Source organism: Shewanella sp. SM95 (assembly GCF_025653595.1).
Classification (GTDB): Bacteria; Pseudomonadota; Gammaproteobacteria; order Enterobacterales; family Shewanellaceae; genus Shewanella; species Shewanella oncorhynchi.
Genome location: NZ_JAKKSE010000001.1, coordinates 1 through 115,343 on the forward strand (window position 1 = coordinate 1; position 115,343 = coordinate 115,343).

The window sequence follows — 115,343 nt, forward strand, 5'->3', positions numbered from 1 at the left end:
GGCCTCCATAGCAATAAGGCTACCTTCGGGGAATTGTCTAATTTTATCGAGCAGCTTGTTTCTGTTAACCTTTTTGTTACTCATGACAGAGTTATCCATAAGACAAACACAAACTTGAAAAACATTTTTGGCTAAATCGATACCAATAACTTTAATATCCATGATGGAAACCTCCAGAACTATTTGTCAGCTTTAAGCTTGGCATAATACTGCAAGCTTAGGTGCTGAGGCGTCCATCACATCACTACAGTACCACCGTAATCATTGGTAAACCAATAGGCTAGGCGAAAGCCCTTAAATTCCATACCCGTAATCACTTCGAAATAACCTATATCACTCTCGCCTGAGTAGTTATAACGGTTAAGGGTGATGTCGTAGGTCAGCTCTTCGTTGATCTCACCACCATAGGCGACATAGAAATCGTATTCGATCGCTGGGCCGTTATAACCTGGCTCATCAAAGTCCACGTTACTTGCCCAAGCCCCGACAGAGAAACCCGAATCAAAGCTCCAATCGATACCACCTTGCAGGGCAGGATCGCCAGCGGTTTGTGATACGCCGCGAAAACGATAGTCGTTAGTAAGACTAATTTCCCCAGTCACTTCGGCGGCGACCATGCCGGAGAATAGGGTCGTGGTTAGCGCGAGTCCGACAAGCTGTACCAGCCGTTTTTTTTTCAGATTATTATGCACGGTATTTCTCCCATTTTCTTTGTTGACTCGGACGTGTTACTGGCGACCATGGTTATTCAATCGCGCCAGTGCATCCGTTGGTTTGCCAAACAACAGCCTAGGAAAACCCGTTGCTGTGACCTCATGGCGAGTTATTGCTAAGATAACTTAGCTTTTTTGAGGCTAACATCAGCCTCGTTGATCTCACTTTTGTTCGTAAATGACGTAAACCTTGCGGCAGGGCTCTACGACTTCCCAAGTGCCTTGAAAACCCGCGGGTATGATAAACCTATCACCCACAGTGAACGTCTGCGATTGACCTTGAAGATCGGTGATAACACTCATCCCTTCGAGGATTTCGCAGTACTCGTATTCAGTGTAGTTTATTTTCCAAGCGCCTGATTCACTTTGCCAAATTCCACTGTGAAATTGATCACAAGGGCTAGAATAATGATTCTCTAGCCCTTGAGTTGGATTACCAGCTAACAACTTTTCCGTCGGTAACTGGTAGGTTTCGACGGGTGTTTGCGCCGCAGCAAAGCGAATAATGGCGTTGATACTCACAGTCATTTGCGATTTCCTTGTTGAGCTGACATTCGGCTATTTCATCGTTGGCATCACAAACTCAGCTTGAGTCTGTTTACCTACGGGCCAGCGGGCAGTAATTGCCTTACGTTTGGTATAAAAACGCACGCCATCGGGACCATGCATATGCAGCGGCCCAAACAGTGAACGCTTCCAACCGCCAAAACTGTGGAACGCCATCGGCACCGGGATCGGCACGTTCACTCCAACCATACCGACTTGTACGTGGTGGCAGAAATGCCGCGCCGCTTCACCACTTTGGGTGAAAATCGTCGTGCCATTACCAAATTCGTGTCGGTTAATCAGCTCAAGCGCCGTTGGGTAATCTTTCACGCGCACAATCGCCAGCACTGGGCCAAAGATTTCTTCGCGGTAGATGCTCATTTCAGGCGTGACATGGTCGAATAGACAGGCGCCGAGGAAATAACCCTGTTGATGATCTTCCACCCTCAGTTTACGGCCATCGACCAGCAGCACTGCACCTTCTTGCACACCGGCTTCAACATATTGGGTGACCTTGGCAAGGTGTTGTTTTGAGATCAGCGGACCCATTTCCATCTCTGGTGTTAGGCCGTTGCCAACTTTTAAGGTTTGGATTTGCGGTAGCAGTTTTTCCACTAACGCGTCGCCCACATCGCCTACCGCGAGTACAACTGAAATTGCCATACAACGCTCACCAGCACTGCCGTAAGCGGCACCCATTAAGGCGCTAACGGCTTGATCTAAATCTGCATCTGGCATGAGTAACATATGGTTTTTCGCGCCGCCTAAGGCTTGCACGCGTTTGCCATGTTTAGAGGCTGTGCTGTAGATGTATTCGGCAATCGGAGTTGAGCCTACAAAGCTCACCGCTTGCACATCTTTATGGGTGAGTAAGGTATCGACGGCTTCTTTGTCGCCGTTAATCACGTTAAACACGCCATCGGGAAGCCCCGCTTCTTTAAGCAGCTCGGCAATCCGCATCACCGAGCTTGGGTCTTTTTCCGAGGGTTTCATAATAAAGGTGTTACCGCAGGCAATCGCGATTGGGAACATCCACATGGGAACCATCACGGGGAAGTTAAAGGGCGCTATGCCTGCGACAACACCTAAAGCTTGATTAACTGACCAAGAATCGACGCCGCCACCCACTTGCTGGGTGTGTTCACCTTTAAGCAAGTGCGGAATACCACAGGCAAATTCGACCACTTCGAGACCTCGGATCAACTCGCCCTTAGCATCGTCGATCACTTTTCCGTGCTCGCGGGTGATAAGCTGCGCCATTTCATCTAGGTTCTGCTCAACTAAGGCTTTGAATTTAAACAGCACTCGAGCACGGTTGAGCGGCGTGACTTGCGACCAGGTTTCAAAGGCGGTTTTAGCGATCGCGATGGCTTCGCCGACTTCGGTTTCGCTTGCTAGTGAGACTTGGCCACGTCGTTCACCCGTGGCAGGTTCAAAAATATCTTGGGTTCTGGTACTGGCAGGGGTGTGCTGACCATTAACAAAATGAGTGATCTTGAGCATAGTTAACCTTTGAAGTTCCCCGCCGCAGTGGGGTGTTAAATGTGAGAGTAGAACGAACCGCTGGTGCTATTATCCAACGGCGTTAATGGCATCGCTTAGGCTATTAACCATTTGGTCAATTTCGCGTTTATCGACAATCAGTGGTGGTGACATGGCAATAATGTCACCCGTGGCGCGCACTAAAGTGCCGTGGCGGAAGCAGTGTTCAAACACACCGTAACCCCGTTTACCCGCGCCTTGAGCGTTAGGGGAGAATTGAATCCCCGCCACTAAGCCTGTGTTGCGGATATCAATCACATTCGGCAACCCTTTGAGGCTGTGTACTGCATCTTCAAAGTAGCGTTCAAGCTCAAAACTGTGCTCGAATAATTGCTCATGCTCATAAATTGATAGTGTGGCAAGCGCCGCGGCCGCAGCCACTGGATGACCTGAATAGGTGTAGCCGTGGAAAAACTCAATCAGTTCATTAGGGCCTTGCATGCAAGTGTCGTGAATAAAATCTTGCACAAACACTGCGCCCATAGGGATGGCGCCGTTATTGATGGCTTTAGCCGTGGTGATTATATCTGGGATAACGCCCCAACGCTGACTCGCAAAAGCGGCGCCAACGCGGCCAAAAGCAGTAATAACTTCGTCAAAAATCAGTAGGATGCCGTGCTTTTTAGTGATTTTACGCAGACGTTTTAAGTAACCTTGTGGCGGTAATATTACCCCAGCAGAACCCGACATAGGTTCAACGATTACGGCGGCAATATTCTCGGCGCCATGCAGGGTCACTAGTTGTTCTAATACTTCGGCTTTTTCAGCGCCAAAGTGCGAGAGTCCGCGGGTAAATGCCGCATTTTGGATATCTAAGGTATGAGGTAAGTGATCGACGCCTTGCAATAATTGGCCACTAAATGCTTTGCGGTTATTGCTTAATCCACCGACAGATATACCGCCAAAACCTACACCGTGGTAACCCATTTCTCGGCCGATAAAGCGGGTGCGTGAGGCTTGACCGTTGGCTCTGTGATAGCAAAGTGCCATCTTAAGTGCAGTATCGACGGACTCAGAACCTGAGTTAGTAAAGAAGACCTTGTTCAATCCCTCAGGACTGAGCTCGACTAAGCGCTCGGCAAGTTCAAAGGCAATCGGATGACCCATTTGGAAGGAGGGCGCGTAGTCCATCTCTTTAATTTGTTTGCTGACCGCTTCGCTGATTTCCTTGCGACCATGGCCTGCGTTACAACACCATAAACCTGCGGTAGCATCTAACACTTTATTACCATCAATATCCGTGTAATACATGCCTTCGGCCTTGGCGAGTAACCGCGGACTGGCTTTGAATTGGCGGTTAGCGGTAAAAGGCATCCAGAAATGTTCAAGTGAGGGTACGCTTGAGGAATTGAGCGGCAAATCGGCCATAGTGTCTACCTTGTCCTGTATTTTCAGGTCTTGTTTTAGGGTGGCTAATATTTGCTATGCTATGTTAGAAATAATGAACATGGAAGAGCAGTGTGCAGTTATTTGTGGCAAAAAAGCTATTTTTGTAAAAAATATTGAATTTTATTGCTTAAACAGCGTAACCTGAAGCTCGGATTATGACTGTGGTGATGTTTAGCATTTGCGCTAAAGTCGTCACGGGCCACTATTTTCTTGTCGATGAACGATAAACCACACCTATACGAATTATTAAGAGGTCATCATGAGCACACCGAAGAAACGCAGCGAATGGGAAAGTCTGGCTGCCAGCCTGTCTATTAATGGTAAGGCGTTTATCAATGGCGAATACCAAGATGCCGTTTCGGGTAACACCTTTGATTGTATTAGTCCTATCGATGGCCGCTTGTTGGTAAAAGTGGCGAGTTGCGATCTTGCAGATGCCAATCTTGCGGTTGCTAATGGCCGCAGCGTATTTGAGTCTGGTGTTTGGTCGCAGCAGTCTCCGGTAAAGCGCAAACAAGTGATGATACGTTTTGCCGAGTTACTGGAGGAAAATGCCAATGAACTCGCGCTGTTAGAAACCCTCGACATGGGTAAACCGATTCGTTTCTCCAAGGCTGTGGATGTAGTGGGGGCTGCCCGTGCGATTCGCTGGTCTGGTGAAGCGATTGATAAAATTTACGATGAACTTGCGCCAACGGCTCACAATGAAATTGGCATGATCACCCGTGAGCCTGTGGGGGTTGTGGCCGCGATTGTTCCGTGGAACTTCCCAATGCTGATGGCGTGTTGGAAGCTCGGGCCCGCGCTGGCCACGGGTAATAGTGTGGTGTTAAAACCCTCTGAAAAGTCACCCTTAACGGCTATCCGTATGGCGCAATTGGCTATTGAAGCTGGGATCCCACAAGGCGTACTCAACGTGTTGCCAGGATTTGGTCATACCGTGGGTAAAGCCTTAGCGTTGCATATGGATGTGGATACGCTGGTTTTCACAGGTTCCACCAAAATTGCCAAGCAATTAATGATTTACGCTGGTGAGTCGAACATGAAACGCGTGTGGCTAGAGGCGGGAGGCAAGAGCCCTAATATCGTCTTTAATGACGCGCCAGATCTCAAAGCCGCTGCTGTTGCTGCTGCCGAAGCCATTGCTTTTAACCAAGGTGAAGTTTGCACCGCAGGTTCGCGTTTGCTGGTAGAATCCGGGGTGAAAGATGAGCTTATCACGCTTATTGCTGAGGAGTTAGCCTCATGGCATCCGGGGCATCCACTCGATCCCGCCACTGTGAGCGGCGCCGTTGTCGATAAACAACAGTTAGATACAGTACTCAGTTACATCAAAGCGGGTAAAGACGAAGGTGCAACCTTAGTCCACGGTGGCTGCCAAGTTATGGCCGACACGGGCGGTGTATATGTGCAGCCAACGGTATTTTCTAACGTAAACAATCAGATGAAAATTGCCAGCGAAGAAATCTTTGGCCCTGTGTTATCTGTTATTGAATTTAATGGCATGGAAGAAGCGATATCAATAGCCAACGATACCATCTACGGTTTAGCCGCTGGCGTGTGGACGTCGGATATTAGCAAGGCCCATAAAACCGCTAAAGCCCTTCGCTCTGGCATGGTGTGGATCAACCATTACGATGGCGGTGACATGACTGCACCATTCGGTGGCTATAAACAGTCAGGTAATGGCCGAGATAAATCTCTGCACTCCTTCGACAAATACACAGAACTGAAAGCGACTTGGATCGTGCTATAAGCGAACTGTTTTTATAACCGCTCTTTTTTATCTATATAAGAGAAGGAGCCACTTTCGCTCAATCCTAAAACCTCTTTTCATATTACATGGAAAGAGGTTTTTATTTTTAGGGCGGTTTTGCCCAAAGCAAGACAATTGTATCGTCAGTTGTGCTGCATTTATTGTCATTATTTCCCCAGTGACTCGCCGTCTTTAGATTTAAAAAGAAGAATCCCTATAGGCTCGATGGCGGCATCTACAGTATACGGAAGTGTATATGCCGCGTTCACAGGGATATGAAAAAGCGGCCATGTCGCTAACGGTCACTGTTACAACAATGCCAATCCTCACTGACCCTTTCGCTGTTTGTTTCGCTAAAAAGCTATTGCCCCAAAGTGTGTTTCGTATTTTGAATGCTTTAATCAAAATCAAAGTCGTGGGGCTTCACCCCACACCCGACCAAGGAGGACTGCTCGTCCTATCCTCCTTGGATGCTCCAAGACGCCCCCAACGGAGTTGAAAGCCCCTTGTGCTCATTGCCAAATTTGCTATCGCTTCCGAAGAATGCGTCCCTGCACCTGCGAAAGCTAGTCGGTCATCCATGACCGAACTCACGCAATTTGTCTATTCGCCCTGCGGCAACTCCGAGGGGAGGTGTATTCCTTGGAGTTTTGAGTCGTTAGATAGCGATTCATCAGCAAAAAATAAGCGCGAAGAATGAGAAAGCTAAAACGATATCAAGTGATTACCCATCAAACTGTATAAAAACCGCTACCGCAAAAAAGCAAATTCCTATAGCATCATTTATACCCATTTACATGGATGTGGCAGCAGCCATATTTAAGATTGAGTCAACAAGCTATTTATGCCCTGCAAACAGCGCAGCGCATAAATACTAAGACGTTAGCTGAATTGGAGGCTTCATTGGAATTACCGAATATTGAAGCAGAGTTGAAGAAACTTGACGGTCGAGGTTCGGATGAAGAATATAAGGCCGTAAAGGAATTAAGTAAGCTTGGCGAAAAATTCCCTGAATTATTGCTTCGAAAATATCGTATTTCAAAAAAATGGGGTGAAAGAGCATCCTGCGTTTACCACTCAATTAAATATGCCAAAACAAGCAACGATTCATTTCAACTCGGTATTATAGCAACTCAAGACAGGTCAAAAAATGTAAGGTACAGGGCATGTATGTTATTAGCAGTAGCACAAAAAGAAGAGGCTATTACTGAACTTGAAACACTACTCAAAGATATAGATTCAACAGATGATGCAGCGGCTGCAATAGATGCCATAAAAAACAAAAACCATCACTATTTTGTAGATAGAGATCACTCAGGTATGGTCAAACTTAATGTATAAGCAAACCACAGCTAACAAGGCTATAACTGCTAAGATAACTGCTAAGTAACTGCTAAGACACCCAATCTAAAATGGCATAACAGTTAACCTCCGGCTATGCTTTTGTTAAGCATTAGACAAGGAGGTTTTATGCCGCGCCCTCGCAGAACTCAAATTAGCCTTGAAGACACTCCCTATTACCATTGTTGTAGCCGTGTTGTTCGGCGCGCCTTTTTATGTGGCGATGATACCTACTCGGGGAAAAACTATGACCATCGTCGTGGTTGGGTAGAATCATTACTGTTTGAACTTGAAACGGTTTTTGCGATTGATGTGGCAGCCTTTGCTGTGATGTCAAATCACTTGCATGTAGTGTTGCGGGTAGATATCGACAGTGCAAATCGTTGGAGTGACCGCGAAGTGCTTGAACATTGGCATAAGCTATTTAAAGGCGATGAACTCACACAAAAATTCACCAATGGTGAGTTAGTTGAACCCCATCAAGTGCTCAGACTCAAGCATGCCATTGCAGTTTACCGCAGCCGATTATGTGATATTTCATGGTTTATGCGCTGTCTTAACGAACCGATAGCAAGGCAAGCAAATCAAGAAGATAGCTGTACAGGTCGATTTTGGGAAGGTCGATTTAAGTCACAAGCTCTACTTGATGAAGCCGCAGTGTTAGCCTGTATGGCTTATGTTGATTTAAACCCCATTCGAGCCAAGATGGCCGATACGCCAGAACAATCCGACCATACCAGCATCCAGCTGCGGATTCGGGCCGCATTAAAAGGTGAACAACCTAAAAATTTACAGCCTTTCATTGGCAATGAGTGTGATAACCAACCCAATGGCATTGCCTTTTCATTAACGGATTACCTTCAATTGGTGGAGGATACTGGGCGAATCATTCGCAATGATAAATGTGGCGCCATCAGTGAAATTAGCGCCAAGTTGCTGACAAGATTAAATATCCCCCATGACAACTGGCTCAAACTGACCACGGAGTTTGGTAAGTTATTTCATGGCCCTGTGGGTACGTTGCAAGAACTCACCGATTACTGCGAACACTTAGAAAAGCGACGACGGCATTTTGCGACAAGTTGTCAGCACTTTCACATTAACTGACAGCAATCTTGTGTAATCAATTAAATCGATGCTCCTTAGTAAATTGGGTGGGTTAGTACGGCTTAAACTTGTCATTTTTTAATGAGTTAGCTTGATTTTATTTCCCATCAGTAATCCAGCCACATTTTATCACTCTTATTAATACAACTTTAGTCAATGCGGCTTGAAGGCAAACCGAAAGCACATTATGTTATTGTTTTAAGTTGGGTGGCCGGATTTATTGTTGGTCAATGCGGCTTGAAGGCAAATCGAAAGCACATTATGTTATTGTTTTAACTTGGGTGGCTGGATTTATTGATTTTAACTTGGGTGGCCGGATTTATTTGCCGGATTTATTTGTTTTAACTTGGGTGGCCGGATTTATTGTTCTAGGACAAGTATGAAGAACTTTATTAGCAAAGATCTAGATATTGAAGAGTTCAAAAAAAGATTCGATAACACCAGAGAAAGTTTTATAAACTCTCTAAAAACAGCAAGTAAAGGTTATCGAAATGTAAGGTTTTTCGCTTGTGATGAAAGTGGAGTCCCTATTAAATGGGTATGGGATGATGAAACGTTCACACATAACTGGGAAGAGGGCACTCTTGAAGACGCTATTCAGTTTGCCCGTCACATGATAAATAGTGGAATGTATTTTGCGTTTATGGGTTGTTTGTCTGGTTCCAGTGATCTTGATATTTGGCTGACCACTTTTGAAAACCCCATAAAGAAACCTACATGGCCAAGTGGTAAAGAACCCAAATTTGAGATTATCCATGAAGTGTTAACTCGTTAGGGCTTTGTTTACCGATCTAAATTAGGATACAAAGCCTCGTTATGACTGCATATTTTATCTCAACGTAAGAGCATTCACCTGTAAATACGTGATTTTAACGTGCAACTGCTGTAGCCTCGTGGAAATTTATTGTTTCTTGTTTTGATCTTTTAGGATGCAAGCTTAGAGCTTTGCCATCTAAGGTTGTTGGTTATTTTCCCCGAGACTTTTGCTGAGCCTTTCGCTCGTCAGCAAAGCGTTCACTCATTAGAGAGGGTGTCATGTGAATGCACTTCAAAACCCAATTAGGCAGTTCAATGTCGTCAAACTATTTGTACTGGCATTGCTAAGCTTTTTGGCCGGCTGTTCTTCAATGCAGACGGATGAGAATGGAAACTGGGTGGGATTCACGGAAGCTGGTCAGGCTTCATTTTATGGGGATAAACATCAGAATAAGCAGACGGCCAGCGGTGAACTTTACAAACATAAATTAAAGACAGCAGCGCATAAAAAGTTACCCTTTGGCTCGAGTGTTAAGGTCACCAATGTCGATAATGGCAAAAGTGTGATTGTGAAAATCAATGATAGAGGGCCTTTCGTGCGTGGCCGCATTATTGATCTGTCTAAATCGGCGTTCAGTAGTATAGGCAATACTTCTTCTGGCTTGATTGACGTGAAAATAGAAGTCATTAAATAGCGGCTATTTTGAAAACAGTTGTCTCGAAACGGACTTTTGCGAAAGGGCTATCTCGAACACGGCCATATCGACAGGATCGTTTTGAAAGCGGCATCATTAAAAATGAGCAGTTTGAAAGCACTCTCTTCAAAACACGGCTTCGCCGCAATCTAATGATTGAATGCACTAATAATTGAGCGCATAAAACCGAGTAGGCGCTTTTAAATAAAATCCCAAAGCAGACAATTTGTTAAGCTGATATTTGGGCTTTACGGCATTTGGTGAGAGACTATCGGCAGATTTGGATAACAGTAAAAGGACCAGCTATGGAATACCCACTTGTTAGTACGCAGTGGCTCGAAGCACACCTCACCGATCCCCATTTAGTCTTACTCGATGCCAGTATGGAAACCGTTATTGGTAAAGAACCCTTAGTTTACGATGAGCCTATTTGCATTCCGCGCTCACGTCGATTCGACTTGGAAAATGTGTTTTGCGATAAGACTTCAACCCAAATTCATGCCTTGCCGACGTTTGAGCAGTTCATCCAAGAGATAGCTCAACTTGGGATTGAGGTCGACAGTGTTATTGTTATCTATGATAACCAAGGCATTTATTCATCTCCACGGGCGTGGTGGACCTTTAAAGTCATGGGCTTTAATCGAGTCTATGTGCTTGATGGTGGCTTGCCTCAATGGATTGAAGAAGACCGCATTACCTCATCGCGTTATCAAGCCGAAGGCGTCGATTATGGCCCGACGGATATCGATACTTTGGCGGATGTGTTGCAATACCACCCCGAGCTTGTGATGGATGCTGAGGCAGTGTTATCACGAATTGAAGATGCCGGAACGGCGATTGTCGATGCCCGTGGTGCGCCACGCTTTTTAGGTCAAGTGAGTGAGCCGCGCCCCGGTGTGCGCTCTGGGCATATTCCTTGCTCAGTTAATTTACCCTTCGCTCAAGTGCTCGATGGTAATAAAATCAAAACGGTTAGTGAGCTACAGTCTATTTATCAAGGGCTAGCAGCGGATAAATCCGCACGGATATTCAGCTGTGGTTCTGGGATTACGGCGTGTATTTTGATCTTAGCTTCGGTCGCCGCTGGGCATAAAAATCCCATCCTCTATGACGGTTCATGGGCGGATTGGGGCAGCCGTAACGATCTGCCGATAGAGTGTTAATTGAGTATCACCATTGAAATTAGTGCTGTAGATTAATTAAGTTAGCGTGGTTTTTGTTGAACATCATGTGACTTCTACGTCGTTTGGCGAAATGCCAAGGAGAAACCTTTGATAGCGAGATTGATCGATAAGTTGGTATTTGGATTTATTTTAGTGATTGCCTTACAGTTACCACAACTGGCTGATCATTATCAGCAATTTTTATCAGGCCTTTATGAATCGACTCGATGGCAGGTAGAAGGTTACGAGGCAACGGCTAAGGAATATCATTACGCCGATGTTGATGCCATGATTGCCCGCCACCAGCAAAATGAGGAGCCAAGTGTGCGTGCCGACGCTGAGCAAAAGGTACAGACACTGGCGCTTTATAAAGCGTTAACACAGGGCGTGGCGATTTTTAATTCGGGCAATTTGTTTGAGAAAACTGCCTATATGTTTAACCCTGTTCGCTTTGATTATCTTGAGAAAACCATCAGCAACTTTAAGCCAGGGATACCTTTAACTTCTAGTGGTATTGGCTTTGGTGTGTTGGTGGCTTTAGTCGTGCATTATCTTGGATCTATCCCTTTTATCCTGTGGGCAAGGCGTAACAAGCGACTTAAAACAAGTCCTTAAATCTGTGATACAGCATGCCTGCAGCGAGCATAGGTGAGCGGAATGTTGGGCCGCCGGGGAAAGTGATGTGTTTGATTTTAGCAAACACATCGAAATGTCCCGCCTGTTGGCAAATGGCCTCGGCAAGCAGTTTTGCCGCCATGTGAGTGGCATTCACACCATGTCCCGCATAGGCTTGGGCGTAAAAAATATTATTGGCATCAGGAAGGCGACCAATTTGTGGCATACGGTTAGCACCGATACCTATCATGCCGCCCCATTCATAATCGATACGTACCCCTTTTAATTGCGGGAAAACTTTCTCAAGATTCGGTCTCAGTGCCGCTTCAATATCTTTCGGATCTTTACCCGAATAGGTACAAAGGCCGCCAAACAGCAAACGACGATCTGCCGATAAGTGAAAGTAATCTAGGGCAATTCGCATATCCGCGAAGGCCATGTTTTGCGGGATAATACTCGCGCATTGGGCCTCAGTTAAGGGCTCTGTCGCCAATAAATAACTGCCTGCAGGTAATACTTTTCCCCCTACAAAGCTATTAAGTTTGTGGCCGATATAGGCATTGCCCGCCAGTACTAAGTATTGGCATGTGACTTCGCCCTTAGCGGTAATGACCTTAGGTTTGGCGCCTTGAATGATTTTTTCAGCAGCGCTGTACTCAAACAACCTAGCGCCGAGATTACGGGCGACGCGAGCTTCACCCAGAGCAAGATTCAGCGGGTGTAAATGGCCGCTACCCATATCAACCAGCGCACCTTGATAAAAATCTGAGCCTATGACTTCACCTAATTGTGGCTTAGTTAACAGCTTGATTTCTTGCTGATAACCCATGGCTTTGAGTGCGCTAAATTCTTCTTCAAGCTCATCCATGTGACGAGGTTTAACCGCTAAGTCGCAGTAACCCATTTGCAGATCGCAGTCGATACTGTGTTCTTGTATGCGATTTCGCACTATCTCGACGGCTTCAAAGCCCATCTGTTGAATTGCTTGAACACCTTCAGTGCCGATTTCACTTTGAAATTGTGCAGGGTCATGGCCTATGCCGCGAATGAGTTCGCCGCCATTACGCCCCGATGCGCCCCAGCCAATTCGCCTCGCTTCTAACAGCACAACACTCATACCGCGCTGCGCGAGTTCTATGGCGGTATTGATACCGCTAAAGCCGCCGCCCACGATACAGACATCGGCATTGATATTGCCTTCGAGTTGTGGATGAGCGTAAATTTCTTTAGCAGTATCAACATAATAAGAGTGTGGATACTGTTCACTGTGCACTGGAGGTTTGCTTGCCATTATGGCTCCCAAAAATTGTTTTTATTGTAAATTGGACTTGTCTCAGTATACTCATCACACTTTTAACATGACGCAAAAAAGTGTTCGTTTTATTTAACACGCTTTTTATGTAGAATACAATGAAAGCAGTAAAACACGCGCTTTTTGGGCGAAAATGCGTTCTGGATGGTGTTTATCCTGAACAACCTGTTCGTCATCTATCGGGATTGACCCGAGCCTTTAGGGGGATGTGAAATTTGGATATTGGAGCCAGCCTCAAAACTGTTCGAAAAATGAAAGGCTTATCTCAACGAGAATTAGCCAAACGTGCTGGTGTGACTAACAGTACGATTTCAATGATCGAGAAAAACAGTGTTAGCCCGTCAGTCAGCTCTTTAAAAAAAGTGCTGTCGGGTATCCCGATGTCTTTAGTGGACTTTTTCTCCATTGAAGCCTCAACTGATAGTGAGCAAAAGGTCGTCTATCGATCCAATGAATTACTGAATATTGGTACTGGGCCACTTGAATTTAAACTGATTGGCCGTGATTACCCGAACCGCGCAATGTCAGTGATGAATGAGATTTACCCACCCGGTTCAGATACGGGTGAAGAGATGCTAAAGCACGAAGGTGAAGAGGCCGCTATGGTGATAGAAGGTAAATTCGAACTCACTGTTGGGGATGAAGTGTATATTTTGGAAGCGGGTGACAGTTATTATTTTAACAGTGAATTGCCCCATAGATTCCGCAATCCCTTCGATGAACCTTGTCGCCTAGTGAGTGCGACTACGCCTGCAAACTTCTAATTAAGTCATTAACTTACCCTATTATTCAACATATTAGGCCACTTATTCGCTAAAAGTGAGTGGCGTAATACTGTTATTCAACATTCCTGCGGATTTATACCAATCACATTAAATATCTAATCAGTTCAGAGCCTCACAGGCATTTCAATCCAAGGCGCATTGACGCAGAAATGGTCATTCCCTTTTAAGTCAATGCAACACGGGAGTGGTATGCCTGTGAGGCTCCCGAAGGGCGGCTGATGTTCACTACATGGCAACGCGCTTTATACTACGTTCAAGGCTTTCGACAGAGCACCACTATGCCTTCAAGCCTTCGCCTTGTCTAAAGCGCGTTGAACTCCCGCTGAATGAACAGATATTTAATACGATTGGTATTACCTACTTTTTATCCCTGTCATATTGGTTATGTATCCTCTTCTTTGTGTAAATAATATTGGTTCAAATTTGGTTCGAATACGGTTTAATTTACTCGGTAAAAAGTGAGCTTTATGCTGGTGTAATCGCTGGTTTATATACATGAATTAGCGAGAAATGGGGTAAATATATATTTAACTACATGTTATTTATGCTTATTAAGGATAAGTGGATTAAATAACCTTTAACAAGTGTTTAACCTCTTGCCTAGTGCTAAATTTCGGTGTACTGTGTGAAAAAATGAACATTTAAAGGCAAAGTGTTCGTTATGCTAGTAAAATCAATTCTAAAGGTGTGATATGTCAGTCGATTTACCCCTCATAGGTGTTATTGCATGCAATCAACAATTGGGATCACACCCCTTTAATATTGTTGGTGAAAAATACCTTTTAGGCGTAGTTAATGGCGCTAAAGGCTGGCCGTTAGTGATCCCATCTTTAGGTGGCGATTTACCGATAGACGCTATTTTAGAGCGTCTTGATGGTATTTTGTTTACTGGCTCTCCTTCTAATGTAGAACCCCATCTTTATGCAGGCCAGCCGAGTGAGCTTGGTACACACCATGATCCTAAACGTGACGCGACAACCTTGCCGCTGATCCACGCTGCTATTGCTGCTGGGGTACCTGTATTAGGTATTTGTCGCGGTTTTCAAGAAATGAATGTGGCTTTTGGTGGCAGTTTGCATCAGAAGCTCCATGAGGTGGGTGGCTTTATTGAACATCGAGAAGATAAAACCGCATCCTTAGATGTGCAGTATGGGGCTTCTCACAGTATTACTGTTGAGCCCGGGGGGCTTATTTACGAGGCCTGGGGCCGTAACTCTGCAGAGATTAACTCTGTACATACTCAAGGCGTGGAGCGCCTGGGTGTTGGGTTGCGGCCAGAAGCTTATGCTCCAGATGGGTTAGTGGAGGCTTTCTCCGTAATTGGTACTAAAGAATTTGCCCTCGGTGTGCAATGGCATCCAGAGTGGAAGGTGAGCGAGAATCCGTTTTACCTCTCCATTTTCAATGCCTTCGGTGATGCATGCCGACGTAGGGCTACAACTCGAGTGAAATAATAATGAATAAGCTAATCGCTTTTTTAAAAGAACGAAAAATCACAGAAGTCGAATGTGTTATCAGTGACATGACTGGCATCGCCCGCGGCAAGATTGCTCCAGTCGATAAGTTTCTCGATGAAAAAGGCATGCGTTTGCCCGAAAGTGTGTTGTTGCAAACTGTGACGGGTGATTTTGTCGACGAAGAGATTTACTACAGTTTGCTCGATGCAGCCGACATCGATTTTGTTTGTGTACCCGATGAAAATGCCGTCTTTATGTTGCCTTGGACCATCGAAGCCACGGCACAGGTTATCCACGATTGCTACGACAGAATGGGTAATCCTATTGAGCTTTCACCACGTAACGTATTGAAAAAAGTGTTGTCTCTCTATGACGAACAGGGCTGGGAACCTGTTATCGCTCCCGAAATGGAGTTCTATTTGACTCGTCGTAGTGACGACCACGATTTACCCTTAAAGCCTCCAATTGGTCGTTCAGGTCGCCCCGAAGCGGGTCGCCAGTCATTCTCTATTGATGCTGCCAACGAATACGATCCTATGTTTGAAGACATGTACGATTGGTGTGAGCTTCAAGGTTTAGATATCGATACTTTAATCCATGAAGATGGTCCCGCACAGATGGAGATTAACTTCAGCCATGGCAATGCATTATCTTTAGCTGATCAAGTGTTTATCTTTAAACGCACTTTACGGGAAGCCGCGCTGAAGCACGATGTGTGTGCCACTTTTATGGCAAAACCCGTGACGGATGAACCTGGCAGTGCGATGCATATTCATCAAAGCGTGATCAATAAAGAGACGGGCAAGAATATTTTCACCAATGAAGATGGTACTAAGAGCAAGCTATTCTTGGGATATATTGCAGGCCTACAAAAATTCATTCCTGAGTTGCTGCCACTGATGGCGCCAAATGCGAACTCGTTTCGTCGTTTCCTCCCCGGCACTTCGGCACCTGTAAACTTAGAATGGGGCGATGAAAACCGTACCTGTGGTTTACGCATTCCAGAATCTTCACCACAAAACCGTCGCATTGAAAACCGCATTCCCGGCGCCGATGCTAACTGTTATTTGGCGATTGCCGCGAGCTTGTTGTGTGGCTATATCGGCATGGTTGAGTCGCTAAAACCTTCGACGCCTGTGCAAGGTAAAGCCAATGAAAGTCGTAGCAATAATACCCATTGTTTACCACTGACATTAGAGGAAGCATTAGCGGCGATGGAAGAAAGTGATGCCTGTAAGCAATATTTAGGCGAATCCTTCACCACTGGATTTGTGGCGGTAAAACAGGCTGAACTTGAAAACTTCCGCCGTGTTGTCAGCTCATGGGAACGTGAATTCCTATTACTCACTGTGTAATGTTTTGGATTGATTGCACTGACCGTGTTGCCGCGTTAACCCAAGGAATAAGGGGTTAACGTTGGCCATAATGATACTGATGTGTGCACTGTTTTAGTGAGGTTGCACTTAACTGGTGCAACTCGCTTGTTAAATAATATGATGGTTTTTAATGGCTTGTCCGTTAAAGTGATTATTCAATTCCATTGCTTGTCTGCAAGGGAAGTAAAATAGGCTTAACAATTTTAGGTTGTTCGCTTGCTAGCGTTACTAACTAATTGTTAGTCATATTTAAAATGTGTTTATCTAAGTGTTTTTTTGCGATTGCTTAGGGACTTGAGGCATTTGCCTTAATGTTGCAAAATGTACAAGCAGTGTCATATCTAGTCTATTTTTTTGAGTGTTAATGCAATACCGATGCCTCGAAAATTTGGCACGAAACCTGATACTTAACAAATTGCAGCAAGATATAAAGTAGGCATGGTTATCATGCCGTAGAGACTGCCGATGCGGTTTTTAAGGTGTAGCATTGGTCGAAAATAACAACAATATCCGGGCAGCCCGGTGACACAATGTCAGAATTTGCTTAAGCAGTTCTGCTACCCGAGAAAGGAGAAAGCATGAAGCTATTTAATAAGATGACCACATTAGCGCTGGTGACTGCGAGCGTATTTGCGAGCGCAGTGGCCCAAGCGGAAGAAGTGGTTCGCGTGTATAACTGGTCAGATTATATCGCGGAAGATACCTTAGAAAACTTCAAGAAAGAAACGAGCATTAGGGTAATTTACGATGTATTTGATAGTAACGAAGTGCTTGAGGCTAAATTATTGTCTGGTCGTAGTGGCTACGATATCGTTGTACCTTCTAACCACTTTCTCGCTAAGCAAATCAAAGCGGGTGCTTTCAAACCTTTAGACCGCGCTAAGCTACCTAACTTTAAAAATTTAAATCCAGCCTTGATGAAGTTGCTTGAAAAAGCCGATCCGGCTAACCAATATGCCGTGCCTTATTTATGGGGAACCAATGGCATTGGTTACAACATAGATAAAGTGAAAGCCGCTGTGGGGGAAGATGCGCCATTTAACTCAATGGAACTGATCTTCAATCCTAAATACGCTGAAAAAATTTCTAAGTGTGGCTTTGCTATGTTGGACTCTGCCGACGATATGGTGCCACAGGCGATGATTTATTTAGGCTTAGATCCTAACAGCACTAAGGCTGAAGATTATGAAAAAGCGGGTGAGTTACTGGAAAAAATTCGTCCTTATGTGACGTATTTCCATTCTTCACGTTATATTTCTGACTTAGCAAACGGTGACATCTGTGTTGCTTACGGTTTCTCCGGTGACGTATTCCAAGCGAAAGCCCGTGCTGAAGAAGCAAAAAATGGCAATAAGATTGGCTACTCCATTCCAAAAGAAGGTGCCAATCTGTGGTTCGATATGTTAGCTATCCCTGCTGATTCAACGAACGTCGATAATGCACTCACGCTGATTAACTATTTTCTGCGTCCAGAAGTCATAGCGCCTATCTCTAACTATGTGGCCTATGCTAACCCGAACGATCCCGCTCAACCTCTGGTTGATGAGGCTATCCGTACCGATCCTGCGATCTATCCACCACAAGAAGTGTTAGACAAACTTTATATCGGTGAAATTCGTCCTTTGAAAATTCAGCGCGTATTAACCCGTGTTTGGACCAAAGTGAAGTCAGGACAATAGTCGATAGGGGGCAAGCCTAGCTTGCCCCCAGCTTGGCAAACTTCTATGTCCAATCCTATGCATAGTTAATCCACGTATAGGATTTGACACAGTTTGTTGAACCACTTTTCATTCATTAATCGTGTTGAACCTAGAGTTTGAGCGTATCTACGCCTCATTTTCGGGTGGAGAAGTACTATGGCAATCACCTCGAGCGTCACCAATAAACCGACAACAAAGACGCAAGAAAAAGTACTGCTCAAGATTGAGCGGGTAAGCAAATTATTCGATGACGTGCGGGCTGTCGACGATGTGTCATTAACTATCAATAAAGGCGAAATTTTTGCCTTACTTGGCGGCTCGGGCTCGGGTAAGTCAACACTACTGCGCATGTTGGCGGGTTTTGAAAAGCCCACCTCTGGCCGTATTTTCCTTGATGGGGAAGATATCACCGATTTACCGCCATACGAACGTCCCATCAATATGATGTTTCAATCCTATGCTTTGTTTCCCCACATGACAGTGGCACAAAACATTGCATTTGGTTTGAAGCAAGACAAGCTGCCTAAAGCCGAAATTGAACAGCGTGTGCAAGATATGCTGAAACTCGTGCATATGGAGCAATACGGTAAGCGTAAACCGCATCAGTTATCCGGTGGTCAGCGCCAGCGTGTTGCACTGGCCCGTTCATTGGCGAAACGGCCTAAATTATTACTGCTCGATGAGCCTATGGGCGCATTGGACAAAAAACTGCGTACCCAAATGCAGCTAGAAGTGGTTGAAATCCTTGAGCGTGTCGGCGTGACCTGCGTGATGGTGACCCACGATCAGGAAGAAGCCATGACAATGGCTGGTCGAATTTCGATCATGAGTGATGGCTGGATTGCTCAAACTGGCTCGCCAATGGATATTTACGAAAGCCCGAACAGCCGCATGATTGCCGAGTTTATCGGTACTGTGAATTTGTTTGGTGGTGCGATTGAAGTGGATGAAGTCGACCATCTGATCATCAAGTCCAATGATTTGGCCCAACCTTTCTATGTCGGTTATGGCGTCACGACTAACGTTGAAGATAAGAATGTTTGGCTAGCAGTGCGTCCCGAAAAGACCATAATTAGCCGTGAACAGCCTGAAGGTCAGTACAACTGGGCGAAAGGAATCGTGCATGATATCGCTTATTTAGGCGGTATTTCAGTCTATTACATTCGTTTAGAGAATGGTCAAATCGTACAGTGCAGTATGACTAACCGTGAACGCCGCGCTGATCATGCCACATGGGATGACGAAGTGTTCATTAGTTGGGAGGACACCAGTGGCGTGGTGTTGAGATCATGAAGAAACCCATTAAATTAAAGTGGCTTAAGGGCCGCTTCTGGACCATAGGTATTCCCTACGCTTGGCTGCTGCTGTTTTTTGCCTTACCGTTTGCGATTGTCCTTAAACTGAGTTTTTCGACGGCGGCGATTGCTATCCCGCCCTATGAAGCAACATTCCAATATGCTGACGATGTATTAAATATCTTCCTGCATTTGGGTAACTATTTGATGTTGCTCGATGATTCGCTATATTACATGGCTTATCTCAGCTCATTGAAAATGGCGTTAATTTCGACCTTGGGCTGCTTGATTATTGGCTACCCAATGGCCTATGCCATTGCCCGTGCCCCTGCGCGGTTGCAAACCGTGCTGCTGCTGTTAGTTATGTTGCCTTCTTGGACCTCATTTTTAATCCGTGTTTACGCTTGGATGGGGATCTTAAGTAACACAGGGATCATCAACAATTCACTGATGTGGTTGGGGATTATTTCTGAGCCGTTACAGATCCTCAATACCAATATTGCCGTGTATATCGGCATTATCTATGCGTATTTACCCTTTATGATTCTGCCCTTGTACGCCACCTTAGTGAAACTTGATATGAGTTTGATTGAAGCTGCGTCTGACTTGGGTTCAAGCCGTTTGAATACCTTCTGGAAAATCACCTTCCCGCTGTCAAAAAGTGGTGTGATTGCTGGTTCTATGTTGGTGTTTATTCCTGCCGTGGGTGAGTTTGTGATCCCTGAGCTACTCGGTGGTCCCGATTCCTTGATGATAGGTCGAGTGTTATGGCAAGAGTTTTTCAATAACCGCGACTGGCCTGTGGCTTCGTCACTGGCGATTGTGATGTTGGGCTTATTGATTATTCCGATCACTTTATTCCATCGCTATCAGGCGCGTAGTTTGGAGAAAGACCTATGAAAAAATTAAGCTTTTCTTCAGTAATGCTCTGGTTTGGCTTGTTTTTCTTGTATGCACCTATGTTAGTGCTGGTGATTTATTCCTTTAACGACTCTAAATTAGTGACGGTATGGGGCGGATTTTCACCTAAATGGTATGGCGAGTTATTTCAAGACCAACAGATTTTAGATGCAGTATGGACCAGCCTGCGGATAGCGTTTTATAGCTCAACTATGGCGGTTATTATCGGTACTATGGCAGCCTTTGTGATGACACGCTTTAAGCGTTCATGGGCAAAACTGACCCTGTCGAACATGATTACTGCACCGCTGGTAATGCCTGAAGTGATTACTGGTCTGTCTTTGCTTTTACTGTTTGTGCACATGGCAGATTTGTTGGGCTGGCCCAGAGAGCGTGGCATGATGACAGTGTGGATTGCACACTCAACATTTTGTGCTGCCTATGTGGCTGTGGTGGTGTCTTCAAGATTGCGCGAGCTTGATATGTCAATCGAAGAGGCGGCAATGGACTTAGGGGCAACACCGCTCAAGACTTTCTTCTTGATCACTGTGCCTATGATTTCGCCGGCGCTGGTGGCGGGTTGGTTGTTGTCATTCAGTTTGTCCTTAGACGATTTAGTGATCGCAAGTTTTGCCTCAGGCCCTGGTGCAACGACCTTGCCTATGGTGGTGTTCTCTTCGGTACGTTTAGGAGTTTCTCCTAAGATCAATGCCTTAGCGACGCTGATCATACTGTGTGTTTCACTCATCGCTTTCCTTTCTTGGTATATGGCAAGACGGGCAGAGAAACGCGACCGTACACCAATGAACTAGTTAGTTTAATTTTGGGATGGCTTTGGTATTGCCAAAGCCATCCTTGATATTTGTCACCGCTCCCATCACCCGCTTTGCTTTGCAGGCTAGTCCTGTTACTCAAGATCACCAGAATTGAATCACTGAGCTAAAAATAATCGCGTGTTTGATATATCAAACAAAATGTAAATTATTGCGCTTTTCTGGCTAGTGTTTCGTTTTATGAAGGTGTAGGATGTGATGGCTGTTTAAAATAATGAACATTAGAATTCAAGGGAACAACATGTCTGCCATAGCTCACGCTGGATCATATTATGCGGCATCGGCCAACGATAAGGTTGAACGTCCGCGTCTACAGGAATCGATTGAAGCCGATGTTTGTGTGATTGGCGCAGGTTATACAGGCCTTTCTGCCGCGCTGCATTTATTAGAATCGGGCATGAGTGTGGTGGTGTTAGAAGCCGCTCGCATTGGCTGGGGCGCCTCGGGCCGTAATGGCGGACAAATCGTTAATAGTTATAGCCGTGACATTGATACTATTGAAAAAACAGTTGGTAAAGAACAAGGTAAACTCTTTGGCCAAATGGCCTTTGAGGGCGGGCAAATCATCCGCGATCGTATTGCTAAGTATAATATTCAATGCGATCTAAAAGATGGCGGCGTGTTTGCCGCGATGAACGAAAAACAAATGGGCCATCTACGCCATCAAAAACAACTGTGGGAAAGCCACGGCCATGTTAATCAGCTCGAACTTCTCGATGCTAAAGGTATTCGCGGTGTGGTAAATACTGAGCGTTATGTCGGTGGTCTACTCGATAAAAGTGGTGGCCATATTCACCCGCTTAATTTAGCCCTAGGCGAAGCGCGCGCGGTTGAATCCCTCGGCGGTAAAATTTTTGAAGACTCAGCGGTGTTGAGTGTCGATGAGGGCGATAGCCCGGTTGTGCATACGGCGCAGGGCAGTGTAAAAACCAAGTTTGTGGTCGTGGCGGGTAATGCCTATTTAGGTAAGTTAATGCCAGAGCTGCAGGCAAAATCTATGCCCTGCGGCACGCAAGTGATTACCACAGAGCCTTTGAGTGCCGATCTGGCGGCGAGCTTATTACCACAGGATTACTGCGTCGAAGATTGTAACTATCTGCTCGATTATTTCCGTCTGTCTGGCGACAAGCGGATGATTTACGGCGGTGGCGTAGTGTATGGTGCCCGCGATCCGGCGGACATTAAATCGATCATTATTCCGAACATGCTCAAAACCTTCCCACAATTAAAGGATGTGAAGATCGATTATGCGTGGACAGGCAACTTTCTACTGACGCTATCGCGCCTGCCACAGGTCGGTCGTATCGGTAAGAACATCTATTATTCACAGGGTTGCAGTGGCCACGGTGTCACTTATACCCATCTGGCGGGCAAGTTACTGGCCGAGATGCTCAACGGCCAAGCCACGCGCTTCGATGCCTTTGCTGCATTGCCACATTATCCTTTCCCCGGCGGTCACGCACTTCGCGTCCCTTTTAGTGCTATCGGAGCTTGGTATTACACGTTAAGAGACAAACTAGGTCTTTAACATCATCACTTTTAAGAAGCTAAGTAGCTTCATAATACGAGGAAATCCTTGTGCAATTAAATGATCCGAGTTTGCTACGTCAACAGTCTTTTATTAATGGTCAATGGTGTGATGCCGTTTCTGGTGACACGCTAAAGGTGGTTAATCCCGCAACGAATGCCGTGATTGGCTACGTTCCTAATATGGGACAAGTTGAAACTGAAATGGCGATTAAGGCGGCAGAAGCGGCTTTACCTGCATGGCGAGCGCTCACAGCCAAAGAGCGCGGCGCTAAGTTAAGGCGTTGGTTTGAATTACTCAATGAAAACAGTGATGACTTAGCATTGCTCATGACGACTGAGCAGGGTAAACCGCTGGCAGAAGCGAAAGGTGAAGTAACCTATGCCGCTTCGTTTATCGAGTGGTTTGCCGAAGAAGCGAAACGTATTTATGGCGATACCATTCCTGGGCATCAAGGGGATAAGCGCTTGATAGTAATTAAGCAGCCTGTCGGTGTAACCGCCGCGATTACGCCGTGGAACTTTCCTGCGGCTATGATCACCCGCAAAGCCGCTCCAGCGTTAGCTGCGGGTTGCACTATGGTGGTAAAACCTGCGCACCAAACACCCTTTACCGCATTAGCGATGGCTGAACTTGCTAAGCGTGCCGGTATTCCTGCGGGCGTATTTAGTGTGTTAACGGGTGATGCGGTGCAGATTGGTAATGAAATGTGCAGCAACCCGATAGTGCGTAAGCTGTCTTTCACTGGCTCAACCAATATCGGTATTAAATTAATGGCGCAATGTGCGCCTACCTTAAAAAAACTGTCGCTAGAGCTTGGCGGCAATGCACCATTTATCGTATTTAACGATGCCAATATCGATGCCGCAGTCGAAGGCGCCATGATAGCTAAATATCGTAATGCCGGCCAAACCTGCGTCTGCGCTAACCGCATTTATGTGCAAGACGGTGTATACGACGAGTTTGCCTTAAAACTTAGCACTGCTGTTGGCAAGCTTAAGGTCGGAGAGGGCATCAACGAGGGCATCACTACGGGTCCGTTGATCAATGCTGCCGCGGTCGAGAAAGTACAAAGTCACCTTATCGATGCTATCGCTAAAGGCGCCTCTGTGATCGCGGGCGGCAAAGTTCATGATCTTGGCGGTAATTTCTTCGAGCCAACCGTGCTCACCAATGTCGATAAAAGCATGCTTGTTGCCCGCGAAGAAACCTTTGGTCCACTCGCGCCGCTGTTTAAATTCAGCGATGTCGACGATGTGATTAAACAAGCTAATGATACTGAATTTGGCCTCGCCGCCTATTTCTATGGTCGCGATATTTCATTGGTGTGGAAAGTCGCCGAAGCCTTGGAATATGGCATGGTTGGGGTCAACACTGGCTTGATTTCGACGGAAGTCGCACCTTTTGGCGGGATGAAATCTTCAGGGCTTGGCCGCGAAGGCTCTAAGTTCGGTATCGAAGAATATCTAGAAATCAAATACATCTGCATGTCCGTTTAATACGGCCCGATTTGGCGAGTGAGGAAGACTAAATGACAACAACCAATGATTCATTGATGGCACGTCGCCAAGCCGCAGTTGCGGGTGGTGTCGGGCAAATTCACCCTATTTTTACCGCCCGCGCCGAAAATGCGACTGTGTGGGATGTTGAAGGTCGCGAGTTTATCGATTTTGCGGGCGGCATTGCCGTGCTCAATACGGGTCACCTTCATCCTAAAGTGAAGGCGGCGGTTGCGGCTCAGCTGGATAATTTTTCCCATACCTGTTTTATGGTGCTCGGCTACGAGAGCTATATCCAAGTATGTGAAAAGCTCAATCAACTGGTTCCTGGGGATTTTGCCAAGAAGACGGCACTATTCACTAGTGGTTCAGAAGCGGTTGAAAACGCAGTTAAAGTGGCGCGTGCCTATACCAAACGTGCTGGTGTGATTGCGTTTACCTCGGGCTACCATGGTCGCACTATTGCGGCTTTGGCATTGACCGGAAAAGTCGCGCCTTACAGTAAAGGTATGGGGCTGATGTCGGCGAATGTGTTCCGCGCTGAGTTCCCGTGCGAAATGCATGGCGTGTCCGATGACGATGCTATGGCCTCGATTGAACGTATCTTTAAAAATGATGCCGAGCCGAGTGATATCGCCGCCATTATTTTAGAGCCAGTGCAGGGCGAGGGCGGTTTCTACGCCGCATCGCCCGCCTTTATGCAACGTTTACGCGCACTATGCGACCGTGAAGGCATTATGCTGATCGCCGATGAAGTGCAAACAGGCGCGGGCCGTACTGGCACTTTCTTCGCTATGGAGCAAATGGGTGTTGCTGCAGATATCACGACCTTTGCTAAATCTATTGCAGGTGGTTTTCCACTATCGGGTATTACCGGCCGCGCCCAAGTCATGGATGCAGTGGGTCCCGGTGGTCTTGGCGGTACTTATGGTGGCAATCCGTTAGCGTGCGCCGCTGCGCTTGCTGTCATTGAAGTGTTTGAAGAAGAAAAGTTGCTAGAAAGGGCTAATGCCATTGGTGAGCGCATTAAGTCTGCCCTGAATGTAATGCAGGTCGAACATGCGCAAATCGCCGATGTGCGTGGTTTAGGCGCTATGATCGCCATCGAATTGATGGAAGAAGGTAAACCTGCGCCGCACTATTGCGCGCAAGTGTTGAGCGATGCCCGTGACCGTGGATTGATTTTATTATCCTGCGGTACCTACGGTAATGTGCTGCGCATTTTGGTGCCATTAACGGCGCCGGATGCACAAATTGATGCAGGCCTTGGTATTCTTAGCGCCAGCTTTAATGCCGTACTGAAAAGCTAATATCGCTTTGATATAAAAATGGTTTTAGATGACAGTTTTGCATAATAAAAATCCCGCTTCGGCGGGATTTTTATTGGGGCGATTGTTTTGGAGTTGGCTGTTTTTACTGCCAGTGACTTTCAGCACTCATCAGTTAAATGAATCACTACTTTTTAATCTCCATTAGGATCTGTAATGCCTTTTTGCGTTTATCAAGATCATACAAGTCGTTGGTAAAGATAAACTCATTCACGCCGAGTTCTTTTACTATCATTTCCAAACGATGCTTAATCGTCGCTGGGCCGCCAATGACAGATAAACCTAAGAAATTATCGACATAGGTTTCTTCTTGCGCACTCCATAAGCCATCCATAGTATCAACCGGTGGCTTTAGCCATAACTCGTGACCACGGATAAGTGCCAGCACGCGCTGTTTCGAGGTTGTGCCCAGAAATTGCGCCTCTTCATCAGTGTTGGCGGCAACTAACGGCAAGCCGAGCATCACATAGGGTTTATCAAGCACTTGAGAAGGTTTAAAGTCGCGGCGATAGATTTCAATCGCATCGTAGAGAAAACGTGGTGCAAAGTGGCCCGCAAACACATAGGGCAAACCGCGCTGCGCCGCTAACTGTGCGCTAAAGAGACTCGAGCCCAATAACCAAATCGGCACATTAGTGCCTTCTCCAGGAATCGCTCGCACCGCATGGCGACCATTGTAAGGGCCAAGTAGAGTTTGTAATTCACTGACTTCTTCGGGGAATTGTTCGGCGCGACTGGTATCACGGTTCAGTGCTCGACTGGTAATTTGATCGCTGCCGGGCGCGCGGCCCAGTCCTAAATCGATTCGACCAGGATATAAGCTTTCAAGGGTACCGAACTGTTCGGCGACCACTAAAGGCGCATGGTTTGGCAGCATAATCCCACCCGCGCCGACGCGAATATGCTGCGTATTGCCAGCAATATAACCAATTAATACCGAGGTCGCCGCGCTGGCGATACCGGGCATATTGTGGTGTTCGGCAAACCAAAAACGATTAAAGCCGAGTCTGTCGGCTTCGTTGGCATACTGCAAACTGTTGTGTAGCGTTTCGCCTACGGTTGAGCCTTGGCGCATGGGCGCGAGTTCCAATAGCGAGAAGGGAATATCGGCCAATATTGATGTCTGCTGTGACATAGTGTCTCCAAGTGACTGCCGTTTTTGCTAGCAACAACAAGAGGCGCTAACTGTGTTAGGCGTATTGTTTGTTGCATTGCTAGGCTCATTGCTAAGAAAAAGCGTTAACGGCTCAGTCTTGATGAATAAAAGGTATTCAGTGTTATTGATATGGGGTTAACGATACGGCTTATCAAGCTTTAATGGATAACACTTTCCCCTTCATTATTTCAATGTGAGTCTGCACTTGAGCATCGCCATGCAACTGAGTGTGTACTCGCTTTGTAACAAATTGAGGGGCTGAAGTCATCCGCGTGTGAGGGCCGATAATGTGGAACTGAAGTTCTTATTCTCAGCAACTCAGCGCTAAGCCAGTCACAGTAGGATTGCATGACTTTCGCTAAAGCTCATTTGGTTATGAGTAGCAATATAAGGGTATAAACGATGTTGAATGAAGTGATAAAAAACTGCCGATAGCAGGGCTATCGGCAGTTAATGTTATGCAATAGAAAAATCGCTATTGTCAGTCGAGCATTACTGCTCGGCTTTCACATCCCGTAGCGATGCTGCAGCACTTTCATTAATATCATGATCAGCCGCATTGTTATGTGAATGGTGAGTCTCAGTCAGGCGACGCATCAGAGGTAATACCGCAAGTGCGATAAAGGTACAGACCACAGCGGCTATACCTAGTTTATTAAACAGACTTGTGTATACGGGTAAGGTTTGCAGTGGGTCGACTAAATCCTTGGGTACACTGGCGAAGTTAGCAACCACACCGCCTAAATACTGGGAAATACCTGATGCGACGAAATAGGCACCCATCATAAAGCCGCCCATGCGTGCAGGTACGTAACGAGCAATCATGGCAAGTCCAAGACCACTCACCAGCAATTCCCCTAAAGAGTAAGAGGCATAGCCCCAGATCATGATCCATGAAGAGGTTTTACCATTGACGGCAAATTGGCCCGCAAAGCCATAGATAAAGAAGCCAATCGCCACAACGGCAAAACCGAGAGCAAATTTCGCCGCGATAGAAAAGTCTTTATCATTGCGTCCAGCCCACGAATAGCTCCATGCGAGTACTGGACTTAATACCATAATCCATAATGGATTTAATGCTTGGAACTGGGCAGGTGACCAAGTCCACAAGTGGGTACCAAAAACTTGAAAATCCCAATCCACGTTACGCAGGGCAAACAGCGCGAGTGACGTTGACATTTGTTGATAGAAAATAAAGAAGAACACAGTTTGCACGGTAAGGATCAGTGCTGCAATCAGTCCCGCTCTTTCACTGGTTTCGCTGGTGCGGATTAAGTGGAAGAAGATTGCCAATACGGCTACGCCTGCTGCATAAACGAAGACGCGCGCAACAGCTTCGTATTCAAGAATAATGGCTGAAGCGACAACTGACAATGCGGATAGACCCAATACAATCGCGAGGTTTTTCTTGTTCACAGGGCGAGTATCTGGCTCAGAACCGTAATGGACTAGACTCTTACGCATGAGTGCATAGTTACCTAACCCCACCAATATACCGACACAGCACACGGCAAAGGCCGCGTGCCAGCCAAATTCGTTGCCATACTGGGCGTTAACGTAATCTTTAATCCAAGGCGTGAGCAACATAGAGAAGGTCGATCCCACGTTTACCGCCATGTAATAGATGGTAAAAGCACTGTCGATTTTAGAGTCGTCACCTTCGTAAATTTTACGGACTAAGTTACCCGCATTCGGCTTGAATAGGCCGTTACCGACCACAATCACGCCGAGCGCTGAAAACATAAACCACGTATTTTCAGTGGGTACGGCCATTAGCGCATAACCCAGAGAGAGGATCCCCGCACCGAGCAGCATAGTGCGTTTGGTGCCGAGGATTTTATCCCCAACCCAGCCACCAATTGCCGGTGATACATAAATAAGTGCCGCACAGGCACTCCATACTAAGTTTGCACGTGAGTCATCAAAGCCAAGGCGCTGCACCATAAAGTACACAATCAGCGCTTGCATGCCGTAATAACCAAAGCGTTCCCATAATTCGATAAGAGACACAGTCATAAATGAATGTGTTTTACTTACCGGAGCAGTCCCAATAGTCATATCGCTTGCTTCCAACATTGTTGTTTTAATATTTGAGCTCAAAAGTATAAGGCGATAACCAATTCAAACCAATGGCAGACATAGGCAAAAACAGACTTTGTTACAAATGACCTTATCAATTTTAAGGTGGATTTAAGCGGGGACAGTTCTATCCAAGTTTTTCTGCTGCGGATAAATCAAGGAACATTCGCAGTACTATCGGATAAGCAGATAATGGCATGTGCAGGTATGCGCTATGGTGTATTTAAATACATTGAGGTTGATTGCTGTTTGTCCAGCAGGCATAGTGCGCTTGGAAATTCTAATGTAGATAACTTTAAAACGAAAAGTTCTACTTAGCAGCGTCTCTACAGTTGCAGATATGCATCAGGTTGTTAATGCACCGCTTTGCGTTAAATATATTTAAACGGAGTATATGAATGTTACGAATTGGTATCGATCTTGGTGGCACAAAAATCGAGGTAGTCGCATTAGATAGCGATGGTAACGAAGTCTTTCGTAAACGCATCCCGACACCGAGAGAATATGTTGCGACAGTCAATGCTTTGGTTGCATTGGTAACTGAAGTTGAAGACAGCCTGCAGCAAACCGCCACTATTGGAATTGGTATTCCTGGGGTTGTTTCTCCTTTTACTGGCCTAGTAAAAAATGCTAATTCAACTTGGATCAATGGTCATCCACTCGATGTAGATCTGGGGACTCGATTAAATCGTAAAGTAAAAATTGCTAATGATGCGAACTGTTTTGCCGTATCAGAAGCGGTAGATGGCGCTGCCGCAGGAAAGTCCGTTGTATTTGGTGCCATTATTGGAACGGGATGTGGTGCTGGTATCGCCATCAAAGGCCAAGTACATGATGGTGGCAATGGTATTGGTGGTGAGTGGGGCCATAATCCTTTACCGTGGATGAAAGCCGATGAATTTAATACCACGACGTGTTTTTGTGGTAATAGAGACTGTATCGAAACGTTTATATCTGGAACAGGCTTTGTTCGCGACTTTCGCGCTGCAGGCGGTGTTGCTGACAGCGGTATTGAAATTGCCCAAATGATGCAAGCGGGAGATCCGCTGGCAACTCAAGCATTTAACCGCTTTATTGATCGTTTAGCCCGTTCATTGGCCCATGTGATCAATATGATGGATCCTGATGTTATCGTCCTTGGCGGCGGTGTGTCTAACATTGATGCTATTTATACCGAATTACCAAAAATTTTGCCGCTCTATGTGGTTGGCCGAGAGTGCCACACACCTGTTGTTAAAAATTATTATGGTGCTTCATCGGGGGTGCGTGGCGCCGCTTGGTTGTGGGGACGCTAATCCTAGACTCAATCAAGAATAGTGTTTGATATTAAAGGCTGAATTCATTTATTTGAATTTGGCCTTTTTTTTATTTAGTCATTCAAAAGTTTTACATTCCATTGACAACTCTTTATCTTAAGTACTGGTAATTCTTACCCTAAGTGCTATTTTTAATGCTGTATAGAAAGTATAAAAATAAAGTAGATCAAAATAATTACGCTATTGTCGTTCTCTTGGGAGTTTACTAGATGAAGCATTTGTCCATCAGTACTAAGTTGTTGTGGATTACATCAGCATTATTTTTATCGATAGTGGCTATTTTATCTATCAGTTTATGGTGGACACTGTCGGCTCAAAACGCGCAATTATCGGATCAAGTTCAAAATACCCTACAAACTGAAACGCGGGATAAACTCGAAGCCCGCGCCGGTGAATATGGTGAAATGGTCGCTGGATTTATTAACGAAGCCTATCGTATTCCTTACTCTTTTGCCGGTATGGTGGAGAGTACAGCAGAAGAACTTCCCTTAAAGCGTGATCGTTTAGAACTCACTGTGGCGGCTGTGCTTAAGAAAAATGCGCAAGTTTCCTCCATGTATGCCCAGTTTGAACCTAATGGTTATGATGGGCTCGATACTGAGTTTCTGAATATTAATTCCAGCCACAGTGTCACGACATCGGGTGTGCTAGAGGTTTACTATACCCGTGATGACAATGGCACTGTTGCACATCAACAGGTTGAAGATTCAGCAGAAAAATACCTTACTAGCCTAAATGAATTTGGGATCCGTGATGCAGAATGGTATTTATGCGGTAAAGAAACCCTAAAGCCCTGTCTAATGGAGCCGTATTTATACGAAATCACTCCCGGTAACAAAGCATTAATGACCTCGCTAACTGTGCCTGTGCTTAAGCGTAAACAGTTTATCGGTGTGGTCGGTGTTGATTTAAACTTACCAGTCTTTCAAACTCTTATCGATAAGTTATCTAAGAGCCTCTACGATGGGCAAGCGAAAGTAACTTTATTGAGTACCCGAGGTTTAGTGGTTGCAGCAAGTCATTACAGCAAAAAGGCTCGTCCTTTAGCTGAGTCAATAAATCCAGCTATAGCCTCACAAATCATCTCGTTACACAAGAACTCGGGTTACATGGTTAACGATGATGAAATTATTGTTGCCTACCCAATTAAGATCCCTTTAGCGAATGCCGAGTGGTCCTTAGTGATCCAAGTGCCGACTGCGCAGGCGTACAAGAGTTCGATTGTGTTAAATAATGACATGGATGAAATGGCAACTTCCTTGGGAAGTTTGTTGCTCATGGTCGGTGTTGTCGTGTCGATTGCTGCTGTGATTACGATTAGCCTAGTGATCCGTAGCATTATTTCACCCTTAAAGATGATCCAAGGCCGTGTAGAACACTTGGCAAGCGCTGATGGCGATTTAACGCAATCGATAGAAGTGGACTCCCATGCAGAGTTGATTGCGTTAGCAAAAGGTTTCAACTCCTTTATTTATAAACTGAAAAACTTGATTGCCGAACTTAAAACCCTCGCGAGTCGTTCTCAGGAAGAAAGCCAAGCTTCAGCGAAAATTGCCCAGCTCACGCGTGATAGTGTCAATCGTCAATATGGTGAAATTGAGAGTGTGGTAACGGCCGTAAACCAAATGAGTGCCACCGCACTTGAGGTTGCTAAGGCGTCTGAGCAAACCGCTGCAGAAACAGAAGCTATGTCACGCAACATTCGTCACAGTGAAGAAAGTCTGACTAAGGCGATGGGCTTTGTGGCGACTATGTCTAAAGAGTCAATGGAAGCTAAGCTGGCCGTGAGTAAAGTCGCAGACAGCAGTATGAATATTAGTCGTATTCTTGAGGTGATCAGCTCCATTGCCGCACAAACAAACCTGCTGGCATTAAATGCGGCGATTGAGGCGGCGAGAGCGGGTGAACAAGGACGGGGTTTTGCCGTGGTGGCTGACGAAGTCCGTGCGCTGGCATCTAAGACTCAAAGCTCGACGAATGATATTAGTACTCTTATCGATGCACTGCAAAAAGAAGTTCAAAGTGCTTCTGGCATCATAGATAAAGGCGCTGAACGGGCACAAATGGCCGTATCTCAAACTGAGCAAGCGCTGAACTCATTGAACTCTATGGTGAGTCAGATTGAAGAAATTTCGGGCCAAGTGACCCATATCGCGGCAGCGGCAGAAGAGCAGAGCGCGGTGACTGAAGAGGTTAATCGCAATATTACAGGCATTTCTGATTCGGCTTCTGAACTTGCACGTCTTGCGGGTGAAGCACAGCAAAGCAGTGTAGTTTTAGCAAACTTAGTGAAGCAGCAACATGAGCAGTTAGGCAAGTTAAAAACCTAGCACCAGAGGTTTGTTGAATTAGTTCATTGATTTTAAATAGGCTCTTTGATTGTGTTGCTGCTTAACACTTATCAAAGAGCCTATTTTTATGGATATTTAAATAGCATCGAATAGGCTAAAAATTTAAAACAGTTCAGCGAGGGGAATGTGTAAATACATGGATATTGTGTGATAACTAGCGGAGATCAGTTTTTAGATACAAAAAAGCCCATTGGATCAATGGGCTTTTTCGTTGAATCGGGTGGTGGCCCCTCACGGACTTGAACCGTGGACCTAACGATTATGAGTCGTGTGCTCTAACCAACTGAGCTAAGGGGCCGACTTAAGGTAATCGTCATTACCTGAAGCGGGAGGAAGTATACTAAGCTTACTTACGCTTGTCACCCGTGTTTTGGCTGGAAATTCACGCAACTGATTCAATTGGTTATCTGTTAATCAACTTAAATGCAATCGTCGCCTGAATTTAAGGCTTCGATGCTGTGCTTGTGCATAAATTGAGGTGATAAAGACAATAAAAAGCCCTGCATGGGCAGGGCTTTAATCCATCTTAGATGACTTTAGGCTTGTAACAGCCTATTCATCTAGGAACGATTTTAAGATTTCTGAGCGTGAAGGGTGACGCAGTTTGCGCAGTGCCTTAGCTTCAATTTGACGAATACGTTCACGGGTCACGTCGAACTGTTTACCCACTTCTTCAAGAGTGTGGTCAGTGTTCATATCGATACCAAAACGCATACGCAGCACTTTCGCTTCACGGGCGGTTAAACCTGCTAACACTTCGTGGGTGGCGTTTTTCAAGCTTTCGCTGGTCGCTGAATCCAGTGGTAATTCGAGGGTAGTATCCTCGATAAAATCACCTAAATGCGAATCTTCATCGTCACCGATTGGGGTTTCCATGGAGATAGGTTCTTTAGCTATTTTCAGTACCTTACGGATCTTATCTTCCGGCATCATCATACGCTCAGCCAGTTCTTCAGGTGAAGGCTCGCGGCCCATTTCCTGTAGCATTTGGCGAGAGATACGGTTCAGCTTGTTGATCGTTTCGATCATGTGTACTGGAATTCGAATCGTACGCGCTTGGTCGGCGATAGAACGGGTAATCGCCTGACGGATCCACCAAGTTGCATAGGTCGAAAATTTGTAACCACGACGGTATTCGAATTTATCTACAGCTTTCATTAAGCCAATGTTACCTTCTTGGATTAAGTCCAAGAATTGCAGACCACGGTTGGTGTATTTCTTCGCGATAGAAATTACCAGACGTAAGTTCGCTTCAACCATTTCTTTCTTCGCACGGCGTGCTTTGGCTTCACCGATTGACATACGACGGTTGATGTCTTTTATGGCAGAAATCGCTAAGCCGGTTTCTTCTTCAACTGCTGCAAGCTTGGTACGACAACGAATGACGTCATCTTCAACCATTCTTAGGCCTTCGGCATAAGGTTTCGTTGAGGCTTTCTCAGTGTTGAACCAATCAAGGTTGGTTTCGTTGCCAGTGAAGAATTTGACGAAGTTTTTCTTCGGCATTTTGGCTTGTTCAACGCACAGTTTTAATACTAAACGTTCTTGAACACGCACGCGGTCCATCATAGTGCGCATGCTTTTGACTAAACGGTCAAACTGCTTAGGCACTAAGCGGAATTCTTTGAAAATTTCGCCGATTTCGAAGAGGGCTTTTACCGATTCAGGGTGTTCACGGCCCTTAGCTTCGATAATTTTCAGTGCGCTTTCGTAAGCGGCTCTGAGTTGACCGAATCTTTCACGAGCTTCTTCAGGATCAGGCCCTTTGTTGCCTTCTTCTTCATCTTCGCTGTCATCGTCATCCTCTTCGTCATCTTCATCGTCCAGCTCTTCTTCAGATAATTCTGAGCCGATGTGAGTGGCGGTCGGGGCGACATCATCTTCGTCCGGGTTTACAAATCCAGAGATAATATCAGATAAGCGCAGTTCGTCAGCTTCAAATTGGTCGAATTGCTCAAGGATCATAGCGATCGCTTGTGGGTATTCGGCGACTGAACTTTGAACTGTGTTGATGCCTTCTTCGATGCGTTTGGCGATAACAATTTCGCCTTCGCGGGTCAGAAGCTCAACGGTACCCATTTCACGCATGTACATGCGTACGGGATCGGTTGTGCGGCCAAGTTCGCTTTCTACTGTTGCCAGTGCTGCGGCGGCTTCTTCTGCTGCATCTTCGTCTGTGTTGTCTTCCGACATCATCATGTCATCGGCATCGGGGGCTTCTTCGAACACCCGGATACCCATGTCATTTATCATCTGGATAATATCTTCGATCTGGTCAGAATCGACCATGTCTGCAGGTAAGTGATCGTTCACTTCTGCATAGGTTAAGTAACCTTGCTCTTTACCTTTGGCAAGCAACAGCTTAAGTTGCGACTGCGGAGTATGATCCATAGATATCATCCAAGTTGGGAAACTGTTACAACGACGGACACTTAGCATAAGCCAAGTGCCGCGCAAATCGTCAATTATAGCCGTGTGCACATATCTGTGCTAGTCACTGGGGTAGCGAATGAGGACATTTTTGCCTCAGTTTAACCCTTTCATGACTGAGATCAGCTTCGAGAGCTGCATCTTCTCTTCTTTTGTATGAGTCTGCTTTAGACTCAATTCCTGATATCGTTGTTCAATATATTGATTGTTCAACCAAACCAGGGTTTGTTTAAACTTTTCGAGCAAGTTTTCATCCGCCACTTGATGGTCCCATTGGGCCAATTTATGGAGAGTGCCGCTGTAGGGGTGCTCTCGGAATTGTTCAAGTAGTTGTGCGCTGTTTAACGTTTGCTCTCGAGTCATCTCCAATAACAGTGGCAGCAATTCTATGCCTGGCATCTGCAAGTGGGCGAGTGCGGGTTGTGGGGGTAAACCCATACCCAGTTTAGGATGTTGTACTAACAGTGCGATGGCGAGTCGCAATGGTGTACCGCGTCCTTTTAATCCTTTACTTGCCATTGGTTTAGCTTGTTTCACGCTAAAGCCTAGCTTCTTTTTCATATCTTCTGAGCTGTTCATTCCTAACTTGTGAGCTAAGTTCTCAAGCAGTAAATTTTGCAGCACAGTGTCTTGAATTTTTTCAATTAAGATAAAAGCTTGTTTCGCTAAGTTGCCTTTATCTGTACCGTATTTTGTCGCTAACGTGTCAAATAGAAACTCGGGTAGTGCAATGGCAGAGTCCATTAAGGTTTCAAATGCATCTTTACCAATTTTACGAACCATAGAATCAGGATCTTCGGCCTGAGGCAGGAACATAAATCGCACTTGATCGCCCGGCTTTAATAATGGCAATGCCGTTTCTAAGGCGCGCCATGCCGCTTCAGTACCTGCTCTGTCGCCGTCGTAACAGCAAATCACTTCTTTAGCGCTGCGCAGCAAAAGCTGAAATTGCTCTGCTGTGGTCGAGGTGCCTAATGATGCGACAGCATAGTCGACGCCAAATTGCGCCAATGCCACCACATCCATATAGCCTTCAACGATCAGTACTTTGTCTGGATCGCGATAGCGCTGCTTTAGTTCATAGAGACCATAAAGCTCATTGCCCTTATGAAATATGGGCGTTTCTGGAGAATTCAAGTATTTGGGTGTGCCATCACCTAAAACTCTGCCACCAAAACCAATGACTCGTCCGCGCCTGTCGCGGATAGGAAACATGAGGCGGTCACGAAATCTGTCGTAACGTTTCCCACTGTCGTTGCTAATTAACATACCCGCAGTCAGTAACTTATCCTGCGCATCTTGATTCTGACGATAGCGGCCCAATAAGCCATCCCAACCGTCTGGCGCAAAGCCAATACCAAAATGTTCTACTACATCATCGGATAAACCGCGATAGGCAAGATAATCGATAACTTTTTGTTTATCTTGGTGTTGTCTAAGTTGGTTTTGAAAGTAAAGGCTCGCTTCTTCCATGAGTTGATATAAGTCACGACTTAAACCGTCATCATGTCGCTTGCCTGTGCCTTGTTCTCTGGGAACCTCTAATCCAAGCTGGCCCGCCAAATCTTCAATGGCATCAATAAAATCGAGTCGGTCATACTCCATCACAAAATCGATGGCGTTGCCGTGAGCACCGCAGCCAAAGCAATGATAGAACTGTTTATCACGGCTGACGGTAAACGAAGGTGATTTTTCGCTATGAAAAGGACAACAGGCCGAGTAGTTCTTACCCGCCTTTTTCAAGGGCACTTTACGATCGATAAGTTCGACTATGTCAGTGCGAGCGATTAGCTCATTGATAAAATCACGAGGTATTGCCATTGAGTGCTTAAAATCCCGCCTTGCGCGAATTTAAACAAACAAGCCGCGCATAGGCACGGCTTGTTCATACAGTGAAACGCTAATTATTGCAATTTAGCACGGATCATAGCGCCGATAGCGCCCATGTCTGCACGTCCTTGCACTTTAGATTTCAATGCTCCCATTACTTTGCCCATATCCGCCATGGCGGATGCACCTACTTCTAAAATAGTTGCATCGATGAGCGCCGCGATTTCCGCCTCTGTAAGAGGGGTAGGCAGGAAAGCTTCAATAACTTGAATCTCTGCTGCTTCCACGTCGGCCAACTCGTTACGACCCGCTGCTTCAAATTGAGCAATCGAGTCACGACGTTGTTTCACCATTTTGGTTAAGACCGCTATAACCTGTTCATCAGTCAGAGATTCGCGGGTATCCACTTCAATCTGCTTGATGGCGGCTAATGCCATACGAATAGTGCTCAAGCGCGCCTTCTCTTTGGCGATCATGGCCTGTTTCATATGGTCTTTTAGCTGATCAATTAGGCTCATATGAGATTAATATAAACGTACGCGACGTGCGTTTTCGCGAGAAAGCTTCTTAGCTAAACGTTTAACTGCAGCTGCTTTTGCGCGCTTACGTGCAGTAGTTGGCTTCTCGTAGAATTCACGAGCACGCACGTCGGCTAAAATACCAGCTTTTTCACAAGAGCGCTTGAAACGACGCAGAGCTACGTCGAATGGTTCGTTTTCACGTACTTTAATAATTGGCATACGCCATCACCCCTTAGGTGTAGGTTGTTCTGGTTCAATTGCTCGAACCAAGTCTATTTAAAATGGTGCGGAATTTTATACCGAGACACCTAGGCTTGTAAAGCCCTAAAACTGAGCTCAGTCCTATAGTGGACTCAATATGGCCTGCGCGACTGGAGTAATCGAGCGCTTGCAGGTAGAATTGGCGTCCTTTAGTTAGCAATTGATGAGACACCATGCGGGTTTTAGGTATTGAAACATCCTGTGACGAGACAGGTATCGCCGTCTATGACGATGAACTGGGCTTATTATCTCATACTTTATACAGTCAGGTTAAGCTGCATGCTGACTATGGTGGTGTGGTGCCTGAGTTGGCGTCACGTGACCATGTGCGCAAAATTGTGCCGCTTATTCGTCAAGCGCTGAAAGATGCAAATACTGAAATTGCCGAGCTTGATGGGATTGCCTATACCAAGGGCCCAGGTTTGATTGGCGCCTTACTCGTCGGCGCCTGTGTGGGGCGGTCACTGGCGTTTGCTTGGGACATGCCTGCAATCGGTGTTCACCATATGGAAGGGCACCTTCTCGCGCCTATGCTTGAAGATGACGCGCCCGAGTTCCCATTTGTGGCCTTATTGGTCTCTGGTGGCCATTCTATGTTGGTTAAAGTCGATGGAATTGGCCGCTATGAAGTATTAGGCGAGTCTGTTGATGATGCTGCGGGTGAAGCGTTTGATAAAACAGCTAAGTTAATGGGGCTGGATTATCCCGGCGGTCCGCGTTTAGCAAAGCTTGCTGCTAAAGGTTTACCTGCAGGGTATAAGTTTCCGCGGCCTATGACCGATAGACCTGGACTCGATTTTAGCTTTTCGGGTCTAAAAACTTTTACCGCTAATACCATTGCTGCCGAACCTGACGATGAACAGACTCGTGCCAATATTGCTCGTGCTTTTGAAGAAGCTGTGGTTGATACGCTAGCGATTAAATGTCGCCGTGCACTGAAGCAAACAGGCTATAACCGCTTAGTGATCGCCGGTGGCGTGAGTGCGAATACGCGCTTAAGAGAAACCTTGGCTGAAATGATGAGCTCGCTTGGTGGACAAGTATTTTATCCCCGTGGTGAGTTTTGTACCGATAACGGCGCCATGATTGCCTTTGCAGGATTGCAGCGTTTAAAGGCGGGGCAGCACGAAGATTTGGCGGTAAAAGGTCAGCCAAGATGGCCGTTAGATACCTTGCCACCTGTGGCATAAAACGCCTTTGATGTTGATAGGTTATGTTGAGACAAAAAAACTGCGCTTATAGCGCAGTTTTTTATTGGGATAATGTTGTCACATTAAGATTTTTTAGGCGTTTTTTTACGTGAAACTTTGGACTCTTCACCTTTAAGTAACCGTTGGATATTGTCTTTATGACGAATAATGATAAGCGTCGATAGCATGGCAACGGGAATGGTAAATCTGTCGTCTAACAACCAAGTATAAAGTGGTGCAAGTAAGGCCGTCAGAATGGCTGCAAGGGACGAGTAGCGGCTAATTAAGAGTAGAACAATCCAAGATGCCATTAAGCAAATGGCTAAATCATCGCCAATGGGAGCCATAGCACCAAAAGCTGTTGCGACACCTTTTCCCCCCTTAAATCCAAAAAATACGGGATAAATATGCCCAAGGCAGGCGGCGATAGCGATAAGTCCGAGTGAGACTGCATCTATGCCCATCAGATAGGCTAAATAAGATGGCAGGGCGCCTTTGAGCATGTCGAAAAACAACACCATGGCAGCCGAACTCGCGCCGCCAATTCGCAGTACATTGGTAGCTCCCGGATTACCTGAACCCTGTAATCTTGGATCGGGTAAACCCCTCATTCTACAAACCAGCACAGCACTCGAGATTGAACCTGCCAAATAGGCGGCCAAAATCATCAAAAGTGTCAGTGTTAATGGACTCACATTGGTTTCCTTACGCGTCTTAAGGTATTATCGCGCAACAATTTAAAAAGCTGACTCAGTTGTCAATCCCGCTATAGGTTTGTGGAATAACTCGCCCATTTGAGGTTGAGATATTTTCTGAATGAGCAAATCCTTTTAGGGCGTTATCCTACTGTGGATTGGCTCGAGTAGAAAGCAAATTAGTTATCTGTCAGAAGATTGCGGATTATACAGCTAGGATCGCTTTTAGCTTATCAGACCTCATAGTAGTAAGTTAGTTGGAGAAAGCATGGATAAAGTACTTATACGGCAATTACGCGTCGATACTGTGATTGGTGTCTATGAGTGGGAAAAGACAATCCATCAAAGCCTGTTGCTAGATTTAGATATGGCGTGGGATAACAAACCTGCCGCCGCGACAGACGATTATCAATATGCGCTTTGCTATGAGACAGTTTCCAATCGATTAACAGAACTTATTACTGAGCATCCAATCGAGTTAATCGAAACGGTTGCCGAGCGCGTAGCGGATTGTTTACTTCAAGAATTTAACGTGACTTGGGTGAAAGTTGTCGTGATGAAGCCGGGGGCAGTAGCCACTGCCGCGTCTGTTGGCGTTGAGATAGAGCGTTCACGTTAGATAAGAGTTTGATCAACTCGACTGTTGATTAAGAAATCATGTTTATCTTCAGATAAATTGGACATTGCATGGCACGTATTTATATCAGTCTAGGTAGTAATATCGAGCCTGAACAACATCTGCAAGCGGGATTAATATCGCTGCGAGCGTGTTTTGGGCCACTGCGTCTCTCATCTATGTATGAAAGTGAAGCGGTAGGTTTTAGTGGCACTAACTTTTTGAATATGGTTGCTAGTGCTGAAACTGACCTTAATATTGCTGCGGTAGTTGCGCAGTTTAAGCAAATCGAGCAGAATCACGGCCGGCTTGTCGGGGCGAAGAAATTTAGCCCAAGAACTTTAGATTTAGACCTGCTGCTTTATGACCATGTGGTATGTGAAACGCCCGTTACGCTCCCCCGTGCAGAGATAGTTAATAATGCCTTTGTGTTATGGCCATTAGCCGAGTTAGCGCCGGAATTGATTCATCCTGTGGTTGATAAAAGCTATGCCAGTTTGTGGCAAGAGTATGATAAAGAGTCACAGCGACTTTGGCCTGTGATGTTTGAATGGCCCCAAGGGCTGACGTTTTAATTTATTGATAGGATTGTCATGGATACGTTTCAGGTCATTATTTTAGCGCTTATTCAAGGGCTAACTGAGTTTTTGCCTATTTCTAGTTCTGCCCACTTAATTCTGCCTGCTCAGCTTTTAGGCTGGGAAGATCAAGGTTTGTCATTCGACGTGGCGGTGAATACGGGGTCGTTATTTGCTGTGGTGATTTATTTTAGACACGAGTTATGGACTATGTTTAATGCTTGGATTGCAAGCATTTTTAAAGGTCAGCAATCCGAAGACAGCAAGCTGGCATGGTGGATTATTCTGGCGACGTTACCCGCTGTATTTTTTGGTTTTATGGCTAAGGATTTTATTGCAACTCACCTACGTAATACAGAGGTTATCGCGGTCACGACAGTCGTTTTTGGTTTATTGCTGTGGTGGGCTGATAAGATGTCGCGCCGCGATTTAACAATCTATCAGACTGGATGGCGCAAAGCCTTGTTAATTGGTTTCGCCCAGGCGCTTGCTTTAATCCCTGGAACTTCACGTTCTGGTGCCACTATGACCGCGGCGCTAATGCTAGGTTTGAGTCGAGATGCTGCGGCTCGCTTTTCATTCTTAATGTCAGTGCCTGTGAGCTTAGGCGCGGCAATTTTAGTGGGTAAAGATTTGGCGGAAAGCGCGCTGCCAATTGATTATCAAGCATTGATCTTAGGCACTTTGATTTCCTTTGTTGCAGCTTATGCATGTATTCATTATTTCTTGAAAATCATCAGCCGCATGGGAATGACCCCGTTTGTTATTTACCGTTTGGCACTGGGTGCTGTGCTGTGTGGATTTATTTTTTTGTAGTCATTCCAGCTTAGTCATCATAGTGAAATTATGAATAATAGAATCGGGTCAAGTACCCGATTTTTGTTTTTGGAGCTTCCTCATTTTTCTGAAGCTTAACTTATTTTTGGAGCTTTATATGGGTCTCGAATATCAGTGTCCAACCTGCGGACTTGCGTTAAAACAACACAAAGCCTCCCAAGGTTTTTATTGTGCAAATAAGCATCATTTTGATCGAAATGAGCAAGGTTATTGGGTTTTTACTAAACCACAACGCCAAAAGCCGACAGGGGATTCGCGCGAGCAAGTTAGGGCTAAGCGTTTTCTTCTCGAATCAGGCATCTTTTCGCCTTTAATCGATAAATTGGCTGAGATAATCACCGGCTCTATCAAGCCTGACGCTTGTTTATTGGATTATGAATGCGCTGAGGGCTTCTATTTGCGTGCTTTAGCTTCCAAGTTGGCAGAGGTCGAAAATCCGCGAAACGTCCAGTACGTAGGTATAGCGGACGCAGAAAATGCTATTTTTGCTGCAGCAAAAGCGCAGACTCCTGGGATCTTGTGTTTAAGCTCTTCTAAAAAATTACCCTTCGCCGATAATTGTGTGGATTTTATTACTGTTATTGATAGGCCGTTAAAGGGAAAAGAGTCTGTCAGGGTATTGAAAGACGATGGGACCATGTTACTGGTTATGCCTGGGCCACGACATCTATGGCAACTCAGAGAATATATTTATTCCGACTTGGCTGAAAAACCTTTCCAAGTGAATTTACCTTCAGCATTATTGGTAAAAGAAACTCAGTCACTGCGCTTCACCTTATCTGTTACCGGTGAGCAGGCATTAACGTTATTGGATATGGCACCCTATGCGTGGCGTGCAACTGACAAGATGAAACACGATATTCAAGCTAATCATTTTGAGTTGCTAGAAATTGACTATGTATTAGTCTTAGCACATAAACGCGTGAGTGAATCGCTATAGGTTAAAACTTGCAGTCGATGCGGTTAATTTTAAGACAATTCATAGGCTTAGTTAGATGTTTTTTTGATGTTTTAAAAGGCTATATTACTCAAGTCTATGATTCTGTTTGACGTTTTTATGTTGTTTTTATGTTGTTTTTATGTTGGATAGGCTGAAGGTGTTATTATTTTTAACTTTAGGCCTATTTGTTCAGTGACAAATACAACCTTCTTATTGCCTTTGTTTCCCATATAGCCTCGATTTTTTATCTATAGCTGTGCTTTAAATTAATAGCTTTCATTTCCCATAAATACATTTTTTATGATAAATGAGGCTGATTGTTAGGGATGCTTAAAAACGCAAACGAGAAGTTTAGATTAATAATGCGACTTTATTTAAAAGAGGGATAGCACTCGTTTATACAGAAGTATGCCAAGGCTAACTTGCGAATCGCCTTTAACATGCCTTTGGAAGTTTAAAATCAATTTAGCGATTTTGTATTGCCGCACTTGCTATTCTTTGCATGGCAATCTTGAATTGCAGGCATAAAAAAAGGCTTAGATTGATGTGCTTATCGCTTTCATCTTTCTTAAGCCTTTTGTCTTAACTTACTAAATAGTAAGCTAAATTACCTTTCATTACTTCTTGTAACGAGAAGCAACGTTGTCTAAACGGTCGTTTGCGCGTTTAGCTTCTGCTTGTGCGTCCATAGATGCTGCTTTTGCATCTTTAACGTCTGCAGACAGTTTGCTTTGCTCTGATTTCAGAGAACCAACATCAGCTGACAATTGATCAACTTTGTTGCCCAGAGTTGCAACGCTTTCTTCCAGAGCAGTAGTGTTCGCGCAACCACCTAGTAGGGCAGTCATTGCTAAACCAGCAATCATCAGTACTTTTTTGTTCATTGTAAAAAATCCCTTAAAATAGGTTGGATTTGAATGTTTCGTTACTTTGTAAGCGAAACTGCCTAATTATGACATAGCTATTTTAATTTGCTACGAATATTAATGTGTTTAACCACTATAGGCATATAAATTTTTTTTAAAAGCTTTTTTTCTATGTGATATCGACATTTCTAATCGTAAAAAGGGGCATTATTCACCATGCAGTGATGCACGACTTACAAATCCTTTACAAATTACTGGTTATCCGTTGGCAGTTTTGTTTGCATTTTTTGTTTAAACTGACAGACGGCTTCAACTCGATGTAAATTTAAGGCTTGTTTTATCTCTGCACCTTGGAAACCAGTGGCAATGATGGCGGCAATATCGACATTATTGGCGACAGTGAAGCACTGAGTTAAATACTCTCCCTGAGGATATGGGATGTTTTCAAATCCTGTGCGGCCGCGCATATCTGCGGTGCAAGCTAATATAAGTTGCGTTAAGCGCTCTGGTTTACGCCAAAAGTCAGCTTTATCGAATATTTTAACGATAGTTTCGGCTCTGAGCTCGAATGCCTGATGGACGTTCTGATGTTGGTCGCTGACGAGCAACGCCAGATCGCGTGCCTCATTCGGTACTCGTAAACGTGTACAGAGGGCTTTTATGAGTGGCAAGCCTTTTTGGCCGTGGCCGTGATGCTTTGGTAAATGCTCTTTTGGGCTCAGTGCTTTGCCCAAATCATGTACTAGGGCGGCAAACCGAACGCTTTTATCTCCAGTGAGCTGTGCGGCTTGAGCGAGCACCATTAAGGTATGCACGCCAGTATCTATTTCAGGATGCCATTTTTCAGGTTGAGGTATGCCAAATAAGGCGTGAATTTCAGGGAACAGGACTTCGAGTGCGCCACATTGGTGCAGTACCTCAAAAAAGACTTCTGGGTGAGGTCCGCCTAAACTTTTATCAACTTCTTGCCAAACTCGCTCCGCCGTTAAAGCGCTAAGCTCATCGCTTGTGCTAATTTGACGCATCAGTGCCAGGGTTTCTGCGGCAATTTGAAATCCTAAGGCATGAAACCTTGCGGCAAAGCGGGCGACGCGTAACACTCGCAGTGGATCTTCAACGAAAGCATCCGACACATGGCGTAACAGGCGCGCGTTAATATCCTCAATACCATTAAAAGGATCATATAAGTTGCCCTTTTCATCTTGGGCGATCGCATTAATGGTTAGATCTCGGCGCAACAAATCTTGCTCTAAAGTCACATCAGGGCTGGCGTGGCAGCTAAAACCACCATAACCCAGACCAATTTTTCGTTCGGTTCGGGCTAAAGCATATTCTTGTTGATTTTTGGGGTGTAGAAATACGGGGAAATCTTTACCGACTTGGCGGTATCCCAGTTGCAACATTTGTTCTGGAGTCGCACCAACGACGAGGTAATCTTTGTCCTTGATAGGGAGATTGAGCAGGCTGTCACGCACAGCACCGCCGACGAGATATATTTTCACAGGCAAGATTCGGCTAATGTGTCATAAACATAGCTTATCATGCCCATTAAGGTGATAGATAAAGTCGTCGCGAGATATTTGCGCACTTATGTGTCACATTGATGTTGCGGATATTTTGACAATAACATTGGGACGCTTTAACGTGGGGCGTTATTTTTAAATTAGGATGATTGGTGGTATGTACAAGGCCTTTTACGGACTCAGCGATAACCCTTTTTCGATTGCACCCAATCCCCATTATTTGTTTTTGAGTGATAGGCACAGAGAGGCGTTGGCCCATTTAACCTACGGGTTAGGGGAAACGGGCGGCTTTGTGTTGCTAACAGGGGAAGTTGGCACGGGTAAAACGACAGTATCTCGATGTTTACTTGGGCAATTGCCCGATAATACCGACACCGCATTTATCCTTAATCCGTCGCTAACAGAGCTCGAGTTACTCGCCACGCTTTGCGATGAACTTAAGATTTCCTACGGCGACAATCCCACACTCAAGCAGTTGACCGACCACTTGAGTCGTTTTTTATTGGACAATCACAGCAAAGGTCGTAATACCGTGCTCATCATTGATGAAGCGCAGCATTTACGCCCTGAAGTGCTGGAGCAACTGCGCCTTTTGACCAATCTTGAGACGGACACTAAGAAGTTACTGCAGGTCATTTTAATCGGTCAGCCAGAATTACAGCTGTTATTGAAGCGCCAAGAGCTGCGCCAGTTAGCCCAGCGGATCACCGCTCGTTACCATTTACTACCATTAAATGAAGATGAAATCGCGCTTTATGTATTGCATCGCTTGCAAGTCGCGGGACGATTTGAACCTTTGTTTACCCGCAAAGCCGTTAAGGTGTTGCAAAAGTACAGTGGCGGCATCCCTCGATTAATTAACCTCTTATGTGAACGCTCGCTGATGGCGGGCTATGCGCAATCGCGGGTGCCCATCGATCATCATATGGTGAGACAAGCTGCGGCTGAAGTATTAGGTGAAGAGGAGCCGACTCAGAATAGGTATCTTTGGCCGACAGCGACCGCTGCGACGTTATTTGTAGCTTTTGGTGTTTCCTATTGGCTATTTACCGACAAGCCTGTCAATGCCGTGTCAGCGTCTAGTATGGTCCTTGAGTCTGCGTCAGCAAATGTTGCTGCATCAAACACTCAAGCTTTGAGCGCGACCGAAGGAATGAGCAAGTTAGTACAACCCGTTGATCAGCAAAGCAGTAAGGGGTCAATTCCAGATCCCAATCAGCGCTTACTTAATGATGCGATTAATCAGAGTCGCAATATTGATACTGCTTTTGCAGGTTTGTTTAGCGTGTGGGGCAAAGTACCGTATAAAGGTTTAACCGCCTGCCAATCTGCGGTTGAGCAAGGATTGTCTTGTTATCAGCAGCAGGGTAACTGGATGTCACTGACTCGGCTTAATTATCCGGCTGTCGTGTATTTGGTTGATGACAAGCAACAAGATTTTTATGGTGCAGTGCTTGCGGTAGAGGGGGAACAATTACTGATGCAACTGGGTGAGCAACAACTTTGGGTTGATAGAGCTTGGTTTAATCAACATTTCAGTGGCACCTTCGAAATATTATGGCAAGCACCTAATTTGCCTATGATGGATATCAGTCAAAAATCGAGTCCTGGTCAATTACAGTGGTTAGAGAATGCGTTAGCCCATGTGAATGGTCGTAGCCCCCGTCGGGTTAATCAATTTGATGTGCAATTGGAAAATGATCTTAAAACCTTCCAAAGTCAGCATGGATTAAAAGCCGATGGTATTGCAGGGAATCAAACATTAGTGAGATTAAATTTGTATTTAAGTCAGCAAGGCCCACGGTTAACTGATGATGGGGCGCGCAGCTGATGTCCATTTTACTCGATGCCGTAACCCGCAATAAACAACAGCAACAATCACCGTTACCTGATGCTGTGATGACGCCAAGGGCGAATTATCCACAGCCACGTAAATCGGGTGTGCCGATAGGAAAACTGTCTATATTAGTCGTTGCAGTTGCCGCTGGAATTGGTGTGGCTTGGGGATTAAGCGTTTGGGATAAAACTCGACCTCCCCAAAGTGATACTGTGGCAGTGGCTAACATACTGCCATCAACTTCATCATTGCCAGCTTCGACTGGGATTAAAAATGAGCTTCAGTCTACGGTAGGAGCTGCCTCTGAGCTCCAAGTTGAGCCCAGTGCTGCTTCAGGTGTTCGGCTTGCTGGGAAAGTGGCGCTTCCTCGGACGCAGACTTTACCCGAGCTAACGGTATCGCCGCAATTTCAGGCTGAGACTGTAGTATCAAATGCGCCTCAAATGAATGCTAGCGCGAATATAACGACCAATTCTGTTGGCATGCCAGCTCAAAGTGATAGCAATTCGGGTTTTAGTGATTCAAGCTACGCAGATTATATGTCGACGTCAGCCCAAGTCGATGCGGCAAGTCAGGAAGCGGTTGTGCCAGCAGAGACGCAAGCACAGCAGCCTATGATGTTAGGTGCTAATGCCAATGAGTCGGGTCTAGCGAGTCTTGAAGCCCTGCGTCAACAAGTCAGTGCCGCGGCGGAAGATGTCGGTTTAGAGACCAATAAAAGTCGCGATGAAGATAAGTTAGTGGCTTCCTTTCAAAATGCATTAAAGGATGTGGAATATGTTAATGCTGCAGAGACGAATGTCACTGAAGCTAAATTAGATCCTATTCCTAAAACTGCTGCGGATGAAATTCCGAAATACGGCCAATTACCTGCAGGTCTGCAATTACAAGTGCCTGAATTTAATATCGTTGCTCATGTTTATTCCAGCGACCCCGCTCAGAGATGGCTGAATGTAGACGGTGCCGAGTTACAAGAAGGGGATATGATTGCTGGTAAGCTGAAAATCATCTCTATTCGTCCAAGGGACATAGTATTAGATATTCAAGGAACCCAGTTTAAGGTGCCCGCAATCTAATCAGGTATTACGATAAGTCATGCTAGCGGTTATTTGTGGTAACAATGAATAAGTAGTTGATAAAAAAGGCGCACTAGGCGCCTTTTTTGATCTTAGTGAATCTCAACTTAATCAAACAGTCTGTTGGCTAAGAATAGGGTCAGTGCGTAACCGACGCTGTAGCAGAGGAAAAGTGCAGGAACATATTTCAAGTAACTCACAAAAGTCAGTTCTTTCACTTTACTCATGGCTACAATACCTGATGCTGAACCGATAATCAGCAGTGAACCACCGACTCCGACGCTGTAAGTCAAGCCAAGCCATTCAGGAGTACTCAGCACTGGATTGGCTTTTAACAATGCCGCCGTTAGCGGTACGTTATCAATTAAGGCTGAGCCCATACCCGTGACGAAGTTAGAGATGTTTGGATTAAACTGAGTATAAGCTTCAGTCAACATGTCTAAGGTGCCAATTTCTTTAAGCATACCAACGAGCAGTAAAATACCTAAGAAGAACAACAGGGTGTCGTATTCAACTTGGCGAATATACTCTAGGATCTTGATTTCTTCTTTATCACTGCGCGTGGTATGGCCAATCAGGAACATAATTGATAGACCCGTTAAGAAGGTTAACACTGGCGGGATACCAAACAATATGTTGAGTAGCATGGTCATTAAAATGGTGCAGAAGAAGACGAGGGCAATCAATACATCAACGGTTTGATAAGTATGTTTGATTGGCGTCGTGCTCACAACACCTTCGGCTTTGAGTGAGAACAGGGTTGCCAGTAAAATCACGCTCACGGCCGATGGGATAAATAACATCAGCAGTTCAGACATATGCACATGTCCAGCTAAGAAGATCATCAGTGTCGTCACATCGCCAGTGATCAGGGCTACACCGCCTGAGTTCACCGCGAATATAATCAACACTGCCATTCTACGGCGCATTTGCTTGTCGAGTTTAAAGGTGGTTAATAAACCTAAAGACACTAAAGTCGCGGTGACGTTATCACAAAATGCTGAGAGCACGAGTGCAAATAGGGCGACTTGGATCATTAACATACGCACTGATACTTTCTGCGGAAACAGCTTTTGCACCATGATTTGGATCATACCCTTAGCATTCAAATATGCTACGAAGGTCATGGTCGACATCAGAAAGAGCCAAAGTGTGGCAATCTCGAGCAAATTTTCATTGAGCTGATGGGCAACGATTTTCTCATTAGCCGGTTCCCCTGCAGCCATAAACAGCGCTACCCAAGAGATACAACCAAAGAATAAGGTGGTTTTTGCTTTATTAAGGTGGGTCACTTCTTCGAAAATAATACTGAGCAATGCGAGCACGGCCAGTAAGATGAGAAAGGTATTTAACATAACTGCAATTCCAACTGCTGTTTTGATGTCGTAGGGCGACTTGAGTCAACCTAAAGATTGGGCATATCAAGGCTAAATTAAGCTAGCCGTGTTAGCGCGTGCGGATCAGAACATAATGGGCTAGAGAACGCAACTGTTAGCTGTAACTCAATTTAATGCTTCTTTGTGATGTCTATCTCATGCTTTTGGGTTGCGAATTAGTTTTATATATTGGTTATTGTGATTATTTTAGCGTTATTAACTGTATTGTTTGATTTGATTACCGCGTTAAAAGTGAGATCTACGATTAAAGTCTAAGCAGTTAGTTTGCATATTCTTTAATTAATTTTTATTCAGGTCGATATTCCTGAATTGTCATGCCTATGTAGGCAGGCATTTTTAATGCTTGCCTTTTGAATGAGTGCCATTCGGAAGTAGAGTGCTCTTAGCACTCAGTCCTGCAGAATTCTGCGTCTTGAGCTTGTTTGGGTATCAATACTGGATATTGTGTTTTTGAAGTAGAGGAAAATGACATTTGTTATCTGGAGTCTTTTGCTTTTAGGCTCACTCGTTTAGTTAACGTATTGTGGTAAGCAACTTATTGCGCTGGGCGTGATGGGTTGGCCTTAGCACGTTATTGAGCATATCCATTTGACCTTACAATTCATGGTGGCTGGGATAATATTTAAATCGGCTTTAGGTTCTAAAAAGTCTGATCGTTATTAAAGTGACACAAAGCTAATTAAATCGGATAAAAGCAAAGGGACGCATTGGCGTCCCTTTGTTATGTTTAAACGGCTTAAATACTAAAGCTTAGGCTTAGCTTGCCGCTTTCATGCTAGCCAATACGCGATCTGCCGCTTCTAAGGTTAAGCGCATCTCTTCTTCGCCATGGGCCATTGACAGGAAGCCAGCTTCATAGGCACTTGGCGCTAAGTAAACACCTTCATCTAGCATGCCGTGGTAGAAAATACGGAACTGTTCGATATTGCATTGGGTCACTTGATCGAAACGAGTGATCTCGGGTTGTTCCGTGAAGAAGAAACCGAACATGCCACCAACATAGTTGATCGCCATTGGAATACCGTGCTTATCCGCAGCAGCTTTAAAGCCTTCTGCAATACGTTTGGTTTTCGCGCTCAGTGCTTCGTATAGACCTTCTTCACACAGGGCTTCCATTTGTGCCAGACCCGCTGACATCGCAATGGGGTTACCCGATAACGTACCCGCTTGGTAAACCGGACCCGTAGGGGCGATAAATTGCATCACATCTTTACGGCCACCGAAAGCCCCCACTGGCATACCGCCACCAATCACTTTACCGAGTGTGGTTAAGTCTGGTGTGACGCCGTAGTAACCTTGAGCGCCACTTAGTGATACGCGAAAACCTGTCATCACTTCATCGATAATCAACAGCGCGCCAAACTCATCACACATATCACGCAGGCCTTGAAGGAAACCTGGGACAGGTGGAATACAGTTCATGTTGCCAGCAACGGGCTCGATGATGATGCAAGAAATCTCAGTTGGATACTGCTCGAACAGGGTTCTAACTGAATCTAAATCGTTATACACAGCGGTTAAGGTATGCTTGGCAAAATCTTCAGGAATACCGGGTGAGCTAGGTTGACCTAACGTTAACGCGCCAGAACCGGCTTTCACTAACAGGCAATCTGCGTGGCCGTGGTAACAACCTTCAAATTTTAAGATCTTGTCACGACTGGTAAAACCGCGCGCTAAACGAATGGCGCTCATAGTGGCTTCAGTACCTGAGCTCACCATACGAACTTGCTCGATAGAAGGCACCATAGAGATGACTTTTTCGGCCATTTGCACTTCAAGCTCAGTTGGCGCACCAAAAGATAAGCCATTTTCCACCGCCGCTAATACTGCAGCACGGATTTTAGGGTGGTTGTGGCCGAGGATCATCGGGCCCCAAGAACCGACATAGTCGATATAAGCTTTGCCATCGGCATCGTAAATATAAGCGCCGTTAGCTTTTTCAATAAACAGGGGCGAACCGCCTACACCATTAAATGCACGAACCGGAGAGTTAACGCCGCCGGGGATGGTTTTTTTAGCCTGTTCAAATAGCGCTTCGGAACGGGTCATGTTTAGTCCTTAAAGTCTGTAGCCAATTAGCGATCGGCTTTACGTGAATACCAATTAACCGGACACTCATATTTTTCGAGTTGATTATCAACGCCGAGTGTCAATGCAAACAAAGCCATGCGAATTAACAGCCCATTATCCGCCTGTCTGAAGATAGCAAGATTGGGATGGCTATTTAAATCATTATCTAACTCATTGGCTTGCGCACGTGAATCCCTTGGAAGCGGATGCATAATGACAGTGTTAGATTTGCAATGCTGAGTGTAAATACTGCGATTTAAGCGGAACTTGCCGCGATACTTATTTGCTTCTTCCTGTGAAGGGAAGCGTTCTTCTTGAATGCGAGTGAGATACAAAATATCTGCTTGATCTAAATGGCCTTCAAGCTGGTCGGTTATTTTGATGCTATGGCCAGCATTTTCAATGTCGGAGATCACATAATCAGGCATCGCTAATTCAGCAGGTGAAATCAGTGTGAAACTGATGTTCTTATACATGCAGAGTAAGCGTGATAGTGAATGCACTGTGCGGCCAAATTTTAAGTCGCCGACCATTGCTATGTGCATGCCATCGATACCGCGGCCGGCACATTTGAGTTCTTTTTGGATAGTGTATAAATCGAGTAGAGCTTGGGTTGGATGTTCGTTCGAACCATCGCCACCGTTGATCACTGGGACGCGGCTGCCTTCGGCAAACTCTTTCACTGAATAAGAGTCTGGATGGCGCATTGCAATCACATCGGAATAAGTGGATAACACGCGCGCCGTATCGTACAGGGATTCACCCTTAGATAAAGACGATGACGCCATACCTGTGGTTTCACGCACATGGCCGCCAAGTAAGTTAAAGGCACAGCCAAAACTTACGCGGGTACGGGTACTGGGTTCGAAAAACAGGTTACCTAAAATGGCGCCATCGAGCACATTATTGCGCTTCTCTCGAAGTGCATAGGGCATCATGCGGCTAGCGACATTAAAAATAGTTTGGATTGAGTCAAGATCTAACTGGTTTACGGAGAGGATATGGGATCCTTCGAACTGATTCATCAGCCTGTTTTCCAATTTGCTAGGGGGCATTTTAAGCTGCGGTATCGCGCTTATCTGCCCTGATGTTATGTAGGGTGGCTGAGGCGCGATTGTAGCAGAAGCACTGGGGCAACGAAATAGCCACATTGCCACTGTGTTAGATTTTTGCGATGAAGCCCAAAGCTTTTAATCTGCCGCATTAGGTTTGGTATCAATATAAGATTCTGCATCACTATCAGATTTTAAATTGATATCAGGTTTTAAATCGATGTCATTAATTGGCACTAGGCTTGTCCTAAGCGAATTTCCTGTTGCAGGTTCGACCAACTGATCACTCCGACCACGTTATCGGGCGTATCTTGATAGATAAACACCTCACCGCTGCGCTTGGATGACAAGAGTAAATAGGCTTCATTGAGCGTAGTGCTGTCGCTTAAGCCTTGCATGGGATGGCGCGATAGCGTGGTACTGTCATCGTAGGATTGCATTTCAAGGCTGAGCATTTCGATAACGCTATCGGCATTGCGAACCAGCACTGGTCGACCTTCGGCCCGTTTAAGCACTTCGAGTAACAATTCATCGTTGTTATTGACGATAACAAAGCGTTTATCCATCAAGGCTCGCACGCCTTTTTTCTGCAGCGCTAAATTTACTGGCGCAACTTTATAGCCTAGCCCCATGATTTCTAATTGTTTAAAGAAAATAGAGTTAGTCTTAAAACCTTGATAGGCAATTAAAAATGCGGGAATAGTCACAAACATCGCCGGCAGGATAATACTGGCATCATTGGTCATTTCTAGCAGGGCGACTAACGCCGCCAGCGGCGCGCTTAAGCACACGCCCATCATGGCCGTCATGCCGATCACAGTGTAAAGCCCTACATAAGGGGCGATGGACGGGAATAAGATAGCGCTGATCAGCGCCAAAATCGCCCCGAGCAGCGCGCCGATACCATAAAGTGGACCAATCAAACCACCGGGAATACCTAAGCCAATCGCCGCAATAGTGGCGATGGTTTTGGCAAATAACAGGGCGATTAACAGCAACAGGCTTGGATGTTGGCTAATGGCTTCGCTAATGGCGAGATCGCCCGTGCCAAGGGCTTGCGGCAACACGAGACCGATTAGGGTGGTGACACTACCCGCCAATAATAGTCGGTAAATCAGTGGCCAGTTTTGCCCCGTCGCGGTGACTTTTAAGAGTGAGTAATTAAACAGCGCCGCAGCGCAGCCTAATACCACGCCGCCAATGGCGAGAATAGGGTAATGGTCTAAGGGAATGTGGATCACTTGAATACGGTCAAATTCGTGCACATTACCAAACACCAGTTGGCTTGAAACTGCGCCACAAATTGCGGAGAGCATAATCGGGAAAAAGTAATGGATTTTATATTCACGTACTATCACTTCGAGTACAAAAATCACCGCCGCCAAGGGCGCGTTAAAAGTGGCGGCAATCCCTGCTGCAATGCCACTGGCACACATGATGCGTACGCTATTATCGGGAAGATTGAATTTTTCAGCGAGAAAACTGGCGCTGACAGCACCCAGATGAATGGCAGGACCTTCACGGCCGACTGAGAAATTTGTGCCTAGGGCAAAGAGTGCTTGAAAAAATTGCCCAGCGGCGGATTGTAGGGGGATTTTACCATAATGCAGTTTAACTCTATGTAACACATAGGCTATTCCCATACGTTTGTAGCGTTTGGAGCCCAACTTCGCCACTATCCAAATTAATATTGCGCCTAAAAGGGGTAACAGGACTCGCCAGTCGGCGACGTTCCCCGTAAAATCCAGCGCCTGTATTTGGGTGTAATGATTAGCCCAAACGAGCAAGAGTCGAAACAGTAAGATCACACAGGATGCAAAAATAGCAAATAACAGTGCCAGTATGCACAGCTGTGCACTGATGCGGGCTTGAGATAAATGGTCACGTAGCTCATTGGTTAAATACTTTTTGGCTGTGACTATGGCATGTTGGATAGCGACTTTATTTATCGTTAATTGCACTACATTGGCCTGAGTTGTATTGTATCGAACTCGTTCTTGAGTTGATTGTATTTTATATAAGGGGCTGTTACCTAATGCCAAATTATCATCGTTGGCTAGATCGGCTGCAAGTGATGGATCTCAAGTATCGTCCATCTTCAGTATATTTATCGCTTTTAGTGTTAGTTTCTATTCTTTTTGGGGCTTGGATAAGTTTTCTGCTATTAAGCAGCGATGAGCCTGTTGTTAAGCATATCAGCAGCAAGACTCAACGCTTGACCGCTGAGTTAGAGGCACAGACCCAACTACTTGCAACCCGAAATTTAGAGCTGTCCGTCGAGCGAGAGGCTAATACCCAAATGCAAGAAATGTTTGGCCAGCAAATGAAAAAGCAAAAAGAATTGGAACATGAGCTGGCATTTTACCGCAGCATTATGACACCGGATGATAATGCTGAAGGTGTCGCTATTCACGGACTTGAAATGACGCCGGGCGCTTTGGCCGATGAATATCATCTCAAGTTGGTGTTGACTCAGTTGCAAAAGCGTAAGCAAGCTATTCAAGGTCGAACTGAATTGACGCTCATTGGTGTGCAAGATGGCAAATCTGTTAGCTTGAGTGTGAACAAACTCACGGGTTCTAAGTTGGAATTTGATTTTCGCTATTTTCAAGTCATAGATACCAAGGTCACTGTTCCTGCTGGCTTTAATTTACAACAAGTGAAAGTCAAAGTGCTGGTGCCTTCGAGCCGCTGGACTAAGAATTCGCAGACCGAACATGTCTATAGTGCCCCTGAGTTATTACAGGGTGAAAAAGAACCACGGGTAATACTTGAACAAAACAGTCAGGTAAAGGATAATTTGCCCCAGAAAACTGATGTAAGAGGTAGTAATGACTGATCAAGCTGATACAGCAATGCCAATCCAATTTACCGATGCGGCAGCCGCTAAGGTGAAAGGTTTGCTGGAAGAAGAGCAAAATCCTGCACTTAAGCTACGAGTCTATGTGACTGGTGGTGGTTGTTCTGGATTTCAGTACGGCTTTACCTTTGATGAAAAGGTCAATGACGGCGATTTTACGATAGAAAAACAAGGCGTTCTCTTGGTTGTCGATCCTATGAGCCTACAATATTTAGTCGGTGGTGAAGTGGATTACACTTCAGGACTGGAAGGTTCTCGCTTCTTCGTGAAAAACCCTAACGCAACCACGACCTGTGGCTGTGGTGCCAGTTTCTCTGTGTAAAAAAGTTTTTCTGTTTAATGATGACTAACTTTGCATCTTTTTAGGCGTGGAGTGAGATCAAAAAAGCCGTCACAATGACGGCTTTTTGTTGGGCTAAATTTATTTTCTACAAGAGCTTAGCTCATGATATTCAGGTTAAGCTTAGGCTTAAACCATGCCTTTACCTTTTTATCAAAGGCTATCCAAACTTGCAGTAATGACAAGACGATCAAAGCGATAAAAATCACATAGTCAGGCAGTTTTCCCTGCCATTCACCTAGATACACTGTCGTTGGACCTACCACTAAGTTGCCCGGATCGTACATGATCACTGGCAGCATGCTAATCAATCCAAGCTGCACGACTGTGTAGCCGCGTAGCATGATAAGCCCTGCTTTTTGCCGACCGATAATGGCAATCACCATCAGGAGGGTTAGCAGACAAAATAACACCCCTTGTTTAGCGATTAAGCCACTCACTGACGCAACAACATACACTAGCAATAGTGCAATGAGTCGTTTCGGAAAGTGCTGACTAAGGGCTGTACTTGCCTCTGGTGTCGGTATCGCCGATTTTTGCTCGCTCATAGGCATTCTCGTTTAGCGATAGCGATTAGTGGCTTTGCTTAGGCGCTAATCTTTGATCTAACTCATAAGGCGGGATTACCACACCTAAATCATCTAATACTGGGAATACGGCGACAAAGAGGTCGTCATCTTCCATGCCTGGCACCCATCTTTCGTGAAATTCGTCGAGTGGAATCGCTAACGTTTGGCAATCACTCCATTCATCCACAGCCCAAGAATCAGCGGCTTCTTCGGTTGGCCACATTGGGATGCAATCTTCTTCTTCAGTGGTTAACATCACGCAACCGTCTTGATCTTGTAATGTCCAAAGTATTTTGTGTTCTTTAACTTGTTCAACGAGGTAATCGTAACGGGCTTCTGGCGTCATTGCTGCTGTCTCAGCGAGGTTTTTAACAGTCTTGCTCATGAAAAATATCTCTTTTGCTTGGATAGGGCGAAGCCTGTTGTGTCTCTAATGTAAAAACCTAGGGCACAGCAAAATTCGCCAGTTGGCTAAATGGTAACATTAGAGCGGGATTAGAAAAAGAACAACAGCGCCAAGAGAGCGCTGTTGTGTTAGATCTTCGGCTTTTATTCTGCCGCGCGGAAGTAGCGATAGATAAAGCCCGCCAAAATGGCGCCGACAATCGGTGCTACCCAGAACAACCAGAGCTGTGATACCGCCCAGTCACCGACAAACAGTGCAGGGCCTGTGCTACGCGCTGGGTTCACCGAAGTATTGGACACAGGAATACTAATAAGGTGAATTAAGGTTAAACCTAACCCTATGGCAATTGGGGCAAATCCCTTAGGAGCTCGCTCATCGGTGGCACCTAAAATAATAATCAAGAAGAACAGTGTCATAACGATTTCACAAATCATCACCGACAGCATGCTATAGCCACCCGGTGAGTGCTCACCAAAACCGTTAGAGGCAAATCCGCCCGCGAGTGAAAATCCCTCTTGTCCTGAAGCGATGAGATACAAGATGCCAGCGCCAACAATTCCACCCGCGACTTGGGCTACGATATAGGGCAATAATTCTGCTGCCGGAAAACGTCCCCCAGCCCAAAGGCCGAATGACACTGCAGGGTTGAGATGACAACCTGAAATATGGCCAATCGCAAAGGCCATGGTTAATACGGTTAATCCAAAAGCTAAAGCGACGCCGAGTAAGCCTATGCCTACTTCTGGAAATGCGGCGGCGAGTACAGCACTACCACACCCTCCAAGGACTAACCACAAGGTGCCGAGAAATTCTGCCGCCATTTTTTGTGACATGTTCATTGTTTGATTTCCTATTTAGTCGATTTATGTTTGTGTGGCTTTTGACGCCATTACATAAACCCTTGTTTATCTCGCTGGTTAAGTTTAGCTAGATAAATAACCATTCCCTTAATTGAAGTTTTGCACGCCCAGATTGTTCATGCCAAAGCTGGCCATCACAATCAGAGTGTTGTGTTTTTACTGCTTAGTTAACAATCACTTTAGTTCGTTTACATGGCACAACTGTGATCAAGCATAGATGGCTTTTTATATTGTGCATTTTTGATAATGCTTTATAGGGACAATTTGCTCCGTTTTTAGGGGAGGCTTCAAGCTTATCCTCTTACTCGCTTGGGGTTTCGTTGTGAAAAGGCGTTTATTTTTGAGTTAGGCACTATCAGTTTCTAAGCATTTCATAATCGATTTATTGTCTATTTATTCTTTAATTATTTGAAAATAAAAGAATAGATATTTAATAGATATAAAACGGGGAAATAAACGAGGGTCATTTCGTTGCTGCTCTTCACTAAGCAAAGTAAAAGAACAAGGTTGCTTAAATGTTAATCATGTGTTTGCGGTGTTGCTAACCCATGGTTAATCCAAAAACCTAGGAGATGAAAATCGCAGGCTAAGGCATTGGGCTAATTTAAGTAACCGCTCTACATAACAACAAAAATGGTTTGCGATGTCTAAAAGTGAAGGTGGGAAGGATGAAGAAGAAACTATTGACCTTAGCAATACAAGTATCGATGTTTGGTATTGTTCCTTCGGTAGCTTGGGCTGCCGATCCTATAGAAGTGAATACAGTTAACGAAAATGCAGCTCGAGTTGAGGTTGAAGGCGCGGATAAGAACGACGGTATAGAAAAAGTCACCGTAACGGGTTCGCGTATTAAGCGAGATAGTTTTTCCTTAAGTACGCCTTTACAGGGCCTTGACGCAAAGGATATTGCAGATAGTGGTATCGGCTCATTGGCGGATATTTTAGTTGATCAAATTCCGGCATTGGCTGAAGGGGTTAGCAGCACCAATAGCCAATCGAGTGTGCAAAATACCGGCTTATCAACCATTGATCTACGGAACTTAGGCACAGATCGTACCTTAACGCTTATTGATGGTCGTCGTGTTGTTTCTAACAGTTACAGTGGCAACTATGTCAGTTTAAGCACTATTCCTGCGGCCATGGTCGATAAGGTCGAAATCATCACCGGTGGTGCGTCAGCTGTGTATGGTTCGGATGCGATTGCAGGTGTGGTCAATATTATCACCCAGCAAAACAAGACTGGGTTTGAGATTAATGCCCGTGGTGGTGAAACGACTGAAGGTGGTGGCCGTGAAACCACAGTAGATGTGGGTTATGGAGCTGATTTCAATAGTGATAAGGGTTATATTTACGCAAGTGCCACCTATGACAAACAGCATGGATTATTCGCCACTGACAGGGAACGAGCCCTGTATGAGTCGAGCTTTGCTTACGATGAAAAGCAAATGTGTAACACCATGAATACCGTTGATGGCTATCAATGTATGCGGGATATTACGCGGGACGATTGGCGTGAGCGCAGCAATGACATCGTCGGCGGCCGCTTTAAGTCGAATGCTTGGTGGTACGATGGTACAGAACTTAAAACTGACTTTAAAGAAGAGCGTGATGGTTATAACGGCTATACCACTGGTCTGCTAAAGGTACCAGAGGATACTTTAGCCGCAGCGGTCAAAATGAACTATGACCTTAGTGAAGATGTGCGCGCCAATGTACAAGTACAATTCAGCCGTAATACCGCGTTTCGCCGTACCGACGCAGAAGGTCAAGACTATAACGATGCTGAGCTGTATATCGATCCAATCACTGGGTTACCAGGGATGATTGATGCGGGTAGTATTTTAGCCAATAACCCTTATATACCAGCTGAAATTGCAGCGACAGGAGGGGGTAAGAGTATTACCTGGGATCGTCGTTTCGAAGAAGTTGGGCCTGTTGAAAGTGATAACGAGCGTACCACGCTTCGTACTTGGGTGGGTTTACAGGGGGATTTGTTTGAAACTTGGACTTGGGATGCGTCAGTAGGTTACGGCCAGTTCGAGCAGCGTCAACGCCGTAGCAATGAGATCAGCATTCGTCGTTTAAGAAATGCTTTGAATGCTGTATATGCCGCTGATGGTGTCACTATTCAATGTGCCAGTGAAGCAGCCAGAGCTGAAGGCTGTGTGCCCGTCAATATTTTTGGTGAAGGCTCTATCAGCAAGGAAGGGGCTGACTATATTCGCGCTAATCCCTATATCAATACCGATATAACTCAATTCAATGCGTTAGGGTATATTTCTGGCGAGTTGTTTGAGCTACCCGCAGGTGGTGTGCAATCGGCATTCGGGATGGAGTATCGCCGTGATACTCAAGCTGTCGATACCGATAAGGCGATGCGTGGCGATGCGATTACCTTTAACGATGTTCCTCCCTTTGAAGGTAATGTCACAGTATGGGAAGCCTTTGGTGAGGCGAATCTGCCACTGTTAAGGGATATGGATTTCGCCAATAAGCTTGATGTGGATGTGTCCTTGCGTCTTGCGGATTACAGTCAGAAAAACATTGATTTAATGTCGAGCTACCGTACAGGCATACTGTGGGAACCCATTGCAAACTATGCTTTACGTGCCAACTACTCTCGTTCACAACGTGCGCCGAATATCACTGAGCTTATCTCTCCACCCCGTGGTGATTACGACAGTATTCGCGATATTTGTAATGGTGTAACGGCAACCTCAACAGGCGCTGGACATGATAGTTGTCGTCTCGATCCTGGGATTGCTGCTGCCATTGCGAGTACTGGCACCTTTAAGGCGGAAACGGGCTCTAAGTATTCTCCTAACGCAGGTAATGAAAACCTGACCGAAGAAACGGCGGATACCTACACCTTAGGCTTTACCATGGCGCCAGCCTTCCTTGAAGGCTTTAATCTGGCGGTTGATTACTACGATATCAAAGTCGCTGATGCTATTGGTTCATTAAGTAACGAGGATATTCTGGCTGAGTGTTATAACTCGAGTAATCCCTATGGAGCCGATAATGAGTACTGTCAGGCTATCACGCGCGATACCGAGGGCCAAATCACCCAGATTATTCAGCAGGAACTGAACCTGAATGACATAGTTACTCGTGGTATCGACTTCGCAATGGCCTACGAGTGGGAACTGGCTGATTACGGTGAACTGAGCTTAAACACTAACTGGACCCATGTGTTGGAATACAGCTCAAGTTACTACGGTGCTGATGGTATAGTGGAAGAGGATTATGTTGGTGAGCTTGCCAGTGGGATTTTTGAAGACAGAGGCACGCTTTCATTAACTTGGAGTAACGATGATTGGCGTGTGCGTTGGAGCGCGAAGTATAAGAGCGCTATGGTCGATAGTCACGACAGAGTCGAAGAATGGAACACCCTGCAAGCACTGAACCAAACTAAACTCGATGCCGGTGATGTAAGCGCTGTGGCGAATCCTGAAACACCAGCCTTCCTGTTCTATGGCTCGTATATCACTCATGATTTGTCAGTGTCTTACACCATGGACGTGAGTCAGGCTGAATTACGTTTATATGGCGGTTTACGCAATATTTTCGACAATCAAGGTCCTTGGGTAGCTGATGGTGGCGACTTAATTGAAACCGGTAATGGTAACTACAGCAGTGCCTACGGCGGTGGTGTAGGGCGTTATGCCTACCTAGGTGCAGAGCTTAAGTTCTAAAGGTCAGTTAACTTAAGTTGGTTAAACCGCATGTGGCTCCCTGCATGCGGTTTTTTTATTGGCAATTAAATGGCTTAAGCAAGAAAGGAACAGTTGTTGGCTATGGTTCCATCAGATAGTTAAGCGGTTTTAACGGGGAGTTTACGCAAAAGTTTTAGCTAAGCGAGTTCGGCTGGTCAGTTAAGTTGGGGCTGGGGGCAAAATGGTGTAGGTTCAACAATACACTTTAAGCTAATGTTTTTACAGGCTTGATGGTATGAACTGATATTACCCTTAGCGGCGAGTATGTATGCCGCCAGGGTATCGTTGGGAGCTATCTTGACAATATGTTAAGCGTTAATGCGAACTTATCGATTCATTACAGCATTGAATGACAAGTTACTTGGAGGGTAAATTCGCCTTTAAGAACTGGCTTTGTTCAAACAGTAGATGTTCTAGGGATTCCTTAGCCGTATAACTGTGCCCTTCAAATGCTAAGATAACTAATCTCGCTTTCCCTCCCAATCCTTGAATCGCATCAAACAGACGCTCAGATTGCAGCGGGAAAGTGCCCGAGTTTTGATCCATTTCGCCATGAATAAGCAGCAAAGGCGATTTGATCTTATCCGCATAATTAAATGGCGACATTTGTTGGTAAATATCATTGGCTTGCCAGTAGGTGCGTTCTTCATTTTGAAAACCAAATGGCGTTAGGCTGCGATTATAAGCGATACCTGCATAGAATAAATCCGTATGCGCCAGTAAGTTGGCGACCATAAAGGCACCATAGGAATGCCCGCCAACGGCAATTTGCTTGCGATCAGCAATACCTAAATCGACTAAGGTATCGATAGCGGCTTGTGCGTTGGCCGTCAATTGCTCCCGAAAGGTGTCATTAGGCTCTTTATCCCCTTGGGCAATGATAGGCATTGAGACTTTATCAAACACCGCAAAGCCTTCAGCGACCAAAGGTATTGGGCCCCTTGGGCTGATGGTGGGATATTTATTGGCGCTAAAGCTAATTTGGCCGGCAACCTCGGGATCGTTAAATTCCCGCGGGTAAGCCCACATCAATACGGGTAAGGTTCCTTGTTCCTTGGTGTAATTGGCGGGTAGGTACAGCGTCCCTGAAAGAGGTACACCATCTGCTCTTTTGAAGGTTATAAGCTGTTTTTGCATGCCCAGATAAGAACTCAGTCCATCGGGTTGCTCGTAAAGTACGCTTTCTTTGGTGCCATTGAGTAGGACAAGGCTAGGGGGGGGCTGTTGGGCTTTCACGATTGATGATGAGTTGTAATGGGTCAAGATTTAACACATAACGCACTGATTCTAATCTGTTGGATGCGGATTGCCATAGTAGTGATGACTCAGTTGTTATGAGTGAAGTGCGCTTTAAAAAAGGCTTGTCGCCCTGTGGGGTGGCACCTTGACCATAGTGAATTAGTCCTGTGGTTTTAGCCCCTTGTTGCAAACTAACGACTTGTCCTTTTCCTGGATAATAGTGTTTTGCAAAGAGTCCTAGGTCTTGGTACTTATCGCGCAGATTACGCTCGTTTAAGGTATGCAGTGAGCTTTCCCCAAGACGGGTGTTTAGACTGCTGAGTCTGATCTGTTGAGCTTTACTATTACGCTCAGTGATTAAGGTTAAGTGGTTTTCAGCCCAGTCAATATCTGTAATCCTCCACTGGGTTTGTGCAACGCGAGTGGCTTGTTGAGTAAAGGGGGCGTCGAGTAGCCAAAGGCTATCACGCAGTGGCGCATCTCGCTGGCTATCTCCCTGATCTAGGGCTTTGGTAAACGCTAAGGTTGCCGCTTGACCTTGTACCCAATGCAACATACGCGGACCAGGCAGGACTGAATCTTTTCCCTGTGGTCGAGATTCCCCTCCTTGGCTCTGGTGTAACAGGGTAATCAGTTGGCCATTAAGGTTATAAATCTCTGTTAAAGTTGGAAAATCATCATACTTTACCTGAGTTGAGAAGGGCGTTGTGATTTGGCGGCTCAAAATATACTGGCCATCGGGAGACACCGAGAAATCTTCAATAATCCCCGGCGCCCCGATTTTCGTGAGTTTGCCTTCTAAATCTACTAGCGCAAGTTGACTGGTAGTCAGGCTGCTAAATAACTGCTTATCTGCCGAGGTTTTCAGTAAGTTTTGATAGGTGCGCTGCGGACTATTTTTGCCTGATGTTTCCTTGGTTTTCGGGCTGATGGAAACGTGGGGCTGACTTGCGCTTATGTCTTGCGCTATTACAAAGCGAGCAAGCAGAGTTTTATTATTAGCCCATTGATAATCAAGACTAATAGTGCCGTTTAAACGCTCATTTGACAGCTGTTGATGACGATCTTTAGCGATATTATAAACACATAAATAGCCGCCCTCGGGCGTTAAACTTACGTAAGAGAGATTACGGCTATCGGGAGAAAACCTAAGTTCAGTAATATCATATCCACCTGGCAAGGTGATGACTCGGTGCCCGTTGTCTTTGATATTGATAAGCGTGAGCTGATGATAACGCTGGGTAATGCGGCTCGGTAAAAATTGCTCTGCTGCGATACGTAGCCCCGCCAGTTTGTGCTCTGGCATAGCAAGGGTAGCAATGCTAGGGGCCGAAATGGGACTGAGTAATGCCAGCCATTGATGATCGTTTGAGAGTCGTGTCGTGAGGCTGGTACTGTGGTTAATGGTTTGCTGCAATGCAGAGGAAGGCTTTTGGTAGTCTTGTGCTAAGGTCTGTGGGGTAAAAATTGGACATAACATCATTCCGATGCAAATCAAGGCTAAACGAAGCATGTTTGGGTCCCTAACAAAGTGCATAACTCCCGCACAGATAATTTGTAACAGGAGTAAGACGTTGACGCATAAGTTTTTATTGGTCATGCAGTTGTAAGCAATCTGTTGCTTTGTCGCAACCCGCCTCGACTCGATTCTATATTGTTTAAATCTCTATTTTAGATTTTATACGAGCTAATATTTTGAATTTTATATAGTTAGTTTAATTCATTCGTTTGCTAACTGGGCTAAGTCTTAGGTAGTATCTAACCAAATGATGTACTCATTACCCTAACCATAAAAAGATCAATAACTCAGGTGTGAGAAAATATGAAGGATAAGAGTAAGTTGAGTTTTTGTTTGGGGCGTTGTCGTATTGATCCTTCTGATAACTCAATTTCATTTCAAACGTCGGGCGATGAACTTCACCAAAACGAATTCGCTAAAGTCTCGCTTCAACCCAAGTTTATTGAAGTTCTTAGCTATCTTGCCCTTCGTTATCCTGATGTGGTTACCCGCGATGAGCTGATTGATAAAGTATGGGAGGGCAACGTCTACGTGGGAACTAAGGCGCTCACCAACGCGATTTGGCATTTACGGCAGCAATTATCCCCCTTCGCTCAGGAAAGCGGCGTGATTGAAACCGTGCGTAAAACCGGATATCGATTGTTATTGCCGCCTATTTACGACACCTTTGATGACGGTGAAGAGCAACGACAAACTACCGAGGCTAAATTGCTGCATACGACTCAGCGTATGCGCTTGATGGCGATGCTAATGGGAGCCGTTATTTTAGTCTCAGGCGTATTTATTAGTGTACATTTGTACCAAGATAAACAGAGGATGACGGATACTCAACTTACCGTGCTCACCCGAGACCCTGGGTCTGAACGTTACCCCCGACTATCTCACGATAGACGTTGGCTAATATATGGAGCGAGTCGACCTGGAGCCACCTCTAGCCTTTATCTTAAAGATTTTAAACGTGAAGATATTCTCGCTCGCCAGTTAACGCCTTCAACGTCCTCTGAGCTGCGCGCAGTTTGGAGCCTAGATGATACGGCATTATTTTTTGCATCCCGCAGTCATGCCACAGGAAAGTGCACCATCACTCAGCTGATTTTAGCGACCAATGAGATGTTGGCTTTAGCACCCTGTAGTTCGGATATGACAGCGATAGATATTTCACCCGACGGTCAATATCTTACTTATATCTCTGCCCATGAGTTAGATAAGATTGGCGGAATTTATCGTTTATCTCTTAAATCAAACGAAGCTACAGCAGAACGATTATCCTGCGATACCCCCTGTAACTATGAAGATCGGGATTTAGCGTACAGCCCCGATGGACGCTGGCTGGCGATAGCAAGGCGCTTTAGTAATATCTCGGAAGATATTTTTATTAGGGACTTAGCTAGTGCCCATGAAAAACGCCTCACACAAGGGTTAGAAGATATTCGTGGTTTAAGCTGGACACTCGACAGTCAGGCGTTAGTCTTCGCGACAGAAGATTCTGGCAGCCGCAATGGCTTTACCATTGATATTGACACTGCGCGTATTCGCCCACTTGATGTGGAAGGAATGAGTTATCCCAGTAGCGTGTCTGAAGAGGGAGAGCTGGTTTATCACCAATATCGTCGCCAATTCCAGATGGCCTATTTTTCCCTCGGCGATACTGTACCGGGGAGCTTGTTTCCGCTGCTGTATTCCAGCATCAGCCACCGTAATCCAGATTATTCTCCCGAGGCGAAACGGATAGTGTTTGTTTCTAGTGAGACGGGTTATAACGAGATTTGGACCTCAGATATCAATGGCCAAAAACTAGAACAACTTACTCAACTTAAGTCACGAGTCGCTTATCCACGCTGGTCACCCGATGGTTCTAAAATCGCATTTATTGCTCCAGATGATCGAAATGAAGGCAATCGAATTTTTATTTTAGATTTAGCCAATAAAAACATTACCGCGTTAGCCTCGAGTTATCACAACCATGGTCGTCCAAGCTGGAATTGGCAGGGGACTGCTGTGTTCGCCTCAACCTCTGATGGCATTACGGAGTTTTACTTAGACAATCGTGCACCTAGGGTGATTAGTTCATTGAGTATGGGGGTGGGGTTTGCAAAATCGGCCACCGAATTGGTCTTTAGCCGTGATGGTGAGAATGGACTGTGGCAGATTAATTTAGCGCATCCCGAGCACGTTGAGCAGTTAATATCAACTAAAGCGTTTCGCGCGGGTAATAACTGGGTGCTTACGGCAAGCGGGGTTTATTTTAAATCGAGTAATGGTAACGAGCAGTTATTGAATTATTGGGAGGCGAACAGTAAACAGGTGACACCACTCCTGAGGGTACCACGTTCGAGCTTAAGCGGTTTTGGCTCCATGACGTATATTCCGGAGGCAAACCGCTTAGTGATGACGCTCGATGGATTCCCACAGCGTGATATCATCTTACTTAAACACAAGTTACTTAAATAACGTGCGTTTTGTGGATTACTTAGCGCTAAATCGTCCGCCGAGTACGGCTTCGCGGGAGGCGCCTGTTACTGCAGGGAGATTAGCGGGTAAACCTAAGTGATTGCGCATGGCGAGCCAGGCAAAGGCGATGCCTTCTGCCCACTTAGGATCGACGCCAAGGGCCGAGGTAGTATCCAGCTTATAACCTGGTAATAAGGCTGCAAGACGCTGCATCAGTTGACCATTAAATGCACCGCCGCCACAGACGAATAATTCTCCTTCATTGGATAGTTTAATAATGTCTTGGGCTATGCTGTGGCAGGTTAAATCCAATAAAGTTGATTGAATATCTTCTTCATCTAAATGATTAAAGGGCGATAATTGCTGCTCTAACCAAGCTTGGTTAAACAGTTCGCGACCGGTGCTTTTAGGGTAAGCAAGGGAGAAATACGGATGCGAAAGCAGCTGAGTTAATAAGCTTTGATCAGTTTTTCCGGATGCAGCCCATTCGCCATTTTTATCGAAGGCTTCACTTTTAACCTGTTGCATCCAGGCATCAATTAAGGTGTTGCCAGGCCCTGTATCAAAGCCTAAGACTTCTTCGCTATTGCCCGGCAGATAGGTGATATTGGCAATACCACCAATATTGAGGATGACACGTTTTTTACCGACTTGGGCAAAGGTTTGCTGGTGGAATGCGGGTACTAAGGGCGCGCCTTGGCCACCAAGGGCAATATCTTTGCGACGAAAATCGGCAATGACATCTATGCCTGTTTCGGTCGCAATAGTATTAGGATCGCCAATTTGTAAGGTAAAACCCACTTCGAGGTTTGGCATATGGCGCACAGTTTGACCATGGCTACCAATGGCGATGATATCTTCTTTCGCAATAGCACATTTAGCCATCAGATTATTGACTGCTAAGGCAAACAGCTGACCCACATTACGATCTAAACGGCCGAGGCGGTTAATTTCATCTGAGCTGGGTAAGCACAGGCGCTGTAGACCTTTGAGTAAATGGCTCGGAATAGCTTCGGTATGGCTGGCGATAAGCTGCGGCTGCGCGCCTGAAAAGTCGACCAATACTGCATCGACACCGTCCATGCTGGTGCCTGACATAAGTCCAATATAATAAGCGTTTTTCATTGGGAGGAATCCATCCGTCGTTATTGCATTGCCAATTGCGTTTGCTTGTTTTGCGAAAGTGTAGTCATCAATTGCTTGCTAAGTGCATCGAATTGATTTTTTTCTTTTCTCGCAATTGATTCGGATTTCGGTAGCGTAATCGTTCTCGGGTTGCGGTGTACGCCATTGACGATAAATTCGTAATGTAAATGAGCCCCTGTGACACGGCCTGTTTTACCTAAAGTACCAATAATTTGTCCTTGCTTAACGTTGGCGCCTTTGCTGACATTACGTTTTGTGAGGTGTAGATATTTGGTGGTATAGGTATCGTTATGTTTGATAAACACATAGTTACCGTTGAATTGATTATAACCAGACTCAATAACGCGTCCACTACCCGCAGCTTTAATGGGCGTGCCAATGGCTGCGACATAGTCTACACCGCGATGGGCTTTGACTTGGCCTGTCACTGGGTGCAAACGTCTTGGATTAAAGTTGGAGCTGACATACTTAAAATCGACCGGTGAGCGCAGGAAGGCTTTACGCATGCTAGTGCCATTTTCGGAATAATAGTTACCGTCGGTATAGCGAATGGCAGTATAGCGCTCATCTTGGTTAACAAATTCTGCAGCTAAGATATTGCCATTACGCAAAAATTCACCATCGGCATATTCTTGCTCGTAAATAATGGCGAAGCTGTCGCCTTCGCGTAAGTCTAAGGCAAAGTCGATATCCCAGCCGAATACGGTCGATAATTGTAATATCTGGTTGGCAGACATGCCTGCATCCACTGCGGCATTCCAGAAATTGCTCTTAATTTTGGCACTGGTGAAATGGTTGCGAATTTCCACATCCTTTTCGGAGATTTTTTCGTTGTATTGCTCTTGGCTTTTAGTGATGACTAGCGTGGAAATAGCATCGACCCGATAACGTACTTCAGTCAAATTACCGTTTGCATCCTTTGAAATCACAATTTCTTCGCCCGGCATTATCTTAAGTAAGTTTTGCTTGGCTAAAGGCAACTGGGTGATTTCATAAACGTCTTTGCTGGTTAAGCCAGCGCGGTCAAATACCGCGGCTAAAGTATCACCATTTTTGACGTTAAAATGTTCGACATCTCTGTGGAGAGCGCTTTCGTGGGATCCTGCGGCTTGATTATTAGCTCCAGCTGCAGCGAGCGCATCGGGTGAGGATAACGGTTCAGCCGTTGTCGGAGCATTATCTGTTTGACCTTCTAGTAACTCAGGGCGTTCAGGCGAGCGAAAAGCTAAGGGCACATCATAACGGGTGTTGATTTGAGCTTGGTCATCAATGCTAGTGGTTTGTCTTGAAGCTTGCGCTTCTTCAGAAGGTAGAAGCATGGTTATCATTGTGATAACTGAAAGAATGCTAAGGAGAATTTGATGCTTTTTAGGCAACAATTTAAATAACGTTATAACCTTTCCCATTGACGCCGATACCAATAACCAGAGACTTAAATAATCCCGTTAGTGTACACACTTTCAATTGTGGTGGCTAACAAGTAACATAAGTCTCTTCATTTTATGATCATGGCCTTAGGAGTCCCTGCCGAGATGGCTGATTTAGACCAAGTATTAGCAGAAATTAGACGTGGTACCGATGAGATTTTACTCGAAGCGGATCTGCTGGAAAAACTCAAAGAAGGACGTCCACTCCGTATCAAGTTAGGCGCTGACCCTACCGCTCCGGATATCCATCTTGGACACACAGTAATCTTGAATAAATTAAGATTATTCCAAGAGTTAGGTCATGAAGTCATTTTTTTGATTGGTGACTTTACTGGTATGGTGGGGGACCCAAGTGGTAAAAATAGCACACGTCCGCCGCTCACCCGTGAACAAGTTTTAGCAAACGCAGAAACCTATAAAGAACAGGTTTACAAGATCCTCGATCCTGCTAAGACTCGTATCGAATTCAACTCAAGCTGGTTAGAGCCATTGGGCGCCGCTGGTATGATCCGTCTCGCGTCTAAGCAAACTGTGGCTCGTATGATGGAGCGCGATGACTTTAAGAAGCGTTATGCCTCGGGTCAGTCGATTGCGATTCATGAGTTTATGTATCCTTTACTTCAGGGCTATGACTCAGTTGCGCTACAGGCCGATGTTGAGCTGGGTGGTACAGATCAAAAGTTCAACCTGTTAATGGGCCGTGAACTGCAAAAAGCTGAAGGCCAAAAGCCACAAGCTGTGATCATGATGCCGCTGCTCGAAGGTTTAGACGGCGTGAAGAAAATGTCTAAATCGGCGCATAACTATATTGGCGTGAGCGAACCTGCCAATGAAATGTTTGGCAAGCTGATGTCAATTTCGGACGACTTGATGTGGCGTTACTTTGAACTACTGTCATTCCGCCCACTGGCTGAAATTGAACAGTTTAAGCAAGATGTGGCGAATGGGTCTAACCCACGTGACACTAAAATCGCCTTAGCTAAGGAAATTATCACACGTTTCCACGATGCAGCTTCTGCCGAAAGTGCGCATCAAGCCTTTGTCGATCGTTCTAAGGGCATGATCCCCGATGATATCGAAGAAATTGAGTTAGCTGCGGGTGAAGGTATTGCGATTGCCAATCTGTTGAAAGACGCTGACTTAGTGTCGTCGACTTCAGAGGCGATGCGGATGATCAAGCAAGGCGCGGTGAAGATGGACGGCGAAAAGCTAGAAGATAGCCGTATGACTTTGTTCACGGGTACTGTTGCTGTATTCCAAGTCGGTAAACGTAAGTTTGCCAAAGTGACTTTGGTATAGTGACGTTGGTTTAGTTAGGTTTACGCTACAGTAAGTTTAAACGAACAAAAAGAGCGCCTTAGGGCGCTCTTTGTTTTTGAATCTTTTGACAATACAAGATTAAGGCGCTGTGCTGGCCTCATGCTCGGCGATATTACATCTGTCGGTGCCAAAGTGTTGCCCACCACTGCATTTCCATGCCAATTGGGCCGAACTTACCTGCCAAAGTTTAGCGTTTTGTTTCAGTGAGATAATCAACAGCATCTGTGGATGCTGCTTGGAAAGCTCGCTCACTTGATAGGTTAAAATGCCGTCTTTATTGGTTTGAGTTCGCACTAAGGTAAATTTGTTGCCTGCATATTGGCTGCTGATTTTATTGGGATCTTCCGACCAAGGCTGATGTTGTGCCTGAGCGGTACGTAGTTGTTGATTAAAATGGCTTACTGGCTGAACGGCGTAGGAAACGATAATGGGCTGTAAGGCCTGTGCTTTGGGGGCCAGTATTAAGCCATTAAGGGCGAGTAGGGCAATCAATCCAAAAAACTTCATACAAACCTCATTGAAACGAAATGGCTCAGTCAATTTTTCAAAGGTAAAATACGCAGTGGTATTGACTCATTGTTAGTTTCGACTCGTTTTTAGGGATCAAGTTTCAAAGACGGGTAAATTTTGTGACTACTGCATCGCTAATTGGTCTGACATGGTCTGGTAATCGATTAGGTCGACATGTTCCGTTACTCTGCGATTGAGCATGTCGATCTTAAGGCTTGTCACACCAGGTATCGCAACATCGATGATTTTCCCCGGTTTGCCAAATTGTTCACCTGGACCCTTGAAATGATAGTTACCTATCATCACTACTAAAGAGCCTGCGTTATACATGTGTTCTATGTTGAAGTTGTACTCGAGCACGCCCTCGTGGGCACGCTCAAGGAAGTCGATAATGAAGCGGCCGCCAGTGTATTTACGGTTGGCGGTTTTGTCGAAGAAGACGCTTTCGCGGTTATAGAATTTTCGCAGTGTCTTATAGTCGTGTTCAGTTAGCGCATTCATATATTTTACGGCTAACTGCTGTTCTTGTGGCATTTCACCTGAGTTGGCTTGCGCCGCTGCAGGATTGAGGGCTGGAACAAAAATGAGGCACAAAATAAAACACAATATTCGCAAACTATTCCCTCTTGGTCTTGAGATCAAAGGCCGGTAATGAAAGATGCCACTTGATGGCACTTAAGCGGATTAACAGGGCACTGGCCATCGCCAGAAACAGCGCCATTTTTTCGCCCATACCGTAGGCTAAGCTCACGGTATAGCCGATACCACCTATGATCGAAGCTGTGGCATAGACTTCTGTGCGTAAGACCATAGGAACTTGTCTACACAGTAAGTCTCGAATAATGCCTCCTCCCACGCCTGTGATCAAGCCCATTACGACGGCAATCATCCCACTCAAGCCCATATTGAGGGCCTTTTCAGCACCTATCACGGTAAAGAGGGCCAATCCAAAGGCATCTGCGACGGGTAAAATATACTCGGGTACCTTACGAGGGCGACGGACTAATAGCAAACAGACGAGCACGGTCGCGAGGATCACTATGATGTAATTCGGGTCGCGGATCCAGAACACTGGCGTTGCACCAATTAAGGCATCACGAATACTGCCTCCACCGACAGCGGTAACCGAGGCGAGCACTATTACGCCAAAGGGGTCCATTCTATGGCGTCCAGCGGCAAGTGCGCCGGATAATGCAAATACAGCGGTACCCCATAAATCAAAAAAGTAGATCCACTGGCTCATTTACTCATCTCTTTGATATGGATATTTAATGCGTCAACAGAGATGCGGATTTCAATCACAGATAAAATCAGTGAATAGAGCAAGAGCAGTAGGCTAGCGCCAAAAATCACTGAGCCGGTTTTATTAAAGCCGATATAGATAAAAATCATACACAGTACGCATAGGGCAAAGCTTGACACACCTGCTTCCTGCATTCGACGAATGATGGTAATACGCTGGCTCAGGTTCTTAATTTGATCTTTATGTACGGGTTTTTCACCATTGCTTAAATTTCGGATTAATGCGGCTAAGGCAAAAAAACGATTGGTATAAGCTAATAGTAACAATGAGATAGCAGGAAATAACAACGCAGGTGTTGTTAATGAAACATGCATGTTTTCGAGCAAGATGGTCAGCCTTTAACTTCACGTTGAGATAATGCGGCATCATATCACAGGCTTTGTAACCAACGTAAACTTGCCCATAACAAGGGCAGTATAATGATAAAGCTAAACCAGATAGCACAGGCACGTGAGGTCAGCTTAATTGCAGGCGTGATGTCATCACTGGTTGGCTGCGGACCGTAGCACAATTTATCCACATTGATACGCACGCCAGCAAACTTCTGTGGTCCACCGAGCTCGATTCTCAAAATACTGGCCACGAGATTCACACTGAGAACATAACCTCGAATAGCGTGATGATTTTTAGGGGCTCTAAAAAGTTTTGCAAACGCCTTAGGCCCGCCTTGAATGGCGAGCGACAGGCTCCACAACCAAGCCGGAATCGCCAGCAAGATAATCGATACACCATTCACAGTACTGCAGAAATGTTGATACTTTGGTTTAATGGGCGGCCAGCTCAATTCGAGTTGTTTGAGCATTCGCACAGCTAGCACTAGCGGTGCTCCAGCAATAGCGAAAAAGAAAATGGTCGATGCTGTGCCGTAAATAGGCGCTGTGGCGAGTTTTTCTATGGTGGCTTTGGCTAGGCCGATTTCCGACAAACTATCGGTATCGCGCACTACCCAAGGCTGTAAAAGCTTTTTTGCGCTGGCATTGTCTCCACGTTTTAAGGCTTTAGCGATTTCATCGGCGACTTGGCTAAACCCTGCATCGGTTAAGCATAGATAAAGCACCAAAAATTCGAAAAACCATGGAAAGGCGGCCAGTTCGAGCAAAAAGGTGATAATGGCCCAAAACGGAAACAGTAACAGCATCATAGCTAAAAAGCCTGCTGTGGCTTGTTGGCTTGGAGAGCGTTCTGGGCGATTTACCTTGGCGGCGAGTTGCTTAGCTAAATGGCCAAACCAAATAAGCGGCTGCATTTCCCGTGGTAATGGCGCTAACCGCGCCAATAACAAAGCAAAAAAAAGTACCAAAAAGCCTTCAAACAAAGCGCCATCTATCTCGACAAGTTGTTGATAAAAAGAGGTGTGCATTCGGTACTTTCCACTTAAGTGATTATTTTATTGCGCTAGGATTCAGTTGCTCAAGCAGCAACATCACCATCAGAGCCGAGTGATAACCCGCTTTGACAATATAAGAGTCGAAATCCACTGGCGAGTCATTGTTGGCGTTATCCGATAAAGAGCGGATCACCACAAATGGCACTCCAAACTGATGACAAACTTGAGCGATTGCCGCGCCTTCCATCTCACAGGCAGCCATAGTCGGGAAGTTTTTGAGCATGGCTTGGGTGCGAACAGGATCGCAAATAAAGCTGTCGCCAGTACAAATCAAACCTTCAATTGCTTTGACTTCACCTAGTTGAGCAATCGCTTTGTTGGCAGCTTCAACTAAATGTGCGGCAGGAATAAACGCAGCTGGTTGCTGCGCCATTTGGCCAATTTCATAACCAAAGGCGGTGACATCCACATCATGGTGACGTACTTCAGAAGAAATCACGATATCGCCAATGGCCAGCGAATCCACAAAACCACCGGCAGAACCTGTGTTGATCACCGCATCCGGCGCATATTTTTCGATGAGTAGCGTGGTCGCAATACTTGCGGCGACTTTACCTATGCCTGAGCGAGTCACGACTACGTCTTTACCCGCGAGAGTACCAGAAATAAATTCAATACCAGCAATGGTTTGCGATATCGGATTTGTCATGGCGGCGATCAGGTGAGCGACTTCTGGCTCCATTGCGCCAATAATTCCAATTTTCATGAGAGACCTTTTTGATTCAACACTTAAGAGTGGGACATAGGAATGCTGGCTAATATACCACACAGTTTTATGCAGTCGTTATGGCGAGATTGGGATTGCTTGATAATCGCGGGGTAAAACGCGGGAGGGTTAACGGAAAAGTGCGCTCCTAAGATGCGCGCTTTATCTATCTATTTTATCCATCAACCGATTGCGATAAGCCACTAGCCAATGGCTGAACTCGTTTGCACGAGTCCAGCCATTGGAGTGCTTGTTAAAATGACAACGATAAAATGTTTTTTACCGATAAAACAAACACGTGGCGCTGAATCTATAGCGCTTAGTCTAAGTAGTTAAGAATACCTTGGGCGGCATCGCGACCTTCGGCAATGGCTGTCACGACTAAGTCAGAACCGCGCACCATATCACCACCGGCAAACACTTTCGGGTTGGTGGTTTGGAATGGGTTTTCGTCTAACTTGCTCGCTTTGACTCGGCCCCATTGATCGAGCTCGATACCGTGTTCGGCAAACCAAGGTGCTGGGCTAGGTTGGAAACCAAAGGCGATAATAATCGCATCGGCTTCGAGCAACTGTTCGCTACCGGCAATCGCTTCGGCGCGTTGACGACCACTTGCATCGGCCTTGCCCATGGCTGTTTCAACGCATTCAATGCCGATCACTTTGCCATCTTGGGTTTTAATCGCCACAGGTTGACGGTTAAACAGGAAGTTAACGCCTTCCTCCCGCGCATTTTGCACTTCACGACGTGAGCCTGGCATGTTGGCCTCGTCCCGGCGGTAAGCACAGACTACGCTGCTGGCACCTTGTCTGACGGCTGTGCGCACACAATCCATCGCAGTATCACCACCGCCTAATACCACCACACGTTTACCTTCAAGGTTCAGGTAGGGCGTTTCAGTATTCTGGGTGCCCATTAAATGATGGGTGTTACCAATCAAATAGGGCAGGGCTTGGTATACGCCTTGGGCATCTTCACCCTCAAGGCCTGCTTTCATCGCGGTATATGTGCCCATACCGAGGAAGACTGCATCGTATTCTTCGAGCAGTTTAGTAAATGGGATGTCCTTACCTACAGTGACACCGAGTTTGAACTCAATGCCCATGCCTTCTAATACACTGCGACGGGTCGCCATAACGGCTTTGTCGAGTTTAAAAGACGGAATACCGTAGGTGAGTAGACCACCAATTTGTGGATATTTATCAAAGACCACAGCTTTAACACCGTTGCGAGACAGAATATCCGCGCAGCCTAAACCCGCAGGACCCGCACCGACAATCGCCACTCGTTCAGGGCGAGGCGTGACCTTGCTCATATCGGGGCGCCAGCCTTGGGCGATCGCTGTGTCGGTAATGTATTTTTCGACATTACCGATAGTGACAGCGCCAAAGTCGTCGTTCAGAGTACAAGCACCTTCACAGAGTCTGTCCTGTGGACAAACACGGCCGCAGATTTCGGGCAGAGTGTTGGTCTCATGCACTAAATCTGCCGCTTCCATAATGCGACCTTGTTCCGCTAGCTTGAGCCAGTTAGGAATATAATTGTGTAGCGGGCATTTCCACTCACAATAAGGATTGCCGCAATCTAAACAGCGGTCCGCTTGCTCAGCCACTTGAGGCTGAGCAAAAGGCTGATAAATCTCAATAAACTGAGTCGCACGTTTAGCTGCAGGGTGTTTAGCGGGGTCTTTACGACCCACTTCAATAAATTGAAAATCGTTACTCATGCGCCATTACCCCGCTTTTACAACTAATTCTGGGCTCGATTTCTCTAATTTGAGCAGATCGGCCACGGCAATATTTTTAGGTTTTACTAATACGAAGCAATCTAACCAGTTACCAAAATCACTTAAGATCATCTTGGCATGTTCACTGCCCGTCTCGGCCACGTGGGCTTCAATCAGACCTTTTAAATGTTGTTGATGGATCGGTGATTCAAGTTTTTGAGTATCGACAAGCTCAGTATTCACACGGCGATTGAAGCGGCCGAATTGATCGAACACATAGGCAAAACCGCCTGTCATCCCAGCGCCGAAGTTCACCCCTGTTTTACCAAGGACAACCACAATGCCGCTGGTCATGTATTCGCAGCCGTTATCGCCAAGCCCTTCGACCACAGCAATCGCCCCAGAGTTACGGACTGCAAAACGCTCGCCCGCTTGACCTGCGGCGAAGAACTTGCCGCCCGTCGCGCCGTAAAGACACGTGTTACCGACAATGGCGCTGCGCTCACTTTGGAACGGGCTACCAATTGGCGGGTAGATGACGATTTGGCCGCCAGACATGCCTTTACCCACATAGTCGTTGGCATCGCCGCAGAGTTTTAACTCAAGGCCTGGGCTGTTCCACACGCCAAAACTTTGGCCGGCACTGCCGTTAAAGCTCAGTTTGACCGGCGCTTTGGTGCCTTTGACGCCGAGTGTGCTCGCGATATAGCCTGACAACGTCGCGCCAACGGAACGGTCTGTGTTGTTGATGCTGTAAGCGGCATCGAAACTCTCGCCCTTATCGACGGCACCTTGGCATTCGTTTAATAAATGCTGGTTAAGCAGCCCTAAATCCGCCGGTGGATTGGTTTCTTGCCAAGTGCGTGACGAGGTTGCTGGCACTTTGGGTTGATACAAAATCGGTGACAGATCTAAGCCTTGTTGCTTCGCTGTTTGGCCTTCGAGGGCATATAACCATTCACTGCGACCGACGAGGTCTTCAAACTTGCTCACCCCTAAGGTCGCCATCCATTCACGAACTTCCTGTGCAACAAACTCAAAGTAAGTCATCACTCGCTCTGGCAGACCATGGTAATGGTTGTCGCGCAGGTTTTTATCTTGCGTTGCTACGCCAGTCGCACAGTTGTTCAAGTGGCAAATACGCAGGTATTTACAACCTAGGGCGATCATAGGCACAGTACCAAAACCAAAGCTTTCGGCGCCCAATAACGCGGCTTTAATCACATCGGTACCGGTTTTTAAGCCGCCATCGACTTGCAGGCGAATTTTATGGCGTAGACCATTTTCTACTAGCGATTGATGCACCTCGGCTAACCCTAGCTCCCATGGACTGCCCGCATATTTCACTGAGGTAATTGGGCTAGCACCTGTGCCGCCGTCATACCCTGAAATCGTGATCATGTCCGCATAGGCTTTGGCCACGCCGGTGGCGATCGTGCCCACACCGGGTTCTGACACAAGTTTCACTGAAATCAGCGCTTTAGTATTGATTTGCTTCAAGTCGAAAATCAGCTGGGCTAAATCTTCGATAGAGTAAATATCGTGGTGCGGCGGCGGTGAAATCAAGGTCACACCTGGGCGTGCATGACGCAGTCCGGCGATTTCAACGCTGACTTTATGGCCGGGTAACTGACCACCTTCACCGGGTTTTGCCCCTTGGGCGACTTTAATTTGCAACACATCGGCATTAACTAAATAATGCGCCGTGACGCCAAAGCGTGCCGAGGCAATCTGTTTAATTGCAGAGTTTCGTTCAGTATTAAAGCGGCGTGCATCCTCACCACCTTCACCTGAGTTCGAGCGGCCGCCTAAGCGGTTCATTGCAATAGCCAGCGCTTCATGGGCTTCGGGGCTCAAAGCTCCGATACTCATGGCGGCGCTGTCAAAACGTGAATATAGATTTGATGCCGCTTCTACATCGGCGACATTAATCGATGTTTGCGCGCCCTTAATACCGATTAAGTCACGCAGTGTGGCCACGGGACGATTGTCGACGAGTTCGGCGAATTTTTTATAGCTCGCAAAATCTTTGTCAATCAATGACGCTTGCAAGGTGTTGACCACATCAGGGTTGAAGCAGTGATACTCGCCGCCCTCAACGTATTTCAGCAGGCCACCTTGCGGTAATGGCACATGGGCACGGTAGGCAGCTTTGTGCAAAATAGCCTGGTCTTGGGCGATTTCTGCAAAGCCTGCACCCTCGATGCGGCTAATTACGCCTTTAAAACATAGTTCGATCACTTCGCTGGCAATGCCTATGGCTTCAAATTGTTGGCTGCAACGATAAGAGCCGACAGTGCTGATGCCCATTTTGGACATGATCTTACGCAAGCCTTTTTCGATGCCGTAGCGGAAGTTCAACATCAATGCCGTGGTATCGGTTAAGTCATGGCGTTTCGCCAGTTCGGAAATTGACTCATACACTAAATACGGATAAATCGCCGTGGCACCAAAGCCAAGCAATACGGCAAAGTGATGCGGATCTCGCGCCGATGCGGTTTCAACTATGATGTTGGTGTCGCAGCGCAGGCTCTTATTCACTAGCATTTGCTGCACAGAACCGACCGCCATGGCCGCGGGGATCACTTGCGCAGTTTTACCTATGGCTCTATCCGAAAGGATCAACAAAGTCGTGCCGCTGCGGGCTAAACGCTCGGCTTCGGCAGTGATACGGCGAATGGCGCTTTCTAAGCCTTCCTGTGGTTCGTAATTTAAATCGACAATATTGGCGCGATAGTAAGTGCTATCTAATCCCAGTAACTGGTTAAAATCACTGAATAATAAAATAGGTGAATTGAACATCACCCGGTAAGCATGCCCAGTCGTTTCATTGAAGAGGTTCTGTTCACGGCCAATACAAGTGGTCAATGACATGACGTGCTTTTCACGTAATGGATCTATGGGGGGATTCGTTACTTGAGCAAATTTCTGCCTAAAATAGTCATACAGGGAACGTGACTTTTTCGACAATACCGCCATAGGTGTGTCGTCGCCCATAGAACCTGTAGCTTCTTCACCTTGCTTCGCCAATACCCAAATGACTTGTTCTAATTCCTCACGGGTATAGCCAAATTGTTTTTGGTATTGCAACAATAGTTCAGGGCTTAACTCGCTGGCACCGTGCTGCTCAGAGGCTAAATCTTCCGCTGGCGTTAAAGTACGGCTGTTTTTCGCCATCCACTCTTTGTAAGGGTGGCGGCGTTTAAGATCGTTATCAATTTCAAAAGATTGGTACAGGCGGCCGTTCAAGGTATCTAATACCAGCAATTCACCCGGCCCAACACGGCCTTTTTCAATCACTTCATCGGCGGCGTAATCCCAAATTCCGACTTCGGAAGCTAAGGTCAAAATACGATCTTTTGTGATCACATAACGCGATGGACGCAGACCATTACGGTCAACAGCGCAGGCGGCATGGCGACCGTTGGTCATCACAATACCTGCCGGACCATCCCAAGGCTCCATGTGCATAGAGTTAAAGTCGTAGAAGGCTTTTAATTCGTCATCCATTTCCGGATTACTTTGCCAAGCAGGCGGGATCAATAGACGCATGGCACGGTATAAGTCCATGCCACCAGATAACAGCATTTCCAGCATGTTATCTAAAGATGAAGAGTCTGAGCCTGTTTCATTCACAAAGGGAGCGGCCTGCTGCAAATCTGGCAGTAGCGGTGAATTAAACTTATAGGCACGGGCGCGGGCCCATTGACGGTTACCCGTAATCGTATTGATTTCGCCGTTATGGGCTAAATATCTAAACGGCTGAGCTAATGGCCATTTAGGAGAAGTATTCGTTGAGAAACGTTGATGGAATAGGCAGATAGAGCTTTTTAAGCGAATGTCCGCGAGATCGGGATAAAACGCGGGCAAGTCCACAGGCATCATCAGACCTTTATAGACGATAACTTGGCCTGACAAACTCGCGACATAGAAGTCTTTGTCGTCGGTGATCTGCTGCTCTAGGCGGCGACGCGCCATATAAAGGCGACGTTCCAAGTCTTTTTCACGCCAGCCAATGGGGGCGTTGATCAGCACTTGATAGATTTGTGGCAGGCTAGCCTTGCCAATTTCACCTAACACATCGGGATTGACAGGCACCTTGCGCCAGCCTGCAATACTTAAGGTTTCACGCTCGAGTTCGCGCTCAAGAATAAACTTGGCTTGGTCAGCCAGTTCATCATCTTGACTTAAAAACAGCATACCTACGGCAAATTTTCTGCTCAAATGCCAATCATTTTCCGCGGCAATCGCTTCAAAAAATTGCACGGGTAATTGCATTAATAAACCGCAGCCGTCGCCAGTGCGACCGTCGGAGGCAATGCCCCCGCGGTGCTTCATGCGATCTAGACCATGGATTGCCGTGCGCACTATGCGGTGGCTGGCTTCGCCATCCATCTGTGCTATCAACCCAAAACCACAATTGTCCCGCTCAAAACTGGGATGATATAAGCTCATACAAAAACCTCCCTAGACCTCAACTGATTACTACTCGGGGAGAAAATGTAAAGACTTTCTATAGATATGCACCCGAACCACCCAAATTAGCCTGAGATTCAATAAAGGTCAAACCAAAAATTTGCATAAAACATGGGTATTAATTCATGTTTCATACACAAACCACAATTGGCTTACGTTAACGTTAACAGTAAAATGTGCTGTATAACATTATGAATAAAAAGAATTTTAAAAACTATCAAACTCAAAATTTACCAAGGTGTAACATGCTGGTGGGATTGTTTTTGATTTAGAAATAGTGATTTTTATTGCAAACACAGTAAATAGATAAAAAATTAAAATTGTTGAATTGTTATTCATTTTGGTGTGAGCAAGATCTCAGCGGTAAGCTGGCTAATTTGAGGATGCGCACATTTATGATAATAACGGTATGAGTCAGGCGGGAATTTGATGTAGCGCTAAGAAAACTCTCGCTACCTTGTTTACACTAAGCTTTTTCTTCTATTTGTTCACGTATTTTCTTTTCTATTTGTGATTTTATCTTGGTTATTCTCAATGAAGCGATATGAAATTTGGTGGGTGCTCTGATGGGGCTTGATGCATATGTGAACACCTTTGGTGCCGTTTGCAAGGCGCGATATGGCACCCGACTGCGAAAACTCACTATAGATGCTAAGTTTACTTGCCCTAACCGTGACGGCACTTTGGGGCGTGGAGGTTGCACTTTCTGTAATGTGGCGTCATTTAGCCATCAAACCGCCGATGTATTGAGTATTACTGAGCAACTTGAACAGGGTAAGAGCCGCTATCGTGAGGCGAAGCCTCAGGCACAAGCCGATAAATTTATTGCTTATTTTCAAGCTTACACTAGCACTTACGATGAATATCAAGTGTTAATGGCTAAGTACGATGAAGCGGTTAAAGATGGCGAGATAGTCGGTTTATGTGTAGGAACTCGCCCCGATTGTGTACCGAATAATGTACTGGATTTACTGGCGCGCTATCAGGAAAATGGTGTCGATGTGTGGTTAGAGCTCGGGTTGCAAACAGCCAAAGATGAAACACTGCGTAGAATTAACCGTGGCCATGATTTCGCCTGTTATTGTGACACTGTGTCTAGGGCGAGAGCTCGCGGTCTTAAGGTGTGCACTCATCTTATTCTTGGCTTACCCGATGAAACCCATAACGATTATATGGCGACTTTAGCTGCTGTATTGCAGCAGGGTGTTGACGGTTTGAAGCTACATCCTTTGCATATCGTCGAAGGTAGCACTATGGCTAAGTCGTGGCGAAGTGGGCGCTTACCTTTATTGAGTCTTGAGGATTATGCCCACAGTGTCGGAGAGATGATCCGCCATACCCCCCTAGAAGTTATTTTTCACCGTGTCACCGCTTATGCGAAAAAACCTATGCTATTAGCACCCGATTGGTGTGCCTATCGTTGGGATGGATTGGTGGCGATTGTGGATAATTTGCAGCTTTATGGTGGACAAGGGCACGCATTAGCGCAACGATAGAGGCAAGTTAGTGGGATAAATTTACTCCCTAAATGTTATGTCGTCGCTATTATGTCGTAAGCGTTTATTTACGACTATTAGTTTGTTTTTTGTTAATTTTAATCTGAATTAGACCATGAATATCGCTATAAGTTGCACTGACAATTTTAGTGGGTATCATGTGATAAATTCGTTTTAAGCATTGAACCACTTAAGGGAGGCCTTATGGCCACAGTTGAATTAGAAGCAATCCTAGATCTCAATACTCTCGAACAGTACTGCAGCGCCATTGGTGCCGGTACCTTACTCAAGAGTGTGGTGTTATTTGAGCAGCTAATGCCTGAATATGTTGGAAATCTAGTGAAGGCTAACGACGCAGCAGACAAAGATACCTTATGTTCAGAAGCACATAAATTTAAAGGTGCTGCAGGTTCTGTGGGGTTAAAACGTATTCAGCAAATCGCCCAATTATTACAGCATGGCGAAGAAGCAAGATGGGATGCTGAACATGGCTCTTGGGTTGCTGACATCGTTGAACACGCGAGTGCAGATTTACAACAGTTAAAGTTATTCCTCCAAGCCAAAGCATAAAATATTACTTGCTAAGGTAAGTTAAGGCGCAGCAATAATGTCTATTGTTGCGCTTAATTGAGTGAATCTTGCATTGGTTTTACGATTAAGTTTATTGTTTTCGACATTTTCTTGTTAGCGCTTTTCCCATCTTATTTTGTTACTCCCACTTAAGTTTTACGGCGAACCGATTGAATATCGATTCGGGTCACAATCCTGATATCTTATGCCGCGTTATTGCTCATCACTTATGCTAAAGTAGATTTAATTTCTTAATTCATAACCTTCATGGCAATCGAGAAAATGAAAAGTTTACCTAGCTTAAAAAACTTATTCTATTTGGTGAATCTCCATCAAGAGCAGAATTTTAACCGCGCCGCTAAGGTGTGTTTCGTCAGTCAATCAACGCTCTCAAGTGGGATCCAAAACCTAGAAGAGCAGTTAGGGCATCAGTTGATTGAGCGAGACCATAAGTCATTTATGTTTACCGCCATTGGTGAAGAAGTGGTGCAGCGCGCCCGTAAAATTCTCACTGATGTGGATGATTTGGTGGAATTAGTGAAAAATCAAGGTGAGCCGATGACGGGGGATATTCGCTTAGGCTGTATTCCAACCATAGCGCCTTTTCTATTGAGTCGTGTGATCCGCCAGTGTCAGCAATCTTATCCGGCGATGAGTTTATTATTGAAGGAAGATACCACTGAGCGTTTGCTAGATGCTTTGGGTAAAGGAGAGCTGGACTTATTGATCCTAGCGCTACCCGTTGATACAAGCGGTTACCACAGCATGAAAGTGGGCATAGATCCTTTCAAAATGGTGGCCCACAAAGATTTAGCGGGTGGCATACATCAACCTATTGATTATCAAACTCTGCCGGACGAGAGTATTTTTCTTCTGCAAAGTGAGCATTGCATCACAGGCCATGCTATTACTGCATGTCAGCTAGGTGATAGTGCGAAAGTCAATCCGTTTGCCGCCACCAGTTTGCATACTTTAGTGCAGATGGTGAACAGTAAACTGGGCACCACGTTTCTTCCGCAAATGGCCATTGACGCGGGTATTTTGAATGACACAGATTTAGTGGTGATGACGCCACCGGGTGAGGCACCTTACCGTGATATCGGCCTTGTCTGGCGTCAAACCACCAGTCGGATCTTAACTTTCCGCACTTTAGGGTTAATGATCCAAAAATTATTAGCTAAGGACGAGGAATAAACTGACTGTAACTGCAAAGCATTAATTCAAGCTAAAGCTTAAAGTCGATTACAAATCAAAGCGGGGAAACGCCAAACACTTCAATTGAGTGTTGTTTCCCTTTGAGTTTGACTGGGCCTAGATTTGATAGGTGATACTGCGTATTGGGGTTATCTAAACGTCCCGCGAGTGCGCCCGAAATCAACATGCGCTGTCCTAGTGGATTACATTGATCTTGCAGTCTTGCTAAGGTATTGAGCACGTCACTAAAGAAACTAATTTCTTGTTTCTGTACACCAACAACTGCAGCGACGACTTGGCCACAATGGGCCGCCGCTTTAAATTTCGGCACAAAGCCATAATGCTCTTCAAAGTAGCGGCGTTGCCAGTTCAGTTGTTGGCTAAATTCAAAATAGATATTCATGCAGCGGTCGTGAACTATCCCTTCTTCTAATGGCCAGTGAAGCAGCACTGCATCTCCCATATAGCGGTAGATTTCAGCTTCGTTATTGGACACAGTATCTGAAAGTAAACTAAAGCTGTCTTGGATCAATCGACTAAAGCGGTAATCGCCAAGTGATTCGGCATGTGTGGTTGAGGCGACCATGTCTAAATAGAGGAATAAGCGCTGTTCATATCTTGGCTTATGGTATTTACCAAGGCCTATGTTGAGTAAAATACGCGGCCCGACTAATAATGCCATTTGTTCGACAAAAGCTAAGCTGACTCGTACGACGACCAGATATACGATCAATGCTTGGAATGAAGGACTATAGAGAATGTGCGCCGTCAGCATTTGTCTGAGGGTCGACATGTGATTTTCGATGGCCCACATATTTAAAAACTGAGTCATGTAAGCTAACGTCGTAGCACCCAGTAATAAAAACAAGCCCTTAAAGATGACTGAAAACACATAGGGGAGGCGATTGATTGCACTGAAATCGGCAATGACGTTCGACATCCAATGTAAGCTGCCGAAAATAATCCCCATGTAGATAGCAAGTGTTGCGAGATCAGCCGAACTTACCGCCCATTGGGGCAGCTCTGGTGATTGGGCATATCGAAAAAACACGAATGCAGCCATGGCAATCGCCCAAGCTAAAATCGCAAAAAGGAGTTTTTTCGCTTGTCTACGTGCTCTCACTGCTTGATTGGTATCCGAATACGGCTGTGATTTCAGGATGCCGTAGTTTATAGAAAAGAGTCACCTTAGTGCCAGTGAAATTTGTGATCTGGATCAATCCAAGTCCATATCGTTACTAAAAATTAACCAAATACCTTATTAAGTATCATAGCGGTGAAACTGGTCTTTAAATAAAAGCCCCTAGGGTTGGTCATTTTGAGGCTACCATCTTCGGCAATGCTTTGTGTTAACGCCTTACTATTCGCGGCCTTAGGTCGCAATTGCAGCACTTCGCCGTGGCGCGCTGTAAGCCTCTCTACTTTTCCGAGAGCGATAAGCTCCATGATCTCTTCCCAATCCTGTTGCAGTAATTGCAACTCGTGCGGATCTGGTTCCCACAATATTGGTGTACCTATACGGCGCTCACCCACAGGAATATGCCTCTCTCCTTCAACAGGTACCCAAAGTACTCGCTGTAACTTATGGCAGACTAAGCTGTTTTGCCAGGTTAATCCTTGGATATTTGATAGCGGCGCCACGCAGACATAAGTGGTCTCCAGCGGTCGCCCTTGTGTATCAATGGGGATAGTTTTTAGCTCGACTCCTAAATGTAGAAAATCTTGCTCAGGTTTAGAACCCGCCGTTGCGCCTAATTCCATTTCGATTAGTTGACCGACCCAACCTTTATCGCGTTTAAGATCCTTGGGGACACGAATGCTTCTTTGGCTGGCTATCTGCGCCAAACTCACGCCCGCCATCATGTTGGCACGTTCGAGTAGTTCAGATAGATTTTCGGGGGGGATAATTCGATTCATGGCTGGATTTTACTTAAAAATAACCGCTTAGCAATGGTGGTTAAAAAACGAGCTCTATAGGGTGGGTTAACTTGTACCGAATGTTTTTATTCTAAGTGACTGATTTTCAATTTTATATCCGTGTTAACCCCCGTTTTGCAAAAAAGTGTTCAAAGTTACTCTCTGCTTTCCCTTGCGTTCCCCACATACTTATCCACAGATATTATGGATAACTCAGTAAAGTGAGCCTCTTAACCTAATAAAAACCCTAAGTCAATGCGAATAAAGTGCATTTATTCTAGCTTTTGTGGACAGTTGTGGACACTATTTGTGTATAAAGTTGAGTAATATCGCGAGAATGATAGAAATACTTCTTACTGGTCAAATAATGAGCTTTATTGGTTTTTTAGTCTAAAATAAATCATGATTAATTTGCAAGTTTATGAATTTGTTTGCTATTAAGTTTTAACGCTAAATTTTAAAAACGATGGTAAATAGATGTTTTTTGAACGTTATAACAAGTTCACCTGAGTTTCAAACAGAGATATCCACAGAAAATGTGGATATCCCCGGATTCCATCCCCTAGCATTGTTGATAAATGTCTTTTAAGTCAGATGTTATCCAAAGCTTAGGATAAAATAGAGGTTTGCTGAGAGACTAGCTTTATGAAACAATCAGTTTATTAAAATTTAATGTGATTTGGAGTCCATGTGATTGATAGCGACGGCTTTCGCGCAAATGTGGGCATTATAATTTGTAACAGATATGGCCAAGTCATGTGGGCTAGACGTTTCGGTCAACACTCATGGCAATTTCCTCAAGGTGGCGTCGATGATGGCGAGACAGCAGAAGAGGCTATGTACCGTGAGTTGTATGAAGAAGTGGGCCTAAGACCTGAACACGTGCATATATTAACCTCGACCCGTTCTTGGTTGCGCTATCGTTTGCCAAAGCGTTTAGTCAGGCAAGACAGTAAACCTGTGTGTATCGGGCAAAAACAAAAGTGGTTTCTGTTACAACTGAAAAGCCAAGATAGTGCGATTAATTTGAGTTCTTCTGGGCATCCTGAATTTGACGATTGGCGTTGGGTAAGTTATTGGTATCCTGTGCGGCAAGTTGTGTCATTTAAGCGTGATGTTTATCGTAAGGTGATGAAAGAGTTTGCGGTAACGGCATTGTCATTCCAAACCCTAGAAATACCTAGGAAGCGGGGAAGACAAAAAACAACGGGCTGATTTTCAAAAGAGGATTGAAAACAGTGTTAAATACGCTTAGGGATATTACTCAGGCTGTGGCATCTGCCCACAGTTTGGAAACCGCATTAGAAATCTTAGTTTCATCGACTAAAGCGGCGATGGAAACCCAATGTTGCTCCATCTATATCCTAGAAGAGCAAGAACTCGTGTTATCTGCAACCGATGGTCTTGAAAAAAGCGCCGTTGGTCGAGTACGTATGCCGCTGACTGAAGGTTTAGTTGGACTCGCTGCCCAGCGAGAAGAGGCCGTTAATTTAGCAGATGCTCGGCTTCATCCAAGGTTTAAGCTTTTTCCTGAAGTCGCCGAAGAAGAATACCGCGCTTTTTTAGCTGTACCTATTATCTACCAGAAGGCTGTGGTAGGGGTGATAGTGGTACAGCAGGCGAGTGCTCGCCAATTCAGTGAGGGTGAAGAAGCCTTCCTGATGACCCTCGCCGCCCAATTAGCGATGGCGGTGCGTGGCTTAAAACAAAAAGCACAAGTCAGCTCCCATCATCAACAAATTCTGTTTCAAGGTACTTCAGCGTCAAACGGTATCGCCATTGCGTATGCCTTCGTACTTGGTGGGGAAATCCCCCTTGAACAGCCTGAGGTGCGTTCTGACGATATTGCCTATGAATCGAGTCGCTTAACCACGGCTATGGTGCGTTGTAAAGAAGCGATAGGTGCCTTATCTCAACGGTTTGATCGTGAGCAAGATGACGAAGTTGTCTCCATTTTCAATGCATTACAGTTACTGCTTGATGATGCTAGTTTAGGCGGCGAATATACCCGTGAAGTGCAATTAGGCTGGGCTGCTGAGTCGGCGGTGAGTCGAGTGTCTCTACGTTATATTCAACAGTTTTTAGCAATGGAAGACCCTTACCTTAAGGAGCGGGCTAGCGATATTCGCGACTTAGGTCAAAAAGTATTGCGCCAACTTATTGAGCCAGAACGTCTAGAGCTTGAGCCCGATAAACCTGTAATCCTCATTACCCGTGAAGCCGATGCGACTATGTTGGCTGAGTTCCCAAGGCAAAAGCTTGCGGGTATTGTCACTGAGCTTGGTGGCGTAAACTCCCATGCCGCCATTTTAGCCCGTGCCTTAGGTGTGCCTGCTATTACAGGTGTAGAGCAACTGTTATCTGCCAATATTGACCAAAAACTTTTAGTCGTCAACGCAAGCCGTGGTCAGTTATTGGTGTCGCCATCACCTGCGATTGTCGGTGAGTATCGTAGCCTGATTTCGGCACAAAAAGCCTTGCAACGCCAGTATGCCCAAGAATTAGCGCTGCCTTCTGTAACCTTAGATGGTTCACGTATTCGCTTGTATCTCAATGCGGGATTACTCAGTGGTGTGGCCTCTGAAATTGCAGAGGGCGCCGACGGTATTGGGCTTTATCGCACTGAAATTCCTTTTATGTTGCAACAGCGCTTCCCGAGTGAATCTGAGCAAGTCAAAGTCTATCAACAGGTCTTATCGGCAGCGTCCGGTCGACCTGTGGTGATGCGTACTTTAGATGTGGGAGGCGATAAACCTTTACCGTATTTCCCGATTAAAGAAGACAATCCTTTCCTTGGATGGCGCGGTATTCGCTTGTCTCTGGATCATCCTGAGCTGTTTTTGGTGCAGTTACGGGCCATGCTACAGGCTGGGGGAGACGGTAAACAGTTAAGTATTTTGCTGCCTATGGTCAGCAACTTAGATGAAATCGATCAATCCTTAGAATATTTGCAACAAGCCTATGTTGAATTAAAAAACGATGTTAACAGCGACATAGTGATGCCACGAATAGGCATTATGCTCGAAGTGCCTGCCATGTTATATCAGTTGGATGATGTGGCAAAACGAGTGGATTTTGTCTCTGTTGGTAGTAATGATTTAACCCAATATTTGCTGGCTGTTGACCGTAATAACCCGCGGGTGAGCTCGTTATTTGACAGTTATCATCCTGGAATATTGCGGGCTTTGCATCAGGCGCACCTAGATTGTCGATACCATAAACTCGATATTAGTATCTGTGGAGAGCTCGCGGGCGAACCTATGGGGGCCATTTTGCTGGTGGCTATGGGATACGATCAGTTGAGTATGAATCAGGGCAGTTTAGCGCGGATCAATTATCTATTGCGACGTGTTGCGCGGGCCGATTTAGATCAATTACTTGCTAAAGCGCTGAGCCTATCAAACGGCTTCCAAGTGCGTGAGCTGGTTAAAGAATATTTGACCCAGCAGGGTCTCGCAACAATTCTTAATTAACTAATGCTGTGTTTTGCTTTAAGCTAAGGCCCTCAATTTATCACGCTGTAGGTACTCGTGTGGATAGTTTGTTGTTGGTGTTCTTTATTTGCTTGGCTTTAGGCGCATTTGTCGGCTTTATGGCTGGATTATTAGGTATCGGTGGCGGCTTGATTGTAGTGCCGGCACTGCTTTATATTTTGCCATCGGTCGGTATTAGCTCTACTCAGCTCCCCCATATTGCAATTGCCACTTCGCTAGCAGCCATTATTCTCACCTCTATTTCGTCGGCACGTGCCCACCATAAGCGTGGCAATGTGCCTTGGAATTTATTCAAATCAATGTTACCGGGCCTGATTATAGGCGCGCTGGCTTCAGGTTTTATTGCTGAGCGTATTCCCGCTGATAAGTTACAACAAGGTTTTGCCATCTTTGTGATTTTAATGACAATTCAAATGGCTTATCCCGTTAAGACCGAATCAAATCGTCAATTACCTAATTCAGTAGTGCTTTTTGTCGTATCGGCTTTTGTTGCAGTTTTGGCAGGTTTGACCGGGATAGGTGGCGGTATATTGATAGTGCCATTTTTGACTTTTTATGGTTTACAGATGCGTCAAGCCGTGGGCTTTTCTGCTGCGATGGGTTTCTTAATCTCTCTTTCTGGCAGTTTCGGCTATATTATTGCAGGAATGAATGCCCCTGAGTTGCCCTATGGTACCTTAGGCTATATCTATTTACCTGCATTGTTTGGTTTAGTGATCACTTCTGTCTTGATGGCGCCTGTGGGGGTAAAAGCGGCGAGCACTTGGCCAACATCGGTACTTAAAAAGATATTTGCACTGTTACTTCTATGTGTCGGCCTTAAGTTAATTCTGACCTAGTTTTTATGTTTATCTCAGTTTGAGGCAGCTAATGGATGTGTTATGGCGCTGAGTTTCCCCAATATCGATCCCGTGATCGTTTCATTTGGACCGTTTAATCTTTTTGGACAAACCTTTGAACCGGCACTGCGTTGGTATGGTTTTACCTATTTAGTCGGATTTGTTGCGGCCATGTGGTTGTTGAACCGCAAAGCCGACCGTTCAAAGGGGATATGGACGCGGGAGCAAGTTTCAGATTTACTCTTTTATGGTTTTCTTGGGGTGATTTTAGGTGGCCGTATCGGTTACGTGCTTTTTTATCATTTCGATTATTTCCTCGCCAGTCCCCTCTATTTATTTAAAATCTCTGAAGGTGGCATGTCCTTCCACGGCGGTTTGCTGGGCGTGATTACGGCGATGCTCTATATCGCGTGGAAACAAAAACGTACTTTTTTTGCTGTCGCCGATATGGTGGCACCTGTTGTGCCTATTGGTTTAGGCGCTGGTCGTATTGGTAACTTTATCAACGGCGAGCTTTGGGGACGAACCACTGATCTGCCTTGGGCTATGGTGTTTCCAACTGGTGGGCCTGACCCACGTCATCCATCCCAGTTGTATCAGTTCGCCCTTGAAGGCGTAGCATTATTCCTATTACTTTACTGGTTTAGCAAACGTACCAATAAAGTCGGTGCCGTCTCTGGTATGTTCTTAGTCGGTTACGGTATGTTCCGTATTATGGTTGAAACTGTGAGGCAACCCGACACACAGTTGGGACTCTACTGGGGATTTATGACTATGGGGCAGATACTCTCTGTGCCTATGGTGTTAATCGGTTTGTACTTGATTTTTCGTAAGCAAGGTAAGCAGCAATGAAACAGTATTTAGACTTAATGAAGCATATATTAGCCGAAGGCGTGGATAAATCGGATCGCACAGGTACTGGGACTCGCTCGGTATTTGGCTATCAAATGCGCTTCGATTTGAGCAAAGGTTTTCCTTTGGTGAGCACCAAAAAATGCCATATGCGCTCTATCATTCATGAATTGCTGTGGTTTCTGAAGGGTGAAACTAACGTTGCCTATTTACGCGAAAACAAGGTCAGTATTTGGGATGAATGGGCCGATGATAATGGCGATTTGGGCCCAGTTTATGGTGCCCAGTGGCGCAGTTGGCCAACCCAGAGTGGTGATGCTATCGACCAGATTTCGCAAGTTATCGCCCAGATAAAATCTCAACCAGATTCTCGCCGTCTTATCGTTTCTGCTTGGAACGTGGGCGAACTGGATAAAATGGCTTTGGCACCGTGCCACGCGTTTTTTCAGTTCTATGTAGCCGATGGCAAATTATCTTGTCAGCTGTATCAGCGTAGTTGTGATGTGTTTCTTGGTTTGCCATTTAATATTGCCAGTTATGCTTTGTTAACTATGATGGTCGCCCAGCAATGTGACTTGGCCTTAGGTGATTTTGTGTGGACGGGTGGCGATACCCATTTATATTCTAATCATATGGAACAGACGGCACTGCAGTTAAGTCGTGATCCAAAACCGTTGCCGACCATGACTATTGTACGCAGACCTGAGTCGATTTTTGACTATCAATTCGATGATTTTGAATTAACAAACTACGCTCCACACCCTCATATCAAAGCCCCTGTTGCTGTGTGATGCATGTTTTTTAGCCTAACACTTCGGGATAACCGAGGTGTTAGGGAGAAACTTACGATTATATTTGTTATTACAATTCGTCTACACTCAATTCATTATGATTTTTAGGAGTGCAAGATGGAAAAAGCAATTAGAAATTTTCTGAGCCAAGAGTCGGCTGGCGGTATCCTACTATTGGTTGCTGTTGCCTTAGCCATGCTGATGGCCAATTCCCCCTTATCTGGACTTTATCAAGGCTTTTTAGGCACTGACGTTCAAGTCAAAATTGGCGAGCTCAATATACACAAGCCACTCATCCTGTGGATAAACGATGGCTTGATGGCCATATTCTTTTTGCTGATTGGTTTAGAAGTGAAACGTGAGTTACTTGAAGGCGCCTTATCGAGTGTCGCTCAAGCTTCCCTGCCTACCTTTGCAGCCATTGGCGGCATGTTAGTCCCTGCTGGTGTGTACTTACTGTTTAACTACGGTGATCCTGTCACACAAGCGGGCTGGGCGATTCCTGCCGCGACCGATATTGCCTTTGCCTTAGGTATTATGGCGCTGCTCGGAAGCCGCGTTCCTGTTTCACTGAAAGTCTTCTTACTTGCTTTAGCTATCATCGATGACTTAGGCGTCATAGTGATTATCGCGCTGTTTTACAGTACTGACTTATCAACCATCAGTTTAGTGATTGCCAGTTTAGCGATTGCGGGCCTGGTCGGGTTAAACCGCAAAGGGGTTACTTCACTTTTACCCTATGGCATCTTAGGGTTAATTCTTTGGGTTGCCGTTCTTAAGTCTGGAGTGCATGCGACTCTGGCTGGCGTCATCATTGCTTTTTGTATTCCATTGCGGGCAAAGGATGGCAGTTCACCCTCAGAAGGCTTAGAGCATAGTTTGCATCCTTGGAGTACTTTCCTCATTTTGCCAGTGTTTGCTTTTGCCAATGCGGGCGTTTATGTCGGCAATATGAATTTGGAGACGTTAATTTCTCCTGTTCCTGTTGGTATTGCATTGGGCCTGATGTTAGGTAAGCCAATCGGTGTAATGTTATTTAGCTTTATTGCGGTGAAACTAAAATTAGCTCAATTGCCCGATGGCGTAGGTTGGAAGCAAATTGCCCCCGTCGCGGCCATGTGCGGTATTGGTTTTACTATGTCTATGTTTATTGCGTCGTTAGCCTTTGAACATGCAGACCCTATGTACGGTGACTTAGCACGCCTAGGGACCTTAATCGGTTCGATTATGGCAGCGTTAGTCGGGTATTTCTGGTTATCAAAAGTGTTACCTAATAAAGGAGTATAACTATGATAAAGTTGAAATTAATGGGAATAGCAACGCTCTTATGTTTATCAACAACCGCGACGGCATCGCAAATATCGGCCTGTAATCAAGATGCAAACTCGCAGACTTGCCAAAGCTATCTTGAAGGAATAGTGGATGGCGCTTTGATGTTTAAATCTGATTCCTTAGGGGCGAGATTAGAAACTAATGGTTATGAATCGAGGGCACTTAAGTATCGCGGTGGTAAACGTTTCCAAGAAGCGAATCGAACCTATTGCGCCGAACGTATTCCTGAACGTAACGTTTTAGTTTCAGGAGTCACTGAAGCGGTAAGTCTGGGGAATGCTGCCGATTTGGAGCAGTTACAAGGCATAGTTACTAACTTACTCGACTGCCAGCGTTTAAAGTAACTTGACTGGGAATCATCAGGTTTTTAATCATCTGATTTTAAACTATCGAGTTTAAAATAACACAGTCCCCCCCTCAGCGCCTTGGCGTTTGAGGGAGCATTAACAGCGGGTTAGCATGCTGCACTTGAATTATAACCACTTGTATTATTTTTGGATGATTAAGAAAAAGGGCTCAGTCGCGAAGGCGGCCGAAGCCCTCTGTTTAACGCCGCAAACGATAACTGGGCAAATTCGTGCCTTAGAAGATAGGTTAAACGGCAGTCTGTTCAAGCGAGTCGGGCGGACATTGGAGGCGACAGAATTAGGTGAATTGGTTTTTCGCTACGCCGATAAGATGTTTAGCCTTAGCTATGAAATGCTCGATTTACTTAACTATCAAAAAGCGGATGCCATGTTATTCGAGGTGGGTATTGCCGATGCCTTATCTAAAGCTTTAGTCAGCCGAGTGTTATTATCCGTAGTGCCTAATGACAATTCTATGCACTTAGCCTGCTATGAGGCGACTCACGAGAGCCTAATGGCGCGTTTACGTGAGCATAAACTGGATATGATCCTTTCGGATTGTGCAGGTGAGTCACTGAAATACCCTGAAATTTTATCTAAAAAATTAGGCGAGTGTGGCGTGAGTTTTTTCTCCGCTGAGACTTATAGCGCTGATTTTCCTGCCTGTTTAGAACAAGGCCAGCTATTAATCCCCGGCCGTAGAACTTCACTCGGACAACAGCTATATCGCTGGTTTGACGAGCAAAATCTTAAAGTCAGTATTTTGGGCGAGTTCGATGATGCGGCCATGATGAAAGCCTTTGGTTACCTTAAACGAGGTATTTTTGTCACTCCGTCGATTTATCGCCAAGAAGTGATTTCCCATGGTATGAATTTGCTCGGTGAAACCACCGATGTGAAAGAGGAATACCATGTGATGTTTGCCGAACGTATGATCCAACATCCTGCGGTAAAGCGATTATTGGATACAGATTTTAGCGATCTCTTTGAGGGGCTCGATACGCAAGTACAACAATGCTAATTTTGTGAGCCAATATGAAGGGTTAATCGACACTTTAGTCAGTGAACTGATAGACTAATGCCAAATCTGTGTTGGGAGAAATACCTTGGAATTAATGAACATCGCAAGGGTTCGCTGGGCATGTCGCCGTGGGATGCTGGAATTAGACGTCTTGCTTCAACCTTTTGTTGAAAACTTCTATCAAGAAATGTCCGATGAAGATAAAACCGTGTTTATCCGTTTGTTGGAATGTGAAGATCCAGAATTGTTTGCTTGGTTTATGGGCCATGAAGTGTGCCCTGACACTGAACTGGCTCGTATGATAGTGAAAGTCCGTGGAAGACCGGCACCATAGTTTCAGCGTAAAAGCCTCTTTCGACCAACGACTCTCGTTGGTCGTTTTTATTGGTGTCTGTTCTAGCTCATTTCTGCTTTGGCCCCAAAGCGAGATTATCGCCTTATCTCTGCTTAAATATTTGTTTATCGTACTTGTCAGTATTTTCTTGCTGTTGCAGTTGTGGCGACTGCAGCATTGGCGTTTAGATTTTGTGCTGAGTGATAAAGGCGAGGGACGTTTGTCAACGGGGGAGCACTTTCAGGTACTAAAACGCACTTGGGTCACGCCCTTTGTTTGCTTGATTTATATCGAAGTGGATACTCAGCTGCGGCTCTTGCTGGTTTGGGCTGATATGTTAAATGATACTGACTATCGACATTTATGTCGGCTGTTGCTGCGGGCTAAAATGCAAAAGACTAAACCTCATTCTGAGATTTAGTCTGTTTATGATGAAGTCACCTATGCGTATGCGGTTACTTTTCTGGTAGTAAAATTGTTGGGCGAGGCGCGTCTAATTTCTCTGGATGATCGATATTAAAATGCAGCCCACGGCTTTCTTTACGCTCCATGGCACAGCGAATAATTAATTCGGCCACTTGCACTAAGTTACGTAATTCGAGCAAGTTATTGCTAACCCTGAAGTTACTGTAATATTCCTGAATTTCTTGCTGTAACATCAGGCAGCGGCGCAGTGCTCGCTCCAGACGTTTATCAGAGCGTACAATTCCAACGTAGTCCCACATGAATAACCGCAGTTCGTGCCAGTTATGGGCGATGACCACTTCCTCATCCGAGTTCGACACTTTACTTTCATCCCATGCGGGTATTTGTCCCGGGATTTGAATTTTATGCAGTTGGCTTTCTATGTCCTGTGACGCCGCACGGGCAAACACTAAACATTCGAGTAACGAGTTACTCGCCAGACGATTGGCGCCATGTAAGCCCGTATAGGCGACTTCACCAATAGCATAGAGACCATTGAGATCCGTTTGACCGTGCATATCTGTCATTACTCCACCGCAGGTATAGTGAGCAGCAGGCACGACAGGGATTGCATCCTTAGTGATATCAATTCCCAGATCTAAGCAACGGCTATAGATGGTCGGAAAATGCTTCATCACAAAGTCAGCATCTTTATGGCTGATATCTAGATAGACGCAATCGGCACCCAGACGTTTCATCTCATAATCGATGGCGCGGGCAACGATGTCACGGGGAGCGAGCTCAGCGCGTTCATCAAAGTCCGGCATAAAGCGGCTGCCATCAGGACGACGCAGATAAGCACCTTCACCACGCAGGGCTTCGGTGAGTAAGAAGTTGCGCGCATCTGCGTGGTACAAACACGTCGGATGGAATTGGTTGAACTCCATATTCGCCACGCGGCAACCTGCACGCCATGCCATGGCAATACCATCACCACTAGCGACATCGGGGTTTGAGGTATATTGATAAACCTTAGAGCTACCGCCTGTTGCTAACGCAACAAACTTGGCCTTAACGGTTTCGACGTGCTCTTCATTGCGATTCCACACATAAGCGCCTAACACACGGTTACCTGGGCGATTTAATTTACGGGTGGTGATGAGGTCGATGGCGTTATAGCGTTCTAAAACTTGAATATTGGGGTGGGCGAGTGCGCGCTCTTGCAGTGTGGTTTGCACTTCCTTGCCTGTGGCATCGGCAGCGTGCAGAATACGTCTGTGGCTATGGCCGCCTTCACGGGTTAAATGGTAAGGTGCATCTTTTGCGTTGCCGTCTGTGGTTTCTTCTTTATCGAAGGCAACGCCACATTCGATAAGCCATTGCATCGCACTCTTAGCATTTTCAGCGGTAAAAGTGACGACGTCTTTGTCGCATAAACCCGCACCTGCGATTAAGGTGTCTGCAACATGGGATTCGATAGTGTCACTTTCGTCGAAGACGGAGGCGATACCGCCTTGGGCGTAGTAAGTCGACCCTTCCGAGAGTGGGCCTTTTGAAAGCAGAATTACTTTTGCTTTTTCAGCAAGATGCAAAGCTAGTGTCAGACCTGCGGCACCGCTACCTATGACTAATATGTCAGATTGGTGTTCAACTACTTGTTTCATCGGGTATCATGATGTGACTGAAGAGTGCCATCTATGGTAAACCAACTCACCGATTATGGGTACTTTCCTTTTTACCTTACTTTTTTTGTATAATTTTTAGAACTTTTTCAAAGCCCGCGAGTCTACATAAGTGAATATGATTCGAGCGACTGAGAAATCAGCATTTTAGATTTAGGAGAAGTCGGCTCGGATGAGTGGACAATTAAGTGATCAACAATTAGTTGAGCGCGTACAACAAGGTGATAAAAACGCTTTTAACCTGTTAGTGCTTAAATATCAAAGTAAAGTCATTAGCTTGATATCCCGTTATGTACGGAACCAAGCGGACGTTGCTGATGTGGCACAGGAAGCGTTTATCAAAGCTTACAGAGCTTTGCCAAACTTTCGCGGTGAAAGTGCATTTTATACTTGGTTGTACCGCATCGCAGTAAACACTGCGAAGAATTATCTCGTATCACAGGGGCGTAGAACGCCTGCGAATGATGTTGATGCAGAAGATGCCGAATATTACGAAGGCAGTGACGCGCTGAAGGAGTTTGCCTCCCCAGAACGGCTAATGTTATCGGATGAAATCAAAAAAGTGATTTTCGATACATTAGAGACCTTGCCTGAAGAATTACGAATGGCCATCTCATTGCGTGAACTCGATGGTATGAGTTACGAAGATATTGCCATAGTCATGGATTGTCCTGTCGGGACCGTAAGATCACGTATCTTCCGAGCACGAGAAGCAATCGATAAAAAGCTCCAGCCTTTGCTGGAAGCCTAAATTCTTATTTTAAGAAACCCTTATATTTAGACAGGTGAAAAATGGATAAATTAGGTCAAGAATGGGTATCTGCCGCAGTCGATGGAGAGACTGATGAACAGACCATGGCAGAGTTATCTGCTGATACACATTCACATGATAAATGGCATAACTATCATATGATAGGCGATGCCATGCGTGGCGAATTGCCGCAGACTATTGTGTTAGATCTCTCTGCTAGCATTGCTGCCGCCATTGAACTTGAGCCAGCGATAGTTGCGCCTAAGCATCATGCGTCTAAAGTTACTGCACCTGTAACGCCACAAATTGCCGCCAATTCGGAGCAAAGCCGCGTCGTACCTTTATTTAAGCAATTTGGTCAATATGCCATTGCTGCGACGGTTGCTATGTTTGCGATTGTGGGTGTGCAGAATTACAATCAGAGCGCCGATGATGCCGCGTCACCATCGCCCGTATTGATTACCAGACCGCTTATTGGTAGCGCATCACCTGTGAGCCTACAAACCGGTCCTGTACAACAGAATCAAGGCTATACCAATGATCAGGTGAATGAGCAACGTCGCCGAATTAATACTTATATCCAAGATCATATGTTGCAACAACGATTGAATACTGGTGCGGTTGTAGAGGACAATACCGAGGTCGTACCCGTTCCGGTCAATCAATAACGAGGAGTTAGCTTGCGTCTAATCCTGTTGGCTTTATTAGCCTTGGTCTTTCCTGCAACCGCGCAGGAAGACATACCTGCCAAAGCTTGGCTCGAGAAAATGAGTCAGGCTTTACGAGAGAAAGAGTTTAAAGCATCGATTATTCAACTTCAGGCCGATCATATTCGGCCTTTGGTTTACCTGCATGGTAAGGTGAATAATCAAGAAGTTGCCTTTCTAGAATACCTTAACGGTCCACCTAAAAATGCAGTGCGTGTCGGTAATCGTGTCACCTTTATTGAGCACGATGAGCCTGCGTATAGTATCGTTTCTAATCATATTCAAGGTGTCTGGCCCGCTGCTTTCTCTGCCAATATGGCGGACTTAGAAGTGGGTTATCAGTTTGTACTCGGTGGCCGTACCCGTATCGCTGGGCGTCCAGGGCAGATGATCCGCCTGTTGCCCAATGATGAATTCCGTTATGGCTTTCAAATTTGGCTTGATATGGAAACCTATCTGCCGCTGAGATACGACATGCTGACTCAAGATAAGCAATTACTTGAGCAGATCATGGTGATTGAACTCATTGAATTCAGCGAGCCGCCAGCCATTTTGCAAGAGGCTTATAAGCAAGAGTGGCCGGCAGTTATCGATCAAGCCGAGCGCCAAGACGGTCAAAACTGGCAATTTGCTTGGTTACCCGCAGGTTTTACTGTGGTAGTGCGCGACCACCATAGATTAATTGGCAGTCACGAAGCGGTGGAGTACATAGCACTGACCGATGGACTAGCAAATATTTCTGTTTATGTGGCGCGTGCGGGCACGAGTCCATTGCCTGAAGAATTAATTACCCGTAATGGCTTGTCGTTAGTCTCAGAAAAAGTCGGTAATGCCGAAGTGGTTGCTGTGGGTAAAGTGCCGACAGAAACCCTAACGCGCATTGCTAAAAGTCTGACGCTAGAATAGGACGCCGATTATGATGGAAGAAATTGCCAGAGTCGTCTCCAGTGATAGTCAAGGCTGGTTGACGGTTGAAGTGGAACTTAAGAGTACTTGCAAGAGCTGCAGTAACAGTGAGTCTTGCGGGACCTCTGCTGTCGCTCAGGCTTTTTCCTCGAAAACCCAGCAATTTTCTATTCAGAGTGACCGCCGCTGTGAGGCTGGTGAATTACTCAAATTAGGCCTTCCCGAGAGCGTGATCCTCAAAGCCGCGGCATTAATCTATTTAATGCCGCTGTTTGGCCTGTTTGTCGGCGCAGCGTTAGGACAATTTTTAGGCCAGTTGCTTGAGTTTAATCCTAACCTAGGTGCCATGGGCTTTGCGGCCGTTGGTGCCTTGATTGCGTGGTCTTTTGGTAAGCAACAGGCCAAACGTTTAGAAGTTGATGCTCAGCCTGTGATTTTGGCCTATTTAGGTAGGAGCATCAATTTAAACGAATTAGCTCAATAATTTCAATGTGTTATTTTTTATCAAATAACAGCTAACTGCGGTTTGGGACGTTGTTTTATCGGCCTGTCTTAAGTAGGAGTGAATGTGATTGGTATTGAAACCGCAATCAGGTACAATTTCGCTCCTTTGAACCGTATCCATTTTCAGTATTAGTCATTGCAGCATAATGAAACAAATTAGAAACTTCTCAATTATTGCCCATATCGACCATGGTAAATCGACGCTATCAGATCGTCTTATTCAGGTTTGTGGCGGTTTAACCGACCGTGAAATGGATTCTCAAGTTTTAGATTCTATGGATCTAGAACGTGAGCGTGGTATTACGATTAAGGCACAAAGTGTCACTTTGGATTATAAAGCCAAAGATGGCCTTGTCTATCAACTCAACTTTATTGATACCCCAGGTCACGTTGACTTCTCCTACGAGGTCTCGCGCTCATTAGCTGCCTGTGAAGGTGCTTTGCTGGTGGTTGATGCGGGTCAGGGCGTTGAAGCTCAGACACTGGCAAACTGTTATACCGCGCTGGATATGAATCTAGATGTGGTACCCATTTTAAACAAGATTGACTTACCACAAGCCGATCCAGAACGTGTTGCTGCCGAGATTGAAGATATCGTTGGTATCGATGCGATGGATGCTGTGCGTTGTTCGGCTAAAACCGGTGTCGGTGTCGACGAGGTTTTAGAAGTCATTGTTGCCAAAATTCCACCGCCAGAAGGCGATCCTGACGCACCATTGCAAGCCTTGATTATCGATTCTTGGTTTGATAACTACCTAGGCGTAGTGTCTTTAGTGCGAATTAAACACGGTAGCCTGAAAAAAGGTGACAAGTTTAAGGTAATGTCTACAGGGCAAAACCACACTGCGGATCGCGTGGGTATTTTCACTCCAAAACAAACTGACAAAACCGAACTTAAAACCGGTGAAGTCGGCTTTGTGATTGCGGGTCTGAAGGAAATTCACGGCGCGCCCGTGGGCGATACGTTAACTTTAGCCAAAAATGGTGCTGAAAAGCCGTTACCTGGTTTTAAGAAAGTGAAGCCACAGGTATACGCTGGCGTATTCCCAATTTCGACCGACGAATATGAAAACTTCCGTGATGCGTTGAACAAACTCAGCCTGAACGATGCGTCATTATTCTTTGAACCTGAAAGTTCATCGGCACTCGGTTTTGGTTTCCGCATTGGCTATTTAGGCCTGCTCCACATGGAAATCGTACAAGAGCGTTTAGAGCGTGAATACAACCTAGAGTTGATCACCACTGCGCCAACCGTAGTGTACGAAGTCGTGATGACTAGCGGTGAAACGATTTACGTTGATAACCCGTCTGATCTGCCTGCGATTAACAACATTGAAGAAATGCGTGAGCCGATTGTTGAGGCCAACATTTTAGTGCCAAAAGAATACTTAGGTAACGTGATTACCCTGTGTATTGAAAAACGTGGCACCCAAGTGAACATGGTTTACCACGGTAACCAAGTGGCTGTAACTTACCATCTGCCAATGGCGGAAGTGGTCATGGACTTTTTCGACCGTTTGAAATCAACTAGCCGTGGCTATGCATCCCTCGAATATAACTTTATTCGTTTCGATCCTGCAGACATGGTGCGTTTAGATATTCTCATCAACGGCGACCGAGTCGACGCCTTGGCTATGGTTATCCATAGATCAAACATTCGTCACCGTGGTTTAGCCTTAGTGGATAAGATGAAAGAACTTATTCCACGTCAGATGTTTGATATTGCGATTCAAGCGGCGGTGGGCAGTCAAATTATTGCCCGTTCAACCGTAAAAGCCCTGCGTAAAGACGTAACGGCTAAGTGTTATGGCGGCGACGTTTCTCGTAAGAAAAAACTCTTAAATAAACAAAAAGAGGGTAAGAAACGGATGAAGCAAGTGGGTAACGTTGAGGTGCCACAAGAAGCATTCTTAGCGGTACTTAAGCTAAACGAGTAATCGTTAGCATAATAAGTGACAATTTAGTTGACTATTGCGCCGCTGTTTGCGGCGCTTTAGTTAGGTTATCGCATTGGTTTATCACTTTGGTTTACCAAGGTCGAATACGGTAAGTTAACTAAAGTATGATATTCGCTGAGTTAGGCACCTTTAATTATTTTTAAGGCAGGAGTTCAATAAGCAATGGCAGCGTATTTTTCCATTATTCTAGTGCTAATCACCCTGATCTCAGGACTTATTTGGTTAGTCGATGTGCTCGTTTTCGCCCCAAAGCGTCGTGAGAGTTTAGCGTTAGCAAAGGCATCACAAGCGAATTTAACTGAAGAAGCTGAGTACCAAATCATTCGTGAGTCGACCATAGTCGAAACCGCGCACTCTATCTTCCCTGTGATTGCCTTTGTGTTGATCCTACGTTCATTCATTTATGAGCCATTTCAAATCCCATCGGGTTCTATGATGCCTACCCTCTTAGTGGGCGACTTCATTCTGGTGGAAAAATTTAGTTATGGGCTTAAAGATCCCGTATGGCGCACTAAACTGGTTGAAACTGGCGAGCCCAAACGCGGTGACGTGGTGGTATTTAAATACCCTGAAAATCCGCAAATTGACTACATCAAACGTGTAGTCGGTTTGCCGGGTGATAGAATTATTTACCGTAATAAACAGTTGATGATCCAAAAGGCCTGTGGTGTTGAGCAAACAGCTTGTCCAGAACCGCAAGTTATCGCCCGCACAGAGATCAGTCGTGGTGATTACAGCCAAGATGGTGTGCCATTACTGCGTTATAAAGAGGAATTGGGTGATGTTGCCCACGATATTTTGATCAACCCAAGTCGACCTGACATGCTGGGGTATTTTAAGCGCGAAGGTAATTTATCCGCGGGTGAGTTTTTAGTGCCAGAAGGCCATTACTTTGCCATGGGCGATAACCGCGATAACAGTACCGACAGTCGTTTCTGGGGCTTTGTGCCAGAAGAAAACCTGGTCGGTAAAGCGGTAGCGATTTGGATTAGTTTTGAATTTGACCGTTCAAAAGCCGACTTCCTCCCAACTTGGGTGCCTAGCGGTGTGCGTTTTGAGCGTGTAGGTGGAATTAAATAGCATGGAACCGATTAAAAATTTGCCACGTTTGTGTCGTACCTTAGGTTATGAGTTCAAGAATATTGAGCTTTTAACTCAAGCGCTGACCCACAGAAGTGCGGCAAATAAGCATAATGAGCGCTTAGAGTTTTTAGGTGATTCAATTTTATCTATCGTGATTTCTGATGCTTTGTATCATCAGTTTCCGAAGGCAACCGAAGGCGATTTAAGCCGGATGCGTGCCACCTTAGTTCGCGGTGATACCTTAACTATCATCGCCCAAGAGTTTAAGCTCGGCGATTATTTATATCTCGGTCCTGGCGAGTTGAAAAGTGGCGGATTTAGACGCGAGTCGATTCTTGCCGATGCAGTTGAAGCCATTATTGGCGCCGTTTACCTTGATTCCGATCTCGAAGTTTGCCGTGCATTACTGTTGAAATGGTATGCCGAGCGTTTGGCCGAAATCCAACCTGGGATCAGTCAGAAAGACGCTAAGACATTACTGCAAGAACATTTACAAGGGTTTAAAAAGCCGCTGCCTGATTACCAAGTCATCAACATAGAAGGCGATGCCCACGATCAGACATTTACCGTTGAATGTCGTATTGAAGACTTGAGTCAAAGCGTCATTGGTGTGGCGAGTTCACGCCGTAAAGCCGAGCAAATCGCGGCCGCTCAAGTATTGGAGTTACTAAAGAAATGACCAAAAAAACAGACTTGTCAGGTATCGATGCTGCAAAAGCGGCAACTGAGCCGAGTTTAGATGAATTACTGGCAAGGATGAATGCGGCCGCGCCAACGCCGTCGGCCCAATACGATGTCACTTATTGCGGCATGGTAGCGATCATTGGTCGCCCTAACGTCGGTAAATCAACGTTAATTAACCGTTTACTTGGTCAGAAGGTAAGTATTACTTCTAAAAAGCCACAAACAACGCGCCACCGTATCATGGGTATTCATACCGATGGTCCGAAGCAAATCGTGTTCATCGATACACCAGGTTTACACATAGAAGAGCAGCGGGCGATTAACCGCCTTATGAACCGCGCAGCAGCCAGTTCGCTTGCCGATGTAGCTATGGTAATTTTCGTGGTCGATGGCATGACGTGGACCGCCGATGATGAGATGGTGTTGAGTAAATTACGCCGTGGCGGTGAAGAGCGTCAGACAATTCTGGCGATTAACAAAGTCGACAATATCAAAGACAAAGAATCGCTGTTCCCGTATTTGGAAGAAGTCGCCAAAAAATATCCTTTCGATGAAATTTTGCCGATTTCAGCCAGTAAAGGTACCAACGTTAAGCGCATTTTAGAGCTAGCGGCGGCGTCTATTCCTGAAGGACCTTTCTTCTTCCCTGAAGACTATGTTACCGACCGTTCGCAACGTTTTATGGCGTCGGAAATTGTGCGCGAAAAACTGATGCGTTTCCTAGGTGATGAATTACCCTATGATGCGACGGTTGAGATCGAACAGTTTAAGATGATGGAAAATGGCGTTTATCAAATCAATGCCCTGATCCTCGTTGAGCGTGAAGGCCAGAAACGTATGGTGATCGGTAGCAAGGGCGAACGTATTCGCACTATTGCGACTCAAGCCCGCTTAGACATGGAAACCTTATTTGATAATAAAGTCTTCCTTGAAGTGTGGGTGAAAGTGAAATCTGGTTGGGCCGATGATGAACGCGCCTTGCGTAGCTTAGGTTACGGCGACGATTAAGCATTAATTTCAGCGAGCGCGCTTACCGATGAAACGTGGTTACGTTTTACATCATCGCCCATATCGAGAGTCCAGTGTCTTAGTTAACCTCTTAGTTGACGGCATTGGACGGGTTGATGTGGTTGCCCGAACCGGCAGCGGTAAGCGCTCTATCAAGAGTATTCTCCAGCCCTTTCAACCGCTGATCTTCGAATTTAGCGGTAAGTCTGAATTAAAAACCTTAACTCAAGTCGAAGCCGCTGCACCTGCTGTGCCTCTTTCTGGTCAAAGCTTGTTTGCTGGCATGTATATCAATGAGTTATTGGTTCGCACTTTGTCTGTACAGCACAATGCTGAAGAGTTGTTCCTCATTTATCATCAAGCCTTAGTCGGCCTTGCCGCGAAGTTTTGCCAATCCCAACTGCGTTATATTGAGCTTGCCTTGCTGCGGGAATTAGGTTTTATGCCTTCTCTTAGTCGCGATACTCAAGGTGAACCACTCGTACCTGACGATTATTATCAGCTCGTGCCTGAGCTAGGTTTTCAATTTGTGCTCAACTCCCGTGCTCGCAATGCTTATCAAGGGGCAATGTTGACGGCGCTTAACGATAACCAGCTCACCGACGCACATTTTTTGAGCGCTAAGTTGTTGATGCGCTCCCTATTAACGCCATTACTCGGGACTAAACCTTTGTTGAGTCGACAATTGTTCGTCAGCACTGCCGTACCAACTAAGATTGATGGGAATAATTCGCCCTAGCTCCTGTTTTTTAGCGTGAGCCTAAGTACAATAGGCCGCAATATCAGCGTTAAACATTAAGGAGTTCCCGATGAGCCGTATCTTATTGGGCGTGAATATCGACCATATTGCTACTCTGCGCCAAGCCCGTGGCACCAGTTATCCTGATCCTGTGCATGCTGCTGCCGTTGCTGAACATGCTGGCGCCGATGGCATCACTATCCATTTGCGTGAAGACAGACGCCACATCATAGACCGCGATGTGTATCTGTTGGCAAAAACCTTGAAAACCCGCATGAATTTTGAATGTGCTGTGACCGAAGAAATGCTTAACATCGCCTGTGAAATTAAGCCGACCTATGTCTGTTTAGTGCCAGAAAAACGTCAAGAAGTCACCACTGAAGGTGGTTTAGATGTAGCGGGGCAGTTAGATAAAATCACTGCTGCAGTGACTCGTTTAGCTGCTGAGGGTATTCAAGTCTCCTTATTTATCGATGCCGATAAAACCCAAATCGATGCCGCTGTTGCCGCTGGCGCACCGCTTATTGAAATTCATACTGGCTGTTATGCCGATGCGAAAACGGAAGCAGAAGAAGCCACTGAGTTAGCGCGTATTAGCGAAATGGCCAAATACGCCCATAGCAAAGGTTTAGTGGTTAACGCAGGTCATGGTCTGCATTATCACAACGTGAAACCGATTGCGGCGATTCCTGAGTTATATGAGCTCAATATCGGCCATGCGATTGTCGCCCGTGCCGCGATAGACGGTTTAGCGACAGCAGTGAAAGACATGAAAGTGTTAATGCTTGAAGGTCGTCGGGGCGAGTAATGGCGATTATCGGTCTAGGCACAGATATCGTCGAGATTGAGCGTATTCAGGCCCATGTGGCACGCGCAGGTGACAAGCTGGCGAAACGTGTGCTGACCGAGGCTGAGTTAGCCATTTATACTGCCCATAGTCAGCCAAGTCGTTATCTTGCCAAGCGTTTTGCTGCAAAAGAAGCCGCAGCCAAAGCCCTCGGTACGGGTATTGGCCGCGGCGTGTCGTTTCAGCATATTCACATTGGCAACAATGAGGATGGTGCACCGACGATTCACTTTACCGAGGGGGCGCTGACTCGCTTACAGCAGCTTAAAGCGACGGTTGGGCATATCTCTATTGCCGATGAAAAATCCTACGCGATTGCGACGGTAATCATAGAGTCTCAATAAACCCGAGTTTGTGTCTGTTGGCGGTAAAAAAGGAACCTTAGGGTTCCTTTTTTCATTTCTGGATGGGTATCCAAATCAGTACCAAATTACTGAATGCAACAATTTATTTACTTTTACTGTTCAGCTTAATTATTTTACGTTAGTTTATGGATTGCGCGTCGCTCAATTTGGCGCACGTAAAAGCAGGGGCAAATGAAGAGGAACCCGACATGAAATCCGCCGCAGAGCAGTTATCGACCTACAAAAGTGTGCATTTAAATCAGCGTAATATTCAGACCCATTTTATTGGCATCCCACTGATTATTTGGTCTGCTTTCCTGTTGTTGGCCACAGTGCGTATTCCGCTGGGGAGTATGGGAGAGACAAGTTTAGCAGTGATAGTCGGTATATTCGTATTGGCCTATTATGTCCGTTTACACTTAAGGCTTTCAATGGGACTCATATTATTCATGGTACCTGTGCTGCTCACGACTGAATGGGCGGCGCATATCGCCGGTGCCACTTGGCTTGCCCTAGGGGTATTTGTGGTGGGCTGGGTGTTCCAGCTAATCGGCCATCAATATGAAAAAGCCAAGCCTGCCTTTGTGGATGACTTAAATCAGCTATTAATTGGGCCATTTTTCTTAATGGCGGAAGTGTATTTTATGTTGGGCTTAGAAAAGGCGCTGAATGCCCAGATAACGCCAATGGCGCTTGAGAAGCGTCGTATACTTGAGGCGAAAAAGTCTGCATAGCTTGGCTAGATAGTGAATTAGAGTAGATAGATTTATAGCTTGGGGGAGCATCATCGCTTGGAGGAAATCGTCGGCCGGACCACATCTTAACTTGTGTGGTTCGGCCAATTTTTATGCTCAAAATTGAGGATTAAACTCTGGGGGGATGATAATACAGCGGGATAATTCTCACTGTATTAATCATATTCTCTGACACATCAATTATCTCTAATGGATAACCTGCTAAACGTAAACTGGTATTCGCAGAAGGAATTTCCTCCAGATACTCCAGAATCAGACCATTGAGGGTTTTAGGGCCATCGGTGGGAAAGTTCCACTTCATTTCTTTATTCAAATCGCGGATCGTAATGCCCGCATCAACTAAGTAGCTACCATCTTGCTGGACCTTAATGTCTTCACTCGGGGTGGTCAACATAGAAGTGGTAAAGTCGCCGACAATCTCTTCGAGAATATCTTCGAGTGTTACTAGACCTTGAATATCACCATATTCATCAACGACTAAGCCGATGCGCTCTTTATTTTGTTGGAAGTTAGCTAGCTGCACATTGAGTGGTGTACCTTCTGGCACAAAGTAGAGTTCTTTCACTGCGCGCAACAAAGATGACTTGCTGAATTGCTCTTTAGATTGGAGGCGCAGGGCGTCACGTAAGTGAATAAAGCCCACTGCATCGTCTATGGTGTCGCGATACACTAACACTCGGGTATGTGGACTTTGGATCACCTGACGATTGATAACCTTAAATTCGTCATTGACGTTAATTCCGTAGATATCTGAGCGTGGCACCATAATATCTTCAACGGTGACTTTCTCTAAATCCAAGATAGATAACAGCATTTCTTGGTGGCGTCGGGGGATGAGTGCCCCTGCCTCATGCACCACAGTACGCAGCTCTTCTTGGCTTAGTGCATCGCTACTATTAACGGTTTTTATCCCCATCAAACGTAAGATACCTGTGGTTATCAAATTAACGCTTGAGACAACATAGGCAAAGGTCGAGGAAAGTATAAGTAGCAGTATGCTAGAGGGAAAAGCAATACGCTCAGGATTTAGCGCTGCGATGGTTTTTGGCGTGACTTCAGCAAAAACGAGCACGACTAACGTAAGCACGCCAGTTGCAACAGCGACCCCTAAGTCGCCCCAAAGACGCATACCAATGATAGTCGCAATAGCAGATGCGGAAATATTGACTAAGTTATTGCCAATTAAGATCAATCCAATCAAACGGTCAGGACGCTCAAGTAACTTCAAAGCTCTAATCGCCCCTTTATGGCCATTGTTGGCTAAGTGGCGTAGACGGTAACGGTTGAGAGTCATCATTGCGGTTTCTGAGCCTGAAAAATAGGCAGAGAATAGGATAAGCACTAGTAAAACGATCAGGAGTGCGCTTGTCGATATAGCGTCCAAAAAAGGCTCCAATGTGGCCAGTAAACTTAAGTAAATACCGACATTTAAAAAAAGTGTCAAGTCGGCCGCAGCAATAACTGCCCCAGCCGACTTAAATGTTTAGTTGAGGATTAACTCTTTGACAATGCGCGCGCCAAAATACGCGAGCGAAAGTAAGGATGCGCCAGTCAGAGTATAAATGACTGCGGTACGAATTTTACAACCGACCCAATACTGTTGCCACAGCATAGTAATGTATACAAACCAAGCCATTATCGACAGAATTGCCTTATGACCTTTACCATCGGCGAACATATCTTCAAGGAAGATAAAACCAGTCGCGAGCGACAAACTGAGCAAGATAACGCCGATAATCACCAGGTGATAAAGCTGTTTTTCAACTGTCATCAGCGGCGGAATGCCAGGGCTCAGCATAAATTGTTTTTTCTTCAGTTTATTTTGGATCATCGCCAGTTGTATCGCATACAGGGCGGCAATCATCAGGGCGCTGTAGGCCATGAGTGACAATACGACGTGGGCTAATACTTCAGGATAAAGCTCAAAATGTGTGATGAATTTAGGCGGCAATAACCAGAGTAGGGCAACCGAAAGCACTGAGCAGGCATAAACCACGGGCACGACGACGATGACCTTCAGCCTGAACATCAATATCGTAAAAGTAAAAGCGATAATCCAGTTCACTAAGGAAATCACATTCGTCAGGCTAAAGTTTTGGCCATCTGTGGTGAAAATCACTTGTGATAATGCTGCGGCATGCAAAATTACCGCAATAGCGGCAAAGCCTGCGACAGCACGGCGATTCGGACCGTCTGGGTGAAACAATCTACTCGTCACTAGTACCAATGCAATGCAATAAAAAAACATGGCTGAGGCAGAAAAGATGACCATGGGTAATTAACCTATTTGTGTAGTTAAAGGTGCCTTAAAAACGGGGCATACAGATCAATATTTTCCCTAGAATAACATGAGCTGTCGGCAAATGGGCAGTGACATGAGTTGCAAAATTTAGCAGATTCTTATTGTTAGGGTTAAATAGTGTGTCGACGACAATAAAACATGACTCAGCGCAAGTAAAACACTTAACCACAATCAAGATGGGTGCAGCAGTAGCATAATGCGCATGCATCGTTATAATACAGCCCATCAATCGAGATTCTTAAAGGTATAGAACAGGACGATGTTTGAGAACCTAACCGACAGACTGTCACGCACACTGAAAAATATCAGTGGCCGTGGTCGCTTAACTGAAGAAAACGTTAAGGAAACCCTGCGCGAAGTGCGTATGGCACTGCTGGAGGCCGATGTTGCCCTGCCTGTGGTGCGCGAATTTGTTAATAACGTAAAAGAACGTGCCGTAGGCCAAGAAGTCTCTAAAAGCTTAAGCCCTGGCCAAGCCTTTATTAAGATAGTTCAAAGTGAACTTGAAAAATCCATGGGCGAGGCGAATGAAGCCCTAGATTTAGCCACTCAGCCGCCAGCTGTGATTATGATGGCGGGTCTGCAAGGTGCGGGTAAAACCACCAGTGTGGCCAAACTGGGTAAATTTTTACGCGAACGCCATAAAAAATCGGTATTAGTCGTCAGTGCTGACGTTTATCGCCCCGCGGCGATTAAACAGCTTGAGACGTTAGCGCAAGAAGTGGCGGTGGAGTTTTTCCCATCGGACGTTAGCCAAAAGCCAATCGACATTGCGAAAGCGGCGATTGCCCACGCTAAATTAAAGTTTATCGATGTGGTGATCCTCGATACCGCGGGTCGTCTGCACGTCGACGAAGCCATGATGGACGAGATCAAAGGCTTACACGCTGCGGTCAAGCCTATCGAGACCTTGTTCGTTGTGGATGCTATGACAGGTCAAGATGCGGCGAACACGGCTAAGGCGTTTAACGAAGCTTTGCCACTGACAGGGGTTATCTTAACCAAAGTCGATGGTGATGCACGTGGTGGTGCAGCGTTATCGATTCGCCATATTACCGGCAAGCCAATTAAATTCCTCGGTGTCGGTGAAAAGACCGATGCGTTAGAACCGTTCCATCCCGATCGTATTGCCTCGCGTATTTTGGGCATGGGCGATGTGTTATCGCTTATCGAAGAAGTTGAGCGCGGCGTCGATAAAGAAAAGGCCATGAAACTGGCTTCGAAAGTGAAGCAGGGTGGCAGTTTTGATTTAGAAGATTTCCGTGAGCAGTTACAGCAAATGAAAAACATGGGCGGCATGATGAACATGCTGGAAAAACTACCCGGTGTGGGTCAATTGCCCCCAGAAGCCTTAGCGCAAATCCAAGACGGCAAGATGACAGGCCAAATGGAAGCCATCATTAATTCTATGACGTCCAAAGAGCGTAAGAACCCTGATTTAATCAAGGGTTCACGCAAGCGTCGTATTGCTGCGGGTTCTGGCACGCAAATCCAAGACGTAAACCGTTTATTGAAACAGTTTACGCAAATGCAAAAGATGATGAAAAAAATGTCTGCTAAGGGCGGCATGCAAAAAATGATGCGCGGAATGCGTGGCATGATGCCGCCAGGAATGAAATTTCCGGGACGTTAATCGGGCATTTTTAGTTAAACTTAGCACTTTATCAGTCGGTTGACTCTGGCAACAATGAACCGCTTACTGAGGGCACAGGCGTAATAATCGCCATCTTTGGTTGCATTCGTTGGAAAGTCAGGTAAAATCTTCCGGCTTTCTATCTGGGACTCTTCGCGAACACGGGGTTCCAGTTTTTATTTTTGCTTCAAGCAAATCATTAGAGGATTGAAAACGCATGGTTACCATTCGTTTAGCTCGTGGCGGCGCAAAAAAGCGTCCATTTTACAACATCGTTGTTGCTGATAGCCGTAACGCTCGTGACGGTCGTTTCATCGAGCGTGTTGGTTTCTTCAACCCATTGGCCCGTGGCCAAGAAGAAACTTTACGTTTAGACCTAGCTCGCGTTGAGCACTGGGTTTCTAACGGTGCAGCTGCTACAGAACGTGTAGCAAAACTGATCAAAGACGCTCGTAAAGCAACAGCTTAATAGCGTTAAGGTATAGATTGATGAGCAGTAACCAACAGCCAGTCGTACTGGGGAAATTAGGCTCCTGTCATGGCATTAAAGGTTGGCTGAAAATCACCGCCTATACCGATTCTGTTGAAGGTATCTTTGACTATTCACCTTGGCTTATTAAAGAAAATGGTGAGTGGCGCGAAATAAAGGTCACCCAGTGGCGTTATCAAGGCAAGGCCGTTGTTGCCTTACTTGATGGCGTAGAAACACGGGAGCAAGCGCAAATGCTCACAAATTGTGAGATTGCGATTTTGCCGGAACAGATGAACGATTTGCCAGCAGATGAATTCTACTGGCGTGATCTCATCGGTTGCGAAGTGGTCAATACAACAGGCTATAACATGGGGATTGTCGATCAGATCGTGGAAACAGGATCGAACGACGTATTACTTGTTAAAGCCAACGCTAAAGATAGTTTCGGCAAAGTGGAACGTATGATCCCCTTTGTCCCTGAGCAGTTCATCAAAACGGTGGACCTGCAAGGTAAACAGATTTTAGTGGATTGGGATCCTGACTTCTAAGTCGAGGTACAACAGATGTGGTTAGGGGTAATAACCCTGTTCCCAGAGATGTTCGGTGCCGTGACAGACTTTGGAGTTACGGGTCGAGCCGTGAAAAACGGCCTGCTCGAGTTGCACACGTGGAATCCCCGTGATTTCACCCATGATAGACATAATACGGTAGATGACAGGCCTTACGGCGGTGGTCCCGGAATGTTGATGATGGTGCAACCCTTGCGCGATGCCATCCGTGCAGCGAAAGCCGCAGCGGGTGAAGGTGCGAAGGTGATTTACTTGTCACCTCAAGGACGCAAGCTGGATCAGCAAGGCGTCACTGAGTTGGCTCAATCATCACGTTTGATTTTGGTCTGTGGTCGATACGAAGGTATTGATGAACGCATCATTCAAACGGAAGTGGATGAAGAGTGGTCGATAGGGGATTACGTGCTTTCGGGCGGCGAATTACCGGCGATGACTCTGATAGATTCAGTATCGAGATTGGTTCCTGGCGTGCTAGGAAAACAAGCTTCGGCGGAGCAAGATTCTTTCTCCGACGGTTTACTGGATTGTCCACATTACACTCGCCCTGAAAGCTTGGATGGTCTTGACGTACCGGCAGTGCTGCTAAGTGGCAACCACGAACAAATTAGACTCTGGCGTTTACAGCAAAGCCTTGGTAGGACTTTACTTAGACGGCCAGAATTATTGCAAAATCTAGCTCTGACTGACGAACAAACGACTCTATTAGCGCAGTTCGTTGAAGCAATGAACAAGCATGCTTAGTCGTAGCTCAGTTAATTCTAGAACGGAGTAAGTTATGAACAACATCATTAAAATGCTCAACGATGAGCAAATGAAACAAGACGTACCTGCGTTTGGTGCTGGTGATACAGTAGTCGTTCAGGTTCGTGTTAAAGAAGGCGATAAAGAGCGTTTACAGGCTTTTGAAGGCGTTGTAATTGCTAAGCGTAACCGTGGTCTGCACTCTGCATTCACAGTACGTAAAATCTCTAATGGCGAAGGTGTTGAGCGTGCTTTCCAAACGCACAGCCCACTGATCGCTAGCATTGAAGTTAAGCGTCGTGGTCGCGTTCGTCGCGCCAAACTGTACTATCTGCGTGATCGTTCAGGTAAATCTGCACGTATCCGTGAGAAGCTGGCAACTAAGTAATAGTTACCGCTACAGAAAACAAGACGTAGTGTTCGCACAGAAAACCGCCCTAGTGGCGGTTTTTTGTTGCTGTTTTTTGAGTATTTATACTTGATCTAAAGAGAATGAACAGGCATAGTGGTCGCCCGATTGTAATGGTGTAGCATTACAAAAGTACATTGCGATGGATTTACGCTATTTTATATCCGAAATGAATGCCCAAGCTGACTTGAAGTCCTGCTTCGACAACTGGGTTAAACACTAAGTCTTAGGTGGTAAGCATGCAACAAGATACGATTAACAACGTACACATCAGTTCAGAGAAAGTCTTAATCACGCCGCAAGAGCTTAAAAATGCCTTGCCACTCTCTGAGCATGCTTATCGCTATATCCTCAATGCTCGCAAAACCGTGGCTGATATTGTTCATAAGCGCGACAATCGAGTATTGATTGTCACTGGTCCTTGCTCCATCCATGATATCGCCGCTGCTAAGGAATACGCTTTAAGGCTTAAAACCCTGCACGATGAACTCAGTGATGAGTTTTACATCTTAATGCGAGTGTACTTTGAAAAGCCGCGTACCACGGTAGGTTGGAAGGGCATGATCAACGATCCCGATATGGATGAATCCTTCGATGTCGAAAAAGGCCTGAAAATGGCCCGTGAGCTAATGATTTGGTTGGCCGAGTTAGGACTGCCTGTTGCCACCGAAGCACTCGATCCTATCAGTCCTCAGTACATTTCTGAGCTTGTCACTTGGTCTGCCATTGGCGCTCGCACCACTGAATCGCAGACTCATAGGGAAATGGCATCGGGTCTTTCTATGCCGGTGGGCTTTAAAAATGGCACCGATGGTAAGCTCGATGTAGCGATTAATGCGCTAAAATCGGCGGCCAGTAGCCACAGATTTATGGGCATAAACCAACAGGGCCAAGTCGCATTATTGCAAACTGCAGGTAATCCCGATGGCCATGTGATTTTACGCGGTGGTGCAACGCCCAACTATGATGCGGCGAGTGTGGCAGAGTGTGAAATGCAGCTCCACAAAGCCAAACTCAATGCACGTTTGATCATCGATTGCAGCCATGGCAATTCATCCAAAGACTACAGCCGCCAAAAGCCTGTCTGTGAAGATGTGTTCGAGCAGATTTTTAACGGCAATAAGTCGATTATTGGCGTCATGCTAGAAAGTCATTTAAATGAAGGCAATCAAAGTTGTGATAGGCCATTAAGCGAGCTAGCTTACGGTGTTTCTGTAACAGATTCTTGTATTAATTGGGAAAAAACAGAAACCATTTTACGGGAAGGTGCAGCGAAGTTATCTTCAATACTTCCAACGCGTTTCGATATGCTTAAAGTAGCTAACGCTTAAATTGGTTACAGCTTAATGGACTCAGGTATGAATGAAAAAACAACGGCCGAATTAGAACACCTTCGCGGCCTGATTGATGGTGTTGATCAGCAATTACTGCACTTACTGCGTAAGCGCTTGGATCTCGTTGCGCAAGTGGGCACGGTGAAACACGGCGCCGGTTTACCTATTTATGCACCTCAGCGTGAAGCAGCCATGCTGGCTAAACGCCGTGAAGAAGCAAAAACTATGGGAATCGAGCCGCAGTTGATCGAAGATATTTTGCGTCGCTTGATGCGTGAGTCTTACCTCAATGAAAAAGATGTTGGTTTTAAGCAAGTTAAAAAAGATCTTGGCTCAGTGGTGATTGTCGGCGGTAAAGGGCAACTCGGTGGACTATTTTCACAAATGCTGACTTTATCCGGCTACCAAGTGAATTTGCTCGATAAAGACGATTGGCAGCAAGCGGATAGCTTATTTGCCGATGCTGGCATGGTGTTAGTGACAGTGCCTATTGCGATTACCTGTGAGCTTATTCGTGAAAAGCTGACCCAATTACCAGCCGACTGCATTCTGGCGGATTTAACCTCCATCAAGACTGAGCCAGTTAAAGCCATGCTTGAGGCGCATTCTGGTCCCGTCGTTGGTTTTCATCCTATGTTTGGTCCTGATGTGGGCAGTCTGGCGAAGCAAGTCGTGGTGGTGTGTCATGGTCGCTCGCCGGAAAAATACCAGTGGTTACTTGAGCAGATCGCCATTTGGGGAGCTCGGATTGTCGAAGCAGAACCTGAGCGTCACGACAATGCGATGCAGCTAGTGCAGGCAATGCGTCACTTCTCGACCTTTGTGTATGGTTTGAATCTGTGTAAGGAAGAGGCCGATATTGATACTTTACTGCAATTTAGCTCGCCGATTTACCGATTAGAATTAGCTATGGTAGGGCGCTTATTCGCCCAAAGCCCAGAGCTTTACGCCGATATTATTTTTGCCCAGCAAGATAGCCAGCATGCTATTGGTGATTATTTAGATAACTACCGTGAAGCGTTAGAGCTACTAAAACGGGGTGACAGGAACGAGTTTATTAAGCAGTTCCAAAGTGTCGCCAAATGGTTTGGGGATTTTGCACCTC

100 protein-coding genes, 1 tRNA gene and 2 pseudogenes (1 of these 103 running past the window's edge) are annotated in these 115,343 nt (G+C 45.6%); 63 read left to right on the plus strand and 40 right to left on the minus strand.

Annotated elements, in window-relative coordinates:
• The 5 genes and pseudogenes from L5M29_RS00005 to L5M29_RS00025 form a co-directional block, all read right to left on the minus strand.
• A pseudogene (locus tag L5M29_RS00005) lies at positions 1–162 on the minus strand (IS110 family transposase); the annotation flags it as partial.
• 86 nt (positions 163–248) lie between these two features.
• Positions 249–692, minus strand: a pseudogene (locus L5M29_RS00010) (TorF family putative porin); the annotation flags it as partial.
• A gap of 183 nt (positions 693–875) precedes the next feature.
• A complete protein-coding gene (locus L5M29_RS00015) occupies positions 876–1,241 on the minus strand; it encodes a cupin domain-containing protein (protein WP_263165567.1) in 366 nt (121 codons plus the stop codon).
• A gap of 30 nt (positions 1,242–1,271) precedes the next feature.
• On the minus strand, positions 1,272–2,762 hold the full coding sequence (locus L5M29_RS00020; RefSeq protein WP_263165569.1) for a CoA-acylating methylmalonate-semialdehyde dehydrogenase: 1,491 nt from the start codon (positions 2,760–2,762) through the stop codon (positions 1,272–1,274).
• A gap of 69 nt (positions 2,763–2,831) precedes the next feature.
• Positions 2,832–4,169: an aspartate aminotransferase family protein gene (locus tag L5M29_RS00025; protein WP_263165571.1), complete on the minus strand. Its 1,338-nt coding sequence runs from the start codon at positions 4,167–4,169 to the stop codon at positions 2,832–2,834.
• A gap of 280 nt (positions 4,170–4,449) precedes the next feature.
• On the opposite strand from L5M29_RS00025, the gene L5M29_RS00030 reads away from it, so the two are divergent.
• The 7 genes from L5M29_RS00030 (at position 4,450) to L5M29_RS00060 (ending at position 11,623) form a co-directional block, all read left to right on the plus strand.
• Positions 4,450–5,946, plus strand: coding sequence for an aldehyde dehydrogenase (locus L5M29_RS00030; protein WP_263165572.1), 1,497 nt, complete (start codon positions 4,450–4,452; stop codon positions 5,944–5,946).
• Between the two features lie 825 nt (positions 5,947–6,771).
• Positions 6,772–7,287, plus strand: coding sequence for a hypothetical protein (locus tag L5M29_RS00035; RefSeq protein WP_263165575.1), 516 nt, complete (start codon positions 6,772–6,774; stop codon positions 7,285–7,287).
• Between the two features lie 129 nt (positions 7,288–7,416).
• Positions 7,417–8,394 (plus strand): transposase, encoded by a 978-nt coding sequence (locus tag L5M29_RS00040; protein ID WP_263165577.1) that lies wholly within the window; start codon positions 7,417–7,419, stop codon positions 8,392–8,394.
• A gap of 379 nt (positions 8,395–8,773) precedes the next feature.
• The gene (locus tag L5M29_RS00045; protein WP_105249914.1) at positions 8,774–9,169 is read left to right on the plus strand and encodes a hypothetical protein; all 396 of its coding nucleotides are present in this window, start codon (positions 8,774–8,776) and stop codon (positions 9,167–9,169) included.
• Positions 9,170–9,431: 262 nt separating this feature from the next.
• Positions 9,432–9,845: a septal ring lytic transglycosylase RlpA family protein gene (locus L5M29_RS00050; RefSeq protein ID WP_198573928.1), complete on the plus strand. Its 414-nt coding sequence runs from the start codon at positions 9,432–9,434 to the stop codon at positions 9,843–9,845.
• 305 nt (positions 9,846–10,150) lie between these two features.
• On the plus strand, positions 10,151–11,008 hold the full coding sequence (locus tag L5M29_RS00055; protein WP_263165579.1) for a sulfurtransferase: 858 nt from the start codon (positions 10,151–10,153) through the stop codon (positions 11,006–11,008).
• Positions 11,009–11,116: 108 nt separating this feature from the next.
• Complete coding sequence (locus tag L5M29_RS00060) at positions 11,117–11,623, plus strand: DUF2937 family protein (RefSeq protein WP_263165582.1); 507 nt, start codon at positions 11,117–11,119, stop codon at positions 11,621–11,623.
• Here L5M29_RS00060 and L5M29_RS00065 read toward each other — a convergent pair.
• Entirely contained in the window at positions 11,607–12,914 is a 1,308-nt protein-coding gene (locus tag L5M29_RS00065) for an NAD(P)/FAD-dependent oxidoreductase (RefSeq protein ID WP_113941285.1), read from the minus strand. The genes L5M29_RS00060 and L5M29_RS00065 overlap by 17 nt on opposite strands.
• Before the next feature lie 236 nt (positions 12,915–13,150).
• Between L5M29_RS00065 and L5M29_RS00070 the strand changes: the two genes are divergently transcribed.
• From L5M29_RS00070 to gabT, 10 genes are all read left to right on the plus strand, one after another.
• Positions 13,151–13,699 (plus strand): cupin domain-containing protein, encoded by a 549-nt coding sequence (locus L5M29_RS00070; RefSeq protein ID WP_028760885.1) that lies wholly within the window; start codon positions 13,151–13,153, stop codon positions 13,697–13,699.
• A 713-nt stretch (positions 13,700–14,412) separates the two neighbouring features.
• Positions 14,413–15,174, plus strand: a complete 762-nt coding sequence (locus tag L5M29_RS00075) for a gamma-glutamyl-gamma-aminobutyrate hydrolase family protein (RefSeq protein ID WP_263165583.1) — start codon at positions 14,413–14,415, stop codon at positions 15,172–15,174.
• Between the two features lie 2 nt (positions 15,175–15,176).
• Positions 15,177–16,532 (plus strand): glutamine synthetase family protein, encoded by a 1,356-nt coding sequence (locus L5M29_RS00080; RefSeq protein ID WP_028760883.1) that lies wholly within the window; start codon positions 15,177–15,179, stop codon positions 16,530–16,532.
• 599 nt (positions 16,533–17,131) lie between these two features.
• Positions 17,132–18,232 (plus strand): polyamine ABC transporter substrate-binding protein, encoded by a 1,101-nt coding sequence (locus tag L5M29_RS00085; RefSeq protein ID WP_263165585.1) that lies wholly within the window; start codon positions 17,132–17,134, stop codon positions 18,230–18,232.
• Positions 18,233–18,409: 177 nt separating this feature from the next.
• The gene (gene potA / locus L5M29_RS00090; RefSeq protein WP_028760881.1) at positions 18,410–19,546 is read left to right on the plus strand and encodes a polyamine ABC transporter ATP-binding protein; all 1,137 of its coding nucleotides are present in this window, start codon (positions 18,410–18,412) and stop codon (positions 19,544–19,546) included.
• Positions 19,543–20,448, plus strand: coding sequence for an ABC transporter permease subunit (locus tag L5M29_RS00095; protein WP_028760880.1), 906 nt, complete (start codon positions 19,543–19,545; stop codon positions 20,446–20,448). The genes potA and L5M29_RS00095 overlap by 4 nt, the downstream gene beginning before the upstream one ends.
• On the plus strand, positions 20,445–21,260 hold the full coding sequence (locus L5M29_RS00100; protein ID WP_105249905.1) for an ABC transporter permease subunit: 816 nt from the start codon (positions 20,445–20,447) through the stop codon (positions 21,258–21,260). The genes L5M29_RS00095 and L5M29_RS00100 overlap by 4 nt, the downstream gene beginning before the upstream one ends.
• 262 nt (positions 21,261–21,522) lie before the next feature.
• Positions 21,523–22,809 carry an NAD(P)/FAD-dependent oxidoreductase gene (locus tag L5M29_RS00105; RefSeq protein ID WP_028760878.1) on the plus strand — a complete coding sequence of 429 codons (1,287 nt, stop codon included), beginning with the start codon at positions 21,523–21,525 and terminating at the stop codon, positions 22,807–22,809.
• Positions 22,810–22,859: 50 nt separating this feature from the next.
• A complete protein-coding gene (gene gabD, locus L5M29_RS00110) occupies positions 22,860–24,308 on the plus strand; it encodes an NADP-dependent succinate-semialdehyde dehydrogenase (RefSeq protein ID WP_263165588.1) in 1,449 nt (482 codons plus the stop codon).
• Positions 24,309–24,340: 32 nt separating this feature from the next.
• On the plus strand, positions 24,341–25,618 hold the full coding sequence (gene gabT / locus L5M29_RS00115) for a 4-aminobutyrate--2-oxoglutarate transaminase (protein WP_113941280.1): 1,278 nt from the start codon (positions 24,341–24,343) through the stop codon (positions 25,616–25,618).
• A 145-nt stretch (positions 25,619–25,763) separates the two neighbouring features.
• Here the strand turns inward: gabT and L5M29_RS00120 are convergent, their stop codons facing one another.
• Both L5M29_RS00120 and L5M29_RS00125 read right to left on the minus strand, forming a co-directional pair.
• Positions 25,764–26,771 carry an LLM class flavin-dependent oxidoreductase gene (locus tag L5M29_RS00120; RefSeq protein WP_263165589.1) on the minus strand — a complete coding sequence of 336 codons (1,008 nt, stop codon included), beginning with the start codon at positions 26,769–26,771 and terminating at the stop codon, positions 25,764–25,766.
• A 513-nt stretch (positions 26,772–27,284) separates the two neighbouring features.
• Positions 27,285–28,850 carry a peptide MFS transporter gene (locus tag L5M29_RS00125; protein WP_028760874.1) on the minus strand — a complete coding sequence of 522 codons (1,566 nt, stop codon included), beginning with the start codon at positions 28,848–28,850 and terminating at the stop codon, positions 27,285–27,287.
• Positions 28,851–29,269: 419 nt separating this feature from the next.
• Between L5M29_RS00125 and mak the strand changes: the two genes are divergently transcribed.
• Together mak and L5M29_RS00135 are read left to right on the plus strand one after the other, a co-directional pair.
• Positions 29,270–30,166, plus strand: coding sequence for a fructokinase (gene mak / locus L5M29_RS00130; protein ID WP_028760873.1), 897 nt, complete (start codon positions 29,270–29,272; stop codon positions 30,164–30,166).
• A gap of 230 nt (positions 30,167–30,396) precedes the next feature.
• Positions 30,397–32,517, plus strand: a complete 2,121-nt coding sequence (locus L5M29_RS00135) for a methyl-accepting chemotaxis protein (protein ID WP_263165591.1) — start codon at positions 30,397–30,399, stop codon at positions 32,515–32,517.
• A gap of 242 nt (positions 32,518–32,759) precedes the next feature.
• On the opposite strand, the gene L5M29_RS00140 is transcribed toward L5M29_RS00135, so the two are convergent.
• From L5M29_RS00140 to rpsU, 5 genes are all read right to left on the minus strand, one after another.
• Positions 32,760–32,836, minus strand: a tRNA-Ile gene (locus L5M29_RS00140).
• A 254-nt stretch (positions 32,837–33,090) separates the two neighbouring features.
• Positions 33,091–34,929, minus strand: a complete 1,839-nt coding sequence (gene rpoD, locus L5M29_RS00145; protein ID WP_105249892.1) for an RNA polymerase sigma factor RpoD — start codon at positions 34,927–34,929, stop codon at positions 33,091–33,093.
• Positions 34,930–35,064: 135 nt separating this feature from the next.
• Positions 35,065–36,789, minus strand: coding sequence for a DNA primase (gene dnaG, locus L5M29_RS00150; RefSeq protein WP_105249891.1), 1,725 nt, complete (start codon positions 36,787–36,789; stop codon positions 35,065–35,067).
• A gap of 83 nt (positions 36,790–36,872) precedes the next feature.
• The gene (locus L5M29_RS00155) at positions 36,873–37,316 is read right to left on the minus strand and encodes a GatB/YqeY domain-containing protein (protein ID WP_263165593.1); all 444 of its coding nucleotides are present in this window, start codon (positions 37,314–37,316) and stop codon (positions 36,873–36,875) included.
• Between the two features lie 6 nt (positions 37,317–37,322).
• Positions 37,323–37,538: a 30S ribosomal protein S21 gene (gene rpsU / locus L5M29_RS00160; RefSeq protein WP_006080725.1), complete on the minus strand. Its 216-nt coding sequence runs from the start codon at positions 37,536–37,538 to the stop codon at positions 37,323–37,325.
• 215 nt (positions 37,539–37,753) lie between these two features.
• Between rpsU and tsaD the strand changes: the two genes are divergently transcribed.
• A complete protein-coding gene (gene tsaD, locus L5M29_RS00165; protein WP_263165596.1) occupies positions 37,754–38,770 on the plus strand; it encodes a tRNA (adenosine(37)-N6)-threonylcarbamoyltransferase complex transferase subunit TsaD in 1,017 nt (338 codons plus the stop codon).
• A gap of 83 nt (positions 38,771–38,853) precedes the next feature.
• On the opposite strand, the gene plsY is transcribed toward tsaD, so the two are convergent.
• Positions 38,854–39,465, minus strand: coding sequence for a glycerol-3-phosphate 1-O-acyltransferase PlsY (plsY, locus tag L5M29_RS00170; RefSeq protein ID WP_113940690.1), 612 nt, complete (start codon positions 39,463–39,465; stop codon positions 38,854–38,856).
• A gap of 268 nt (positions 39,466–39,733) precedes the next feature.
• Between plsY and folB the strand changes: the two genes are divergently transcribed.
• The 4 genes from folB to L5M29_RS00190 all read left to right on the plus strand — a co-directional run bounded on the left by folB (position 39,734) and on the right by L5M29_RS00190 (position 42,436).
• Positions 39,734–40,084: a dihydroneopterin aldolase gene (folB, locus tag L5M29_RS00175; protein ID WP_105249889.1), complete on the plus strand. Its 351-nt coding sequence runs from the start codon at positions 39,734–39,736 to the stop codon at positions 40,082–40,084.
• 68 nt (positions 40,085–40,152) lie between these two features.
• Entirely contained in the window at positions 40,153–40,656 is a 504-nt protein-coding gene (gene folK / locus L5M29_RS00180) for a 2-amino-4-hydroxy-6-hydroxymethyldihydropteridine diphosphokinase (protein ID WP_113940689.1), read from the plus strand.
• An 18-nt stretch (positions 40,657–40,674) separates the two neighbouring features.
• Entirely contained in the window at positions 40,675–41,475 is an 801-nt protein-coding gene (locus tag L5M29_RS00185; RefSeq protein ID WP_263140552.1) for an undecaprenyl-diphosphate phosphatase, read from the plus strand.
• Between the two features lie 118 nt (positions 41,476–41,593).
• Positions 41,594–42,436 (plus strand): putative RNA methyltransferase, encoded by an 843-nt coding sequence (locus L5M29_RS00190; protein ID WP_263165598.1) that lies wholly within the window; start codon positions 41,594–41,596, stop codon positions 42,434–42,436.
• Positions 42,437–43,053: 617 nt separating this feature from the next.
• Here the strand turns inward: L5M29_RS00190 and L5M29_RS00195 are convergent.
• Together L5M29_RS00195 and L5M29_RS00200 are read right to left on the minus strand one after the other, a co-directional pair.
• On the minus strand, positions 43,054–43,320 hold the full coding sequence (locus L5M29_RS00195; protein WP_006080732.1) for an Lpp/OprI family alanine-zipper lipoprotein: 267 nt from the start codon (positions 43,318–43,320) through the stop codon (positions 43,054–43,056).
• A gap of 233 nt (positions 43,321–43,553) precedes the next feature.
• Entirely contained in the window at positions 43,554–44,804 is a 1,251-nt protein-coding gene (locus L5M29_RS00200) for a multifunctional CCA addition/repair protein (protein WP_263165599.1), read from the minus strand.
• 178 nt (positions 44,805–44,982) lie between these two features.
• Between L5M29_RS00200 and L5M29_RS00205 the strand changes: the two genes are divergently transcribed.
• Positions 44,983–46,656, plus strand: coding sequence for an ExeA family protein (locus L5M29_RS00205; RefSeq protein ID WP_263165601.1), 1,674 nt, complete (start codon positions 44,983–44,985; stop codon positions 46,654–46,656).
• On the plus strand, positions 46,656–47,738 hold the full coding sequence (locus L5M29_RS00210) for a general secretion pathway protein GspB (RefSeq protein ID WP_263165602.1): 1,083 nt from the start codon (positions 46,656–46,658) through the stop codon (positions 47,736–47,738). The genes L5M29_RS00205 and L5M29_RS00210 overlap by 1 nt, the downstream gene beginning before the upstream one ends.
• A gap of 107 nt (positions 47,739–47,845) precedes the next feature.
• Here the strand turns inward: L5M29_RS00210 and nhaD are convergent, their stop codons facing one another.
• The 4 genes from nhaD to L5M29_RS00230 form a co-directional block, all read right to left on the minus strand.
• On the minus strand, positions 47,846–49,093 hold the full coding sequence (gene nhaD, locus L5M29_RS00215; protein WP_028760859.1) for a sodium:proton antiporter NhaD: 1,248 nt from the start codon (positions 49,091–49,093) through the stop codon (positions 47,846–47,848).
• 798 nt (positions 49,094–49,891) lie between these two features.
• A complete protein-coding gene (gene hemL, locus L5M29_RS00220) occupies positions 49,892–51,184 on the minus strand; it encodes a glutamate-1-semialdehyde 2,1-aminomutase (RefSeq protein WP_263165603.1) in 1,293 nt (430 codons plus the stop codon).
• A gap of 26 nt (positions 51,185–51,210) precedes the next feature.
• Complete coding sequence (locus L5M29_RS00225) at positions 51,211–52,230, minus strand: aspartate carbamoyltransferase (protein ID WP_105249881.1); 1,020 nt, start codon at positions 52,228–52,230, stop codon at positions 51,211–51,213.
• Positions 52,231–52,493: 263 nt separating this feature from the next.
• Positions 52,494–54,218 carry a chloride channel protein gene (locus L5M29_RS00230; protein ID WP_263165604.1) on the minus strand — a complete coding sequence of 575 codons (1,725 nt, stop codon included), beginning with the start codon at positions 54,216–54,218 and terminating at the stop codon, positions 52,494–52,496.
• Positions 54,219–54,292: 74 nt separating this feature from the next.
• Between L5M29_RS00230 and L5M29_RS00235 the strand changes: the two genes are divergently transcribed.
• On the plus strand, positions 54,293–55,096 hold the full coding sequence (locus L5M29_RS00235) for a DUF6776 family protein (RefSeq protein WP_105249880.1): 804 nt from the start codon (positions 54,293–54,295) through the stop codon (positions 55,094–55,096).
• Entirely contained in the window at positions 55,089–55,439 is a 351-nt protein-coding gene (gene erpA, locus L5M29_RS00240) for an iron-sulfur cluster insertion protein ErpA (RefSeq protein ID WP_006080742.1), read from the plus strand. The genes L5M29_RS00235 and erpA overlap by 8 nt, the downstream gene beginning before the upstream one ends.
• A gap of 116 nt (positions 55,440–55,555) precedes the next feature.
• On the opposite strand, the gene L5M29_RS00245 is transcribed toward erpA, so the two are convergent.
• The 3 genes from L5M29_RS00245 to aqpZ form a co-directional block, all read right to left on the minus strand.
• Positions 55,556–56,005 (minus strand): hypothetical protein, encoded by a 450-nt coding sequence (locus L5M29_RS00245; RefSeq protein ID WP_168823456.1) that lies wholly within the window; start codon positions 56,003–56,005, stop codon positions 55,556–55,558.
• Positions 56,006–56,030: 25 nt separating this feature from the next.
• Complete coding sequence (locus L5M29_RS00250; RefSeq protein WP_028760853.1) at positions 56,031–56,411, minus strand: DUF2750 domain-containing protein; 381 nt, start codon at positions 56,409–56,411, stop codon at positions 56,031–56,033.
• 164 nt (positions 56,412–56,575) lie between these two features.
• Positions 56,576–57,271 (minus strand): aquaporin Z, encoded by a 696-nt coding sequence (gene aqpZ, locus L5M29_RS00255; protein WP_212599971.1) that lies wholly within the window; start codon positions 57,269–57,271, stop codon positions 56,576–56,578.
• Positions 57,272–57,960: 689 nt separating this feature from the next.
• On the opposite strand from aqpZ, the gene L5M29_RS00260 reads away from it, so the two are divergent.
• Complete coding sequence (locus L5M29_RS00260) at positions 57,961–60,987, plus strand: TonB-dependent receptor domain-containing protein (protein WP_263165605.1); 3,027 nt, start codon at positions 57,961–57,963, stop codon at positions 60,985–60,987.
• 378 nt (positions 60,988–61,365) lie between these two features.
• Here L5M29_RS00260 and L5M29_RS00265 read toward each other — a convergent pair whose 3' ends face one another.
• The gene (locus L5M29_RS00265) at positions 61,366–62,244 is read right to left on the minus strand and encodes an alpha/beta hydrolase family protein (RefSeq protein ID WP_263165606.1); all 879 of its coding nucleotides are present in this window, start codon (positions 62,242–62,244) and stop codon (positions 61,366–61,368) included.
• Complete coding sequence (locus L5M29_RS00270; protein WP_263165608.1) at positions 62,219–63,760, minus strand: hypothetical protein; 1,542 nt, start codon at positions 63,758–63,760, stop codon at positions 62,219–62,221. The genes L5M29_RS00265 and L5M29_RS00270 overlap by 26 nt, the downstream gene beginning before the upstream one ends.
• Before the next feature lie 309 nt (positions 63,761–64,069).
• Here L5M29_RS00270 and L5M29_RS00275 point away from each other — a divergent pair, with 309 nt between their 5' ends.
• A complete protein-coding gene (locus tag L5M29_RS00275; protein ID WP_263165611.1) occupies positions 64,070–66,217 on the plus strand; it encodes a winged helix-turn-helix domain-containing protein in 2,148 nt (715 codons plus the stop codon).
• Positions 66,218–66,232: 15 nt separating this feature from the next.
• Here L5M29_RS00275 and L5M29_RS00280 read toward each other — a convergent pair whose 3' ends face one another.
• Positions 66,233–67,342, minus strand: a complete 1,110-nt coding sequence (locus L5M29_RS00280) for an anhydro-N-acetylmuramic acid kinase (RefSeq protein ID WP_263165614.1) — start codon at positions 67,340–67,342, stop codon at positions 66,233–66,235.
• Positions 67,343–67,362: 20 nt separating this feature from the next.
• Positions 67,363–68,769, minus strand: coding sequence for a peptidoglycan DD-metalloendopeptidase family protein (locus L5M29_RS00285; RefSeq protein WP_113940678.1), 1,407 nt, complete (start codon positions 68,767–68,769; stop codon positions 67,363–67,365).
• Positions 68,770–68,895: 126 nt separating this feature from the next.
• Between L5M29_RS00285 and tyrS the strand changes: the two genes are divergently transcribed.
• Positions 68,896–70,089, plus strand: coding sequence for a tyrosine--tRNA ligase (tyrS, locus tag L5M29_RS00290; RefSeq protein WP_168823448.1), 1,194 nt, complete (start codon positions 68,896–68,898; stop codon positions 70,087–70,089).
• A 99-nt stretch (positions 70,090–70,188) separates the two neighbouring features.
• Here the strand turns inward: tyrS and L5M29_RS00295 are convergent, their stop codons facing one another.
• From L5M29_RS00295 to gltB, 8 genes are all read right to left on the minus strand, one after another.
• The gene (locus tag L5M29_RS00295) at positions 70,189–70,617 is read right to left on the minus strand and encodes a hypothetical protein (protein ID WP_113940677.1); all 429 of its coding nucleotides are present in this window, start codon (positions 70,615–70,617) and stop codon (positions 70,189–70,191) included.
• A gap of 126 nt (positions 70,618–70,743) precedes the next feature.
• Entirely contained in the window at positions 70,744–71,235 is a 492-nt protein-coding gene (locus L5M29_RS00300; protein ID WP_028760847.1) for a nuclear transport factor 2 family protein, read from the minus strand.
• Position 71,236: 1 nt separating this feature from the next.
• On the minus strand, positions 71,237–71,863 hold the full coding sequence (locus tag L5M29_RS00305) for a trimeric intracellular cation channel family protein (RefSeq protein WP_105249873.1): 627 nt from the start codon (positions 71,861–71,863) through the stop codon (positions 71,237–71,239).
• Positions 71,860–72,237, minus strand: a complete 378-nt coding sequence (locus L5M29_RS00310; protein ID WP_012088590.1) for a DUF2721 domain-containing protein — start codon at positions 72,235–72,237, stop codon at positions 71,860–71,862. Before L5M29_RS00310 ends, L5M29_RS00305 begins: the two co-directional genes overlap by 4 nt.
• A 56-nt stretch (positions 72,238–72,293) precedes the next feature.
• Positions 72,294–73,283 (minus strand): cobalamin biosynthesis protein, encoded by a 990-nt coding sequence (locus L5M29_RS00315; protein ID WP_263165616.1) that lies wholly within the window; start codon positions 73,281–73,283, stop codon positions 72,294–72,296.
• Between the two features lie 22 nt (positions 73,284–73,305).
• Positions 73,306–74,016, minus strand: a complete 711-nt coding sequence (locus L5M29_RS00320) for a 5'-methylthioadenosine/adenosylhomocysteine nucleosidase (RefSeq protein ID WP_263165618.1) — start codon at positions 74,014–74,016, stop codon at positions 73,306–73,308.
• A 319-nt stretch (positions 74,017–74,335) separates the two neighbouring features.
• Positions 74,336–75,742: an FAD-dependent oxidoreductase gene (locus tag L5M29_RS00325; protein ID WP_219252993.1), complete on the minus strand. Its 1,407-nt coding sequence runs from the start codon at positions 75,740–75,742 to the stop codon at positions 74,336–74,338.
• Positions 75,743–75,748: 6 nt separating this feature from the next.
• Positions 75,749–80,197 carry a glutamate synthase large subunit gene (gene gltB / locus L5M29_RS00330; protein WP_263165620.1) on the minus strand — a complete coding sequence of 1,483 codons (4,449 nt, stop codon included), beginning with the start codon at positions 80,195–80,197 and terminating at the stop codon, positions 75,749–75,751.
• A gap of 587 nt (positions 80,198–80,784) precedes the next feature.
• Here gltB and L5M29_RS00335 point away from each other — a divergent pair.
• The 3 genes from L5M29_RS00335 (at position 80,785) to oxyR (ending at position 83,478) form a co-directional block, all read left to right on the plus strand.
• Positions 80,785–81,714, plus strand: a complete 930-nt coding sequence (locus tag L5M29_RS00335; RefSeq protein ID WP_107946825.1) for a TIGR01212 family radical SAM protein — start codon at positions 80,785–80,787, stop codon at positions 81,712–81,714.
• A gap of 204 nt (positions 81,715–81,918) precedes the next feature.
• Positions 81,919–82,284, plus strand: a complete 366-nt coding sequence (locus tag L5M29_RS00340) for an Hpt domain-containing protein (RefSeq protein ID WP_028760840.1) — start codon at positions 81,919–81,921, stop codon at positions 82,282–82,284.
• 282 nt (positions 82,285–82,566) lie between these two features.
• Entirely contained in the window at positions 82,567–83,478 is a 912-nt protein-coding gene (gene oxyR, locus L5M29_RS00345; RefSeq protein ID WP_028760839.1) for a hydrogen peroxide-inducible genes transcriptional activator OxyR, read from the plus strand.
• A 55-nt stretch (positions 83,479–83,533) separates the two neighbouring features.
• Here the strand turns inward: oxyR and L5M29_RS00350 are convergent, their stop codons facing one another.
• Together L5M29_RS00350 and mutH are read right to left on the minus strand one after the other, a co-directional pair.
• Positions 83,534–84,601: an adenylate/guanylate cyclase domain-containing protein gene (locus L5M29_RS00350; protein ID WP_105249866.1), complete on the minus strand. Its 1,068-nt coding sequence runs from the start codon at positions 84,599–84,601 to the stop codon at positions 83,534–83,536.
• Between the two features lie 122 nt (positions 84,602–84,723).
• Positions 84,724–85,395 carry a DNA mismatch repair endonuclease MutH gene (gene mutH / locus L5M29_RS00355; RefSeq protein WP_131523041.1) on the minus strand — a complete coding sequence of 224 codons (672 nt, stop codon included), beginning with the start codon at positions 85,393–85,395 and terminating at the stop codon, positions 84,724–84,726.
• Positions 85,396–86,085: 690 nt separating this feature from the next.
• Between mutH and rppH the strand changes: the two genes are divergently transcribed.
• The 10 genes from rppH to L5M29_RS00405 all read left to right on the plus strand — a co-directional run bounded on the left by rppH (position 86,086) and on the right by L5M29_RS00405 (position 94,826).
• On the plus strand, positions 86,086–86,610 hold the full coding sequence (rppH, locus tag L5M29_RS00360) for an RNA pyrophosphohydrolase (RefSeq protein WP_006080762.1): 525 nt from the start codon (positions 86,086–86,088) through the stop codon (positions 86,608–86,610).
• Between the two features lie 23 nt (positions 86,611–86,633).
• Complete coding sequence (gene ptsP / locus L5M29_RS00365) at positions 86,634–88,868, plus strand: phosphoenolpyruvate--protein phosphotransferase (RefSeq protein ID WP_105249864.1); 2,235 nt, start codon at positions 86,634–86,636, stop codon at positions 88,866–88,868.
• Positions 88,869–88,927: 59 nt separating this feature from the next.
• Positions 88,928–89,728, plus strand: a complete 801-nt coding sequence (locus L5M29_RS00370; RefSeq protein WP_263165623.1) for a sulfite exporter TauE/SafE family protein — start codon at positions 88,928–88,930, stop codon at positions 89,726–89,728.
• Positions 89,729–89,770: 42 nt separating this feature from the next.
• Entirely contained in the window at positions 89,771–90,580 is an 810-nt protein-coding gene (gene lgt / locus L5M29_RS00375) for a prolipoprotein diacylglyceryl transferase (RefSeq protein WP_263165626.1), read from the plus strand.
• Positions 90,577–91,371 (plus strand): thymidylate synthase, encoded by a 795-nt coding sequence (thyA, locus tag L5M29_RS00380; RefSeq protein WP_105249861.1) that lies wholly within the window; start codon positions 90,577–90,579, stop codon positions 91,369–91,371. The genes lgt and thyA overlap by 4 nt, the downstream gene beginning before the upstream one ends.
• A 117-nt stretch (positions 91,372–91,488) precedes the next feature.
• On the plus strand, positions 91,489–92,658 hold the full coding sequence (gene nhaA / locus L5M29_RS00385) for a Na+/H+ antiporter NhaA (RefSeq protein WP_028760832.1): 1,170 nt from the start codon (positions 91,489–91,491) through the stop codon (positions 92,656–92,658).
• 2 nt (positions 92,659–92,660) lie between these two features.
• Positions 92,661–93,047: a hypothetical protein gene (locus L5M29_RS00390; RefSeq protein ID WP_105249860.1), complete on the plus strand. Its 387-nt coding sequence runs from the start codon at positions 92,661–92,663 to the stop codon at positions 93,045–93,047.
• 115 nt (positions 93,048–93,162) lie between these two features.
• Positions 93,163–94,071 (plus strand): transcriptional activator NhaR, encoded by a 909-nt coding sequence (gene nhaR, locus L5M29_RS00395; RefSeq protein ID WP_028760830.1) that lies wholly within the window; start codon positions 93,163–93,165, stop codon positions 94,069–94,071.
• A gap of 85 nt (positions 94,072–94,156) precedes the next feature.
• Entirely contained in the window at positions 94,157–94,405 is a 249-nt protein-coding gene (locus L5M29_RS00400) for a succinate dehydrogenase assembly factor 2 (RefSeq protein ID WP_028760829.1), read from the plus strand.
• The gene (locus L5M29_RS00405; RefSeq protein ID WP_219250086.1) at positions 94,386–94,826 is read left to right on the plus strand and encodes a protein YgfX; all 441 of its coding nucleotides are present in this window, start codon (positions 94,386–94,388) and stop codon (positions 94,824–94,826) included. Before L5M29_RS00400 ends, L5M29_RS00405 begins: the two co-directional genes overlap by 20 nt.
• Before the next feature lie 34 nt (positions 94,827–94,860).
• Here L5M29_RS00405 and nadB read toward each other — a convergent pair whose 3' ends face one another.
• A complete protein-coding gene (nadB, locus tag L5M29_RS00410) occupies positions 94,861–96,474 on the minus strand; it encodes an L-aspartate oxidase (protein ID WP_028760827.1) in 1,614 nt (537 codons plus the stop codon).
• A 190-nt stretch (positions 96,475–96,664) separates the two neighbouring features.
• Here nadB and rpoE point away from each other — a divergent pair, with 190 nt between their 5' ends.
• From rpoE to L5M29_RS00470, 12 genes are all read left to right on the plus strand, one after another.
• Complete coding sequence (rpoE, locus tag L5M29_RS00415) at positions 96,665–97,243, plus strand: RNA polymerase sigma factor RpoE (protein WP_028760826.1); 579 nt, start codon at positions 96,665–96,667, stop codon at positions 97,241–97,243.
• A 41-nt stretch (positions 97,244–97,284) separates the two neighbouring features.
• A complete protein-coding gene (locus L5M29_RS00420; RefSeq protein ID WP_263165629.1) occupies positions 97,285–97,911 on the plus strand; it encodes a sigma-E factor negative regulatory protein in 627 nt (208 codons plus the stop codon).
• Positions 97,912–97,923: 12 nt separating this feature from the next.
• The gene (locus tag L5M29_RS00425) at positions 97,924–98,856 is read left to right on the plus strand and encodes a MucB/RseB C-terminal domain-containing protein (RefSeq protein WP_263165631.1); all 933 of its coding nucleotides are present in this window, start codon (positions 97,924–97,926) and stop codon (positions 98,854–98,856) included.
• Positions 98,857–98,866: 10 nt separating this feature from the next.
• On the plus strand, positions 98,867–99,340 hold the full coding sequence (locus L5M29_RS00430) for a SoxR reducing system RseC family protein (protein ID WP_105249858.1): 474 nt from the start codon (positions 98,867–98,869) through the stop codon (positions 99,338–99,340).
• 166 nt (positions 99,341–99,506) lie between these two features.
• On the plus strand, positions 99,507–101,297 hold the full coding sequence (gene lepA / locus L5M29_RS00435) for a translation elongation factor 4 (protein WP_028760822.1): 1,791 nt from the start codon (positions 99,507–99,509) through the stop codon (positions 101,295–101,297).
• Between the two features lie 183 nt (positions 101,298–101,480).
• A complete protein-coding gene (gene lepB / locus L5M29_RS00440; RefSeq protein WP_263165633.1) occupies positions 101,481–102,398 on the plus strand; it encodes a signal peptidase I in 918 nt (305 codons plus the stop codon).
• Position 102,399: 1 nt separating this feature from the next.
• Positions 102,400–103,080 carry a ribonuclease III gene (gene rnc / locus L5M29_RS00445; RefSeq protein ID WP_012088603.1) on the plus strand — a complete coding sequence of 227 codons (681 nt, stop codon included), beginning with the start codon at positions 102,400–102,402 and terminating at the stop codon, positions 103,078–103,080.
• Positions 103,077–104,093, plus strand: a complete 1,017-nt coding sequence (gene era, locus L5M29_RS00450; RefSeq protein WP_028760819.1) for a GTPase Era — start codon at positions 103,077–103,079, stop codon at positions 104,091–104,093. The genes rnc and era overlap by 4 nt, the downstream gene beginning before the upstream one ends.
• 28 nt (positions 104,094–104,121) lie before the next feature.
• The gene (recO, locus tag L5M29_RS00455; protein WP_028760818.1) at positions 104,122–104,832 is read left to right on the plus strand and encodes a DNA repair protein RecO; all 711 of its coding nucleotides are present in this window, start codon (positions 104,122–104,124) and stop codon (positions 104,830–104,832) included.
• Between the two features lie 70 nt (positions 104,833–104,902).
• Positions 104,903–105,640: a pyridoxine 5'-phosphate synthase gene (gene pdxJ, locus L5M29_RS00460; protein WP_263165636.1), complete on the plus strand. Its 738-nt coding sequence runs from the start codon at positions 104,903–104,905 to the stop codon at positions 105,638–105,640.
• Positions 105,640–106,023: a holo-ACP synthase gene (gene acpS, locus L5M29_RS00465; protein WP_263165638.1), complete on the plus strand. Its 384-nt coding sequence runs from the start codon at positions 105,640–105,642 to the stop codon at positions 106,021–106,023. The genes pdxJ and acpS overlap by 1 nt, the downstream gene beginning before the upstream one ends.
• Before the next feature lie 209 nt (positions 106,024–106,232).
• Complete coding sequence (locus L5M29_RS00470) at positions 106,233–106,757, plus strand: DUF962 domain-containing protein (RefSeq protein ID WP_105249854.1); 525 nt, start codon at positions 106,233–106,235, stop codon at positions 106,755–106,757.
• Between the two features lie 130 nt (positions 106,758–106,887).
• Here the strand turns inward: L5M29_RS00470 and L5M29_RS00475 are convergent, their stop codons facing one another.
• Together L5M29_RS00475 and L5M29_RS00480 are read right to left on the minus strand one after the other, a co-directional pair.
• Positions 106,888–108,162 carry an HlyC/CorC family transporter gene (locus L5M29_RS00475; protein WP_113940661.1) on the minus strand — a complete coding sequence of 425 codons (1,275 nt, stop codon included), beginning with the start codon at positions 108,160–108,162 and terminating at the stop codon, positions 106,888–106,890.
• A gap of 99 nt (positions 108,163–108,261) precedes the next feature.
• Positions 108,262–109,050, minus strand: a complete 789-nt coding sequence (locus tag L5M29_RS00480) for an inner membrane protein YpjD (RefSeq protein WP_028760813.1) — start codon at positions 109,048–109,050, stop codon at positions 108,262–108,264.
• Positions 109,051–109,339: 289 nt separating this feature from the next.
• On the opposite strand from L5M29_RS00480, the gene ffh reads away from it, so the two are divergent.
• The 7 genes from ffh to tyrA form a co-directional block, all read left to right on the plus strand.
• Entirely contained in the window at positions 109,340–110,713 is a 1,374-nt protein-coding gene (gene ffh, locus L5M29_RS00485) for a signal recognition particle protein (RefSeq protein ID WP_006080787.1), read from the plus strand.
• A 217-nt stretch (positions 110,714–110,930) separates the two neighbouring features.
• A complete protein-coding gene (gene rpsP / locus L5M29_RS00490; protein WP_006080788.1) occupies positions 110,931–111,182 on the plus strand; it encodes a 30S ribosomal protein S16 in 252 nt (83 codons plus the stop codon).
• 20 nt (positions 111,183–111,202) lie between these two features.
• Entirely contained in the window at positions 111,203–111,733 is a 531-nt protein-coding gene (gene rimM / locus L5M29_RS00495) for a ribosome maturation factor RimM (RefSeq protein WP_006080789.1), read from the plus strand.
• Positions 111,734–111,748: 15 nt separating this feature from the next.
• On the plus strand, positions 111,749–112,495 hold the full coding sequence (trmD, locus tag L5M29_RS00500; RefSeq protein ID WP_263165641.1) for a tRNA (guanosine(37)-N1)-methyltransferase TrmD: 747 nt from the start codon (positions 111,749–111,751) through the stop codon (positions 112,493–112,495).
• 34 nt (positions 112,496–112,529) lie between these two features.
• Entirely contained in the window at positions 112,530–112,883 is a 354-nt protein-coding gene (rplS, locus tag L5M29_RS00505) for a 50S ribosomal protein L19 (RefSeq protein ID WP_006080791.1), read from the plus strand.
• Positions 112,884–113,143: 260 nt separating this feature from the next.
• A complete protein-coding gene (locus L5M29_RS00510; protein WP_263165643.1) occupies positions 113,144–114,235 on the plus strand; it encodes a 3-deoxy-7-phosphoheptulonate synthase in 1,092 nt (363 codons plus the stop codon).
• 27 nt (positions 114,236–114,262) lie between these two features.
• Positions 114,263–115,343: the 5' portion of a bifunctional chorismate mutase/prephenate dehydrogenase gene (gene tyrA / locus L5M29_RS00515; protein ID WP_028760808.1), read on the plus strand. The gene runs 59 nt beyond the window's last position; only the first 1,081 of its 1,140 coding nucleotides appear in the window; it begins with the start codon at positions 114,263–114,265; its stop codon lies off the right edge, out of view.

Coding starts and splice junctions, on each gene's coding strand:
- L5M29_RS00015 (WP_263165567.1), bottom strand. CDS start 1,241: ATGACTGTGAGTATCAACGCCATTATTCGCTTTGCTGCGGCGCAAACA.
- L5M29_RS00020 (WP_263165569.1), bottom strand. CDS start 2,762: ATGCTCAAGATCACTCATTTTGTTAATGGTCAGCACACCCCTGCCAGT.
- L5M29_RS00025 (WP_263165571.1), bottom strand. CDS start 4,169: ATGGCCGATTTGCCGCTCAATTCCTCAAGCGTACCCTCACTTGAACAT.
- L5M29_RS00030 (WP_263165572.1), top strand. CDS start 4,450: ATGAGCACACCGAAGAAACGCAGCGAATGGGAAAGTCTGGCTGCCAGC.
- L5M29_RS00040 (WP_263165577.1), top strand. CDS start 7,417: ATGCCGCGCCCTCGCAGAACTCAAATTAGCCTTGAAGACACTCCCTAT.
- L5M29_RS00045 (WP_105249914.1), top strand. CDS start 8,774: ATGAAGAACTTTATTAGCAAAGATCTAGATATTGAAGAGTTCAAAAAA.
- L5M29_RS00055 (WP_263165579.1), top strand. CDS start 10,151: ATGGAATACCCACTTGTTAGTACGCAGTGGCTCGAAGCACACCTCACC.
- L5M29_RS00065 (WP_113941285.1), bottom strand. CDS start 12,914: ATGGCAAGCAAACCTCCAGTGCACAGTGAACAGTATCCACACTCTTAT.
- L5M29_RS00075 (WP_263165583.1), top strand. CDS start 14,413: ATGTCAGTCGATTTACCCCTCATAGGTGTTATTGCATGCAATCAACAA.
- L5M29_RS00080 (WP_028760883.1), top strand. CDS start 15,177: ATGAATAAGCTAATCGCTTTTTTAAAAGAACGAAAAATCACAGAAGTC.
- L5M29_RS00085 (WP_263165585.1), top strand. CDS start 17,132: ATGAAGCTATTTAATAAGATGACCACATTAGCGCTGGTGACTGCGAGC.
- potA (WP_028760881.1), top strand. CDS start 18,410: ATGGCAATCACCTCGAGCGTCACCAATAAACCGACAACAAAGACGCAA.
- L5M29_RS00095 (WP_028760880.1), top strand. CDS start 19,543: ATGAAGAAACCCATTAAATTAAAGTGGCTTAAGGGCCGCTTCTGGACC.
- L5M29_RS00100 (WP_105249905.1), top strand. CDS start 20,445: ATGAAAAAATTAAGCTTTTCTTCAGTAATGCTCTGGTTTGGCTTGTTT.
- L5M29_RS00105 (WP_028760878.1), top strand. CDS start 21,523: ATGTCTGCCATAGCTCACGCTGGATCATATTATGCGGCATCGGCCAAC.
- gabT (WP_113941280.1), top strand. CDS start 24,341: ATGACAACAACCAATGATTCATTGATGGCACGTCGCCAAGCCGCAGTT.
- L5M29_RS00120 (WP_263165589.1), bottom strand. CDS start 26,771: ATGTCACAGCAGACATCAATATTGGCCGATATTCCCTTCTCGCTATTG.
- L5M29_RS00125 (WP_028760874.1), bottom strand. CDS start 28,850: ATGACTATTGGGACTGCTCCGGTAAGTAAAACACATTCATTTATGACT.
- mak (WP_028760873.1), top strand. CDS start 29,270: ATGTTACGAATTGGTATCGATCTTGGTGGCACAAAAATCGAGGTAGTC.
- L5M29_RS00135 (WP_263165591.1), top strand. CDS start 30,397: ATGAAGCATTTGTCCATCAGTACTAAGTTGTTGTGGATTACATCAGCA.
- rpoD (WP_105249892.1), bottom strand. CDS start 34,929: ATGGATCATACTCCGCAGTCGCAACTTAAGCTGTTGCTTGCCAAAGGT.
- dnaG (WP_105249891.1), bottom strand. CDS start 36,789: ATGGCAATACCTCGTGATTTTATCAATGAGCTAATCGCTCGCACTGAC.
- L5M29_RS00155 (WP_263165593.1), bottom strand. CDS start 37,316: ATGAGCCTAATTGATCAGCTAAAAGACCATATGAAACAGGCCATGATC.
- rpsU (WP_006080725.1), bottom strand. CDS start 37,538: ATGCCAATTATTAAAGTACGTGAAAACGAACCATTCGACGTAGCTCTG.
- tsaD (WP_263165596.1), top strand. CDS start 37,754: ATGCGGGTTTTAGGTATTGAAACATCCTGTGACGAGACAGGTATCGCC.
- folB (WP_105249889.1), top strand. CDS start 39,734: ATGGATAAAGTACTTATACGGCAATTACGCGTCGATACTGTGATTGGT.
- folK (WP_113940689.1), top strand. CDS start 40,153: ATGGCACGTATTTATATCAGTCTAGGTAGTAATATCGAGCCTGAACAA.
- L5M29_RS00185 (WP_263140552.1), top strand. CDS start 40,675: ATGGATACGTTTCAGGTCATTATTTTAGCGCTTATTCAAGGGCTAACT.
- L5M29_RS00190 (WP_263165598.1), top strand. CDS start 41,594: ATGGGTCTCGAATATCAGTGTCCAACCTGCGGACTTGCGTTAAAACAA.
- L5M29_RS00195 (WP_006080732.1), bottom strand. CDS start 43,320: ATGAACAAAAAAGTACTGATGATTGCTGGTTTAGCAATGACTGCCCTA.
- L5M29_RS00205 (WP_263165601.1), top strand. CDS start 44,983: ATGTACAAGGCCTTTTACGGACTCAGCGATAACCCTTTTTCGATTGCA.
- L5M29_RS00210 (WP_263165602.1), top strand. CDS start 46,656: ATGTCCATTTTACTCGATGCCGTAACCCGCAATAAACAACAGCAACAA.
- nhaD (WP_028760859.1), bottom strand. CDS start 49,093: ATGTTAAATACCTTTCTCATCTTACTGGCCGTGCTCGCATTGCTCAGT.
- hemL (WP_263165603.1), bottom strand. CDS start 51,184: ATGACCCGTTCCGAAGCGCTATTTGAACAGGCTAAAAAAACCATCCCC.
- L5M29_RS00225 (WP_105249881.1), bottom strand. CDS start 52,230: ATGAATCAGTTCGAAGGATCCCATATCCTCTCCGTAAACCAGTTAGAT.
- L5M29_RS00235 (WP_105249880.1), top strand. CDS start 54,293: ATGCCAAATTATCATCGTTGGCTAGATCGGCTGCAAGTGATGGATCTC.
- erpA (WP_006080742.1), top strand. CDS start 55,089: ATGACTGATCAAGCTGATACAGCAATGCCAATCCAATTTACCGATGCG.
- L5M29_RS00245 (WP_168823456.1), bottom strand. CDS start 56,005: ATGAGCGAGCAAAAATCGGCGATACCGACACCAGAGGCAAGTACAGCC.
- L5M29_RS00250 (WP_028760853.1), bottom strand. CDS start 56,411: ATGAGCAAGACTGTTAAAAACCTCGCTGAGACAGCAGCAATGACGCCA.
- aqpZ (WP_212599971.1), bottom strand. CDS start 57,271: ATGAACATGTCACAAAAAATGGCGGCAGAATTTCTCGGCACCTTGTGG.
- L5M29_RS00260 (WP_263165605.1), top strand. CDS start 57,961: ATGAAGAAGAAACTATTGACCTTAGCAATACAAGTATCGATGTTTGGT.
- L5M29_RS00270 (WP_263165608.1), bottom strand. CDS start 63,760: ATGCTTCGTTTAGCCTTGATTTGCATCGGAATGATGTTATGTCCAATT.
- L5M29_RS00275 (WP_263165611.1), top strand. CDS start 64,070: ATGAAGGATAAGAGTAAGTTGAGTTTTTGTTTGGGGCGTTGTCGTATT.
- L5M29_RS00280 (WP_263165614.1), bottom strand. CDS start 67,342: ATGAAAAACGCTTATTATATTGGACTTATGTCAGGCACCAGCATGGAC.
- L5M29_RS00285 (WP_113940678.1), bottom strand. CDS start 68,769: ATGGGAAAGGTTATAACGTTATTTAAATTGTTGCCTAAAAAGCATCAA.
- tyrS (WP_168823448.1), top strand. CDS start 68,896: ATGGCTGATTTAGACCAAGTATTAGCAGAAATTAGACGTGGTACCGAT.
- L5M29_RS00295 (WP_113940677.1), bottom strand. CDS start 70,617: ATGAAGTTTTTTGGATTGATTGCCCTACTCGCCCTTAATGGCTTAATA.
- L5M29_RS00305 (WP_105249873.1), bottom strand. CDS start 71,863: ATGAGCCAGTGGATCTACTTTTTTGATTTATGGGGTACCGCTGTATTT.
- L5M29_RS00310 (WP_012088590.1), bottom strand. CDS start 72,237: ATGCATGTTTCATTAACAACACCTGCGTTGTTATTTCCTGCTATCTCA.
- L5M29_RS00315 (WP_263165616.1), bottom strand. CDS start 73,283: ATGCACACCTCTTTTTATCAACAACTTGTCGAGATAGATGGCGCTTTG.
- L5M29_RS00320 (WP_263165618.1), bottom strand. CDS start 74,016: ATGAAAATTGGAATTATTGGCGCAATGGAGCCAGAAGTCGCTCACCTG.
- L5M29_RS00325 (WP_219252993.1), bottom strand. CDS start 75,742: ATGAGTAACGATTTTCAATTTATTGAAGTGGGTCGTAAAGACCCCGCT.
- gltB (WP_263165620.1), bottom strand. CDS start 80,197: ATGAGCTTATATCATCCCAGTTTTGAGCGGGACAATTGTGGTTTTGGG.
- L5M29_RS00335 (WP_107946825.1), top strand. CDS start 80,785: ATGGGGCTTGATGCATATGTGAACACCTTTGGTGCCGTTTGCAAGGCG.
- L5M29_RS00340 (WP_028760840.1), top strand. CDS start 81,919: ATGGCCACAGTTGAATTAGAAGCAATCCTAGATCTCAATACTCTCGAA.
- oxyR (WP_028760839.1), top strand. CDS start 82,567: ATGAAAAGTTTACCTAGCTTAAAAAACTTATTCTATTTGGTGAATCTC.
- mutH (WP_131523041.1), bottom strand. CDS start 85,395: ATGAATCGAATTATCCCCCCCGAAAATCTATCTGAACTACTCGAACGT.
- lgt (WP_263165626.1), top strand. CDS start 89,771: ATGGCGCTGAGTTTCCCCAATATCGATCCCGTGATCGTTTCATTTGGA.
- thyA (WP_105249861.1), top strand. CDS start 90,577: ATGAAACAGTATTTAGACTTAATGAAGCATATATTAGCCGAAGGCGTG.
- nhaA (WP_028760832.1), top strand. CDS start 91,489: ATGGAAAAAGCAATTAGAAATTTTCTGAGCCAAGAGTCGGCTGGCGGT.
- L5M29_RS00390 (WP_105249860.1), top strand. CDS start 92,661: ATGATAAAGTTGAAATTAATGGGAATAGCAACGCTCTTATGTTTATCA.
- nhaR (WP_028760830.1), top strand. CDS start 93,163: ATGCTGCACTTGAATTATAACCACTTGTATTATTTTTGGATGATTAAG.
- nadB (WP_028760827.1), bottom strand. CDS start 96,474: ATGAAACAAGTAGTTGAACACCAATCTGACATATTAGTCATAGGTAGC.
- rpoE (WP_028760826.1), top strand. CDS start 96,665: ATGAGTGGACAATTAAGTGATCAACAATTAGTTGAGCGCGTACAACAA.
- L5M29_RS00420 (WP_263165629.1), top strand. CDS start 97,285: ATGGATAAATTAGGTCAAGAATGGGTATCTGCCGCAGTCGATGGAGAG.
- L5M29_RS00430 (WP_105249858.1), top strand. CDS start 98,867: ATGATGGAAGAAATTGCCAGAGTCGTCTCCAGTGATAGTCAAGGCTGG.
- lepA (WP_028760822.1), top strand. CDS start 99,507: ATGAAACAAATTAGAAACTTCTCAATTATTGCCCATATCGACCATGGT.
- lepB (WP_263165633.1), top strand. CDS start 101,481: ATGGCAGCGTATTTTTCCATTATTCTAGTGCTAATCACCCTGATCTCA.
- rnc (WP_012088603.1), top strand. CDS start 102,400: ATGGAACCGATTAAAAATTTGCCACGTTTGTGTCGTACCTTAGGTTAT.
- era (WP_028760819.1), top strand. CDS start 103,077: ATGACCAAAAAAACAGACTTGTCAGGTATCGATGCTGCAAAAGCGGCA.
- recO (WP_028760818.1), top strand. CDS start 104,122: ATGAAACGTGGTTACGTTTTACATCATCGCCCATATCGAGAGTCCAGT.
- pdxJ (WP_263165636.1), top strand. CDS start 104,903: ATGAGCCGTATCTTATTGGGCGTGAATATCGACCATATTGCTACTCTG.
- acpS (WP_263165638.1), top strand. CDS start 105,640: ATGGCGATTATCGGTCTAGGCACAGATATCGTCGAGATTGAGCGTATT.
- L5M29_RS00470 (WP_105249854.1), top strand. CDS start 106,233: ATGAAATCCGCCGCAGAGCAGTTATCGACCTACAAAAGTGTGCATTTA.
- L5M29_RS00480 (WP_028760813.1), bottom strand. CDS start 109,050: ATGGTCATCTTTTCTGCCTCAGCCATGTTTTTTTATTGCATTGCATTG.
- ffh (WP_006080787.1), top strand. CDS start 109,340: ATGTTTGAGAACCTAACCGACAGACTGTCACGCACACTGAAAAATATC.
- rpsP (WP_006080788.1), top strand. CDS start 110,931: ATGGTTACCATTCGTTTAGCTCGTGGCGGCGCAAAAAAGCGTCCATTT.
- rimM (WP_006080789.1), top strand. CDS start 111,203: ATGAGCAGTAACCAACAGCCAGTCGTACTGGGGAAATTAGGCTCCTGT.
- trmD (WP_263165641.1), top strand. CDS start 111,749: ATGTGGTTAGGGGTAATAACCCTGTTCCCAGAGATGTTCGGTGCCGTG.
- rplS (WP_006080791.1), top strand. CDS start 112,530: ATGAACAACATCATTAAAATGCTCAACGATGAGCAAATGAAACAAGAC.
- L5M29_RS00510 (WP_263165643.1), top strand. CDS start 113,144: ATGCAACAAGATACGATTAACAACGTACACATCAGTTCAGAGAAAGTC.